A 112,944-nucleotide genomic window follows, 5' to 3' on the forward strand; every position below is an offset into this window, starting at 1 on the left:
CGGCGCCCGCCAAGAACAACGACTCAACGCCTGCTGAGATCCCCCGGCAAATCCACATCCCTAAACGCCCCCTCATCCTCCGTCAAAATCCTCGTCACAGGCTGCGTCTTCAACAGGGCCCTGGCCCCTTCATCCCCATCGAGGCGAAGCAATTCCTCCCGCCAGGCCGCGCCAAATCCGACCGGATGCCCACGCTGCCCGTCGCGCCACGGCGCGGCGATGGTTTCGGGCGTGGTGATGGTCAGGGCCACCGCCCTGACCAGTTCCATCGGCAACCACGGCATGTCGGCAAGCGCCACCACCCAACCATGCGCATCGGGCGTGGCCGCGACTGCCGCACGCAGCGCCGCGCCCATGCCGGCCTCGGCCTCGGCGGCTTCGATCACACGGCAGCCGCCCCGGCGCAATTCTTCTGAGAGCTCAGGATTGCCCGGCCGGATCACGGCGATCGAGTCTGGAAGCGCCGCGGCCAGCGTGCGCGCGCTGCGCCACGCAATGGTGCGGCCGTCAGGCAGCTTTTCGAGCAGCTTGTTGCGCTGGCCATTGGCGTCGAAACGCCGGCCGAACCCGGCCGCCAGCAGGATCCCGGTCGGCAGGTCGGTCTTGATCAGGGGCGCATTGCGGGCGGCATTCATGGCGTCCTCAGGTGCTGCAGCTGCTGCCGGTGCCTGCCGCCATTTCCCGTGCGGCCTTGGCGCCCTCGACCTGGAGGATGTCCGGTAGCGAGACGTGGTTCTTGGCGGCCACGACTTCGGCCAGGATGGAGATGGCAATCTCGGGCGGCGTACGGCTGCCGATGAAGATCCCGACCGGGCCGTGCAGGCGGGCCAGCTGAACATCGTTCAGGTCGAACTCCTTGAGGCGTTCGCGCCGTGCCTGGTTGTTGCGGCGCGAGCCCAGCGCGCCGACGTAGAACGCGCGCGTGCGCAGCGCTTCCATCAGGGCCAGGTCGTCGAGCTTGGGGTCGTGCGTGAGCGCGATCACCGCGCAGCGCTCGTCGAGGTTCATCTCCATCACGGTGTCGTCGGGCATGGTGCGCACCATGCTCACGCCAGGGATGTCCCACGTTTCCGTGTATTCCTCGCGCGGGTCGCACACGGTGACCTGGAAGCCCAGCCCCACGGCAATCTGGCACAGGTACTTTGACAACTGCCCCGCGCCAATCACCAGCATGCGATAGCGCGGGCCGTGGATGGTGCATAGCGTCCGGCCGTCAAAGGCCAGGCCATCGGTGGCTTCTGCCGGTCCCAGCATGGCGTTGCCGGTGGCCATGTCGAGCGTGCGCGCGACCAGCCGGCCGTTCTCGACCGCGTCGAGCAATTCGGCGATGCCGCTCGCCGGCCCGATGGGCTCGGTCACCAGTTCGATGGTGCCGCCGCACGGCAGGCCGAAGCGGTGGGCTTCCTCGGCGCTGATGCCGTACTTGACCGATTCGGGATGGTCCGCGGTGATGCCGAGCCGGCGCACGCGGTCGATCAGATCGTCTTCGATGCAGCCGCCGGAAACCGAGCCGACGACGAGCCCGTCATCGCGCACGGCCAGCATCGCGCCTTCGGGGCGGGGCGACGAGCCCCAGGTCCTGACTACCGTGACCAGAAGCACGCGGTGGCCTTCCTGCTGCCACCGTACGCTGCTTCTCAGGACTTCGAGATCCACGCTGTCCATGATCGCTTCCGCTTGGGTTCCTCTGCTTGTTGCGTCTCGCCGCCATCGGGGGCGGCGTCTTGTTGTGGTTCGGCTTCATCGGGCGCCGGCGCGGCCAGTGCCTCGGTGAAACGCGTGAAGAAGGCGTCCGCCATCTTGCGCGCCGCGGCGTCTACCAGCCGCGAGCCGATCTGCGCGATCTTGCCGCCCACCTGCGCGTTGACCGCATACGTGAGAACCGTTTCGTCGCCGTCAGGTTCCAGCGTGACGCGTGCGGTCCCCTTGCCAAAGCCGGCTGCACCGCCTTGTCCGTCGAACTGGATGGTGTAGCTGTCCGGCGCCTGGATGTCCTGCAGCGCCATGCGGCCCTTGAAGCGCGCCTTGACCGGGCCGACCGCCGCGGTCAGTGCGAGCTGGTAGGCATTTTCGCCGTCAGGTTCGATGCTCTCACATCCGGGGATGCACTGCTTGAGCAGCGCCGTGTCATTGAGCGCTTCCCATGCCACTTGCTGGGGCACCGGCAGGCGCTGGCTTTGATTCATTTCCATGGGGGCGCTCCTTGTCTGCTTGATTTATTTCATAGGTGAAGCGAAAGCCGTGCCGGCGCCTGGTTCGGACAGCAAGGTCTGCAGCGCGAGCAGGCTGTCGAGATTGTGCGCCGGGCGTAGCGCGTCCACATGTGGCAGGATGGCCTGCACGCCGCGCGCCTGCGGTGCGAAGCCGGGATAGCGCAGCAGCGGGTTGAGCCAGATGATGCGGTGCGCAAAGCGCCGCAGCCGCGCCATCTCCTGGCTCAGCAGGTCGATGTGCTCGTGGTCCAGGCCGTCGGTGACGAGCAGCACCGTGGCGCGTCCCGACAGCGTGCGGCGTGCCCACTGGCGGTTGAAGCTTGCGAGCGCCTCGCCAATGCGCGTGCCGCCGGCCCAGTCGCGCACCTGGCCGGTGATGACGGCCACGGCCTCGTCGGGGTCGCGTTCGCGCAGGGCGCGCGTGATGTTGGTGAGCCGCGTGCCGAACAGGAACACCGACAGCCGCTCGCGCGAGAGCGTCAGCGCATGGCAGAAGTACAGCACCGCGCGCGAGTACTGGCTCATCGAGCCCGAGATGTCGAGCAGCAACACCACCGGCGGCTTGCGCTCGGCGTGGCGGCGGTATTTCCAGCGCAGCCACTCGCCGTGCTGGCGTACCGCCAGGCGGGCGCTCGCGCGCAGGTCGGCATGGGTGCCGCTGCCGGCCGGGCGCAGCCGGCGCGTGCGTTCCATGGCCAGGTGGGCGCGGCGCTTGCGTACCAGGTGCTGCAGCGCGCGCCATTCCTGCGCGGTCAGGGTCTCGAAGTCGCGCTGGGCCAGGCGCTCCTGGTCCGAGAACGTCAGGGGCACCGCGAGCCGTTCGGCTTCGGTCTGCTGCGGCCGCGCGGGCAGGTCGGGCTGGCGTGCCGCCAGGGCGTCGGCGAGGCGGTTGCTGCGTCGCGGCGGCGGCGCGCCGGCATCGACGCGCGGCAGCAGCATGGCGCGCAGCTTGCCTTCCCAGTCGGGGTCGCGCCAGAACAGGTCGAAGGCGGCATCGAACAGCGGCCGCTGGTCGGGGCCCGAGAGCACCAGCGCGGCCAGCGCCGCACGGACGTCATCGCGCTGGCCGATATCCACGTATTGCAGCGCCTCGAGCGCGTCGACCGAATGGGCGGGCGACAGCGCGAAGCCGCCGTCATGCAGCAGCCGCATGAAATGCGTGACGTTGCGCGCCAGCACCGGCAGGGCGGCGCCACGCTTGCCGGCGCGGGCGGGATGCAGCGTGGCCATGGTTCAGGTCGCGGCAGACGTGCCCGCGAGCAGCTCGGCCACGGTGGGGCCGTCGGCGCGGGCCAGGTCGTCCTGGTACTTGAGCAGCACGCCGAGCGTGTCGCGCACGGACTGCGGGTCGAGTTCGGTCACGCCGAGCGCGGACAGCGCGCGGCACCAGTCGATGGCTTCGGCGATGCCAGGCGCCTTGAACAGGTCGATGCCGCGCAGGCGGTGGATGAAATCGACGGCCTGCGCCTGCAGCCGCGCGGCGGCTTCCGGCGCGCGCGCGGCGACGATCTGCAGTTCGCGATCGCGCTGCGGATAGCCCATCCACTGGTACAGGCAGCGGCGCTTGAGCGCGTCGTGCACTTCGCGCGTGCGGTTGGAGGTGACGATGATCAGCGGCGGCCGCTCGGCGCGGATCACGCCGATTTCGGGGATCGATACCTGGTATTCGGACAGTATCTCCAGCAGGAACGCTTCAAACGGTTCGTCGGCGCGGTCGATCTCGTCGATCAGCAGCACGCGCGGCGCGCCGGGGGCGGCGGGGTCGGGCAGCAGGGCTTCGAGCAGCGGGCGCTTGAGCAGGTAGTCGTCGTGATAGAGCGACTGCGCTTCGGGGCGCTCGCCGCGCGCTTCGGCCACGCGCAGGGCCATGATCTGGCGCGGGTAGTCCCACTCGTACAGGGCGCTGGCGGCGTCCAGGCCTTCGTAGCACTGCAGGCGCAGCAGGCGCGTGCCCATGACTTCGGCCATGGCCTGCGCCAGGGCGGTCTTGCCGACGCCCGGTTCGCCTTCGAGGAACAGCGGGCGCTGCATGCGCAGGGCGAGGTACAGCACGGTCGCGGTTTCGCGGTCGGCGAAGTACTGGTGGGATTGCAGCAGGGACTGGGTGTGGTCGATGGAGGTGGGTTGCATTGCAGCGTGTCGCGTGTCGTTACTTCATGCGTTGTTGCTTGGCTTGGCGCCGCGGGCATAGCCTCCTTCGGAGGCTACTTCTTCTTTGTCTCGCCAAAGAAGAAGCAAGAAAGGCGACCCCGTGATCGGCGACACCTCCTCGCGCTGGGCCGGCTCCGAGCTTGTCCGGGGCGATGCCCCGGACGACCGCGGAGCCGGCCCAGCGCGAGGCGCCGCTCAAGGGGAGAGAACAACCAAACCATCGCGGTTCGGATGGCATTGGCTGCTGCTTTGCTTGCTGACTCCCCTTGGCGGCGCTCCTGCATCTACCCTGCTGCCTCCACTGCCCTCGCTGCCAGCACCGGGATCAGGTGTGCGCGGTACTCGGCGGATGCGTGCAGGTCGGCGTTCAGGCTTGATGGATCGACCTTGACCGCCTTCGCCGCCGCCGGCGTGAAGCTGGCCGACAGGGCCTGTTCCAGCGGCTGGCAGCGGAACACGCTGTCGGCCGCCCCGGTGACGGCGACGCGCACGTTGCCGCCGGTGCGCGCAACCATTGCGCCGACCAGCGCGAAGCGCGAGGCCGGGTTGCGGAACTTGATGTAGGCGGCTTTCTCGGGGATCGGGAAGCGCACGGCGGTGATCAGCTCGTCAGGCTCCAGCGCGGTTTCGTAGAGGCCCTTGAAGAAGTCATCGGCCGCAATGGTGCGGCGGTCGGTGACCACGGTGGCGCCCAGGCCCAGCACGGCGGCGGGGTAGCACGCGGCGGGATCGTCGTTGGCGAGCGAGCCGCCGATGGTGCCCATGGCGCGTACCTGGCGGTCGCCGATACCGCCGGCCAGCGCGGCCAGCGCGGGAATGCGCTGGCGTACATCGGCGTTGGCCGCGACGTCGGCGTGGCGCGCGGCGGCGCCGATCACCACATCGTTGCCTTCGACGCGGATGTCGGCCATGCCGGGAATGCGGGCCACGTCGATGAGCGTCGACGGCGCGGCGAGGCGCAGCTTCATCGCGGCCAGCAGGCTCTGGCCGCCGGCCAGGAACTTGGCGTCCGGATCGGCCTTGAGCTTCGCGACGGCCGCCTTGGCATCAGCTGCGCGTTCAAACTGGAATGCGTACATGTCGGTTTCCTTTACGGTTCGTCGGCGGGCTCAGGGCTTGGCGGCCTCGGCGGCCTGGATGGCCTGCCACACGCGGTGCGGCGTGGCGGGCATCTGCAGGTCCTTCACGCCGAGCGGGGACAGCGCATCGACCAGCGCGTTGATGAAAGCCGGCGGCGAGCCGATGGCGCCGGCCTCGCCGCAGCCCTTCACGCCCAGCGGGTTGTGCGTGCAGGGCGTGCCCTTGGCCGTTTCCACGGTGAAGTCGGGCAGGTCGGCCGCGCGCGGCATGGCGTAGTCCATGTAGGAGCCGGTCAGCAGCTGGCCGCTGTCGCGGTCGTAAATGCACTGCTCCAGCATGGCCTGGCCCAGGCCCTGGCCGATGCCGCCGTGTACCTGGCCTTCGACGATCATCGGGTTGATGATGTTGCCGAAGTCGTCGACCGCGGTGAACTTCACCACCTGCGATTCGCCGGTGTCCGGATCGACTTCCACCTCGCACACATAGGCACCCGAGGGATACGTGAAGTTGGTGGGATCGTAGAACGCGTTCTCGTTCAGGCCCGGCTCCAGCTTGTCGAGCGGATAGTTGTGTGGCACGTACGCGCTCAGCGCGACTTCGCCGAAGGTCTTGGTGCGGTCGGTGCCGGCCACGCGGAACAGGCCGTCGCTGAACTCGATGTCGGCATCGGACGCCTCCAGCAAGTGCGCGGCGATCTTCTTGGCCTTGGCCTCGATCTTGTCCAGCGCCTTCATGATCGCCGAGCCGCCCACCGCGAGCGAGCGCGAGCCATAGGTGCCCATGCCGAACGGCACGCGGCCGGTATCGCCGTGCACGATCTCGACCGATTCCAGCGCGATGCCGAGCCGGTCCGCCACGATCTGCGCGAAGGTGGTCTCGTGGCCCTGGCCATGGCTGTGCGAGCCGGTGAACACGGTCACCGTGCCGGTCGGGTGCACGCGGATCTCGCCGACCTCGAACAGGCCCGCGCGCGCGCCCAGTGCGCCGGCGATGTTCGACGGCGCCAGGCCGCACGCTTCGATGTAGCAGGAGTAGCCGAGGCCGCGCAGCTTGCCGCGTTGCTTCGCCTCGTCGCGACGGGCAGGAAAGCCCTTCACGTCCGCGAGTTCCTGCGCGCGTGCAAGGCAAGGTTCGTAGTCGCCGGTGTCGTAGGTCAGGCCGACTGGCGTGGCGTACGGGAACTGGCGGATGAAGTTCTTCCGGCGCAGCTCGGCAGGGTCCGTCTTCAACTCGTGCGCGGCGGCTTCCACCAGGCGCTCGACCACGTAGGTGGCCTCGGGCCGGCCGGCGCCGCGGTAGGCGTCCACTGGCGCGGTGTTGGTGAATACCGCTTTCACCTCGGCGTAGATAGCGGGCGTGGCGTATTGTCCGGCCAGCAGCGTCGCGTAGAGGATGGTGGGCACGCTGCTGGCGAAGGTCGACAGGTACGCGCCCATGTTCGCGGTGGTGTGCACGCGCATGGCCAGGAACTTGCCGTCGCTGTCGAGCGCCAGCTCGGCCCTGGTCACGTGGTCGCGCCCGTGCGCGTCGGTCAGGAACGACTCCGAACGTTCTGCGGTCCACTTGATCGGCCGGCCGACCTTTTTCGACGCCCAGGTCAGCGCCACGTCTTCCGGGTACAGGAAGATCTTGGAGCCGAAGCCGCCGCCAACGTCCGGCGCGATGATGCGCAGCCGCGATTCCGGCAGGCCCAGCACGAAGGCGCCCATCAGCAGGCGTTCCACGTGCGGGTTCTGGTTGGCCACGTAGACGGTATAGCTGTCGTCCTGGCGCGCGTAGCTGGCGTTGACCGCGCGCGGCTCGATCGCGTTCGGGATCAGCCGGTTGTTGACGATATCGAGCGTGATCACGTGCGCCGCTTTTGCAAAGGCGGCGTCGGTAGCGGCCTTGTCGCCGTGGCCCCAGGTGTAGCAGGTATTGGCCGGCACGTCGTCATGCACGAGCGTCGAGGCGGTCGCGGCATCGGCGGCGTTGACGACGGCGGGCAGCTCTTCGTAGTCGACCTCGATCTTCTCGGCGGCATCCTTCGCCTGCATCAGCGTTTCGGCCACCACCAGCGCCACCTGGTCGCCGACATGGCGTACCTTGCCCTGCGCGATGACGGGGTGGGGCGGCTCTTTCATCGGCGAGCCGTCGATGCTGTGGATCAGCCAGCCGCAGGGCAGGCCGCCCACCTTGTCGGCGGCCATGTCGTCGCCGGTCAGCACGGCGATCACGCCGGGCGAGGCCAGCGCGGCGCTCTTGTCGATCGACCTGATGCGTGCATGCGCGTGCGGCGAGCGCAGGAAGTAGCCGTAGCTCTGCTGCGGCAGCACGATGTCGTCGGTGTACTGGCCGTTGCCGGTCAGGAAGCGGAAGTCTTCCTTGCGCTTGACCGCCGTGCCGACGAATTTTTGCGATTCGGGTGCGTTCATGGCTGGGCTCCCTTACTCTGCGCTCGCGGCGGTGCCCGCGCGCATGGCGGCCTGGCCCTGCTGCACGGCCTTGACGATGTTGTGGTAGCCCGTGCAGCGGCACAGGTTGCCTTCGAGCTGCTGGCGGATGGCGGTGGCATCGGCGTCCGGCTGGGCCTTGACCAGCGCGGTGGCCGCCATGACCATGCCCGGCGTGCAAAAACCGCATTGCAGGCCGTGGCATTCGCGGAAGGCTTCCTGCATCGGATGCAGGCCATTGCCGATCTTGTCGCCGGCCAGTCCTTCGATCGTCGTGACCTGGGCGCCATCGGCCTGCACGGCGAGGATATTGCAGGACTTGACCGCGCGTCCGTCCAGGTGGATCGTGCAGGCGCCGCACTGCGCGGTATCGCAGCCGACGTGCGTACCGGTCAGGCGCAACTGGTCGCGCAGGAACTGGACGAGGAGGGTATTGGGTTCTACCTGCGCGTCAACGGCCTTGCCATTGACCGTCAGGTGGATCGGAATCGGCATGCTTGTCTCCATGTGGGTGGACGCGCATGACCAACTCCCCGAAATCCCGAAAAAAACAGCGCGGGACTGGCCACGACGCGGTACTGCCGTTTGCTACGGCTATTTCGTGATATTGGTGCTGCCGGTGCTGCCCACGGCGACTGCCGTGCGGGAGGAAAACTCCCGGCGGCCGCGAACGTTTGGCCGCGACGGGCTCTAACAGTTAATCACAAATCGCCGGGCGCTGCCATGCGGGTTGCCCGTGCCCCGAAAGGGGGGCGGCTAGAATGGTTGACGCCACCCAGGCACTACCCGATACCCGGCATCACGACATGGAAGCCTTCTTCGACTGGCTGTTCGACATCGTCGCCCTCCCCAAGGTGGGCCTGCCCGCCATCTTCGTCGTCAGCCTGGTGTCGGCCACGCTGCTGCCGCTCGGCTCGGAACCGGCGGTGTTCGGCTATATCAAGCTCAATCCGCACATGTTCTGGCCGGCGGTGGTGGTGGCCACGCTCGGCAATACGGCCGGCGGCGCCATCGACTGGTGGCTTGGCTATGCGGCCAAGCTCGCGCTGGTGCGCTACCGCAAGCGGCGCCAGGAGCGCGAGCACGAGCAGGAACACCTCCAACATCGCAAGCATGTGCGCAAGCCCACCAAGCCGAAGCTCGATGCGCGCTATTTCCACTGGATGCGGCGGCTGGGCCCGCCCACGCTGCTGGCATCGTGGTTGCCGGCCATTGGTGATCCATTGTGCACTCTGGCGGGTTGGCTGCGACTGTCGTTCTGGCCGAGCCTGGCCTATATGGCGATCGGCAAATTCCTGCGCTATCTGGCCATGACTGCCAGCCTGCTGTGGATTCCTGACAGTTTTTGGCACAACATTGCCGAAATCTTCCGGGCGTGGTTCTGAATCCTTGTGTGGATCATGGCGCATAAAGCGGCGCTAAACCCTTGTTCCGACTCGGGTTGTGCCGTGTTGCGGTGCGGCGAAACCGCGCCATGCAGTACAATCGCCCTTTAATGAACGATCGGCGCACACCTCCAGTGCGCAGCAGGAAGCGGTCCCCCCATGAACGCCCCACTCGTGCTCGACGCCAAGCTGGCCGCGCAGGACGCCCCGCCGCGCCTGCGTGAAATTCCCTATAACTACACGTCCTTCTCGGACCGCGAGATTGTCATCCGCCTGCTGGGCGATGAGGCCTGGCGCATCCTGGACGAACTGCGCAGCGAGCGCCGTACCGGCCGTTCGGCGCGCATGCTGTACGAGGTGCTGGGCGATATCTGGGTGGTACGCCGCAACCCGTACCTGCAGGACGACCTGCTCGAGAACCCCAAGCGCCGCCAGATGCTGGTGAGCGCGCTGCACCACCGCCTGAGCGAGATCGAGAAGCGCCGTGCCGCCGACCGTGCCGAGCACGCCGAGCCGGCCGCCGAAGACCGCTCGCACCGCGTGGAGCAACTGGTCGCCTTTGCCAAGCAGGCAGTTGAGGACTTCAAGAACGAGTTCGCCGCCGCCTACGACCTGCGCAAGCGCGCGCAGCGCGTGCTGGGCCGCGTCACGCAGAAGGACAACATCAAGTTCGACGGCCTGTCGCGTGTTTCGCACGTGACCGACGCTACAGACTGGCGCGTGGAATATCCGTTCGTCGTGCTGACGCCGGACACCGAGGAAGAGATCGCCGGCCTGGTCAAGGGCTGCTTCGAGCTCGGCCTGACCATCATCCCGCGCGGGGGCGGCACCGGCTATACCGGCGGCGCCGTGCCGCTGACGCCGATGAGCGCGGTCATCAATACCGAGAAGCTGGAACAGCTCGGCCCGGTCGAGCAGACCGACATGCCGGGCGTCTCGCACAAGGTTGCCACCATCTTCTCTGGCGCCGGCGTGGTGACGCGCCGCGTGGCCGACGCCGCCGACAAGGCCGGCCTGGTGTTCGCGGTGGACCCGACCTCGATCGACGCATCGTGCATCGGCGGCAACGTCGCCATGAACGCCGGTGGCAAGAAGGCCGTGCTGTGGGGCACCGCGCTGGACAACCTGACCTGGTGGCGCATGGTCGATCCGGAAGGCAACTGGCTGGAAGTCACGCGCCTGGACCACAACCTGGGCAAGATCCACGACGTGCCGGTCGCCACCTTCGAGCTGAAGTGGTCCGACGGCAACCGTGCGCCGGGCGAGAAGGTGCTGCGCACCGAGACGCTCGTGATCGAGGGCCGCAAGTTCCGCAAGGAAGGCCTGGGCAAGGACGTTACCGACAAGTTCCTGGCGGGCCTGCCCGGCGTGCAGAAGGAAGGCTGCGACGGCATCATCACCAGCGCGCGCTGGATCCTGCACCGCATGCCGAAGTTCATCCGTACCGTGTGCCTGGAGTTCTTCGGCCAGGCGCGCGATGCGATTCCGAGCATCGTCGAGATCAAGGACTTCCTCGACGCCGAGTCGAAAAAGCCGGGCGGCGCCATCCTTGCCGGCCTGGAGCACCTGGACGAGCGCTACCTGCGCGCGGTCGGCTACGCCACCAAGAGCAAGCGCAACGCCTTCCCGAAGATGGTGCTGATCGGCGACATCGTCGGCGACGATGAAGACGCCGTGGCGCGCGCCACTTCGGAAGTGATCCGCATGGCCAACGGCAAGAGCGGCGAAGGCTTTATCGCCGTGAGCCCCGAGGCCCGCAAGAAATTCTGGCTCGACCGTTCGCGCACCGCCGCCATCGCGCGGCATACCAACGCCTTCAAGATCAATGAAGACGTGGTGATCCCGCTGCCGCGCATGGGCGAGTACACCGACGGCATCGAGCGCATCAACATCGAACTGTCGATCAAGAACAAGCTAGCGCTGGTCGACGCGCTCGAGGCCTTCTTCGCGCGCGGCAACCTGCCGCTCGGCCGCAGCGACGACGCCAACGAGATCCCGAGCGCCGAACTGCTCGAAGACCGCGTGCAGCACGCGCTCACGCTGCTGCGCGAGATCCGCGCGCGCTGGCGCTACCTGCAGGACCACCTCGACACGCCGCTGGCCACCGCCAAGGCGTCGCTGATCGGGCACGGCCTGGGCCTGCTCGGCCAGGCCTTCGACGCGCGCCTGGCGCAGCAGCCGGATGCCAATGTGTTCCACCTGCTGCAGGACCGCACCATCCGCGTGTCCTGGAAGGGCGAAGTGCGCGCCGAGCTGCGCAAGATCTTCAATGGCGGCGAGTTCAAGCCGATCCTCGACGAGGCGCAGGCGATCCACAAGGAGGTGTTGCGCGGCCGTGTGTTCGTGGCGCTGCACATGCACGCCGGCGACGGCAACGTGCACACCAATATCCCGGTCAACTCCGACAACTACGAGATGCTCCAGGATGCCCACCGCGCGGTGGCCCGCATCATGGACCTGGCGCGCTCGCTCGACGGCGTGATTTCCGGCGAGCACGGCATCGGCATCACCAAGCTCGAGTTCCTGACCGAGGAAGAGATCGGCGACTTCCGCGTCTACAAGCAGAAGGTCGATCCGCAGGGCCGTTTCAACAAGGGCAAGCTGCTGCCGGGCGCGGACCTGCGCAATGCATACACGCCGTCGTTCGGCCTGATGGGACATGAGTCCATCATCATGCAGCAGAGCGACATCGGCGCCATTGCCGACAGCGTCAAGGACTGCCTGCGCTGCGGCAAGTGCAAGCCGGTGTGCGCCACGCACGTGCCGCGCGCCAACCTGCTGTACAGCCCGCGCAACAAGATCCTGGCGACTTCGCTGCTGGTCGAGGCCTTCCTGTACGAGGAGCAGACCCGCCGCGGCGTGTCGATCAAGCACTGGGACGAGTTCTCGGACGTGGCCGATCACTGCACGGTGTGCCACAAGTGCGCGACGCCGTGCCCGGTGAAGATCGACTTCGGCGACGTGTCGATGAACATGCGCAACCTGCTGCGCAAGATGGGGCAGAAGAAGTTCAACCCCGGCACAGCCGCGTCGATGTTCTTCCTGAACGCCACCAGCCCGGAAACGATCAACCTGACCCGCAAGGTCATGATCGACTGGGGCTACAAGGCGCAGCGCCTGGGCAACGAGGTGCTGAAGAAGTTCGCGAAGAAGCAGACCGCGCATCCGCCCGCCACCGTGGGCAAGCCGCCGGTGCGCGAGCAGGTGATCCACTTCATCAACAAGAAGATGCCGGGCAACCTGCCCAAGAAGACCGCGCGCGCGCTGCTCGATATCGAGGACAGCGAGATTGTGCCGATCATCCGCGACCCGAAGGCGACCACGCCCGAGTCGGAGGCGGTGTTCTACTTCCCGGGCTGCGGCTCGGAGCGGCTGTTCTCGCAAGTCGGCCTGGCCACGCAGGCGATGCTGTGGCATGTGGGCGTGCAGACCGTGCTGCCGCCGGGCTACCTGTGCTGCGGCTATCCGCAGCGCGGCAACGGCCAGTACGACAAGGCCGAGAAGATGGTCACCGACAACCGCGTGCTGTTCCACCGCGTGGCCAATACGCTGAACTACCTCGACATCAAGACGGTGGTGGTCAGCTGCGGCACGTGCTACGACCAGCTCGCCGGCTATGAATTCGAGAAGATCTTCCCGGGCTGCCGCATCATCGACATCCACGAATACCTGCTGGAAAAGGGCGTGAAGCTCGAGGGCGTGACCGGTACGCGCTACATGTACCACGACCCCTGCCACACCCCGATCAAGACCATGGACCCGACCAAGCTGGTCAATGACCTGATGGGCGGCAACGCGGGCGCCGGCAAGATCGAGAAGAACGAGCGCTGCTGCGGGGAGTCCGGCACGCTGGCGGTGACCCGCCCGGATGTCTCGACCCAGATCCGCTTCCGCAAGGAAGAGGAGATGACCAAGGGCGCCGACAAGCTGCGCGCCGACGGCTTCAGCGGCGACGTCAAGATCCTGACCAGCTGCCCGTCGTGCCTGCAGGGGCTGTCGCGCTATAACGAGGATGCGTCGGTACAGGCCGACTACATCGTCGTGGAAATGGCGAAGCATCTGCTGGGCGAGAACTGGATGCCCGAGTATGTGGCCAAGGCCAACGCCGGCGGCATCGAGCGGGTGCTAGTGTGACGCGCACACCGGGTTGCACGCTGTGCGAAGCCGACGGCGGCGAACTCGTCTGGATGGGTGACCGCGCCCGCGTGATCCTGGTCGAGCACGACCGCTTCCCCGGCTTCTGCCGCATCGTCTGGAACGACCATGCGGCCGAGCTGACCGACCTGGACGATGGCGACCAGGCCTGGCTGATGCGTCTGGTGGCGCGCGTCGAGCGCGTGGTGCGCGAGGTCATGACGCCGGACAAGGTCAACCTGGCCGCGTTCGGCAATATGGTCCCGCACCTGCACTGGCACATCATTCCGCGCTACCGCTGGGACACGCATTTCCCCGAGGCGATCTGGGCGGCACCCCAGCGTGCTGCCGACGCGGCGCGCGTGGCCGAACTGGCCAGCCGGTTGCCGGCGCTGCGTACGGCACTTTCCGTGCTGGACACCGACGCCTGAACACGGCACCTGACGGCCCGCTGCGTGAGGTAGGATGCCGGCGCGGAACCCACGCCCGCGTGGACGCGTCTGAATCCTGTTGTCGATGCGGCGGCCATCCGCGCCGCCTCTTCCCCCAAAAGAACAAGTCCGCCGCGGCTGCGCAGCGGGCGAACCGCTGCCGCTATGTCCTCGACCCCGACATCCGTCACCGTACCGGGCCCGGCCGTTCCCGCACGGGCCCTCAAGATCCAGAGCCGGCTGCGCATGGCCGCGACCTGGGCGCTGATCAAGCCTTACTGGAAGTCCGAAGACCGCAAGGCGGGGCTCGGCCTGCTGACCCTGGTGGTGGCGCTCAACCTGGGCATCGTCTATATCAACGTGCTGCTCAACGAGTGGAACCGCGTGTTCTACAACGCGCTGGAGCAGCGCGACTACGCCTCGTTCAAGGTGCTGCTGCTGCGCTTCTCGTGGATCGCGGCGTTCTTTATCGTCGCCGCGATCTCGCGCCAGTACTACACGATGATGCTGCAGATGCGCTGGCGTACCTGGATGACGGGCCGGTTCATGGGCCACTGGATGGGGCACCAGGCGTACTACCGGATCGAGCAGACGCACACCACCGACAACCCTGACCAGCGGATTTCCGACGACCTGCGCCAGTTCACCGACGGCGCGCTGTCGCTGTCGCTGGGGCTGCTCAATTCGGTGGTGACGCTGCTGTCCTTTGTCGGCATCCTGTGGACGGTCTCTGGCCCGATCAGTCTTGCGCTGGGCGGCAACGAGATCGTGATCCCGGGCTATATGGTGTGGTTCGCCGCGGGCTACGCGGTGATCGGCTCGCTGATCGCGCATATCGTCGGACGGCCGCTGATCGGCCTGAATTTCCAGCAGGAACAGTACGAGGCGGATTTCCGTTTCACGCTGGTGCGCCTGCGCGAGAACAGCGAACCCGTGGCGCTGTACCGCGGCGAACCGACCGAGCAGGCTGGCCTGCGCGCGCGCTTCGACCGCATCCGCGCAAACTGGAACCAGCTCATGCGCTATACGCGGCGGCTGACCTTCGTGAGTTCGGGTTATGCGCAGTTCGCGATCATCTTCCCGATCCTGGTGGCGGCGCCGCGCTACTTCGCCGGCAAGATGACGCTCGGCGGCCTGATGCAGACCAGCTCGGCCTTCGGCCAGGTGCAGGGCGCGCTGTCGTGGTTCGTGGACAGCTACGCCACGCTGGTGGGCTGGAAGGCCGCGGCCAACCGCCTGATCGATTTCCAGGAGGCGATCCGCGTGGCCGAGCGGCAGGACCAGGCGCATACCGGCGTGCGCGATATCGAGGTCGAACATACCGGCGCGCCGCAGGAGGGCATCCGTGTCGAGGGCCTGGGCCTGGCGCTGCCGGTGCGCGCGCAACGCGGCGCGAGCGTCGGTCAGCGCGCGCTGGTGGCGCCGTTTTCACTGGCCATCGCGCCGGGCGAGCGCTGGCTCGTGAGCGGGCCCTCCGGCTGCGGCAAGAGCGTGCTGTTCCGCGCGCTGGCCGGAATCTGGCCGTATGGCAGCGGCACCATCACGATGCCGGCCGACGCGCGCACGCTGTTCCTGCCACAGCGCAGCTACCTGCCGATCGGCACGCTGGCCGATGCGCTCGCCTACCCGGACGCAGGCACGGCCCATGCCGCCGAGGCGCTGCAGGCCGTGTTGCGGCAGGCCCGCCTGCAGCAACTCGTGGACCAGCTCGACGTATTCGACAACTGGTCGCTGCGGCTGTCGCCCGGCGAGCAGCAGCGCCTGGCCTTTGCCCGCGCGCTGCTGCAGAAGCCCCGCTACCTGTTCCTGGACGAGGCCACCAGCGCGCTTGACGAGGAAACCGAGGGCATCATGTATCGCCTGATGGTCGAGGCGCTGCCCGACGCGGCGATCGTCAGCATCGCGCACCGCAGCACCGTCGCGGCATTCCATGGCCGCCGCCTGCGCTATGTGCCCGATGACGGCGCCGGCACCCAAGATGGGCAAGGCGGGGGCGCTGCGGTAAGCTATCGGGTCGTATGCGAGGCGTGAGCGCGAACCGCGTCACGCCAACCCACCAGGCGCCCGCGCCGGCGCACCCACTATGGCAGGCCTCGAAAAAGATACTCCCCATCCCACCGCGCTGACGGTGCACACGCAGTCGCGCGTGCTTGAAGTCGGCTTCGACAACGGGCGCAGCTTCCGGCTGCCGTTCGAGCTGCTGCGCGTGTATTCGCCGTCGGCCGAGGTGCAGGGACACGGCCCCGGCCAGGAAGTGCTGCAGACCGGCAAGCGCGAGGTCGGCATTGCCGCGGTCGAGCCCGTGGGCAACTACGCCATCCAGATCCGCTTCAGCGACGGCCACGATACCGGCATCTATTCCTGGGAACTGCTGTACCGCCTCGGCGACCAGCAGGATGCGCTGTGGGCCGACTACCTGAAGCGCCTGGAAGCCGCCGGCGTCGATCGCGACACGCCCATGGCGGCGCCCGGCGGCCATGGCTGCGGCCATCATCACTGATCTGTACCTGGAGTCTGAGATATGAGCGAAACCCACTTCGGGTTCGAGAAGGTCGACGAAGCGGAAAAGGCCGGCAAGGTCGCCGGCGTGTTCCATTCGGTCGCCAGCAAATATGACGTGATGAACGACCTGATGTCGGGCGGCATGCACCGGCTGTGGAAGATGTTCACCATCGCCCAGGCCAATGTGCGCCCGGGCCATAAGGTCCTGGACATCGCCGGCGGTACCGGCGACCTGGCCAAGGCATTCGCGAAGCAGGCCGGCCCGACCGGCCAGGTCTGGCTGACCGACGTCAACGAGTCGATGCTGCGCGTGGGGCGCGACCGCCTGCTCGACAAGGGCATCGTCACGCCGGTGGCGCTGTGCGACGCCGAGCACATCCCGTTCCCGGACAACTACTTCGACCTGGTCACGGTGGCCTTCGGCCTGCGCAACATGACCCACAAGGACGCCGCCCTGGCCGAGATGCGCCGTGTGGTGAAGCCCGGCGGCAAGGTCATGGTGCTGGAGTTCTCCAAGGTATGGAAACCGCTGGAGAAGGCCTACGATATCTATTCCTTCAAGGTGCTGCCGTGGCTCGGGCAGAAGGTGGCGGGGGATGCCCCTAGCTATCGCTATCTGGCGGAATCGATCAGAATGCATCCAGACCAGGACTCACTTGTACGCTTGATGGAACAAGTGGGGCTGGAGAATGTCGAATACTTCAATCTGACGGCCGGAGTGGTGGCGCTCCACGTCGGGCGCAAGTATTAAATCGCCATTCCTGGCTTGAATTCGGCGTTAGAGACCGGATTTAAGCGGAAACTGACAGGGGATTACTGAATATGTCATCACTTCGCGGAAAATTCCTGGTGGGGTCGCTGATTGCCGCGATCGCGCTCGGCGTGGCGCTGGACGCCAATGCCAAGCGCATGGGCGGCTCGCGCAGCATCGGCAAGCAATCGTCCAACGTGACGCAGCAACGCCAGCAGGCGCCCGCACAGCAGACACCTTCGCAACAACCGGCCCAGCAACCCGCGCAGCAGGCAGCGCCGGCCACCGCCGGGGCTGCCGGCGCAGCCGCGGCCGCGGCCAAGCCCAAGCGCAACTGGGGCGGCATCCTGGGCGGTATCGCCGCCGGCCTCGGTATTGGCGCGCTGCTGTCGCACTTCGGCCTGGGCGGTGCAATGGCGGGCTTCCTGTCCAACCTGATCCTGATCGCGCTGGTCGCGTTCGTGGCGATCTGGCTGATCCGCAAGTTCCGTGGCGGCAGCCAGCGCGGCCAGCAGCCGGCCTACGCCGGCGCCGGCAGTGCGGGTGGCCTGGGCGGCAACGCCGAGCCGATGCTGCGCCAGCAGGAGCCGTACTCCCCGGCCGCCAATCCTGTGATGCCGGCCGCCGGCGCCGCCGCGGTCGCGGGCGATGCCGTGGCTCAGCAGCCCTGGGGCGTGCCCGCCGACTTCGATACCGATGCCTTCCTGCGCAACGCCAAGGTCCACTTCGTGCGCCTGCAGGCGGCCTGGGATGCCGGCAACCTCGACGATATCCGCGAGTTCACGACGCCGGAAATGTTCGCCGAGATCAAGATGGACCTGGCCGACCGTGGCACCGAGGTCAACAAGACCGATGTGGTCACGCTGGAGGCGCAGATGCTGGGCATCGAATCCTCGCCGAACCAGCACCTGGCCAGCGTGCGATTCTCGGGCATGATCCGCGAGCGCGCCGGTGAAGCGGCGCAGCCGTTTGCCGAGGTCTGGAACCTGGCCAAGCCGGTTTCCGGCTCGGGCGGCTGGCTACTGGCAGGCATCCAGCAGGAATCCTGAGTGCCGGCTATGCCCCACGGCAGTGACGCCGGCGGGGAGTAGCTTAGAATGGAGGCCCGCGCGAAAGCGCGGGCCTTTTCCGTTTGGAAGCGGTGCCTGGCCTGTGCCACCTACCTGAGCCAGGCCTGCCCGTCCAGCCGTGCCCAGCACGCTCATTGCCATGAATCCTCTGCCTTCCGCCCTGGCCGCGCCAGCCGTTGTCGCGCTGAACCACCTGCTCGAGCAGGAACCCTGGGCTCGCGGCCAGCTGGCCGCGTTTGCCGGCCGCGTGGTCCGCCTCGACGCGGCTGCGTTTGCGCTGTCGCTGCGCGTGACCGAGGACGGCGCCACCGAACTCGCGCCCGCCGCCGAAGCACCGGCGGTCACGATTCTCGTACCGCTGCAGCAATGGCCGCTCGTTGCCGCCGACGTGGCGGACGGCGGCCAGGCGGCGGCCATGCGCCATGTCCGCATCGAGGGCGACGCGGAGCTGGCCAACACGGTTTCGATGCTCGCGCGCAACCTGCGCTGGGACGCGGCCGAGGACCTGTCGCGGGCCTTTCGCGGGATCCTGGGCGGGCCGGTCAGCGACAGCCTCGCCCAGCGCATGGTCGACGGCGCGCGCGAGCTCCATGAGCAGGCCACGCGCGTGGGCCGCACGCTCGTGGAAAATGTCACGGAATACCTGCTCGACGAAAAGCCGACGCTCGTGCGCCACGTCGCGCTCGACGACTTCGGCACCGACGTGGGCCGCCTGCGCGACGACCTGGCCCGCCTCGAGAAGCGTCTGGAGCGGCTTGAGCGCGCCCGTCCCGCCGGATCGACGGTGCTGCCGTCGGCCCATCGCTGATCGTGCCGCCGGCATGACGCCATTTATTGCTGCCGCGCGTTTCGCGCAGCGCCACCGTTCCCTGAATTCCGTCGCATGACCCGCCTTCTGCGCCTCGGCAAGATCCTCTTCGTCATCCTGTACTACGGCCTGGACGAGCTCGTGCTGTCCGGTTTCCAGAACCGCAAGATCCGCTTCCTGGTCCGCGTCATGACCATCGGGCGCAAGCTGGACATGCCGCGCGGCGAGCGCCTGCGGCTGGCGCTGACCAAGCTCGGACCGATCTTCGTCAAGTTCGGCCAGGTGCTGTCCACCCGGCGCGACCTGATGCCGCCGGACATTGCCGACGAACTGGCGCTGCTGCAGGACCAGGTGCCGCCGTTCGATTCGGCGGTGGCGGTCAGGATCATCGAGCGCTCGCTGGGCCGAAGGCTCGACGATCTCTTCGATACCTTCGAGCACCAGCCCGTGGCCAGCGCGTCGATCGCCCAGGTGCACTTCGCCACGCTGAAGGGCGGCCCGAACCATGGCCGCGAGGTCGCGGTGAAGGTGCTGCGCCCGGGCATGCTGCCGGTGATCGACAGCGACCTGGCGCTGATGCGCGACCTGGCCACCTGGCTGGAGCGCTTCTGGGCCGACGGCAAGCGCCTGAAGCCGCGCGAGGTGGTGGCCGAGTTCGACAAATACCTGCATGACGAGCTGGACCTGATGATCGAGGCGGCCAACGCCAGCCAGCTGCGCCGCAATTTCGCCGATACCAGCCTGCTGCTGGTGCCCGAAGTGTTCTGGGACTGGTGCAGCAGCACGGTGTTCGTGATGGAGCGCATGCACGGCATCCCGATCTCGCGCAGCGAATCGCTCAAGGCCGCCGGTGTCGACATGCACCAGCTCGCGGAAGAGGGCGTGGAGATCTTCTTCACGCAGGTGTTCCGCGACGGCTTCTTCCACGCCGACATGCACCCCGGCAACATCCTCGTTTCGGTGCAGCCGGAGACCTTCGGCCGCTATATCGCGCTCGACTTCGGCATCGTTGGCGCACTGTCGGAGTTCGACAAGAACTATCTCGCGCAGAACTTCATTGCCTTCTTCCGCCGCGACTACCACCGCGTGGCGCTGCTGCACGTGGAATCCGGCTGGGTGCCGCCCGATACGCGCGTGGAAGAGCTCGAAAGCGCGGTGCGTGCATGCTGCGAGCCGTACTTCGACAAGCCGCTCAAGGAAATCTCCCTTGGCATGGTGCTGATGCGCCTGTTCCAGACCTCGCGCCGCTTTAACGTCGAGATCCAGCCGCAACTGGTGCTGCTGCAGAAGACGCTGCTCAATATCGAAGGCCTGGGCCGCCAGCTCGACCCGGACCTGGACCTGTGGAAAACGGCGAAGCCCTTCCTGGAACGCTGGATGCACGAGCAGGTGGGTTGGAAGGGCGCGTGGGAGCGGGTCAAGGTCGAGGCGCCGCTGTGGGCCAAGATGCTGCCCGATTTCCCGCGCCTGGCGCACCAGTTCCTGGAGCGCCGCGCGCTGAACACCAATGGCGAACAGGAACGGCTGCTGGCCATGCTGGTGACGGAACAGCGCCGCACCAACCGCCTGATCGGCACCGTGCTGCTGCTGGTCGGCGGCTTCGTCGCCGGCATCGTGCTGACGCATGTGCTGGCGTGGACTGGCTACTGGTAGATCGCAGGAGAGACGTCATGAACCCGGCCGACAAGGCACCCAGCCCGCCGTCTTTCACCACCCGCAATGCGGCGGATCCGGCGTTCTGGGACGAACGCTTCGAACAGGGCTTCACGCCCTGGGACCTGCAGGGCGTGCCGGTCGAGTTCCAGCAGTTCGTCGAGAACAAGGCGCCGTGCCCGACGCTGGTACCGGGCTGCGGCAACGGCTGGGAAGCGGGCTGGCTGTTCGAGCGCGGCTGGCCGGTCACGGCCATCGACTTTTCGCCGCAGGCCGTCGCCTCGGCGCGCCGCGCGCTGGGCCCGGCTGGGACCATCGTGCGCGAAGCGGACTTCTTCGCCTTCACGCCGCAGCCGCGCTGCGAGCTGATCTATGAGCGCGCTTTCCTCTGCGCGCTGCCCCCGGCATTGCGCGAGGCCTATGCCGAACGCGTGGCCGCCCTGTTGCCGCCCGGCGGCCTGCTGGCTGGCTATTTCTTCCTGGGCGACAAGCGCGGCGGGCCGCCGTTCGCCATGCCGGCGTCCGAGCTGGATGCCCTGCTCGGGCCCGCCTTCGAGCGTATCGATGACCGTCCGTCCGCAGCGCCCCTGCCGGTCTTCGAAGGGCAGGAGCGCTGGCAGGTCTGGCGCCGCCGGCCAGACTGAGCCGGGCAGCGCCGCCGCCATTCCCAGGCTGCGTCAGCCGCGGCGATGGCCGTTGTGCTTTTCGCGGTAGATGTTGCCGCTCGCGCGGTCCTCGGCACCCATGATGCGGCCTTGCTCGCCCGCACCGACGTGACCGTTGCGGCCGGCGCGCGCCTCGCGCTTGTCCACATGCGCCTGGCCTCGTTCCAGGCCGGCGGCTTCGCGATCGGTCAGCGAGCCGTTCTGGACGCCATTGCGGATGCGTTCCTGCTGGTTGATATTGCGCTGGACGTCGGCTTGCATGCGCTGCGACGATGCGCTGGCCGGGTTCCCGAGCTGGCCGTTGTGCGTGTCACGCGAGATGTCCTGGCTGACGCGGTTCTCGGCACGCTGGATCGACGCCTGCTCGCGTGGCGAGACCGAGCCGTTCTTCATGGCGTTCGATTCCATGTGGTCGACCCGGGCTTCCTGCTTTTCCAGGCTCGAGGCTTCGCGGGTGGTCAGGGCGCCGGATTTCAAGCCGTTCTCGATACGCTGCTGCTGGTTGACGTCGCGCTGGATAGCGTTAGTGACGGCCGGCGCTTGCGCCATGGCGAACGTGGACGCAGCGGCGGCGACAACGCCGGCGCCGATCAGCAAGGTAGTGCGCAGGGTACGGGCACGCGATTGGGGCATCAGATTCTCCTGGGTGGCTTGTTGTTCCGGGTCGGTCGGCACCAAGCGGTGAACCGGCCTGCCTGCACCAATGCCCCGGCCGCCCGCGGCGATGACAGGCGCTTTGTAAACGGTGTAACAGCATCTTTCGGGGCAGTTTCCGGAATCGCCCGATGCCGTTTGGCGCCGGAACAACAGCCTCCCGCCCCGGTTGTGCCGGTCGCGCTGCACGGCGCCGCGGATTTGGCGCCGGCCTGGAATTTTTATCGTCCGACGAGGTCCGCGTCGCTATAATCCGCGTTTTGATTCGGCTACGACCGCAGGCCAAGTGCGCCATCCCGCCCAGGGACGGGCGTCCCAATGCCCCTCAAGCGGCCCCGACCGATGAATTGGACTCCGGGACGGCAGGACAGCAGGACAGAACAGCCGGCCCGGCATTCGGTTTTTCGCCAAAAGGGCATTTTCTGCATAGGGCAGCGGCATGCTGATCTGGTTCGTCATCATCTACTGGGTAGTCTCGGTCGGCATCGGCCTGTGGGCGGCACTGCGCGTACGCAACACCACCGATTTCGCCGTGGCCGGGCGCAGCCTGCCGTTCTACGTCGTCACCGCCACCGTCTTTGCCACCTGGTTCGGTTCCGAAACCGTGCTGGGCATTCCCGCGGTATTCCTGAAAGAGGGTCTGTCCGGCGTCGTCTCGGACCCGTTCGGCTCGTCGCTGTGCCTGATCCTGGTGGGCCTGTTCTTCGCCCGGCCGCTGTACCGGATGAACCTGCTCACCATCGGCGACTACTACCACAACCGCTATGGGCGGCTGGCCGAGGTGCTGACCACGCTGTGCATCGTGGTGTCCTACCTGGGCTGGGTGGCGGCGCAGATCAAGGCGCTCGGGCTGGTGTTCTACACGGTCTCCGACGGCGCGCTGTCGCAGGATGCCGGCATGATGATCGGCGCGGCCAGCGTGCTGGTGTACACGCTGTTCGGCGGCATGTGGTCGGTCGCGGTGACGGACTTCATCCAGATGATCATCATCGTGGTCGGCATGCTCTATATCGGCTACGAGGTCAGCGGCCAGGCCGGCGGCGTGACCGCGGTGGTATCGCACGCGGCCGCGGCCGGCAAGTTCGAGTTCCTGCCGTCGCTGGACCTGGTGCAGGTCATCGGGTTTGCCGCGGCGCTGTTCACCATGATGCTCGGTTCGATCCCGCAGCAGGACGTGTTCCAGCGCGTGACGTCGTCGCGCACCGAGCAGATCGCCGGGCGCGCGTCCGTGCTTGGCGGCGTGCTGTATTTCTTCTTTGCCTTCATCCCGATGTTCCTGGCCTATTCGGCCACGCTGATCGATCCGGGCATGGTGGCGAAATACATCAATGCGGACTCCCAGCTGATCCTGCCGCAGCTGATCCTGCAGCACGCGCCGATGTTCGCGCAGGTCATGTTCTTCGGTGCGCTGCTGTCGGCTATCAAGAGCTGCGCCTCGGCGACGCTGCTGGCGCCGTCGGTGACGTTCGCCGAGAACATCCTGCGGCCGTACTTCCGGCACCTGGACGACCGGAAGTTCCTGCGCGTGATGCAGACGGTCGTGCTGGTGTTCACCGCTACCGTGACCCTGTTCGCGCTCAATTCGCATCTTTCGATCTTTCATATGGTCGAAAATGCCTATAAGGTCACCTTGGTCTCGTCGTTCGTGCCGCTCGCCTTCGGTATGTTCTGGAAGCCGGCCACCCGCCAGGGCGGCCTGGCGGCCATCCTGCTGGGCCTTGGGTCCTGGCTGACTTGCGAGATCTCCTTTGCCGACGCGGTGATGCCGCCGCAGATGGTCGGCCTGCTGTTCTCGGTCAGCGGCATGGTGGTCGGTTCGCTGCTGCCGCAGTGGATTGCGGATCACGCGCCCGTCAAGGAAGTACACATCGCCTGACGGCCCTGTCGGCGTGATTGGACGATCCTGGCCCCTGGCGGCCGGTTGTGCCGCTTTGTGCTCTGTATTTCCGCCCGTCAGGCAAGTCCGTAAGGGTTTATAATTCAAGGCTTTGCATCGTCGTGCGCGGTCGCGCGGGCGGTGCCTGCACTGTTCCGATCCAGATTTCTCGCGAAAAACACACCATGCCGATCTATGCCTACCGTTGCGACGCCTGCGGCCACGGGCGCGATGTGCTGCAGAAGATGAGCGACGCTCCGCTCACCGACTGCCCGTCCTGCGGCGCCGCCGGAGCCTTCAAGAAGCAGTTGACCGCGGCCGGTTTCCAGCTCAAGGGTTCGGGCTGGTACGTGACCGATTTCCGCGGCGGCAGCGGCGGCACCAGCGCCGCCGCGACCTCGGGCACGGCGGCTCCCGCCGCTGGCGCCACGGCTGCGGCATCGACCGAATCGTCGGCCAGCACCACGACTTCCGCGACGCCCGCCGCCGGCGGCTGCGGCAGCGCCTGCGCCTGCCACTGATCCCAGGACGGCCGTGGTCGCAAAGAAAACCTCCGCGCTGAAGACCTGGTTCCTGACCGGGCTACTGGTGCTCGTGCCGCTGGGCATCACGCTGTGGGTGCTCAGCCTGATCATCGGCACCATGGACCAGAGCCTGGCGCTGCTGCCCGAGGCCTGGCGCCCGGACCAGCTGCTGTTCGGCAAGCGGGTGACGGGTCTTGGCGCCATCCTGACGCTGCTGTGCATCCTGCTGGTCGGGCTGCTCGCGCACAACTTCATCGGCCAGCGCCTGGTGCGCTGGTGGGAAGCGCTGCTGGGCCATATCCCGGTGGTGGGCCCGATCTACACCAGCGTCAAGCAGGTCTCCGACACGCTGCTGTCGTCGTCCGGCAATGCGTTCCGCAAGGCGCTGCTGGTGCAGTACCCGCGTGAAGGCTCGTGGACCATTGCCTTCCTGACCGGCCGCCCTGGTGGCGACGTGCAGAACCACCTGCAGGGCGAATACGTCAGCGTCTACGTGCCGACCACGCCCAACCCGACCTCGGGCTTCTTCCTGATGATGCCCAAGGCCGACACCATCGAACTCGACATGACCGTCGACGCCGCGCTCAAGTACATCGTTTCGATGGGCGTGGTGGCTCCGGCGGACCTGCCCCGCAAAAACGGCGGCCCGAGCCGCCCGGCGGATCCCGTCAGCCCTGCCAGGGCGACCGGCGCTGGCGCCGGCCGCGAGGCAGCGGTCGAGACAGCCGATCCTTCGCATACCAATTGATCACGGGCCGCCCGGCGGGCGGTCGCGTATTACCGGGAAACATCTATGTCCTCCATGCGTACTCACTACTGCGGTCTGGTGACCGAACAACTCTCGGGCCAGGAAGTGGCCCTGACCGGCTGGGTTCAGCGCCGCCGCGACCATGGCGGCGTGATCTTCATCGACCTGCGCGACCGTGAAGGCCTGGTCCAGGTGGTGTGCGATCCGGACCGTCCGGAGATGTTCAAGGCTGCCGAAGAGATCCGCAACGAGTACTGCATCCGCATTACCGGCAAGGTGCGTCCGCGCCCGGCCGGCACCGAGAACGCCGGCCTGACCTCGGGCAAGATCGAAGTGCTGTGCCATGAGCTGACCGTGCTGAACCCGTCGGTCACGCCGCCGTTCCAGCTCGACGACGACAACCTGTCGGAAACCACGCGCCTGACGCACCGCGTGCTGGACCTGCGCCGCCCGCAGATGCAGTACAACCTGCGCCTGCGCTACAAGGTCGCGATGGAAGTGCGCAAGTACCTGGACGCGCAGGGCTTCATCGATATCGAAACGCCGATGCTCGGCAAGAGCACGCCGGAAGGCGCCCGCGACTACCTGGTGCCGTCGCGCGTGAACCCGGGCCACTTCTTCGCGCTGCCGCAATCGCCGCAGATCTTCAAGCAGATGCTGATGGTGTCGGGCTTTGACCGCTACTACCAGATCACCAAGTGCTTCCGCGACGAAGACCTGCGCGCCGACCGCCAGCCGGAATTCACGCAGATCGACTGCGAGACCTCGTTCCTGACCGAGCAGGAAATCCGTGACCTGTTCGAAGACATGATGCGCACGGTGTTCAAGAACGCCATCGATGTCGACCTGGATGCCACCTTCCCGGTGATGGAGTTCCGCGAGGCCATGGCCCGCTTCGGCTCGGACAAGCCGGACCTGCGTGTGAAGCTGGAATTCACCGAGCTGACCGAGGTGATGAAGGACGTCGACTTCAAGGTGTTCTCGGGCCCCGCCAACAGCGACAACGGCCGCGTGGTCGGCCTGCGCGTGCCGGGCGGCGGCGCGATCTCGCGCGGCGAGATCGATGCCTACACCCAGTTCGTCGGCATCTATGGCGCCAAGGGCCTGGCCTGGGTCAAGGTCAACGAAGTCGCCAAGGGCCGTGACGGCCTGCAGTCGCCGATCGTCAAGAACCTGCACGACGCGGCCATTGCCGAGATCCTGAAGCGCACCGGCGCCCAGGACGGCGACATCATCTTCTTCGGCGCCGACAAGGCCAAGGTCGTCAACGACGCCATCGGCGCGCTGCGCCTGAAGATCGGCCACTCGGAATTCGGCAAGGCCAACGGCCTGTTCGAAGACGTTTGGAAGCCGCTATGGGTGGTCGATTTCCCGATGTTCGAGTACGACGAGGAAGACGCCCGCTGGGTGGCCATGCATCACCCGTTCACCAGCCCCAAGGACGAGCACATGCAGTACCTGGAAACCGATCCGGGCAAGTGCATCGCCAAGGCCTACGACATGGTGCTGAATGGCTGGGAAATGGGCGGCGGCTCGGTCCGTATCTATCGCTCGGACATCCAGAGCAAAGTGTTCCGCGCGCTGAAGATCAGCGACGAGGAAGCCCGTGCCAAGTTCGGCTACCTGCTCGATGCGCTGCAATACGGCGCGCCTCCGCACGGCGGCCTGGCGTTCGGCCTGGACCGTATCGTCACCATGATGGCCGGTGCCGATTCGATCCGCGACGTGATCGCCTTCCCGAAGACCCAGCGCGCCCAGGACCTGCTGACGCAGGCGCCGAGCTCGGTCGACGAGAAGCAGCTGCGCGAACTGCATATCCGCCTGCGTGCGACCGAGCCGAAGACCACCGTCTGAGCCTGACGGTCCTGACTGGTCTGAGAACCGCGCCTTGTGCGCGGTTTTTTCGTTTCTTGCGAAGTGATTCCGCAGCCGGATTGCGCGCCGAAGTTTCCATTTGTTACTGGCCGGAACATGGCCTGGGTGGCGGTGTCTCCTTTATCTAGGCGCTGACCGAGCTTCCGCATTCAAGGTGGCCGGCGCGCGGGAGGAAAACAACGTGAACCTGGACACAGACCTGATCCGCCAATTCCTGCTGGCCCATGCCGAAACGATCGTGACCTGGCTGGTTGCCGGCCTGGTCATGATGCTGCTGGCGCGCTTCGAACTGCGCCGCGCCGTGCGCAAGTCGGCGCAGGCCATGTCGGAATCGGTGGCGACGACCGTGGCGGCCTGCGTGCCCGACATTGCCCACGCCGCCGCGCAGGCGACCAGCGGTGTGCCGGCCGCGGAGCCGGTCGCGTCACAACGGGCCGAAGCCTTGCGGCGCTCGGCATTGGACACCGTGGCCGCAGTGATGGCGCGCGGCCGCTGGCTCGATGAGCTGGGCAACCTGCGGCTCCCGGACGATGCCCTGCTGGGCGGCCAGCGCGCCGGCGGCGCCGACCCGCTGCTGGTGGTGGCACCGCAACCCGTGGTTCAGGCGTACCTGTTCGCGCAGCGCACCTTCGAGGAAGAGGCCGCGCGCGTTCAGGACAGCCGGCGCGACGCCCAGCGCCAGCAGGACGCCCTCCAGGCACTGGAAACCGAAGCCGCCCAGGTCGAGCAGGAGACGGCCAGCATCGTGATGCGCTTCGAACAGGTGAACGCCCAGTCGGCGCAGCGCGCGGAAGCCGGCGACTACCAGCGCTTCCTGATCCAGAAGTACAACACGCTGGGTCAGCGCGAGAAGGAAATCATGCAGCAGCGTGGCGCGCTGCGCGAGCAGGCGCAGGCCAGTGCCGACGACCTGGCTTTCCAGGCGCGCGAAGCCGCGCAGCGCTACCGGGAATCGCTTGCGCCGCTGATGCGGCAGTTGCGCGAGGCCTGGGGGCATGGCGACGCGCCCGATGTCTTTGACGCCTGGCTGAGCATCGATCCGATGCGCCCGGAAGCACAACGCGACGCTGCCTGAAGGCGGACCGTCATTCGCGTGGCAAGAGCGGGCGCGGCTGCGCTATCCTTGGGGGTGTCTGTCGGACCCATGTCCCATGCCCTACAAGATTCCTGAATCCGTGCTGGTCGTGATCTACACGCCAGATCTCCAAGTGCTGTTGCTGGAACGGGCCGACCGGCCGGGCTTCTGGCAGTCCGTGACCGGCAGCCTGGATACCGTTGACGAACCCCTGGCACTGACCGCCGCGCGCGAAGTGTTCGAGGAGACCGGCATCGTCGCCGGCGAACACCTGCTCACCGACTGGCAGCACACCATCCAGTACGACATCTACCCGCAGTGGCGCCACCGGTATGAGGCCGGCGTCACGCGCAATACCGAACACTGGTTTGGCCTGTGCGTATCCGGACCGTTGCCGGTGACGCTGGCGCCGCGCGAGCACCTGCAGTCGCACTGGCTGCCGTGGGAAGCGGCTGCGCAGCGGTGCTTCTCCAGCAGCAATGCGGAGGCCGTGCGCCAGCTGGCCTGGCGTGCGGCAGGCAGGCCAGCCGTCTGTGGAGCTGGCTGATGAAGCTGCGCGTGGTCACCTACAACATCCACAAGGGCGTGACCGGCATCTCGCGCCGCCCGCGCATCCAGAACGTACGCGCCGGGCTACAGTCCATGGACGCCGATATCGTGTTCCTGCAGGAGGTACAGGACCGCAACGACCGCCTGGTCGCCGCGGCGCTGTTCGATCCGGACCACACGCAGCTGAACTACCTGGCCACGGATGCCTACCCGCACTCCGTATACGGGCGCAACGCCGTCTACGACCACGGCCACCACGGCAACGCGATCCTGTCGCGCCATCCGATCCTGATGTCGGAAAACCTCGACATTTCCGACCACCGCTTCGAGCAGCGCGGCCTGTTGCACGCGGTAGCCGACGTGAACGGCATGGAAGCCCACCTGATCTGCGTGCATTTCGGCCTGTTCGCGCGTAGTCGCGCGCGCCAGGCCGAGGCGCTGGTCGAGCGCGTTTGCAATGTGGTCCCGCCGTCGGCGCCGCTGGTGATCGCCGGCGACTTCAATGACTGGAACCACCGGCTCGACGCGCAGATCTGCAACACGCTGGGCACGGTGGAAGCGTCGCATGCGCGCGGGGCGCGCCTGCACACCTTTCCGAGCCATATGCCGTGGTGGCAGCTCGACCGCATCTACGTGCGCGGCTTCGAGATCGAGCGGGCGCATGCGCTGACCGGGCGAGACTGGGCGCAGCGCTCGGATCATGTGCCGCTGGTGGCGGAACTGGCGCAAACCGCCGACAACGGCCGCGCGGCGGCCGGCAAGGCCGCCTAGCTGTGCCCGGGGTCTTCCAGCCGGCTGCGGATGAAGTGGAAGATGGCGTCGGGGTCGGTCAGGTCAAGCACGGGCAAGGACGTCATCTGCGCGACCGCCTCCGGCGCATCGGTGGCAACGGCGACCACGCCGGGCACCTCGTTCCATAGCGGCGCGCGTCCCAGCGACGGGCGAAAGACTTCCAGCTTCGGGAAATCGCTGCGCTTGTAGCCTTCGACCAGCACCAGGTCGGTATTCGCCGGCAGCACGGCCAGCGCGTCATCGAGTTCGGGCGAGGGCACATCCTCGGGGTAATGGCGCATCAGCGTCATGTGGCGCGCGCCGACCAGCACCACGTTGCTGCAGCCGCCTTCGCGCATGCGCCACGAGTCCTTGCCCGGCGTATCGGGATCGAAGCCATGGTGCGTATGCTTGATGCCATTGACGCGCATGCCGGCGGCGACGAAGCGCGGGATCAGCGCGTCCAGTAGCGTGGTCTTGCCGCTGCCGGACGAGCCGGTGATGCCGAATACCTTCACAGTGCTATCCCTTGGTGCCTGAGTGCATCGACGATAGCAGAGATGCACCGCACCATGTGCAGATGGCGCTGCGTGTCCCATAATCGCGTCATGCCACGGATATCCGACACCGACAAGCCGATCATCGTACGTGCCGCCGCCGTGGCGCATGTTGCGGCGCGGGATGACGGCGCCGGCACGGTCGCACGCGCCGGCCGGCGGCGCCTGCTGCGCTGGGCCGGCCGGCACGGCAGGCCGGTTGGCGGCAACCAGGTGCGCCTGCTGAGCGGTGGGCGCGATTTCTTTCCGGCCCTGATCGAGGCGATCGATGCCGCGGCCTTCCAGGTCATTATCGAGACCTATATCTACGCCGACGACGACGTCGGCCGCGCGGTAAGCGATGCGCTGATCCGTGCGGCGGCGCGCGGCGTATCGGTACGGCTCACGGTGGACGGCTTTGGTGCCGGCGACATGTCCGCCGGACTCGCGCAGCGCCTGCGCGACGGCGGCGTGCAACTGCGCGTCTACCGCGTCCTGCGCGGCTTCCGGCTGGCGCGCCGGCACTTGCGCCGCCTGCATCGCAAGCTCGCGGTGATCGACCGGCGCGTGGCGTTCGTGGGCGGCATCAATATCATCGACGACTACAATCACGGGCCGTTCGAGCAGGAAGGGCTCGGGGCCCGCTATGACTTCGCCGTGGAAGTGCGTGGGCCGCTCGTGGACCGTGTCGCACTGACCGCCGAACGCCTCTGGTGGCGCCTGTCGCTGCGCGGCGAACTGCATGACGTCGGCCTGGCGGGCGCGGCGGCGGGCTACCCGCTGGTCACCGACCTGCCGCCGCGGCGCGAGACCGAAGGCGGCGTGTTCGCGGCGCTGCTGCTGCGCGACAACCTGCGCAATCGCCGCGCCATCGAACGCGAGTACCTGCGCGCGCTGGGCGTGGCGCGGGACGACGTGATCCTGGCCAATGCATATTTCTTGCCGGGCCACAGGGTGCGGCGCGCGCTGCTGGCCTGCCGCGCGCGGGGCGTACGGGTGCGATTGCTATTGCAGGGCCGGGTCGAATACCGCCTGCAGCATTTCGCCACGCACGCGCTGTATGCGAGCCTGCTGGATGCCGGCGTCGAGATCTACGAGTACGCCGAAAGCTTCCTGCACGCCAAGGTGGGCGTGGTGGACGAGGCCTGGGCCACGGTCGGGTCTAGCAATATGGACCCGTTCAGCCTGCTGCTCGCGCGCGAGGCCAACGTCTGCGTTTATGATCCAGCCTTCGCCGCCGGCCTGCGCGCGGAACTCGAGTGCGCCATCGCGCAGCGCAGCGCGCGCGTCATGCCGGAAGCACATGCGCGGCGCTCCGCGCTGCGGCGCGTGGCGAACTGGGCCGCGTACATGGTGTTGCGTCTTGGCGTCGTGATCGCCGGCGTGACCGGGCGCTACTAGGGCCGTCCGGATATTGCTACGCAGCACGGCGCTGGCCGCGTGGCTTGTGGCGGCAGGCCGCGTGTTGATGTTGCAACGCAGCCTGTTTAGAAACGTGGGTCTAATTAAAAGCTTGATGGCGACGGGTCGCGACAGAATAATCTGAACGACCGTTCTTTTTTGGCTTAGACTGCGTGCATTCGCGGCGAAAACCGGCATTTGTGCGGGCGCCGCCAGGCAATAAGCAACGTCAGGGTCATACGTGGCGCCCGGTGAAGGCGCTACAAGAACGGAGAAACAATATGCGACACCAGTCAGCCCGTCTCGAATCCGCCACCGCTTCCCCCGCGCCGATGCGCAAGGGGGAAATGACGCGCGTGGCGATTCTGGATGCCGCACTGGAGCTGTCGTCCCGCGACGGGTTGGAGGGTCTGACCATCGGCCTGTTGGCGGAACGCATGCAGATGAGCAAGAGCGGCGTGTTCGCGCATTTCGGTTCGCGCGAAGACCTGCAGGTGGAAGTTGTGCGGGAGTATCACCGGCGCTTCGAGCAGGAGGTGTTCTACCCCTCGCTGCACGAGCCGCGCGGGCTGCCCCGGCTGTGGTCGATGGTGCGCAGGTGGATGGAGAAGCGCATCCAGGAAGTGACGACTGGATGCATCTACATCAGCGGCGCGGTCGAGTACGACGACCGCGCGGAAAGCCTGGTGCGTGACGAACTCGTCAAGAGCGTCACCATCTGGCGCGCCGCGCTGACGCGCGCCATTGGCCAGGCCAAGGAAGAGGGGCACCTGCGCGCGGACTGCGATCCGCGCCTGATGCTGTTCGAGATGTACAGCCTTGAACTAGGCTTGCATCACGACGCCCGTTTCCTGCGCCTGCCGGACAGCGCCGAACTTGCCATGGTCGCGCTCAACAAACTGATTCAGTCTTACCGTACCTGAGGCTGCTGCGTACGGACCGTGGCGCCCGCCATCGCGGGCGGCGCACGGGCGGCGTGGCGGCATCGTGAACTCCAAAGGAGCTTTTGATGGGCCAGTACACCGCACCGTTGCGCGACATGCAGTTCGTCCTTCACGAACTGCTCGGCGCTGAAGCCGAACTCAAGGCGATGCCGCCGCACGCGGACATCGACGCGGACACCATCAACCAGGTCATCGAGGAAGCCGGCAAGTTCTGCGCCGACGTGGTGTTCCCGCTCAACCAGGTGGGCGACCGCGAAGGCTGCACCTACGTCGGCGACGGCGTGGTGAAGGCGCCCACCGGCTTCAGGGAAGCCTATCAGCAGTACGTGGAAGCCGGCTGGCCGGCGCTGGCGTGCGATCCGGCCTACGGCGGCCAGGGCCTGCCGATCGTGGTCAACAACGTCGTGTACGAGATGCTGAACTCGGCCAACCAGGCGTGGACCATGTACCCGGGCCTCTCGCACGGCGCCTACGAGGCCCTGCACGCGCACGGCACGCCGGAACTGCAGCAGGCCTACCTGCCCAAGCTGGTGTCGGGCGTGTGGACCGGCACCATGTGCCTGACCGAGCCGCACTGCGGCACCGACCTCGGCATCCTGCGCACCAAGGCCGAACCGCAGGCCGACGGCTCCTACCTGCTGACCGGCACCAAGATCTTCATCTCGGCCGGCGAGCATGACCTGGCCGAGAACATCATCCACCTCGTGCTGGCGCGCCTGCCGGACGCGCCGCAGGGCACCAAGGGCATTTCGCTGTTCGTCGTGCCGAAGTTCATCCCCGACGCGAGCGGCAACCCGGGCGAGCGCAACGGCATCCAGTGCGGCTCGATCGAACACAAGATGGGCATCCACGGCAACGCCACCTGCGTGATGAACCTCGATGGCGCGCGCGGCTGGCTGGTGGGCGAGGCCAACAAGGGCCTGAACGCCATGTTCGTGATGATGAATGCCGCGCGCCTCGGCGTGGGCGCCCAGGGCCTGGGCCTGACCGAAATCGCGTACCAGAACTCGGTCGCGTATGCGAAGGACCGCCTGCAGATGCGCTCGCTGACCGGCCCGAAGGCGCCGGAAAAGGCCGCCGACCCGATCATCGTGCATCCGGACGTGCGCCGCATGCTGCTGACGCAGAAGGCCTATGCCGAAGGCGGCCGCGCATTCAGCTACTGGACCGCGCTGCAGATCGACCGCGAGCTGTCGCACCCGGACGAGGCCGTGCGCAAGCAGGCCGGCGACCTGGTGGCGCTGCTGACGCCGGTGATCAAGGCCTTCCTGACCGACAACGCGTTCACCAGCACCAACGAAGGCATGCAGGTGTTCGGCGGCCACGGCTACATCTCCGAATGGGGCATGGAGCAGTATGTGCGCGACGCCCGCATCAACATGATCTACGAAGGCACCAACACCATCCAGGCGCTGGACCTGCTGGGCCGCAAGATCCTGGGCGACATGGGCGCCAAGATGAAGGCCTTCGGCAAGATCGTGCAGGCATTCGTCGAGGAAGAGGGCACCAACGAAGCGATGCAGGAGTTCATCAACCCGCTGGCCGAGCTGGGCGACAAGGTGCAGAAGCTGACCATGGAAATCGGCATGAAGGCCATGGGCAATGCCGATGAAGTCGGTGCCGCCGCGGTGCCGTACCTGCGCGTGGTGGGTCATCTGGTGTTCTCGTACTTCTGGGCCCGCATGGCCAAGATCGCGCTGGAGAAGGAAGGCAGCGGCGACAAGTTCTACACCGCCAAGCTGGCGACGGCGCGCTTCTACTTCGCCAAGCTGTTGCCCGAAACGGCTGGCGAGATCCGTAAGGCGCGCGCCGGCTCGGCCACGCTGATGGCGCTGGACGCAGACCTGTTCTGACGGCCTGATTGCCCACCCTCTCTCCGCATGGCAGGAGAGAGGGGCCCGCCTTTCATCAAAACGCTCAATCCATCAGGAGCGCTCATGTCCAATTTCATCGTCAAGAAAGTCGCCGTGCTCGGCGCCGGCGTCATGGGGGCGCAGATTGCCGCCCATCTCGTCAACGTGCGCGTGCCGGTGGTGCTGTTCGACCTGCCGGCCAAGGAAGGCCCCAAGAGCGGGATCGCGCTGCGCGCGATCGAGAACCTGAAGAAGCTGTCGCCGGCACCGCTTGGCATCAAGGATGAGGCCGGCCTGATCCAGGCCGCCAATTACGAAGACGACATCGCCCTGCTCAAGGAATGCGACGTGGTGATCGAGGCGATCGCCGAGCGCATGGACTGGAAGCACGACCTGTACAAGAAGGTCGCGCCGCACCTGGGGGCGAACACCATCTTCGCGACCAATACCTCGGGGTTGTCGATCACCGCGCTGTCGGATGGTTTCGACGCCGAACTGAAGGCGCGCTTCTGCGGCGTGCACTTCTTCAACCCGCCGCGCTACATGCACCTGGTCGAGCTGATCCCGACCGCGACCACGCAGCCGGAGATCCTCGACAAGCTCGAAGCCTTCCTGACGACCACGCTTGGCAAGGGCGTGGTGCGTGCGAAGGACACGCCCAACTTCATCGCCAACCGCGTGGGCATCTTCTCGATCCTGGCGGTGTTCGCTGAAGCCGAGAAATTCGGCATTCCGTTCGATGTGGTGGACGACCTGACGGGCTCCAAGCTGGGCCGCGCCAAGTCGGCCACGTTCCGCACGGCCGACGTGGTGGGTCTGGACACCATGGCCCACGTGATCAAGACCATGCAGGACAACCTGCATGAGGATCCGTTCGCGCCGGTCTACAAGACTCCGGCCGTGCTGAAGGGCCTGGTCGACGCGGGCGCGCTGGGCCAGAAGACCGGCGCCGGCTTCTACAAGAAGGAAGGCAAGGCGATCAAGGTGCTGGACGCCAGCACGGGCCAGTATGTCGAATCGGGCAAGAAGGCCGACGAGATCGTCGCGCGCATGCTGAAAAAGGCTCCGGCTGAGCGCATCAAGCTGCTGCGCGAGTCGACCAATCCGCAGGCGCAGTTCCTGTGGGCGATCTTCCGCGACGTGTTCCACTACATTGCCGTCTACCTCGAACAGATCGCCGGTTCGGCGGCCGATGTCGACCTGGCGATCCGCTGGGGCTTCGGCTGGAACTCGGGCCCGTTCGAGGACTGGCAGGCCGCCGGCTGGAAGCAGGTGGCCGAGTGGGTGAAGGAAGATATCGACGCCGGCAAGGCGCTGTCCAAGGCACCGATGCCCGCGTGGGTGTTCGCAGGCCCGGTGGCCGAGAACCAGGGCGTGCACGCCGCGCAGGGTTCGTGGGCACCGGCCACGCAGCAATTCGTCGCTCGCAGCACGCTGCCGGTGTACGGGCGCCAGGTTTTCCGCGCCGCGCTGCAGGGCTCGGCTGCGATCGATCCGCGCAAGGCCGGCCGCACGGTCGAAGAGAACGACGCCGTGCGCATCTGGGTGGCCGAGGGCCAGGACGATGTGCTGGTGGTCTCGTTCAAGAGCAAGATGAACACCATCGGGCCGGACGTGATCGACGGCCTGACGCGCGCGATCGACCTCGCTGAAGCCGAGTACAAGGGCCTGGTCGTGTGGCAGCCGACGTCGCTGCAGCTCGGCGCGCCGGGCGGCCCGTTCTCCGCGGGCGCCAACCTGGAAGCCGCGATGCCGGCCTTCATGATGGGCGGTGCCAAGGGCATCGAGCCTTTCGTCAAGAAGTTCCAGGACGGCATGATGCGCGTGAAGTACGCCGCGGTGCCCGTGGTGTCGGCCGCATCCGGCATTGCACTGGGCGGCGGCTGCGAGCTGATGCTGCATTCGGCGGCACGCGTGGCGGCGCTCGAAACCTATATCGGCCTCGTGGAAGTAGGCGTGGGTTTGGTGCCCGCCGGCGGTGGCCTGAAGGAAGCCGCGCTGGCAGCAGCACGCGCCGCGCAGGCAGCCGGCAGCACCAACTATCTGCAGTTCCTGACCAACCGCTTCCAGAATGCGGCCATGGCCAAGGTGTCGGCTTCCGCGCTGGAAGCGCGCCAGATGGGCTATCTGCAGGCCTCGGACAAGATCGTCTTCAACGTGCACGAGCTGCTCCACGTGGCGCAGAACCAAGTGCGCGCGCTGGCCGACGCCGGCTATCGCGCGCCGCTGCCGGCGCTGGTGCCGGTGGCCGGCCGTTCGGGCATCGCGACCATCAAGGCATCGCTGGTCAATATGCGCGACGGCGGCTTCATCTCCGCGCATGACTTCCTGATTGCCTCGCGCATTGCCGAAGTGGTATGTGGCGGCGACGTCGAGGCCGGCTCGCTGGTGAGCGAGGAATGGCTGCTCGCGCTGGAGCGCAAGGCCTTCGTCGACCTGCTGGGCACCAGCAAGACGCAGGAACGCATCATGGGCATGCTGCAGACCGGCAAGCCCGTCCGCAACTAAGGCAGCGAGGAACCGACATCATGAAACAACTGCAAGACGCCTACATCGTTGCCGCGACCCGTACGCCGATCGGCAAGGCGCCGAAGGGCGCGTTCAAGAATACGCGTCCGGACGACCTGCTGGCCACGATCCTTAAGGCCGCCGTGGCCCAGGTGCCGAACCTGGATCCGAAGCTGATCGAAGACGCCATCGTCGGCTGCGCGATTCCCGAAGCGCAGCAGGGCCTGAACGTGGCGCGCATCGGCGCGCTGCTGTCGGGCCTGCCGAACACCGTGGGCGGCATCACCGTCAACCGCTTCTGCGCCTCGGGCGTGAGCGCGGTGGCCATGGCCGCCGACCGCATCCGCGTGGGCGAGTCCGACGTGATGATCGCCGCCGGCGTGGAATCGATGAGCATGGTGCCGATGATGGGCAACTCGCCGTCGATGTCGCCCGATATCTTCACGCGCGACGAGAACGTCGGCATCGCCTACGGCATGGGCCTCACCGCCGAGAAGGTCGCGCAGCAATGGAAGGTCAGCCGCGAAGACCAGGACGCGTTCTCGCTGGCCTCGCACCAGAAGGCCATCGCCGCGCAGCAGGCCGGGGAGTTCAGGGACGAGATCACGCCGATCGATATCGTCGAGAAGTTCCCGAACCTGGCCAGCGGCGAGGTGAGCGTCAAGACGCGCACCATCGCGCTGGACGAAGGCCCGCGCCTCGATACCTCGCTCGAAGGCCTGGGCAAGCTGCGCCCGGTATTCGCCAACAAGGGCAGCGTGACCGCCGGCAACAGTTCGCAGACGTCCGATGGCGCCGGCGCGCTGATCCTGGTGTCCGAGAAAATCCTGAAGCAGTTCAATCTGGTGCCGCTGGCGCGCTTCGTATCGTTCGCGGTGCGCGGCGTGCCGCCGGAGATCATGGGTATCGGCCCGAAGGAAGCGATTCCCGCGGCGCTGAAGGCTGCCGGCCTGACGCAGGACCAGATCGACTGGATCGAGCTGAACGAGGCCTTCGCCGCGCAATCGCTGGCGGTCATGCGCGACCTGGAGCTCGACCCCGCCAAGGTCAACCGCATGGGCGGCGCCATTGCGCTCGGTCACCCGCTCGGCGCGACGGGCGCGATCCGTTCGGCCACCGTGGTGCACGCGCTGCGCCGCCACAACCTGAAGTACGGCATGGTGACCATGTGCGTGGGCACGGGCATGGGCGCAGCCGGCATCTTCGAGCGCGTCTGAAGAAACGCGCCAGCGGGGCGGTGCCAGCGCCGCCCCATCCTTCTGTCAGGTGAAGAAAAGCAGTGCCAACGATGGCGTGCCGCAAGGGCCACCCCAAGACGCGCCCCGAGACAGCTGCCGCACTCCGATGCGGCTCACCAGCAGGGAGGCACAACACATGCAGGAGACAGCCATCCTGGCCGACGCGGCGTGCGACATGCCGCGCGCGGTCATGACGGAACTTGGCGTGCGCACGATTCCGTTTCGCATCCGTGCCGGCGACAGGTTTGTTGCCGACACGCGCGACGAGGACGCGCTGCCAACGCTATACGAACAGTATCTCGTCGGCAAGCAGGACCACTACGCGGAGTCGATCCCGCTCGTCGAGCGCGAGCTTGAAGATCACCTGCTCAGGCACGTGGTCGCGAGCTGCGACCGCGCCATGCTGTTCACCATCGCCAGCACGCGCAGCAAGCTCTATTCGCATGCGACCGGCGCCGTGATCGGCACCGCCGCGCGCAGCGTGCGGCTGCGCAAGGAGGCGGGCCGTTCGGGCCTGTTCGACCTGATCGTCATCGACACCGGCGCGATTGGCCCCGGCCAGGCGCTGATAGTGCGCGAAGCCGCCCGCATGGCCGCCGATGGGGCCGATGCGCGCGCCGTGACGGAGGCCGTGGAAACCCGCCTGCGCGACGCGGCGCACATGTACCTGGTGCCCGACGAACTGCTCTACATGTACACGCGCGCCAGGCTCAAGGGCGAGGACAGCATCACCTGGGGCCGCTACATGATGGGCAGCGCATTCAATATCCGGCCGGTCATCCACATGCACCGCGGGCGTACCGAGGCGGTGGCCAGGGTGCGCGGCTCGGACGAAGGTCGCCGCCGCGTGCTGGCCCATGCCGAGCAGTGCGTGCGCAACGGCAGCCTGCTGACGCCCGCGATTTCGGCGTGCTTCGCCGGACCGCTGGACATCGTGCGCGCCATGCCGGCCTTCCAGTCACTGGAACGAGCGGCGCGCACGCGCGGCATCGAGCTGATGCTCGCGCCGATGAGCCTGACCGTCGCGCTCAACGTCGGCGCACGCGCATTCGGCCTGAGCTATCTTTCCGAGCAAACGCTGCCGCTCGCCTAGCGAGGGCGGCGCAGTCATTGCAGCAACGCATCACCACGAGAGGCATCCATGAGCATCAGCACCAGCATCGACCACGGCATCCTGACGATCGAATTCGACCGTGCCGAAAAGAAGAACGCCATCACGGCGGCGATGTACCAGGCCATGGCCGACGCGCTGCGCACGGCCGAGGCCGACCCCGCGGTCCGCGTCATCCTGATCCGCGGCAAGGACGAGATCTTCACCGCCGGCAACGACCTGGAAGATTTCATGCAGCGCCCGCCCACCGGCGGCGACGGCGTGGAGCAGGCCCCGGTGTTCCAGTTCCTGGACCAGATCAGCCACGCGAGCAAGCCGGTTGTCGCGGCGGTCAGCGGCGCGGCCGTAGGGGTGGGCACCACGCTGCTGCTGCACTGCGACTTCGTCTATGCATCGGAGACGGCGAAGCTGTCGCTGCCGTTCGCGCAGCTCGGCCTCTGCCCGGAGGCGGCATCGAGCCTGTTGCTGCCGCGCCTGGTCGGCTACCAGCGCGCTGCCGAGAAGCTGATGCTGGGCGAGCCCTTTGGCGCACAGGAAGCACACCAGCTCGGCCTGGTCACGCGCGTGCTGCCGGTGGCGGAGCTGCATGCCTTTGCGCTGCAGCAGGCGCGCAAGCTGGCCGCGCTGCCGGCCTCGTCGCTGCGCGAGACCAAGCGGCTGATGAAGGGCAATGACGTGGCGGCCGTGGAAAAGAAGATGGCCGAGGAAGGCGAGGTATTCCGGCGCATGCTGGTGGCGCCGGAGGCGAAGGAGGCGTTCACGGCTTTCTTCGAGAAGCGCAAGCCGGATTTTACGAAGTTCAGCTGACTCGGCGAAGCGGCGAGCCATCCCGATAAGGCTTCTCTACCGGAGGCGTGGCTCCCCTCTCCCGCGAGCGGGAGAGGGGAGAAACCATCAAGTCGGCAATACCCTCGGCTGCCGGCTTTCATCCGTCGCCACATACGTCAGCGTGGCTTCCGTCACCTTGACGATCTCATTGCTGTGCCGCATGCGCTGCGCGTAGACCTCGACCGACACCGTGATCGAGGTGCGGCCGGTTTTCTCGATCTCGGCATAGAAGCTCACCAGGTCGCCGACGAATACCGGGTGCTTGAACAGGAAGGAATTGACCGCCACCGTGGCCACGCGGCCCTGGGCGCGTTCCACCGCGGGGATGGACCCGGCGATATCCACCTGCGCCATGATCCAGCCGCCGAACACGTCGCCATGCACATTGGCGTCGGCGGGCATCGGGACAACGCGAAGGGCGGGACTCTTGCCGGCTGGCAGGGCGGGAACGGTATGGGGCGAATTCATTGCGGGAGACCGGAAAGGGAGGGGAGGAGGGCGGTGCTGCCCCGGCGGCCGCAGCCGGGAGGCGTCCTGCCGGCCGGCGCGATCTCTGCGACAATCGGCCATTGGCCAGAATTCTAACGTATGCGCCGCTATTCCACGACCGCGGAACCGTCCCCCGCACGGCCCGCCACCCTGTTTCCCGGCCAGCGCCCGCCCCGCAGCGACTGGCAGACCGTACGCAACCTGCTGCCCTATGTCTGGCACTACAAGTGGCGCGTGATGCTTGCGCTGGTCTGCCTGGTGGCGGCCAAGGTCGCCAACCTGGGCGTGCCGGTGCTGATGAAGCGGCTGATCGACAGCATGAACATCAGCGCGGGCGACCCGCGCGCGCTGCTGGTGGTGCCGGTCGGGCTGATCGTGGCCTATGGCGTGCTGCGGTTGTCGTCCACGCTGTTCACGGAGTTGCGTGAAATCCTCTTTTCCAAGGTGACGCAAAGCGCGGTACGGGAAATCGCGCTGCAGGTGTTCCGGCATCTGCATGCGCTGTCGCTGCGCTTCCACCTTGACCGGCAGACCGGCGGCATGAGCCGCGATATCGAGCGCGGCACGCGCGGCATCCAGTCCCTGATTTCGTACTCCTTGTACAGCATCCTGCCGACGCTGGTGGAAATGGGGCTGGTGCTGGGCTTCTTCGTGCTGCACTACGACATCTGGTTTGCCGCCATCACCGGCTGTGCGCTGGTGGGCTATATCGTCTTCACCATCGTCGTGACCGAGTGGCGCACGCATTTCCGCCGCAAGATGAACGAGCTGGATTCGCGCGCGAACCAGAAAGCCATCGATTCGCTGCTGAACTTCGAGACGGTCAAGTATTTCGGCAATGAGGAGTACGAGGCGCAGCGCTACGACGAGAACCTGCGCAAGTACCGCACCGCGGCGATCCGTTCGCAGAACTCGCTCTCGTTCCTGAACTTCGGGCAGCAGACCATCATCGCGGCAGGGCTGATCCTGATCCTGTGGCGCGCCACAGTGGGCGTGGTGGCGGGCAAGCTGACGCTGGGCGACCTGGTGCTGGTCAACACGCTGATGATCCAGCTATACATCCCGCTGAACTTCCTTGGCGTGATCTACCGCGAGATCAAGCAGGCCACCACCGACATGGACCGCATGTTCGTGCTGCTGGGCACGCACCAGGAGGTGGCCGATACCGCGGGCGCGCAGCCGCTCAAGGTGCAGGGCGCGGAAGTGCGCTTCCGCCACGTGCGTTTTGGCTATGAGTCGAATCGCGTGATCCTGGACGATGTCGATTTCACGATCGCGGCGGGCACGACCACGGCGGTGGTGGGACATAGCGGCTCGGGCAAGTCGACGCTCGCGCGCCTGCTGTTCCGTTTCTATGACGTCAGCGACGGCGCCATCCTGATCGACGGGCAGGACATGCGGCAGGTCACGCAGGACAGCCTGCGCCGCTCGATCGGCATCGTGCCGCAGGACACGGTGCTGTTCAACGACAGCATCTTCTACAACATCGCCTATGGCCGGCCCGATGCCACGCATGACGAAGTCATCGCGGCCGCGCGTGCGGCGCAGATCGACCAGTTCATCCGCGAGCTGCCGCAAGGCTACGACACGCCCGTCGGCGAACGCGGCCTCAAGCTTTCGGGCGGGGAAAAGCAGCGCGTGGCCATTGCCCGCACCTTGCTGAAGAACCCGCCGATCCTGGTCTTCGACGAAGCGACCTCCGCGCTGGACTCGCGCACCGAGCAGGCCATCCAGGCCGAGCTGATGCGGCTCGCGCAGAACCGCACCACGCTGCTGATCGCGCACCGGCTGTCCACCGTGGTCCATGCCGACCAGATCCTGGTGATGGACCGCGGGCGCATCGTCGAACGCGGCACCCATGCCGAGCTGATGCGCGCCGGCGGCCGCTACGCGGAGATGTGGGAGATCCAGGCGCGCAGCGCGGCGCAAGGCGAGACGGTGGCGGACGAACTGGCGATCGATGTCGGCGACGCCACGCAGGATGCCTGAGCGCGATGCATCGGGCCGCTACGCGTAATCGAGCGGCAGCGCGGTGGTGTACTTGATCTGCTCCATCGCAAAGCTGGAACTCACGTCAGCGAGTTCTGCGCCCTGGATCAGTTTCTTGTACACGCGGTCGTAGGCGGCGATATCGGGCACGACCACGCGCAGCAGGTAGTCGGTATCGCCGGCCATGCGATAGAACTCGGTCACTTCGGGAATCGAGGCGACCAGCGCATGGAACTGCTTGAGCCATTTGACGTTGTGCTGGGCGGTTCGGACCGACACGAACACCGTCACGCCCACGTTCAGCTTGCCGGCATCGAGCAGCGCCACGCGCTTGCGGATCAGCCCGGCTTCCTCGAGCTTCTGGATACGGCGCCAGCACGGCGTGGAGGTCAGGCCGACGCGTTCGCCGATCTCGGCCACTGGCACCGTGGCGTCTTCCTGCAGGATGGCAAGGATCTGTTTGTCGTAGCGGTCCATCGATGTCTGCATGCTTGCGGGAATGGTGGCGGCCCCTCGCGCCGTCCCGGGGCGGCGCGTCAGGCGTCGATGGTGTCAACCAGCAGGTTGACGCCGGTGGCAATGTGGTCCTGGTCGACGCCGTACAAGTGCAGCGACACGGCAACGGTGTCGCTGGCATTGCCCAGCGCATGAATGTGTTGCAGGCCGGCAGGCACGCTGAAGGTGGCGCCGGCCCGGCGTTCGACGCTGCCGGTCTGGGTGGCACACCGGGTGGAAGGATCCCATTGGTAATGGCGCTCGCTCAGCGTGCCATGCAGCACGCGGTAGGCGCACCAGGTGCGATGCCCGTGCACCGGACTGGATTGCCCGGGACGCCAGACCAGCAGCATGGCCGAGAAGCGTGCGAGCGGATCGGCATAGACCAGGTGGCGCGCATAGGTGTCCGGGCTGCCCAGCAGCGCGCCGGGCGGCAGGCAGGCCAGCAGGGTGTCGGCGTCGGGCAGCCAGGCGTCGATATTGCCGGCCACCATGCGCGCACTGTGCGCGAAGGTTGCCTCCATGCTGTGTGCAAACTGGTCCAGGGGGGCGGCGTGGACGGCGGGCGTGCGGCCGGCGGCGGCTGGACAGGTTGGCATGTCGGGCTCCGTGACGTTCTTGGTATAGGGGAATCATAAAAGCGGTTCCGGAGCAAAGGCATGCATTCTGTCGCTGGATGTGGCAACTTCGTGCAGAGTCATTCCAATAATACATCGATTCGTGGAATGCTATTCCAACCTCATTAAACTTCCAGGAACATCTTCCGCACCCGGTGCCACGGGCGCCCGAGCGGGTGGATAATCCGCGTCATGGAAATCAAATGGCTTGAAGACTTCGTCAGCCTGGCCGAGACCCACAGCTTCTCGCGCTCGGCCGAACTGCGGCATGTCACGCAGCCGGCGTTCTCGCGCCGGATCCAGTCGCTCGAGGCGTGGGTCGGCACGGAGCTGATCGACCGCTCCAGCTACCCGACCAGCCTGACCGCCGCCGGCAAGGTGTTCTATGAGCAGGCACTGGCGATGCTGGCGCAGGTCAGCGAGACGCGCGCGCTGATGCGCGGCCAGCGCTCGTCGAACGCGCAGGTGCTGGAGTTTGCCGTGCCGCACACGCTGTCACTGACCTTCTTCCCCGAATGGCTCAAGGCGCTGGAGCGCAAGATCGGCACGCTGCCGTGCCGGCTGCGCGCGCTCAACGTGCATGACGCGGTGCTGATGCTGGTCGAAGGCGGCTGCGACCTGGTCATGGTCTACCACCATGCGCGCCAGGCGATCCAGCTCGATCCGGCGCGCTACGACATGCTGGTGCTCGGCACCGAACGGCTATCGCCCTACAGCGTGCCCGATGGCACTGGCAAGCCGCTGTACCGGCTGCCCGGCACGGACAAGAAGCCGGTGCCGTTCCTGAGCTACACGCCCAATGCCTTTCTCGGCCGCATGGTGGACATGCTGCTGGCCGATACCTCGGAAGACCTCAAGCTCGACAAATGCTACGAGACGGACATGGCCGAGGCGCTCAAGGTGATGGCGCTGTCCGGGCACGGCATGGCGTTCCTGCCCGAGAGCGCGGTGCGCGACGACGTGCTCCAGGGCCGGCTGGTGCGAGCGGAGTCGGCGCGCGGCCTGCCGCTGTCCATCGACATGGAAATCCGCCTCTACCGCGAACGGCCAGGCGAAAACGGGAACGACCGGCGCGCCACGGCGGCACGCCGAAAACGGCAACTGGTGGATCAAGTCTGGTCGACGTTGACGGCCGGCTAGGGCAGCCCTCTGGTTTGCACCCTTCTCCCGCAAGCGGGAGAGGGAGCAAACCGCCCATATACACGGGTCTTGCGGTGTTGACCGTTCACCATCAACGTTATGCACGTTTTGCATGACCGGATGAGCAAACGGCATTGGATTCCGGTCCCGCGCCACGCCTAAGCTTGCGGGCATTCTCCACCCCGGAACCAACCGATGTCTTCCGTAGCGCAGATCAAAACTGCTGGCCAAAAGCACGCACTTCCGTCTTACCTCAACGCCGACAATCTCGGCCCCTGGGGCATCTACCTGCAACAAGTGGACCGTGTCACGCCCTACCTGGGTTCGCTGGCACGCTGGGTTGAAACGCTGAAGCGCCCCAAGCGCGCGCTGATCGTCGACGTGCCCATCGAGCTGGATAACGGCACCATCGCCCACTACGAGGGCTACCGCGTGCAGCACAACCTGTCGCGCGGCCCGGGCAAGGGCGGCGTGCGCTTCCACCAGGACGTGACGCTGTCGGAAGTCATGGCGCTGTCGGCGTGGATGTCGGTGAAGAACGCCGCGGTGAACGTGCCCTACGGCGGTGCCAAGGGCGGTATCCGCGTGGACCCGCGCACGCTGTCGCACGCCGAGCTGGAGCGCCTGACGCGCCGTTACACCAGTGAAATCAACATCATCATCGGGCCGAGCAAGGACATCCCGGCGCCGGACGTCAACACCAATGCCCAGGTGATGGCGTGGATGATGGACACCTATTCGATGAACTCGGGCAGCACGGCCACCGGCGTCGTGACCGGCAAGCCGATCTCGCTGGGCGGTTCGCTGGGCCGCCACGAGGCAACCGGCCGCGGCGTGTTCGTGGTCGGCTCCGAGGCCGCGCGCAATATCGGCCTGGAGGTCAAGGGCGCGCGCGTGGCGGTGCAGGGCTTCGGCAATGTGGGTGCCGTGGCCGCCAAGCTGTTCCAGGAGGCCGGCGCCAAGGTGGTGGCCGTGCAGGATCACCGCACCACGCTGTACAACCCGGCCGGCCTGGACGTGCCGGCGATGATGGAATATGCCTCGCACAGCGGCACCATCGACGGCTTCCAGGCGGAGGTCATCTCGTCGGAACAATTCTGGCAAGTGGACTGCGACATCCTGATCCCGGCGGCGCTGGAAGGACAGATCACGGCGAAGAACGCGCCCCAGATTCAGGCAAAGCTGATCATCGAAGGTGCAAACGGCCCGACCACGCCCGAAGCGGATGACATCTTGCGCGAGCGCAATATCCTGGTCGCCCCCGACGTGATCGCCAACGCTGGCGGCGTGACCGTGTCGTATTTCGAGTGGGTGCAGGACTTTTCCAGCTTCTTCTGGACGGAAGAGGAGATCAACCAGCGCCTGGTACGGATCATGCAAGAGGCATTCCGCGCGATCTGGCAAGTGGCGCAGGACAACAAGGTGACGCTGCGCACGGCCGCGTTCATCGTGGCCTGTACCCGGATCCTGCAGGCGCGCGAGATGCGCGGCCTGTACCCCTGATCTGACGCGAACGACGTTGCGCCGCGAGCTAGCCTGTTGCGGCGCAGCAACTTCGAAATGATCGTCCGACGCGGCCCGAGGAATTGTCCCCGGGCCGCGTTGTCACATCCGCCGCCAGTGCGCACCTATGCCTTGAATTCGACTTCTAGGAGTAAAACCCAGTTGTCTTGAGTCGGATGCTGCGCAATACTGTTTCATCTGTGGGACATTCGTCATTAGAATCCCGCCTTTCTCTTCCTGGTCAAGGAGATGTTATGAAATTTGCCAAGTTGGCTTCCCTGATGATGGCCGCTGGCCTGGTGTGCGGTTCCGCGCAGGCAGCCGAGCCACTGACGGGCACGCTGAAGAAGATCAAAGACACCGGTGTGATTACGCTTGGCGTGCGCGATTCCTCGATCCCGTTCAACTACAACCTGGGCGGTGTGCGTCAGGTCGGTTATTCCTACGACATCAACATGAAGATCGTGGAAGCCGTCAAGGACCAGCTCAAGATGCCCAACCTGCAGGTGAAGGAAATCCCGATCACTTCGCAGAACCGCATCACGCTGCTGCAGAACGGTACGATCGACATCGAATGCGGCTCGACCACGAACAACCTGGAGCGCCAGAAGCAGGCTTCGTTCACCACCAGCATCTTCATCATCGGCACGCGCATCATGGTGAAGAAGGATGGCGGCATCAAGGACTGGGCTGACCTGAAGGGCAAGAACGTTGTGACCACCGCCGGCACCACGTCCGAGCGCCTGCTGCGCAAGATGAACGATGACCAGAAGCTGGGCATGAACATCATCAGCACCAAGGACCACGGCCAGTCGTTCCTGACGCTGGAATCCGGCCGGGCCGTGGCGTTCATGATGGACGACGCGCTGCTCTACGGCGAGCGCGCCAAGGCCAAGAATCCCGCGGACTGGATCGTGGTCGGCAAGCCGCAATCGCGTGAGTCGTACGGCTGCATGATCCGCAAGGACGATGCGCCGTTCAAGAAGCTGTCCGACACGGTCATCACCGGCCTGATGAAGGACGGCACGATCAACACGATGTATACCAAGTGGTTCATGCAGCCGGTTCCCCCGAAGGGCCTGAACCTGGACTTCCCGCTGTCGGACGACATGAAGGCGCTGTTCAAGAACCCGAACGACAAGGCGCTCGACTGACCTGACAAATACAGGCGTGCGAAACGGAAGGCATGTCCTTCCGTTTCTTTTTGAGGACGCATCATGAACTACAGCTGGCACTGGGGAGTTTTCCTCGAACAGGCCGCCCAGAACGAGACCTACCTGGACTGGATGATTTCCGGCCTGAAGGTAACGGTCGCGCTCGGGCTCTCGTCCTGGGTCATTGCCCTGATCATCGGCTCCGTGCTCGGCGTGCTGCGCACCGTGCCAAACAAATGGCTGTCGGGCTTTGCCGCGGCCTATGTCGAGATCTTCCGCAACATTCCGCTGCTGGTGCAGCTGTTCATCTGGTATTTCGTCGGTCCCGAGCTGCTGCCCGGCGGCGACGCGATCAAGCAGATGAACCCGTTCACCCAGCAGTTCCTGGCAGCCATGCTCTGCCTGGGCACCTTCACCGCGGCCCGGGTCTGCGAGCAGGTGCGTTCGGGCATCAATTCGCTGCCGCGCGGCCAGAAGAGCGCCGGCCTGGCGATGGGTTTCACGCTGCCGCAGACCTATCGCTTCGTGCTGCTGCCGATGGCGTTCCGCGTCATCGTGCCGCCGCTGACTTCCGAATTCCTGAACATCTTCAAGAACTCGGCGGTGGCGTCGACGATCGGCCTGCTCGAGCTGGCGGCGCAGGGCCGGCAACTGGTGGACTACACCGCGCGCCCGTATGAGTCGTTCATCGCGGTGACCGTGATGTACGCGCTCATCAATATCGTCGTCATGCTGGTCATGCGCTGGGTCGAGGGCCGCACCCGCGTTCCCGGTTTCATCGGCAGCAAGTAAGGGGGCGCCATGGCATACGAATTCGATTTCAGCTCCATCACCCCCGCCACGCTCGATGTGCTGGGCGAGGGCATGCTGGTCTCGCTCAAGATCACCGTTACGGCCATTGTGGTGGGCATCGTCTGGGGCACCATCCTGGCGATGATGCGCCTGTCGTCCGTCAAGCCGCTCAACTGGTTCGCGCAGGGGTACGTGACCATCTTCCGCTCCATCCCGCTGGTGATGGTGCTGCTGTGGTTCTTCCTGATCATCCCGCAGGTGCTGCAGAACATCTTCAACCTGTCGCCGGCATCGGACCTGCGCATGACCTCGGCGCTGGTGGCGTTCTCGCTGTTCGAGGCGGCCTACTATTCCGAGATCATCCGGGCGGGGATCCAGAGCGTGTCGCGCGGGCAGATGTTCGCCGCGCAGGCGCTGGGCATGACCTACGGGCAGACCATGAAGCTGGTGATCCTGCCGCAGGCGTTCCGCAACATGGTGCCGCTGCTGCTGACGCAGGGCATCATCCTGTTCCAGGATACGTCGCTGGTCTATGTGAGCGCGCTGGCCGACTTCTTTGGCCAGGCCTACGGCGTGGGCGAACGTGATGGCCGCATCGTGGAAATGCTGCTGTTCGCCGGCTTCGTGTATTTTGTTATCTGCTACTCCGTTTCGCTGATGGTCAAGCGTTACCAGAAAAAGGTGGCCCTATGATTGAAATAAACAATGTTTCCAAGTGGTATGGCGCCTTCCAGGTGCTGACCGATTGCACCACCAGGGTTGCCAAGGGCGAGGTCGTGGTGGTCTGCGGGCCGTCGGGCTCGGGCAAGTCGACGCTGATCAAGACCGTCAATGCGCTGGAGCCGTTCCAGAAGGGCGATATCCTCGTGGACGGCACCTCGGTGGGCAACCCGAAGACCAACCTGCCCAAGCTGCGCTCGCGCGTGGGCATGGTGTTCCAGAACTTCGAGCTGTTCCCGCACCTGTCGATTACCGAGAACCTGACCATTGCGCAGATGAAGGTGCTCGGCCGCTCGAAGGACGAGGCCACGGCCAAGGGCCTGAAGTACCTGGAGCGCGTGGGCCTGAAGAGCCAGGCGGCCAAGTACCCGGGCCAGCTCTCGGGCGGCCAGCAGCAGCGCGTGGCGATCGCGCGCGCGCTGTCGATGGACCCGATCTGCATGCTGTTCGACGAGCCGACTTCGGCGCTGGACCCGGAGATGGTCAACGAGGTGCTGGACGTGATGGTGCAGCTCGCGCAGGAAGGCATGACCATGATGTGCGTGACCCACGAAATGGGTTTTGCACGCAAGGTGGCCAACCGCGTGATCTTCATGGACGCGGGCAAGATCGTCGAAGATTGCGCCAAGGAAGAGTTCTTCGGCAATATCGAGCAGCGCTCGGATCGCGCCAAGCAGTTCCTGTCGAAGATCCTGCAGCACTGAAGCGAGCAGCGCGCCGCTACATGGAAAAAAGGGACGCCACGGCGTCCTTTTTTTTCGGCTGACGCGTCCGGGGTCAGGTGCAGGCCGTATTGGCCGCGTTCTTGGCCTGCACTTCCGGCGGGATCGGCACCGACAGCGTCATCTCCGGGCGTCCGTCGATGAACATGATCAGCTCGCCCGGTTCAAAGGGTGTCCAGGTCTCGTTGTCGGTCAGGGGCTGGGTGGCGATCACCGCGACCCGGTCGTCCGGCGTGGTGACCTGGGCAAAGTCGATCGACAGGTCGGCGTCGATCAGGTGCGCGGTCGAGAACGGCCACTGCCGCACGATGTAGTACAGCCGCGTCGAGCAGTGCGCGAACAGCGCCTGTCCGTTGCACAGCAGGTAATTGAATACGCCGTGCGTGGTGATGTCGCGCGTGATGTCCGCCAGCGCATGGCACAGCTCGTTCAGCGGCGGCTGCGAGCCCGGGAAGCGCTTGCGCAGCCCCTGCATCAGCGTGCAGAAGGCGAGTTCGCTGTCGGTGTCGCCCACGGGCTGGTAGACGCCGGACAGGAACGGCGCGAAGTCCAGCAGGTCGCCGTTGTGCGCGAAGATCCAGTGCCGCCCCCACAGCTCGCGCATGAACGGGTGGCAGTTCTCCAGCAGCACCGTTCCCTGCGTGGCCTTGCGGATGTGCGAAATGACGTTCTTGGACTTGATCGGGTAGCGCTTGATCAGGTCCGCGACGGGCGATGTGCCGGCCGACTGGTTATCGATGAAGAGCCGGCAGGCCTTGTCTTCGAAGAAGGCCACGCCGAAGCCGTCAGCGTGGTGGTCGGTCAGGCCGCCGCGGGCGGCGAAACCGGTGAAGGAGAACGTCACGTCGGTCGGCGTGGCGCAGTTCATGCCTAGCAGCTGGCACATGGCGGGGCACCGGGTCGGCAGGGGGCTGCCGCTTTGCAATAGAATGCATACATTATCACGCGCGCCCGGGCCGCTGCCAAGCGCATGCGCCGTGGCGCCTCCGGCGATCCCGCATCACCGTTCCCGACTGCTATGAGCCAATACAAGATTGCCGTGATTCCTGGAGACGGAATCGGCACGGAAGTCATGCCTGAGGGCATCCGCGTCATGGACGCCGCCGCGCGCAAGTTCGGCATCGATTTCCAGTGGGACCACTTCGATTTTTCCAGCTGCGACTACTACGCCCGCCACGGCAAGATGCTGCCGGACGACTGGTTCGACACGCTGGTGAAGTACGACGCGATCTACTTTGGTGCGGTGGGATGGCCCGATGCCGTGCCCGACCACGTGTCGCTGTGGGGGTCGCTGCTGCAGTTCCGCCGTTCCTTTGACCAGTATGTGAACCTGCGGCCGGTACGGTTGATGCCCGGCATCAAGAGCCCGCTGGCCGACCGCAAGCCCGGCGATATCGATTTCTACGTCGTGCGCGAGAACACCGAGGGCGAGTACTCGAGCATCGGCGGCCGCATGTTCCCGAATACCGAGCGCGAGATCGTGATGCAGGAAACGGTGATGAGCCGGGTCGGCGTCGACCGCATCCTGAAGTTCGCATTCGAGCTGGCGAAGAAGCGCCCGAAACAGCACCTGACCTCGGCCACGAAGTCCAATGGCATCTCGATCACGATGCCTTACTGGGACGAGCGCGTGGAGGCGATGGCGGCGAACTACCCCGGCCTGAAGGTCGACAAGTACCACATCGACATCCTGACCGCGCATTTCGTCCAGCATCCCGACTGGTTCGACGTGGTGGTGGCGAGCAACCTGTTCGGCGACATCCTGTCCGACCTCGGCCCGGCGTGTACCGGCACCATCGGCATCGCGCCGTCCGGCAATATCAATCCGGACCGCACGTATCCGAGCCTGTTCGAGCCGGTGCATGGTTCCGCGCCGGACATTGCCGGACGCGGCGTGGCCAACCCGATCGGCCAGATCTGGTGTGGCGCCATGATGCTGGAGCACCTCGGCCACGACGAGGCCGGCGCGGCAGTGCTGGGTGCGATCGAGAAGGTGCTGTCCGCAGGCCCCGAGCACGCGCCGCTGACGCGCGACATCGGCGGCAAGGGGGGTACCGGGGACCTGGGCCGCGCGATCGCGGAGGCACTGTGAGCGCGGCGGGCGGTTTCGCGGGCGATCCGCGCGCGCTGTTGTTGGAGACCTTCCAGGCTGCAGTGGCGGCGGCGGATCCGCTGAAGATCGTCGCGGGGCACTTGCCGCCGCCGCAGACGGGCGGGCGCACGCTGGTCGTGGGCGCGGGCAAGGCGGCGGCATCGATGGCGCTGGCGGTAGAGCAGGCCTACGCCGGCAAGGCACGGATCGAAGGACTGGTGGTCACTCGCTATGCGCATGGCCTGCCGACCGGGCACGTGCGCGTGATCGAGGCCGGGCATCCGGTGCCGGACGAAGCCGGCGAGCAGGCCGCGGCCGAGATCCTGGCCCGCGTGTCCGCGCTGACACCGCAGGACCGCCTGCTGGTGCTGGTGTCCGGCGGGGGCTCCAGCCTGCTGTCGTTGCCGGCCGAAGGCATCCCGATGGCCGACCTCAAGGCCACGACGAAGGAACTGCTGCGCTGTGGTGCGCCGATCACCGAGATGAATATCGTGCGCAAGCACATCTCGCGCATCCAGGGCGGGCGGCTCGCGCAGGCCAGCCAGGCGCCGGTAACGACGCTGATCGTATCCGACGTGGCTGGCGATGATCCCAGCGCGATTGCGTCAGGACCGACCGTGGCGGACCCGAGCACGTTTGCCGATGCGCTCGATATCCTGCGGCGCTATGGCGCCACCGTCCCGGCAAGCGTGCAGTCGCACCTGGAACGCGGCGCTCGCGGCGAGGTGCCGGAAACGCCCAAGCCCGGCGATCCGCTGTTCGCGCGCGTCGACAACTGTATGATTGCAACCGCACACGGCAGCCTGCTGGCCGCCGCGGCGCTGTTCCGCGAGCGCGGCATCACCCCGGTGATCCTCGGCGACACGGTGACGGGCGAGGCCCAGGAGGCCGCGCGCGTCTATGCCGCGCTGGTGCGCGAGATTCGCGCGTACAATGCGCCGTTCGCCGCGCCGGTGGCGCTGGTCTCGGGCGGTGAATGCACGGTCACATTGCCGGCCGGCGGCGGCAGCGGCAAGGCGAGGGGCGGGCGTTGTTCGGAATTCCTGCTGTCGCTGGCCATCGAACTGGCAGGCATGGAAGGCGTGCATGCCATCGCGGCCGATACCGACGGCATCGACGGTTCGGAGGACAATGCGGGTGCGCTCGCGGACCCGACCACGCTGGCGCGTGCCGAGGCGGCCGGCGTGCCGGCGCGGCGCCAGCTCGACGCGCATGACGCCTGGGGCCTGTTCGATGCCATCGGCGACCTGGTCGTGACCGGCCCGACGCGCACCAATGTGAACGATTACCGCGCCATCCTGATTCTCTAACTTCCAGACCGCCTGCCGCGCTTGCGGCGGCAGGCCCAGCAAGCCATGACCCAGAAGCTCACCATTACCCGCCCGGACGACTGGCACCTGCACCTGCGCGACGGCGCGGCGCTGGCAGCCGTGCTGCCCGACACGGCGCGCCAGTTCGGCCGCGCCATCATCATGCCGAATCTGAAGCCGCCCGTGACCACGGTGGAACAGGCACAGGCCTACCGCGCCCGCATCCTGGCCGCGCTGCCGGCCGGCATGAGCTTCGAGCCGCTGATGACGCTGTACCTGACCGACAACACCGCTGCCGAGGAAATCGTCGCGGCCAAGGCGAGCGGCTTCGTGCATGGCGTCAAGCTGTATCCGGCCGGCGCCACCACCAACAGCGATGCCGGCGTGACCGACATCCGCCGCTGCTCGGCCGCGCTCGAGGCGATGCAGCGCGTGGGCCTGCCGCTGCAGGTGCACGGCGAAGTGACCGATGGCGACATCGACATCTTCGACCGCGAAGCCGTCTTCATCGACCGCGTCATGACGCCGCTGCGCCGCGACTTCCCGGAACTGAAGGTGGTGTTCGAGCACATCACGACCAAGGATGCGGCCCAGTACGTGCGCGATGCCAGCGGCCCGGTGGGCGCCACCATCACGGCGCACCACCTGCTGTACAACCGCAACGCGATCTTCACCGGCGGCATCCGCCCGCACTACTATTGCCTGCCGGTGCTCAAGCGCGAGATCCACCGCGAGGCGCTGGTCGCCGCGGCAACGTCCGGCAGCGACCGCTTCTTCCTGGGCACCGACAGCGCCCCGCACGCACGCGGCCTGAAGGAACATGCCTGCGGCTGCGCCGGCTGCTACACCGCGCTGCACGCGATGGAACTCTATGCCGAGGCATTCGACGCCGCCGGCGCGCTCGACAAGCTCGAGGCGTTCGCAAGTTTCAACGGTCCCGCTTTCTACGGCCTGCCGCGCAATGCCGGCACCCTGACGCTGGAGCGCGAAGACTGGCAATTGCCGGCCGAGCTGCCCTACGGCGATGCCACGCTGGTGCCGCTGCGCGCCGGTGAAACGCTGCGCTGGAAGGCGCGCTGAAGCGCAGGGCATTGACGGCAGTCCCATCGGCGGCGAACCAGGCGTTCGCCGCTTCTCTTTCGGCGATCGACTGGACACGCCCGTGGTTCCGGCCCTTTGCAGCCGTCGGCGCGGGCCTTGTCACGGCGGTGGCGGATGGCACCGCCTTGCACGCGTGCCTGAACGCGCAGGCTGCCCGGGCAGGGTTGTGTAATATCCGGGGCCTGCCGCTGAATTTCGTCACGCAAGCGGAGTTGCCCGCCGGTGTCGCCTACGAGGCCCATATCCACGCCACCGGTGCGGTGCCGACCCGCGACAATCTCCACGATTTCTTCAATGCGCTGATCTGGCTGCATTTCCCGCGGGTCAAGGCCCGGCTTAACGCGATCCAGGCCGAGGTGATCGGGCGCACAGGCGTTCAGGCTGGCCGAGGCGGCGTGCGTGATGCCGCAACGCTGTTCGACGAGAACGCCGTGCTGTTTCTGAGCGCCGACGCCAGCCTGGAGGCAGCGCTGCGCGGGTTTGGATGGCAGGAGCTGTTTATCCGGCGTCGCCAGGACTGGGACAGCCTGTGCCTGGTGGTGCCATTCGGCCACGCGCTGCTGGAAAAGCTGGTGAATCCATACAAGTCCGTCACGGCCCATGCGTGGCCGCTGGCGCTGCCGCCCTTGTCAGCCGGATTGCCGATGCTTGACGTGGCAGCGACCGCCTCATTGCGGGCTGCCGCCGATGCCGGCACGCTGCGCGGCGGGCGCAGCTTCGCGCCGTTGCCCGTCATGGGCATTCCCGGCTGGTGCGAGGCCAATGCCGATGCAGCGTACTACGCGGACGCGACGGTTTTCCGGCCCGGCCGGCGCCAGCAGCCCGAAGCCTGACCGACGGCCAGCAATGATGTTAGACTTCGGGCCGCAAAGCAGGCCAGACAATCGCTGCTTGCATCGCAAGGTGCAAGGGGAGGAAAGTCCGGACTCCACAGGGCAGGGTGTTGGCTAACAGCCATCCACGGTGACGTGCGGAATAGGGCCACAGAGACGAGTCTTGCCGCCGGGTTCTCCCGGCGGGAAGGGTGAAACGCGGTAACCTCCACCTGGAGCAATCCCAAATAGGCAGGCATCGAGGCGGCCCGCTGAGCCTGCGGGTAGGGAGCTGGAGCCGGCTGGCAACAGACGGCCTAGAGGAATGGTTGTCACATGCCACGCGCCGCAAGGTGCGGTGGTGTGCACAGAATCCGGCTTATCGGCCTGCTTTGCGCTTGTCTTCCTTGTTACCCGGCCAGCATCCGGCTGCCCGGGCATTTGCACCCGTCAGCCTTCGACGATCTCCATCGTGTGCGTGATCTCCGCGGTCTTGGCGATCATGATCGATGCCGAGCAGTATTTCTCATGCGACAGCTTGATTGCACGCTCGACCGAGGCCGAGTTGAGGTTCTTGCCGGTCACCACGAAGTGGAAATTGATGCGAGTGAAGACTTTGGGATCTTCGCTGGCACGTTCGGCTTCGAGCTTCACGCTGCACCCGCTCACTTCCTGGCGGCCGCGCTTTAGGATCAGGACCACGTCATAGGCGGTGCAGCCGCCGGTACCGAGCAACACCATTTCCATCGGGCGCGGCGCCAGGTTGTGGCCGCCGCCTTCCGGTGCACCATCCATGGCGACAATGTGCCCGCTGCCCGTCTGGGCGACGAAGCTCATGCCCTCGGCGCCCATCCATGTCACTTTGCATTCCATTTTGTTCGTTCCTGTCGTGTGAGTCGTATGTTTCCGGTCACAAGCGCGTGATCTCGAATCTTGCTTTTTCCAGCATACGACATCGTAAAGTCTGTTGCTCGGATGCCGATAACCCCAAAGAACCGAGGGTTTCTTCTAATATGTCAGTTCAATGACAATCGCACTGGTGTATCAACTGATTGATTTTAAAGCGAAAAAGCATCCTTGCTCTAGGAGGTATCGCATCCCGCAATGTGAAATTGCGTTTCGCACTGCAAATTTCGCTTGCATCAGGGATTACCCCATGTATAATTCCAACCATTGAACGACGGCGCAGACAGCGCGCCAGAGTGCGAAAGCGAAGCCACCGGCCAAGCCCTCCGCACCGCCCGCATGAAACACCGTCGATCTCCAAGTGTCTCCTCCACCCTCCTCCTTTGGTGGATTCAAACCCAAGCCCAACCGGCTTGGGTTTTTTTTCGTCAGTACCCTGCAAGTGCGCCAAAAGCCTCGGTGCCGTCCGCGGTCGTGGTGATCTTGACGAAATCCCTTGACTTTGCTTGTGCCAGGCTCGCGTCCGACAGTATAATCTACGGCTTTTCCGCCATGCCCGCGGGAAGAGAAGTAGGGAGAGCCTGCGAAGACAAGCAGGAAGGTCAGGTCCACAGGGCCGGCCGACGAGACTTGCAGGGGCGAGTACAAGCCTTCGCGAGTCAGTATCGGGCAGTTCTCTAATAGTCAGGAAAAATCATGAAGACCTTTTCCGCCAAGCCTCATGAGGTAAAGCGCGACTGGTACGTGATTGACGCGACGGACAAAGTCCTCGGCCGTGTCGCCAGCGAAGTGGCACGCCGTCTGCGCGGCAAGCACAAGCCGGAATTCACTCCGCACGTCGACACCGGTGATTACATCATCATCGTCAACGCAGCCAAGCTGCGTGTCACGGGTACCAAGGAAACGGACAAGAAGTACTATCGCCATTCGGGTTACCCGGGCGGTATCTACGAAACGACGTTTGGCAAGATGCAGCAGCGCTTCCCGGGCCGTGCCCTGGAGAAGGCTGTCAAGGGCATGCTGCCGAAGGGTCCGCTGGGCTACGCGATGATCAAGAAGCTGAAGGTTTACGCCGAAGCCGAGCATCCGCACGAAGCGCAGCAGCCCAAGGCGCTGGAAATCTAAGGAGGCCAATCCATGATCGGTAATTGGAATTACGGTACTGGCCGCCGCAAGAGCGCCGTGGCACGTGTCTTCATCAAGTCGGGCAAGGGCGACATCGTCGTCAACGGCAAGCCCATCAAGGAATACTTCGCTCGCGAAACTTCCCTGATGATCGTGCGCCAGCCGCTGGAACTGACCGAGCACGCCGAAACGTTCGACATCAAGGTCAACGTTACCGGCGGCGGTGAAACCGGCCAGGCCGGTGCCGTCCGTCACGGCATCACCCGCGCCCTGATCGACTACGATGCAACGCTGAAGTCGGCCCTGTCGAAGGCTGGCTACGTCACGCGTGATGCACGTGAAGTCGAGCGTAAGAAGGTCGGTCTGCACAAGGCACGTCGCCGCAAGCAGTTCTCGAAGCGCTGATGTGCATTCGCCGGTCCGGCCTTGCCGGATCGCGCGGAGCAAGAAAAAACCGCACGCTGGTCGTGCGGTTTTTTTTCGTCCGCTTCCTGTCCATAGGCGGACGCGCGGCCTTTACAGCCGAGGCATCTCCTGTATGCGAAAAAAGTCACAATTTCATCTCCCTACCTTGGTGGGGTAATGGCTCGCCGCGGATACAATCTCGCCCGTATTGCGGAGCAACGCTTCGGCATGCTGGCCGGCTGAATCCAATCAAGGAGTGAGGGATGTTGTTTTCCAGGAAGAAGGGACTCTCGATCGATACGCTGATCAGTGAAGGCACAGCCATCGATGGCGATCTGGTGTTCTCGGGCGGCTTGCGCCTCGATGGCCGGGTGCGCGGCAATATCCGCGCCGCGGCGGGTCTGCCAAGCATGCTGGTGATCAGCGAAAAAGGCGGGGTAGAAGGCGAGATCACTGTCGGGCATCTGGTCCTTAACGGAACAGTAAAGGGTCCCGTCCACGCAAGCGAACTGCTCGAGCTCCAGCCGCACGCCCGCGTGCTCGGTGAGGTGCGCTACGCGGCGCTCGAGATGCACCAGGGCGCTCTGGTGGAAGGGCGTCTCGTACCGCTCGGCCAGGAAGAGGTCAAGGCGCTTCCCAATCTGGTGGCCTCTGAACAGGCGGACGGCGACGCTGAAGACGCGGATACCGCGGCCGAACTGGCTGAGGTCGGTAAAGTGGCTTGAATGCCATGTGCAATTCCCTGCCAGAAGCCCTTGAAAACCAAGGGTTTCGGCACGATTTCCCAGTAGCGCTTAGAATACAGGCGTATCTAATCAGGAGAACCCCATGAACGCAGTCGCAGAGGCACCCGCAACCGAGGACGTGCCGGCACCGTTCGTCTTTACCGACAGCGCCGCCGACAAGGTCAAGCAGTTGATCGAGGAAGAGGGCAATGCCGAGCTGAAGCTGCGCGTGTTCGTGCAGGGCGGCGGCTGCTCAGGCTTCCAGTATGGCTTCACGTTCGACGAGGAAGTCAACGAAGACGACACCACCATGGTCAAGAACGGCGTCACCCTGTTGATCGACTCGATGAGCTACCAGTATCTGGTCGGCGCCGAGATCGACTACAAGGAAGACATCAATGGCGCGCAGTTCGTGATCAAGAACCCGAATGCCACGACCACCTGCGGTTGCGGCTCGTCGTTCTCGGTCTGAGGCAAGATGCTTCGGCAGAAAGGCGCACCTTCGGGTGCGTTTTTTTTGGGGTTCTTCGGCGGAATGCGGGGAATGGGGGGATGGGGGGATGGGGGGATGGGGGGATGGGGGGATGGGGGGATGGGTTGTCGTGCTTGGCATGCGCCGCTGTTTCGCCGGCAACGCCGGCGAAACAGCGGCGCATGCCAAGCACAAAAACCCCCAACCCTTCCAGCGCCTGATCCCGTCCATCACACGGTCGATCAGCGCGGATAGATCGCGCCGAGCACGCGCGGACCAGAAGCGCCGGTGACCGTGGCGACATTGCCCGGCAGGCGCAGCAGGCACTGGCGCGCCAGCCAGGCGAAGGCGATGGCTTCCACCTGGGACACCGGCACCCCGAAGTCTTCAGTCGTCTGCACGGCCAGGCCGGGCAGGGCCTGCGCCAGACGCCGCATGATGTAGCCGTTGCGCGCACCACCACCGCAAACGATCAGCCGTCGCGCCTGCGGCGAGTGGGCACGGACATCGCGCGCAATCGCTTCGGCGGTCAGCGCGGCGAGTGTCGCTTGTACGTCCGCTGGCGTTGGCGCGGGTGCCCCCCGCGACGCTAGGCGCGCTTCCAGCCAGGCGGGATGGAACAGGTCGCGTCCCGTGCTCTTGGGCGGTGCGGCGCTGAAGTATGGATCGGCCAGGCATTCGGCCAGCAGCGCATCGTCGACGCGTCCGCTCGCGGCCCAGGCGCCGTCGTCGTCGAACGGCATGCCGAGTTGTTCGCCGATCCAGTAGTCGAGCAGCGCATTGCCCGGCCCGCAGTCGAAGCCGATCACGGCGCCGCCGTTGCCGGGCAGCACGCTGATGTTGGAGATGCCGCCGATATTGCAGATCACGCGGGCTTCGGCCCCGTCGCCGAACAGCGCCTGGTGCAGCGCCGGCACCAGCGGCGCGCCCTGGCCGCCCGCCGCGACATCGCGGCTGCGGAAATCCGCCACCACGTCGATGCCCGCCAGCTCGGCCAGCAGCGCGGGATGCTGGCTCTGCCGCGTGTAGCCGATCTGGTCGTAAAGGCCCGGGCGATGGCGGATGGTCTGCCCATGCGCGCCGATCGCAGCGATATCGTCCGGCCGCAGCCCCGCCTGTCCGAGCAGCGCGGCCACGCAGCCGGCATAGACGCGTGCGAGCGCGTTGGCGGCCAGCGCCTCGCGGTGGATCTCGTTGTCGCCGGGCTGCTGCAACTGCCCGAAGTCCGTGCGCAGCGCGTCGGGGAAGGGCTCGTGCGCGGCGGCCAGCACGGCCGGGCGCTCGCCGCTGAAGTCCACCAGCACGGCGTCCGCGCCGTCCATGCTGGTGCCAGACATGATGCCGATATAGCGGTTGCCGTGCGCGCGCATGGAGTCTCCGGGCGGAGCGGCTGTCAGTTGGCCGCGGTAAGGACGTTATAGGTGCGCAGCGCGTTGATGCGGCTGAGCATCGTGCTGGTATAGCCGAGGAATTCCTGGCGCGCCTTGCCCGTCAGCACCGGGGCTTCCATCAGCGCAATGCTCAGCGGGTTCTGCGGCACGTCGTTGAAGCGGAACTCGTAGTGCAGGTGCGGCCCGGTGGCCCAGCCGGTCTGGCCGACATAGCCGATGACCTGGCCTTGCGATACCCGCTGGCCCTGCTGCACGCCGGCAAAGCCGGACAGGTGGGCATAGTAGGTCGAATAGCCGTTCGCGTGCTTCAGGATGATGATGTTGCCGTAGCCATTCTGGCGGCCGACAAAGTCGATCACGCCTTCGCCGGTCGCCATCACCTTGGTGCCCGTGGGCGCGGCGAAGTCCACGCCCTTGTGCTGGGCCCATTCATGGTGCAGCGGATGCTCGCGGCCGCCGAAGCCCGACGATACGCGCGAAAACTCCACCGGCGAACGCAGGAACGGACGCTTCATGCTGCGGCCATCGAAGGTGTAGTAGGCGCCGTTGCTCTCGCCTTGGGGCGCAAACCACAGGGCCTGGTGGAGCTGGTTCCGGTTGATCAGTTCGATCGCCACCACGCGGCCGTTGCGGATGAACGCACCGTCCTGGAAGCCGGCTTCGTAGATGATGCGGAAGCGGTCGCCGCTGGCAATGTCATGCTGGAAGTCGATCACGCCGGAGAAGATCGACAGCATCTGCTGCACGATTTCATCGGGCACGTTGGCCGCGTCCATGGCCTTGAAGAAGCCGCCCGCGGCGATCGAGCCGGACGCCATCTCATAGCGCAGGTCGTTGTCGACGTTCTGCACACGCGCCTTGTAGCTGGTCGTGCCGCCGGCCTTGGCCGGCTCGACACGCTCGATCATGAGTTCGCGCGAGTGCGCGGCATCGCCGCCGAGATTGGCCTGCAGCGACACGAGCATATTGCTGTCGTCGATCTGTGCCTGCACGGTCTGGCCCGGATTGAGGTTGAACAGGCTGCGCGCGGTCGGGTTCTTGAGGATGAAGGCCTGCGCGTCGGGATCGTCCACGCCGAGGCGGCGCAGCAGCGAGGCAATGGTGTCGCCACGCTGCATGCGTTCCTGGCGCACGTAGACGGCCTCGGAATCGATATCGGTAAGCTGTGCGAGCTGTTCGCGCACATCGGGCATGCGCAGCGGCTCGTTCACGCGCGGCGCGAGCGGATCATTGAAGGCGCTGCGCGGTGCGACACCCATGGCGGCAGCCATGCCGAGCGTGAATATCGCGCCCACGGAAGCCGTGAGTTGCTTGCGCCTTCGCGCGTGCTGGGGGTTGGTCGGGTCGACGAGAACCACCAGCTCGCGCGCGAAAACTTCGCGGAGTCTGGACCACATCACGTAAAATTCAACCTTGGTCTGGGCACCGCTGCCGCAACGATGTGTGTCGTCTGCCTTCCTCCCCCGAGGTGCGGCGCGGGCTGTTCATCTTTATTTGCCGCCTAGAATGGCGGGTGGCGCACGGGCTCGGTGCCGCGTGTCGCCGGAAAGCGCGGATTATACCAAGAATCGGCTCGGGGCCGAGTGGCGAATCCGGCAAATTTTCATGTATTTCAAAGACTTACGTCATGACTGAAGCATCCTCCGGCCCCGCGGCCAAATATCCCCTCACGCCGTCGGTGATGCACGCGCTGGAGGTGTCCAAGCGCGGCTGCGACGAACTGCTGATCGAAGCCGAATGGGCACAGAAGCTCGCTCGCAGCGAAGCGACCGGTGTTCCCCTGCGCATCAAGCTCGGCCTCGACCCCACTGCGCCCGACATCCACATCGGGCATACGGTGGTACTGAACAAGCTGCGTCAGCTGCAAGACCTGGGCCACCAGGTGATCTTCCTGATCGGCGACTTCACCTCGACCATCGGCGACCCTTCCGGGCGCAACAGCACCCGGCCGCCGCTGACGCGCGAGCAGATCGAGGCCAATGCCCAGACTTACTACCGTCAGGCCAGCCTGGTGCTCGATCCGGCGCGCACCGAAATCCGCTACAACAGCGAGTGGTGTGATCCGCTCGGCGCACGCGGCATGATCCAGCTCGCCGCCAAATACACCGTGGCCCGGATGATGGAGCGTGACGACTTCACCAAACGGTTCCGGTCTGGGATTCCCATTTCGGTGCATGAGTTCCTTTATCCGCTCATGCAGGGCTACGATTCGGTCGCGCTGAAGTCCGATCTGGAGCTCGGCGGCACCGACCAGAAGTTCAACCTGCTGGTCGGGCGCGAGCTGCAGAAGGAATACGGCCAGGAGCCGCAGTGCATCCTGACCATGCCGCTGCTGGTGGGCCTGGACGGTGTCGAGAAGATGTCCAAGTCCAAGGGCAACTACGTCGGCGTGACCGAGGCGCCCAACGAGATGTTCGGCAAGCTGATGAGCATCTCGGACGACCTGATGTGGCAGTACTACACGCTGCTGTCGTTCCGCCCGCTCAACGAGATCGACCTGATGAAGCAGGAAATCGCGCTGGGCCGCAACCCGCGCGACTGCAAGGTCATGCTGGCGCAGGAGATCGTGGCGCGCTTCCACAGCCAGGCCGATGCCGAGAAGGCGCTCGAGGACTTCAACCACCGCGCGCGCGGCGGCGTGCCGGACGATATCCCGGCGGTCAGCCTGTCGGGCGCGCCGCTGGGCATCGCGCAGTTGCTCAAGCAGGCCAACCTGGTGCCATCCACGTCCGAGGCCAACCGCAATATCGAGCAGGGCGGCGTGAAGATCGACGGCTCCACCGTGAGCGACAAGGCCACCAAGGTGGCTGCCGGCACCTACGTGGTCCAGGTGGGCAAGCGCCGCTTTGCCCGCGTGACGCTGGCCTGAGGACCGGCGATGATCGCACTGATCCAGCGGGTAGCGCAGGCGCGCGTGACCGTCGGCGGCCGTACCACTGGCGAGATCGGCGCTGGCCTGCTGGCGCTGGTCTGTGCCGAGCGCGGCGATACCGAGGCGCAGGCCGACCGGCTGCTCGCCAAGATGTTGTCCTACCGCGTGTTTTCCGACGCGGACGGCAAGATGAACCTGCCGGTCCAGAACATGGATGGCAACGGCGGCGCGGGTGGCCTGCTGGTGGTGTCGCAGTTCACGCTGGCCGCCGATACCAATAGCGGAACCCGGCCCAGCTTCACGCCGGCGGCCTCGCCCGAGGACGGGCGGCGCCTTTATGAGTATTTCGTGGAGCGGGCGCGCGCGTCGCACCCTGAGGTGCAGACCGGCGAGTTCGGGGCGATGATGCAGGTGAGCCTGACCAACGACGGACCGGTGACGTTCTGGCTGCGCGTGCCTCCGCCCGGCAACGCCTGAGGCCGCTCAAGGCCGCACAGGCAGCAGGAAACCACGATGGCGCGCCCGCGCGGCCATCCACAAGACAGGAGCGACAAATGAAACTCTGGAGCAAGTCCTTCGCCGACAACACGCCGATTCCTGGCGAGTTCGCCTTCTGCGTGCCCGATGCCGCCGCCCACGTGGCGCTGTCGAGCAACCGCAACCCCGATTTGCACTGGGAAGACGCGCCGGTCCAGACGCGCTCCTTTGTCCTGATCTGCCATGACCGCGATGTCCCGAGCCAGGGTGACGACGTCAACCAGGAAGGCCGCGAAGTGCCGGCATCGCTGCCGCGCGTGGACTTTTACCACTGGGTGCTGGTCGACATCCCGCCCGGCCTGACCACGATCGCCGCGGGCTCGCACAGCGACGGCGTGATCGCGCGCGGCAAGCCCGGCCCCCAAGCGGCCGGCGGCACGGCCACCGCGGGCGGCCTGCGCCACGGCATCAACGACTACACGGGCTGGTTTGCCAATGACGCCGACATGAAGGGCGACTACTACGGCTACGACGGCCCGTGCCCGCCGTGGAACGACACCCTGCTGCACCACTACGTATTCACGGTCTACGCGCTGGATATCGACCGGGTGCCGCTCGACGGCAAGTTCACGGGGGCGCAGGTGCTGGAAGCCATCCGCGGCCATGTGTTGGCGCAGGCCAGCCTGACCGGCACCTACACGCTCAATCCCAAGGTAGCCGGCTAAGGCCGCGTGCCCGGCTCCTGCGCCGGGCAAGGGCATGGAAATAGCAAGGAAAGGGCATGTTGCAAAGCTCCGGGCCGCATTCGCTGGCCTACACGCACCTGATTGTGATCCGTCATGGCGAGACGGCCTGGAACCGCGAGCGTCGGCTCCAGGGCCAGCTCGACATCCCGCTCAACGAGACTGGCCAGGCCCAGGCCCGCGCGCTGGCTGCGGCGCTGGCCGGCGAGCCGATCGACGCGGTCTATTCCAGCGACCTGGGCCGCGCCATGCAGACCGCGGCGCCTCTGGCCGAGGCGCTCGGACTGAAGGTCCGGTCCGAACCGCGCTTGCGCGAGCGCAGCTATGGCAACTTGCAGGGCATGACCTATGCCGAAGTCGCCGAGCAGTTGCCGGAGCACTTTGCCCGCTGGCAGGCGCGCGTGCCCGACTATGCGCCGCCGCAGGGCGAGTCGCTCGCACAGTTCCATGACCGCGCGGTCGAGATCGCGCTGTCGCTGTCGCGCCGGCATCCGGGCGAGCGCATCGCGCTGGTGGCCCACGGCGGCGTGCTCGACTGCCTCTACCGCGAGGCCACCGGCATGACGCTCGAGGCGCCGCGCCAGCACGAGTTGCTCAACGCCAGCATAAACCGGCTGCGCAGCGACAGCCATCACCTGACGCTGGCGCAGTGGGGCGACGTGACCCACCTTGAAACGCTGGCACTGGACGAAGTGGATCGGCGCGTTCCCTGAGGGCGCGCGGGCCTCGGCTCTAGACGCGCAGGCGGAACGGCGTGAAGTTTGTGTTACGGTCGTACCAGTCCTCGTTCTCGGCGCGCTTGAGAAAGTGCACGACCTTATAGGTGACCGGCGTCATCACGACTTCCCAGCCGGTCTTCAACACGTACTGCGCCACCGCGACCTGGAGCACTTTCTCCAGCGGCCAGATTCCGTAGAACGCAATCACGTAGAACAGCGACGAATCCACCAGCTCGCCGGCCAGGGTCGAACCGATGGTGCGGGTCCACAGCCAGCGCCCGCCCGTCCACAGCTTCATCCTGGCCAGCACGTAGCTGTTGGCGAAACTGCCGCAGCAGAAGGCAATCAGCGACCCGAGCGCGATGCGCCAGGTATTGCCGAATACGTCTTCCAGGCTTTTCTGGTAATCGGCCATGAACGGCGCTACCGGCATGTTCAGTACCACCAGGCTCATGAACGTGGCGAACGCCAGTGCCGCGAAGCCCGCCCACACCACGCGGCGGTCGCGGCCATAACCGTAGACTTCGGTCAGCACGTCGCCAAAGAGGTACGAGATCGGGAAGAACAGCACGCCAGCGCCGAAGGTTACCGGCCCCAGCAGCGGCAGCGTCACCTGCGCGGCCTTGGCGGCGCCAATCAGGTTGGAGCACAGCAGCACGCTGACAAACGCCACCATGACGAGATCGTAGTAGCGGTAGACGCGCCCGGTATGGGCGGGGGCGGCGGGCAGGGCGGACATGGAGGTTCCCGGTGTGGCGGTGCGTTGCCGCGCCCGCTGTTTTTTGCGCGATTATGCCAGCCGGGGGGCTGCCTTGCCGTGCCGCAAAAAAGAATCCCGGCCGGGGCCGGGATCTTTGGGGTAAGACGGGCGGTACCGCCCGCCTTTTCCTACGGATTCAGATGTCGAGCTTCGAAATCTTGGCACCGTTGATCGATACGTCGAACATCAGGCCAGCGTTGGTCTGAACGAAGCCAATCACCGGTTGCTGGCTGGTCAGGGTGTCAAGCCGTCCATCGGCGCCAATCTTTGCCAGTGCCACGTTTGCATCGGCGCCGGCCGTCCAGCCCTTGCTCGACACGAACTTGTTGTAGGCCTCGGGCGTCATGAACATAATGATGATGGCCTTGGACTGCCCGCCGGCGGTAAGGCCGACCGAGGCCTGCGTCGTGCTGTAGTAGCCGACGTTCGAGCCGTGGGCGCGCAGCGCTCCCTCGCCATACTCGCCGCCAACAATGAAGCCGGCCGCGATTACCTTGGGGAATACCAGGACGCCTTGCGCGCGCTGTGCCAGCTCACGCGAACCGTTGGTCGACGAATACAAACGGTTCAGCGCACCGTCGACGCCCGCGTCGATTTCCTGTCTCTTTGCTGCCTTATCCGTCGTGCTGCCGGTGCCCGTTGTCGTGCAGCCGGCGGCGAACGCGGTGGCGACAAGCAGTCCAGATCCGGTAACCCGGGTAACAAAATCGCGTCGATTCATAGGTGACCTCCTGGTCGGAAAAGTACCGCGTCCGGAATAGGGTCAGTTGGCTGCGGATGCAGCCGGGGCCCTGACCGTGATGGCTACGACTTCACGATAGACGATCTTTGCCATCTGACCACGCTGGATCTTGCTGAGATCGATGGCAGGATCTTCCACCTTGACCGTGCGCAACGTTTCGCGCGGGCCCCGGAACGTGACCAGGTGCTTGGCCGGGTCAACCTTCGTGATCTCCGCCGTCACCGTCGTGGTGATCTCGCGCATGATGCCGGGCTTGCTGCCTTCGGCCGCGCGCGAGGTCCGGTCCACCGTTTCCGCCAGCGCGGTCGCTTTGCTGTCCATCGGTTCCAGCGATGCGACGATCGCCGCGCCGCGCGCAATGGTAAGGATGTCCCCCTTGCGGATCTGGCCGAAGTTCTTCACTTCGTCGCCGCCCACCAGCTCGACGACATTGCCGCGGGGGCCCTGTACCAGCACGGCCTTGGTGTTCGGGTCGATATCGATGATCTTGCCGCTGACCACGGCCTCCTCGGCAACGCCGACCGGGGCCTGCGGACGCTGTGCGTGGGCGCCGGCGCTGGTGGCGAGGAGCATCGCCGCAGCGAACATCGCGGCAGGCAGGGAGGACGGACGACGGGTCATGGCTTTCCTTGGCGATAGTGAGGGCCATGCCATCGGCACGGCTGCCGGGGCACCCTTGCTAGGGTACCGTTGAAGCCATTGTGGACAATAGGGCAGGGGCCAGCAATCCACTTCGAAAAAATTTGGGATGCGGGACAAAAACGTTTAATTGACGTCCCCGACGCGCGCCGGCCGGGGTTTGCGGCAATGCAGCAACCACCGCCGGGCGCCGCTTATCTTCAGACCGGCAGCTCGCCGGTGCCGCCGCTCTCGGGCGTTGCCAGGCCGAAGTGGCGGTAGGCTGCCGCGGTGGCAACCCGGCCGCGCGGCGTGCGTTGCAGGTAGCCCTGCTGGATCAGGTACGGCTCCAGGACATCCTCGATGGTGTCGCGCTCCTCGCCGATCGCCGCGGCCAGGTTGTCGACGCCGACCGGTCCGCCGCCGAACTTGTGCAGCACGGCCTCGAGCAGCTTGCGGTCCATCAGGTCGAAGCCGACGCGGTCCACATCCAGCATGGCAAGGGCGGCATCGGCGATCTCGCGGGTAATGGTGCCGTCGCCCTTGACTTCGGCATAGTCGCGCACGCGACGCAGCAGCCGGTTGGCGATACGGGGCGTGCCGCGCGCGCGGCGGGCGATTTCCAGCGCGCCCTTCGGGTCGATCCGGGCGCCCAGCAGCTGGGCGGAGCGCGTGACGATGCGCGCGAGCTCGTCGGCCGTATAGAACTCCAGCCGCGCCACGATGCCGAAGCGGTCGCGCAGCGGGTTGGTCAGCATGCCGGCGCGCGTGGTGGCCCCGACCAGCGTGAATGGCTGCAGGTCCAGCTTGACCGAGCGCGCTGCCGGGCCCTCGCCGATCATGATGTCGATCTGGTAGTCCTCGAGCGCCGGGTACAGGATTTCCTCGACGACCGGCGAGAGCCGGTGGATTTCGTCGATGAACAGCACATCGTTGGTTTCGAGGTTGGTCAGCAGCGCGGCCAGGTCGCCCGGGCGCTCGAGCACCGGCCCCGAGGTCTGGCGCAGGTTCACGCCCATTTCGCGCGCGATGATATGCGCGAGCGTGGTCTTGCCCAGGCCCGGCGGGCCGAACAGCAGCACGTGGTCCAGCGCCTCGCGGCGGTTGCGCGCCGCGTGCATGAAGATATCGAGCTGTCCGCGCACCTTCTCCTGGCCCACGTACTCGTCGAGCAGCTTGGGCCGCAGCGCGCGCTCGAACGCCTCTTCGTGCGAGGAAGCGGGCGTGGCGGCGATCACGCGGTCGGGGGCGGAGAACTTGTCGGTTTCAATCATGGCGGCGGCGTCAGGTGTCGCGCTATTTTACGCCTCAGGCCTTGGACAAGGCCTTCAGCGCCAGCTTGATGCCATCCGACACGCCCGTGCCGGCCGGCACCTGCTTGATGGCCGCGGCGGCTTCCTTTTCCGAGTAGCCGAGCGCCAGCAGCGCATTCAGGATATCGACCGCGCTGTCATGCACGGCGGTCGCGCCAGGCGCATGGCCCAGCTCCGCGCCCAGCTTGCCCTTGAGTTCCAGCAGCAGGCGCTCGGCCGTCTTCTTGCCGATGCCCGGCACGCGCGTCAGGCGCCCGGCTTCCTGCAGCGTGATGGCCTGGGCCAGCTCCGGCACGGACATGCCCGAGAGCACTGCCAGCGCCATGCGCGCGCCGATGCCGGTGATCTTGATCAGCTCGCGGAAGGTGTTGCGCTCGGCAGGCGTGCCGAAGCCGTAGAGCAGGTGCGCGTCCTCGCGCACAATCAGCTGCGTCAGCAGCGTCACCGGCTGGCCGGTCGCGGGCAGGTTGTAGAACGTGCTCATCGGCACATCGATTTCGTAGCCGACGCCGTGGCAGTCCACCAGCAGGTGCGGGGGGTTCTTTTCGATTAGGGTGCCGGCGATGCGTCCGATCATGTTGTTTGCGTTTGCGGTAAAGGTCGGTTCAGCGGTTTGCGGAAGGCCGCAAGTGTAGCCCAGCGGCGGTCCTGCTTCACGGGGGGCTGGCGTCGATGGCGCGCCTGCCGAGTGCCGGGTCGTCGGTAAAGATACCGTCCACGCCCGCGGCGACAAAGGCCTCCACCTCGCGCACCATGCCTGCGGGGCTGCGCGTGGCGCCATCTCCGCCGGTCTGGAGCGCCTTGGGCAGGAAGGCATTCTCGGGCCGGAACGTATAGGGATGCACCAGCAGGCCGGCCGCATGCGCGTTGCGCACGACGGCGGAAGGCGCGCCGAGTCCGCCTTGCGCGTCGCGTGGCACCACGCTGTTCTTCTCGGGCCCGATACCATTGGCGTAGGACGCGACCTCGCGCAGGCCGGCCGGGCTCAGCATGTCGCCATAGGTGCGCGTCTCGCCGGCCAGTCGCCAATCGGCGGGGATCTGCCTGGGATTCCCGATCAGTTGCATCAGTCTGACATTGGGCATGCCATGTCCCAGTGAGCGGCGCACCTGCCGCAGGCTGCCGGGCTCGAAGGACTGGACGAATACCGGCGCCTCGCGCAGGTATGGCTGTTGGTGCAGCGCGGCGACCAGCTTGTCCTCGAGCGGCAGGCCGATACCTCGGAAGTAGCTCGGGTGCTTCAGTTCGGGATACAGGCCGATCTCCCGGCCGGTACGCAGCGACGCCTGTTGGGCGAGCCGCACGATCTCGTCGAAGGTCGGGATCTCGAACTGGTCGTTGAGGCGCGCATTGGCCGGGCGCAGCTTCGGGATGCGTTCGCGGGCCCGCAGTGTCTTGAGTTCGGCCAGCGTGAAGTCCTCGGTGAACCAGCCGGTCAGGCGCTCGCCGTCGATCACCTTGGTGCGTTTCCGGTCGGCGAACTGCGGCATCTCGGCGACGTTGGAGGTGCCGCCAATCTCGTTTTCATGGCGCGCCACGAGCACGCCGTCGCGCGTGATGACCAGGTCCGGCTCGATGACATCCGCGCCGTCCTCGATGGCCTTGGCGTACGCGGCCAGGGTATGTTCGGGGCGCAGCGCGCTGGCGCCGCGGTGGGCGATGACCAGTGGCTTCGTGGCTGCTGCCGGTGCAGGCGCTTCCGCAGCTGCGGCTGCGGCCGCCGTCCTGGGTGCGGAAGGCGCGGGTAGCTTCGTGGCGCAACCTGCCAGCAGGACTGTGGCCAGGGAGACGTGAAGACTGGATCGGAGGCGGAGCATGGCAAAGGGTCCGTGGCCGCCGGGCGCGGCAAATGCCCCTGATTGTAAGAGACCCGCGTGCGCCGCCTGTCGAAGCCCTTGTCAGCCGATCAGGCGTCCGCGCCGCACGCGCATACCCTTGCGGACCAGCTCGGGTGCCAGCCCGGACAGCGTGCCGAGCGTGTCGCCGCCATTGGCGTGGCAGATGGCGATGCCCAATGCATCGGCAGCATCGGTGCTCGGCCGTCCCGGCAGGTTCAGCAGCCGCATGACCATCTCCTGCACCTGCTCCTTGTTAGCACGGCCGTAGCCGACCACGGCCACCTTCAGCTGCAGGGCGGTGTACTCGAACACCGGCAGGCCCTGTCCCACCAGTCCGCAGATCGCCGCGCCGCGTGCCTGGCCCAGCAGCAGGGTGGATTGCGGGTTGACGTTGACGAACACCTTCTCGATGGCCGCGCAGTCCGGGGCATAGGTGCGGGCTACCTCGCTGATGCCGTCGAACAGCGTCTTCAGGCGCGCGGGCAGGTCGGTATCGCCATTGCTCTTGATGGTGCCCGAGGCGATGTAGGAAAGCTTGTTGCCATGCTTTTCCAGCACGCCGAAGCCGGTGGTGCGGAGGCCGGGGTCGATGCCTAGGATGCGCATTTGGGGCTAAGGGGGGATTGGGGGATAGCTTAGGGGCTCTTGTGGGGGAGGCGTTTCTTGGCAGGCGCCGCTGTTTCGCCGGCGTAGCCGGCGAAACAGCGGCGCCTGCCAAGGACGATGAGCCAGTCCCAAAGTCCCCCCGCCGGACTCAATACCAATCAGTGCCGGAAATGCCGAGTCCCAGTCAACACCATAGCAATCCCCCTCTCGTCCGCGGCAGCAATCACCTCATCATCCCGCATCGACCCACCCGGCTGAATCACGCAGGTCGCGCCAGCGTCCACCACCACATCCAGCCCGTCACGGAACGGGAAGAACGCATCCGACGCCACCGCCGAACCGGCCAGCGTCAAACCGGCATTCTGCGCCTTGATGCTGGCGATGCGTGCCGAATCCACGCGGCTCATCTGCCCCGCGCCGACCCCGAGCGTCATGCCGCCGCCGCAGAACACGATCGCGTTGGACTTGACGTACTTGGCCACGCGCCAGGCAAACATCAGGTCGTCCATTTCCTTGGGCGTCGGGTGGCGGCGCGTGACCACGCGCAGTTCCGACGGCTTCACGTTCTTGGCATCCGGGCTCTGCACCAGCAGGCCACCGCCCACGCGCTTGAGGTCATACTGGTTGACACCCTTGCCCAGCGGGATCTCGAGCAGGCGCACGTTCTGCTTGGACGCGAACACGGCACGCGCGGCGGCGCTGAACGACGGGGCGATCAGTACTTCGACGAACTGCTTCGCCACGGCCTGCGCCGCCGCCTCATCGAGTTCCACGTTGAAGGCGATGATGCCGCCGAAGGCCGAGGTCGAGTCGGTCTTGAAGGCCTTGTCATAGGCTTCGAGTGCGCTGGCGCCGACGGCCACGCCGCACGGGTTCGCGTGCTTGATGATCACGCAGGCCGGCGTGGAGACGTCGAAGGACTTCACGCATTCCCACGCCGCGTCAGCGTCGGCGATGTTGTTGTACGACAGTTCCTTGCCCTGCAGCTGCACGTAGTTGGCCAGCGCGCCGTCCACTGCCTTCAGGTCGCGGTAGAACGCGGCCGACTGGTGCGGGTTCTCGCCGTAGCGCATTTCCTGCACCTTGTCGAAGGCCAGGTTCAGCGTCTGCGGGTAGGCGCTGCGGCCCTGGTGCGACTTGTCGGCACCGAGGCTGGTCAGGTAGTTGGTGATCGCACCGTCGTACTGCGCGGTGTGCGCGAACACCTTGGTGGCCAGGCGGAAGTTGGTGTCGTAGCCGACCTTGTTGCCGTTGCCGCGCATTTCGTCGAGCACCACGGCGTAGTCGGCCGGATCGACGATCACGGTCACGTCGCGGTGGTTCTTGGCCGCCGAGCGCAGCATGGTCGGGCCGCCGATGTCGATGTTCTCGATCGCGTCCGGCAGCGTGCAGTCATCCTTGGCCACGGTCTGCTGGAACGGGTACAGGTTCACCACCAGCAGGTCGATCGTCGGGATGTTGTGCTCGGCCAGCGCGGCCATGTGCTCGGGCAGGTCGCGGCGCGCCAGGATGCCGCCGTGGACCTTCGGGTGCAGCGTCTTCACGCGGCCGTCGAGCATTTCGGGGAAGCCGGTGTAGTCGGCCACTTCCGTGACGGGCAGGCCGCTGTCGGCCAGCAGCTTGGCGGTACCGCCAGTGGAAAGCAGCGTGACGCCGAGCGCGTTCAGTTCGCGCGCGAATTCGACGATGCCGGTCTTGTCGGAGACGGAAAGGAGAGCTTGCTTGATCATGGCTGTGCGAAACGCTTCAATTTCAAATTAAACCGTGCAGCTGCAGCTTCTTGCGCAGCGTATTGCGATTGATGCCCAGGTAGGCGGCGGCCAGCGACTGGTTGCGCTCGGCGCGCACCATCACGGCTTCGAGCAGCGGGCGCTCGACGGCCTCCAGCACCATGTTGTACATATTGGACGGCTCTTCGCCGTCCAGATCCCGAAAGTAGCTGTCCAGGCTGTCCCGGATGCACTGGTCGATAGCATTGCGGCTCATGCGGCAAGCAACTCCCCTTTTTTGTTGTTGTTGTCCGTTTCATCTTCCCCCTCGCCCGCGCCGGCTTCATCGACATAGACCAGCCGGTCGGACCACTGCGCCTGCTCGTCGAAGAAGGCGTTGACCGCGGCGAGCTGTTCGCCGGTGGTCTCCAGCGTGTTCATGCGGTGCCGGAACAGGTTCGCGCCGCGCAGCCCGCGCGTGTACCACGCAATATGCTTGCGCGCGGTGCGCACGCCGGTGAACTCGCCGTAGAACGCATAGTGGTCTTCCAGGTGCGCGTTCATGATGGCGCGGATCTCGGCCACTTCCGGCGGCGGCAGCAATTCGCCGGTGGCCAGGAAGTGTTCGATCTCGCGGAACAGCCACGGCCGGCCCTGCGCCGCGCGGCCGATCATGATGGCGTCGGCGCCCGTCAGCGCCAGTACCTGCTTTGCCTTCTGCGGTGTCGTGATGTCGCCGTTGGCCACCACCGGAATGCCGATGGCGGCCTTGACCGCGGCGATGGTCTCGTACTCGGCATCGCCGTGGTACAGGTCGGCGCGCGTGCGGCCGTGGATGGTCAGCATGCTGATGCCCGCGTCTTCCACCATGCGCGCGATGCGCAAGGCATTGCGGTTCTCGCGGTTCCAGCCGGTGCGAATCTTGAGCGTGACCGGGACGCGGTCGCCCACGGCACCCACCACGGCTTCGACAATGCGGACCACCAGCGGCTCGTTCTGCAGCAGCGCGGAGCCCGCCGCCACGTTGCAGACCTTCTTGGCCGGGCAGCCCATGTTGATATCGATGATCTGCGCGCCGCGGTCCACGTTATGGCGGGCGGCCTCGGCCATCATGCCCGGCTCGGCGCCGGCGATCTGTACCGAGATGGGTTCGACCTCGCCGGCGTGGTTGGCGCGGCGCATGGTCTTTTCGCTTTTCCACAGCTGCGCATTCGACGCCACCATTTCCGACACCGCATAGCCCGCGCCCAGCTGCTTGCACAACTGGCGGAAAGGGCGGTCCGTCACGCCCGCCATGGGGGCGACGAACAGATTGTTGCGAAGTTGGTGTGGTCCGATCTGCACGTTGGGGTGGCGATTCCGGTGGCCATGGCTTCCGGCAGCACGCGCGTTGCGCAATGCGAAACAGGACGGCCCGGCTGCGTGGTTCTGGAGTGAAACGGAAAAACACGCCCGTGCCGAAACGGCTGTCGGCAATATTCACGGGCATGAGCGAGGGCTGGATTCTACCGCCAAAAGACTGCTGCTGCCCAAGAATTGAGCATCAAGGCAAGGGGAGGAGTCTGAAAATGCCTCGAATCGATTAGCCGAAAAGTGGCGGGGGCCGCATGTGTGGCCCCGCCAGTGCATTTCAGCGGCGCATACCGAACATCATGTGCCGTGCCAGCGCGTGCTTGAGCGGTGCCAGGCAGGCCAGCGCCGCCAGCGATGCCCCGCGCGCATGCGCGGCCAGCGGGTAGTTGACGCCGAACGCACGCGGCAACAGGTCCGTCACGCCGATGGTCACCGCCCGGTCCACGCGGTGCCGTGACGCAAACGCCTGCAGCGCGCGCGGCGTGCAGCTGGTGCGCAGCGAGTCCGCGAGCGCGAAGGCATCGCGCAGTCCCAGGTTGAGACCCTGGCCCGCCACAGGATGCAGGGTCTGGGCGGCATTGCCCACGGCCGCGATGCGGCCATCGACCGTCACCGGCGCCGCGTTGAGCCCGAGCGGGAATGCGTGGCGTTTGCCGGCAAGCATGAAGCGGCCCAGCCGGTCGCCGAACGCCTCGCCGAGCTCGGCCGCGAAGTCGGCGTCGGACAGCGCCAGCCGCCGCGCGGCCTGTTCGGGCGGGCAGCACCAGACCAGCGCGTAGCCGTCGACGCCATGCTCGTCGTAGGGCAGCAGCGCCAGCGGCCCTTCGGCCGTGAACCGCTCCCAGGCCCAGCCCGGCTGCGGCCGCGAGCAGGCCACGTGACCGATCACGGCGGTCTGGCCGTAGTCGCGGTGCCGCGCGCCCTGGCCCGCATGTGCGGCCTGCTGGTGGAACAGGCCGCCTTCGGCCTGCACGGCGATGTGCGCGGCAAAGCGCGCCGCCTGCCCATCGGCCGTCGTGCCGGCAAGGTGCACCGCGCCGGCCATGGCGTCCAGGCCGTCGAAGTCCCCGCCGATCGGCGGATCCTGCCGCAATTCGTCGATGCGCGTCTCGAATACGCGCAGCAGGCGCGATGCGCCGGCCTGCTGGACTGCACGGCCCAGCGCACGCTCCAGCACATTGCACAGCTCGCCATAGCGCACCACATAGCCGAGCGCGGGCACGCCGTAGTCGTCATGGTGGAGCTTCACGTGGCCGAGATGGCCGCGTTGCGAGACATGGATATGCTCGATCGCCGTGCCGGCAACCGGCCAGGCACCGATCTGCTCCAGCAGCTGCCGGCTGCCATGGGATAGCGCGATGGCGCGCGGGTCGCGCGCGGCCCGCGCCGGCGTGGCGGCATCGATGAGCGTGATGCGCCAGTCGGTCGCCAGCAGCAGCTGGCAGGCCAGCGCCAGGCCCACCGGCCCGCCGCCGACGATGGCGATGTCCCGGACTTCAGGCTCGGCCTGCGTCATTGCTGGCGCTCCCGTCCGTATCAAGATCCTGCGCCTGCTCAGCCGCGCCGCGCTTCCAGCAGATCGCATCGGAGCGCGACTTGCCGGCTTCAGCATCGCGCAGCGCGTTGTCGAGCTTCTGCTGGTTGAAGCCGGGCAGGGCCTGCAGGCGCTCCAGCAGTGCGCTGGCGTTGGCCGCGTCCATCGGCGCGACGCAGCCCTGGCCGCTGTCGGGGGCGCCCACCATGATCAGCCAGGCTTTGCCGGCCCAGGGTGCAACCTTGGAAACACGCACCACCACGCGTTCGAGCGAATCCCACATGACCTCCTCGCGCTGGCCGTCGGGGCGGTGCACCACCACGCGGTCGTCATAGAGGTTGAGCACGAACGGCTCGTTCGGATCGACGTGGCGTTTCGTGGGCGCATTGTGCGGCGTTCCGGCGCCGCCGGGGAACAGTCGTCGCAACCAGCCGATCATGCCTTGCCTCCGCCTGTGCTGTTGCGGTCCCGCATCAGGGCTTCGATCTCGTCGGCCTTGACCGGCACGCCGCGCGTGATGATCTCGCAGTCGCCGCTGGTGACCACGGCATCGTCCTCGATGCGGATGCCGATATGCCAGTAGCGCTCGGGCACGTCCTCGGCCGGACGCACGTAGATGCCCGGTTCCACGGTCACGACCATGCCCGGTTCCAGCGGCCGCCACGGACGTTCGCCATTCCCGTCGGCCGCGGCGGCCCGGTATTCGCCCACGTCATGCACGTCCATGCCGAGCCAGTGGCCGGTGCGGTGCATATAGAAACGCCGGTAGCTGCCGCTCGCCAGCACGTCGTCGAGCGTCCCTTCCTTGTTGCGGTCTAGCAGGCCGGTGTCGAGCATGCCCTGCGCGAGCACGCGCACCGCGGCATCGTGCGGCACGTTGTAGGGCACGCCGGCGCGCGTCTCGGCAATGGCGGCATCCTGCGCGGCCAGCACGAGGTCATACAGCTCGCGCTGGGCCGGCGAAAAGCGGCCGGACACCGGGAAGGTGCGGGTGATGTCGGAGGCATAGCCATCCAGCTCGCAGCCGGCATCGATCAGGCACAGGTCGCCGTCGCGCAGTTCGGCGGGACCCGCGCGGTAGTGCAGCACACAGGCATTGGGGCCGGCCGCGACGATCGAGTTGTAGGCCACGCTCTGCGCGCCGTGGCGGCGGAATTCGTACAGCAGCTCGGCTTCGAGATGGAACTCGCGCAGGCCATGACGGCTTGCCTGCATGGCCCTTACATGGGCGCCCGCGGAGATTTCCCCGGCGCGGCGCATGGTGGCCAGTTCGCCCGCATCCTTGATCAGGCGCATCTCGTCGAGCAGCGTGCGGATATCGACCGCGACCGCGGGCGCCGCTACGCCGGCGCGGCCCTGCATGCGCACCGCATCCAGCCAGCGGCGCATCTGCATGTCCGTGCGCGTCGAAGCGGCCAGCGGATAGGCGAGCTGCGCACGGTTGGCAAGCAGGCCCGGCAGGATGGCGTCGATCTCTTCGACCGAATGGGCTTCATCGAAGCCGAAGGCCGCGCGTGCACCGTCGGGGCCGTAGCGGAAGCCGTCCCAGATCTCGCGCTCTTCATGCTTCGGGCGGCAGAACAGGATGCTGCGGTCGGCTTCAGTGCCCTGGCCGGCGACCAGCACCAGCACGGATTCGGGCTCGGTGAAGCCGGTCAGGTAATAGAAATAGCTGTCGTGCCGGTACGGATAGTCGCTGTCGCGGTTGCGCATGGCTTCCGGCGCCGTGGGCAGGATGGCCACGCCACCGCCGGCGGCGCGCAGGTGCTGCAGCACGCGGGCGCGACGGTCGCGGCAAGACGCCAGGAGGGCGGTATCGGGAGAGGACATAGGATTGCCAACTGGATGGGGGAATGCATCAGATTCTAACGCCGCCGGGGCACCAGGCCCGGCAGCGCCGGCAGGCGACTCAGGCGCCGCCTGCGGTGGCGGTGCCGCGCGCGGCGACGGCGTCGTTCAGCGCGGCCAGCTGGGCCGGCGTGCCGACGTTTTCCCAGCAGCCCTCGAAGCGCTCGCCGCTGGCGGTGCCCGCCGCGATGGCGGCGCGGTAACAAGGCGTCATGGCCACCTTGGTGCCGGGGACGATATCGCTGAACAGGCGCGTGTCATACAGGCCGATATTGCCGAAGGTCAGGCGCTCTGCGCCCGGCGCCGGGTCGAGCGCCAGCCGGCCATCGGGCCGCAGGGCGAAGTCGCCGGCCGGATGGAAGGGCGGGTTGGGCACCATCACCAGGTGCATGCGCGGGGCTGGTGCGCCGGCCATCTCGCGGGCACGTGGCAGCAGTGTGCGGAAATCGTACTCGCAGAAGATATCGCCGGAAACGGCCAGGAAAATCTCGCCGCGTTCAGGAGCCTGTGACAGCAGAGGCAGCGCCTTGGCGATGCCGCCGGCCGTCTCCAGCGCGCTGCCCTCGGCGGAGTAGGCGATGCGCACGCCAAAGCGGCTGCCATCGCCAAGCGCGGCCTCGATCTGCTCGCCGAGCCAGGCATGGTTGATGACGATGTCGCGCAGCCCGGCACGCACGAGTGCCTCGATCTTCCAGACGATCAGCGGCTTGCCGCCTACGGACAGAAGCGGCTTGGGGCAGGTATCGGTCAGCGGACGCATGCGGTCGCCGCGGCCGGCGGCGAAGATCATGGCTTTCAAATCAGGGTCTCCATGGCGAGCAGGGCGGCCATGCCGCCGACGATGGTCCAGCCGATGCTGCGCGTGCGCGCAGCGATCACGATAGCAACCAGGCCGGCAACCAGCCTTGCGTTGAGCGGGCTTACGTAAAGTTCGCCGCCGCGCATCAGCAGGTCGGGGGCGATCAGCGCGGACAACATGGCGGCCGGCACGAACTGCAGCGCGGTGCGGAACCACGCCGGCAGCCGCACGCGGCCTTCGACCGCGATGAACGACAGGCGGATCAGGAAGGTGGCGAGCCCGGCGCCAATGAAAACCCACAGCAAGGTCAGCGAGTTCATGCGGGCTCCTTGCCGACGGTGGCGTCCTTGCTGGCCGGACGCTTGCTGGACAGGTTGCCGCGGCCGAGCAGCAGCATGCCGGCGGCAATGCCGCCGAGTGCGGCGACCATCAGCCCGAGCTTGTGCGGCATGCCGAAGCAGGCCACCGCAAGGGCTGACGCCACCAGTGCCGCGGCGACCTGCGCGCGGTGCCTGAGCCCCGGCACGATGATGCCGATGAAGGTCAGCGGCAGGAAGAAGTCCAGCGGCCAGTCGCGCGGCACCTGGGCGCCGACCAGCACGCCGGCCAGCGTCGACAGCTGCCAGCTGGCCCACAGCGCGAAACCGCCGCCGAAGTAGAACCAGTGGCGGTAGCGCTGGCGCGGTCCGGTGTCGGCCAGCCGGTGCGTCATGGCGGCAAAGGCCTCGTCGGTCAGCAGGTAGGCGACCAGTGCCTTCCAGCGGCGCGGCAGATGTGCCAGCGTAGGGGCGATGGTGGCGGAGTAGAGCGCATGGCGCAGGTTCACCATGGCCACCGTGACGGCGATGACCAGGGCCGGAGTGCCGGCCGACCAAAGTTGCGTCAGGATCATCTGCGATGCGCCGCCGAAGACGATGGCGCTCATCGCGCAGGCCAGCCAGGCGGGCATGCCGGCGCCGACCGCCAGCACGCCATAGATCAGGCCGAACGGCACCACGCCCAGCAGCATCGGGGCGAGCGCGCGCACGCCGGCCCACCATTCGCCCGAGCGTGTGATGGCGGGCAGGTTGTCGGGAGGCTCCGGTGGGGGCACTGCGCGGGCCCCGCTCAGAACGTATAGCCGGCCGGGCTGGCGACGCCCTCGAGCGCGTCGAGCAGGCGGATCAGCTTGCGCAGTTCGGTGTAGCGGCCCGCGACCTGGCGCGTGTACTTGAGCACAAGAGGCAGGTTGGCGAGGTAGCCGTCCTTGCCGTCGCGGTGGTACAGGCGCGCGAAGATGCCAAGCACCTTCAGGTGGCGCTGCAGGCCCATCCACTCGAAATCGCGGTAGAACTCGCCGAAATCGGCATTCACCGGCAGGCCGGCCTTGCGCGCGCGCTCCCAGTAGCGGATCAGCCAGTCGAGCTGTTGCTCCTCGTCCCACTCGATATAGGCGTCGCGCCACAGCGAGACCGCGTCGTAGGTAATCGGGCCGATCACGGCGTCCTGGAAATCGAGCACGCCGGGGTTGGCGCTGCCGGGCATCACCATCAGGTTGCGCGAGTGATAGTCGCGGTGCACGTAGACCTGCGGCTGCGCCAGGATGTTGGCAAGCAGCACATCCATCACTTCGCGTAGATCGGCCTGCTGGGCTTCGGTGAGCGTGGCGCCCAGGTGCTTCGCGATGTACCACTGCGGGAACAGGTCCAGCTCGCGCTGCAGCAGGGCACGGTCGTAGGCCGGCAGTTCGCCGGCCCGAGTGGCGGCCTGGATGCGTACCAGCGCGGCGGCCGCGTCGGCATACATGCCGCTTGCGGAGGAGTCGTCGAGCCGGGACAGGTAGGTCTGGCTGCCGAGATCGGCCAGCAGCAGGAAGCCCTGCCCCAGATCCTGTGCCAGGACCGTGGGCACCGTGACGCCGGCGTCGCCGAAGAGTGCCGCGACATGGATGAACGGCCGGCAGTCCTCATGCGTGGGCGGCGCATCCATCACGACAGCCGTCGGGTGCGCGGCGTTGGCCGTGCTGACGCGGAAGTAGCGCCGGAAACTGGCGTCGGACGAAGCGGGAGTGCAGGAATCGGGGTCGACGGACCAGTCCGGACCGAGTCCGGACACCCAGGATTTGAGCTGGTCCAGGCGTGGGTCGTGGGGAAGTGCTGCCATGCCGGAAAGGGAGTATTGGTTGCCCCGTATAATACCCGACCAGACCCGGGTGCCGGGCGGCCCCCGGGAGGGGCCCCGGTTGCCCCGCAGCCTGTTCCGACGGGGGCTGGCGGCTAGCAGGCAAGCCGCCACCGACGACGTGACTGAAAACCCGCTCGCATGACCGAACAACGACGATCACCGAACCAACGAGCCCACAAGCCGCCTGCGCTTCCCGGCCTTTCCCGCCGCACCGGCCGGCTGCCTGCCAGCGCCCTGCGGCCACTGGTGCTGGCCATGGCCGGCCTGTCGGTGGGTGCGCATGCGCAGATGTCCGGTTCGGCCGTGCCCGACATCGAACAGACCGAGTCTGTCGTCGAGGCCGCCCCTGAGGTGCCGCTGGCGCCCCCTGTGTCCGGCGAGCTCGTGCCGCGCCTGGCGGAGCCGGCCAAGTCCGGCGAACCCGGCGAGAACCCGCCGGCGTTCGTGTCCGGTGACCGGCTGACCGGCTACAACGAGCGTGGCGTGGCGATCGAAGGCAACGCCGAGCTGCGCCGCGGCGGCGCAGTGGTCAAGGGCGACAAGCTGACCTACGACCAGGATACCGACGAGGCCTTCGCCCACGGCAACGCCCGCGTGTCGCGCGGCGGCGCGCTGGCAGTGGGCCCCGAGGCGCGCATGAAGGTCGAGGCGAACGAGGGCTACATGCTCTCGCCCGACTACTATTTCCAGCAGACCGGCGGCACGGGCAAGGCCGAACGCATCGATTTCGTGGACAAGGACCGCAGCGTGATCAAGCGGGCCACCTACACGACCTGTTCGCCGGACAATGCCGACTGGTACTTCAGTGCGCGCCAGCTCGACCTGGACAGCGACCGCCAGGTTGGCGTGGCCTACGGCGGCGTGCTGCATTTCTTCGACGTGCCGATCGCGGCCGCGCCGGTGTTCAGTTTCCCGCTCACCGACGAGCGCCGCAGCGGCTTCCTGTCGCCCCTGTTCGGCTACGGCTCGAAATCGGGCCTCGACGTCACGCTGCCGTACTATTTCAACATCGCGCCGAACCGCGACCTGACGCTCTATCCGCGCATCATGACGTCGCGCGGCTTTATGCTGGGTGGCGACTACCGGTACCTGGGCGACGGCTATGCAGGCCGGCTGCGCGCGGAGATCCTGCCGGACGACCGGCAGACCGGGACCAACCGCTGGTCCTATTCGTTCCAGCATAACCAGCGCCTCGCGCAGGGGCTGAACGCCTACCTGAACCTGAACCGCGTATCGGACGACAAGTATCCGGACGACCTGACGCGCACCGTGGCGCAATCGACCCAGCGGCAATACGTCCAGGAAGGCGGCGTCACATACAACTGGCAGGACTTCACGGTACTGGCGCGCGTGCAGAAGTTCCAGACGCTGCTGCCGAGCGGGCCGTCGTACGAGCGCGAGCCACAGCTCAATGGCAAGTACCTTCGGTACGACCTTGGCGGCTTCGATGTGCAGGTGGAGGCCGATTACACGCGCTTTCGCATTCCGCTGACGTCGACCGGCTTCCAGCAGCCGCAGGGCGAGCGCATGTTCGTGCAGCCGGCGATCAGCTATCCGATCGTGCGCCCGGGCTGGTATGTGACGCCGAAGGTCATCTTCAACGCGACGCAGTACCAGATGGAGGCGCAAAGCAACACCCCGACGGCGCAGAACAATCTGTCGCGTACGGTACCGACCTTCAGCTTTGACTCGGGCATGACCTTTGAGCGCAGCGCGCCGGGCATGAGCCGGCTGTTTGGCGTCAACTACTTGCAGACTCTGGAACCGCGGCTGTTCTACGTCTACACGCCGTTCCGCGACCAGAGCCAGTTCCCGCTGTTCGATACCGTGCAGTCGGACTTCGGCTATGGCCAGATCTTCTCCGAGAACCCGTTTACCGGCTACGACCGGGTTGCCGACAACAACAAGCTGACCGCGGGCCTGACCACGCGCCTGATCGAAGCCGATTCCGGCATCGAGCGTTTCCGCGGCACGATCGCACAGCGCTATGACTTCAGCGGGCAGCGCGTGCAGATCAATGGCACGCTGCAGGATCCGAAGGCCGGCAGCTCGGACCTGCTGGCGGCCACCACCATCCAGCTGTTCCGCGGCTACTACCTCGACGCGGGGATCCAATACAATCCGGATTCGGAGCACGTCAATTACTCGAACCTGGCCTTCGCCTGGCGTCCCGAGCCGCGCAAGCTGCTCAACATGGGCTACCGCTACCGGCGCGCCACGTCGGTGACGGACAATACCGCGATCGACCAGTTCGAGATTTCCGGTCAGTGGCCGATTACCCAGCGCGCGTATGGCATTGGGCGCTTCGCTTTCGACCGGAACGCCAACCAGATGGTCGATGCGCTGGCCGGCGTGGAATACGCTGCGGACTGCTGGGTCGGCCGCGTGGTCTACCAGCGCTTCCGCAACACCTCGCAGGGCTATACCGGCCGCATCTTCCTGCAGGTGGAGTTCCGCGGGCTGTCTAAGATTGGCTCGAATCCGCTGGATATCCTGCGCCTGAATGTTCCTGGGTACGAACCCGTCACCGCCAAGCCGGTGCCGACGACCCAGTTTGATCACTATGAATGACGGATTACGATGAAACGTCAAGAATTTGCCGTGTTTTCCCTGGTGTTGTCGCCGTGGCGCCGCGTGCTGCTGTCGGCCGTGCTGGCTGCCGTGGCAGGACCTGCCCTGGCGCAGCTCAAGGCGCCTTCGCAAGCGCCGCGCACCACTGGCATCTTCGTGCCGCAGGCCTCGGACGTGGCCGTCCCGTCCAGCCAGCCGCAGCTTGGCGTGCCGCAACCGAGCAGCAGCAAGCGTTCACAGCTCGTCGATGAAGTCGTCGCGGTGGTCAACAACAGCGTGATCACGCGCCGCGAACTGCTCGACCGCGCCGACGAGATCGAGAGCCAGCTTCGTGCCGCCAACCGCCCGGCGCCGCCGCGCGCGGACCTGCTCGGCGAGGTGCTCGAGCGCCTGGTGATGGAGCGCGTGCAGACCCAGGCCGCGCAGGACGCCGGCATCAAGGTGACCGACCAGGAACTGGACCGCGCGATCGAATCGGTCGCGCAGCAGAACCGCCTGAGTGCCACCGAGCTGCGCCGCCGCGTCGAATCCAGCGGCATGACCTGGGCCAAGTATCGGGACGAGCTGCGCAAGCAGGTGCAGGTGATCCGCCTGCGCGAGCGTGAAGTGGACTCGAAGGTACAGGTGTATGACGGCGAGATCGACAACTACCTTGCGGCGCGCGGCGGCCAGGGCGCAGCGACCGGGCCGACCGAGTTCAACGTCGCGCAGATCCTCGTGCGCGTGCCGGAAGATGCCTCCGACGCGCAGAAGCAGGCGCTGAAGACCAAGGCAGAAGGACTGCTCAAGCAGGCGCAGGGCGGTGCCGATTTCGCCCAGCTGGCGCAGTCGAATTCGGAGGGGCCTGAGGCGGCCCAGGGCGGCGCCATGGGCTTTCGCGAGATCGGCCGTCTGCCCGCCGTCTTCGCCAATGCCGTGGTCGATCTGCAGCCAGGCGCCGTGGCGCCGGAAGTGGTGGAAAGCGCCAACGGCTTCCACATCCTGAAGCTGGCCGCCAAACGTGTGGCGCCTGCGGCCGCAACCCCCAACCCGGCCGCGGCCTCGCGCATTACGCAGACCCAGGTCCGCCACATCCTGATCCGCACCGGCCCGAACATGCCGGAAGCCGAGGCCCGCCGCCAGCTCGGCACGCTGCGCGACCGCATTACGCACGGCGGTGACTTTGCCGACGCCGCCAAGCGCTTCTCTCAGGACGGCTCGGCCCAGGCCGGCGGCGACCTTGGCTGGGTATCGCCGGGCGAACTGGTGCCGGAATTCGAGCAGGCCATGAACCGGCTGCGCCCCGGCGAAATTTCGGAGCCGGTGGTGACGCAGTTCGGCGTGCACCTGATCCAGGTGCAGAACCGCCGCGAAACCGAGATGGCGCCCGAGAAGCAGCGCGACTTCGCGCGTGCCGAAATCCGCGAACAGAAGCTGCGCGCGGCCTATGATGACTGGGTGCGCCAGTTGCGTTCGCAGGCGTACGTCGAATACCGCGTCAACCGACAGCGCTGAGGCCCCGCCGCACGATCCCGACATGCCCGACCCGCTTGCGCTAGCCATCTCGACCGGCGAACCCGCCGGTATCGGCCCCGACATCACCATCGGGGCGCTGTTGCAGCTCGCGGGCGAGAATGGGCACTGCCGCTACCATGTGCTCGGCGATGCGCACCTGCTGGCATCGCGCGCCGCCGCACTTGGCGTCGCGCATGCCTGGGAGCGCCGCGTTGCCGAGGGCGATGTCGTCATTCACCACGTACCGCTGGCGGTTGCGTGCGAGCCGGGCCGGCTGGATGCGCGCAACGGCCCCTATGTGCTGTCGATGCTCGATGCCGCGATTGCCGGCTGCCGGTCCCATCCTGGAACGCCCGCGCGTTTCGCGGCCATGGTCACGGCTCCTGTGCAGAAGAGCACGATCAACGATGCCGGCGTGCCGTTCACCGGCCATACCGAATACCTTGCCGAGGCGGCCGGCGTGCCGCGCGTGGTGATGATGCTGGCCGGCCCCCAGCCGGCGCATGCCAACGCCATGCTGCGCGTGGCGCTGGCCACGACGCACCTGCCGCTGCGTGCGGTGCCCGATGCCCTGACAGTGCCGCTGCTGCTGCAGACGCTGTCGATCATCGACGCTGACCTGCGCCGCTGGTTCGGCATTGCGCGGCCGCGTATCCTGGTGACCGGCCTCAATCCTCATGCCGGGGAGAGCGGCCACATGGGCCGCGAGGAAATCGACATCATCGAACCCGCGCTGGCGCTGGCGCAAGATGCCGGCATCGACGCGCGCGGCCCATACCCTGCCGACACGCTGTTCCAGCCGCGCCACCTGCGCGACGCCGACTGCGTACTGGCGATGTACCATGACCAGGGACTGGCGCCCCTGAAGTACGGCACGTTCGGGCACGGCGTGAACATCACGCTGGGCCTGCCCTTTATCCGCACCTCGGTCGACCACGGCACCGCGCTCGACCTGGCCGCCAGCGGCCAGGCCGAACACGGCAGCATGATCGAGGCCATCCGCAGTGCGGTCACCATGGCCGGGCATGCCAACGGCGTGCATGCAACGGCCAGGCCGACGCACTAGTGGTGTATTCCTCCATGCGTTCAAACATGCACCAGGGCCACGTGGCCCGCAAGCGATTCGGCCAGAACTTCCTGGTCGACGAATCCGTCATCCACGGCATCGTCAATGCCATCAATCCGCTGCCTGACGATGTGCTCGTGGAGATCGGCCCCGGCCTGGGCGCGCTGACCGATCCGCTGCTCGAGCGCCTGCCGCAGATGCAGGTGGTCGAACTGGACCGCGACCTGGTCGAGCGGCTGCGGCGCCGCTACGGCGACCGTCTGGAGATCCATGCCGGCGACGCGCTGGCCTTCGATTTTGGCCGGTTGCAGGTGCCAGGGCGCCCGCTGCGCATCGTCGGCAACCTGCCGTACAACATTTCGAGCCCGCTGCTGTTCCACCTGATGGAGTATGCCGACCACGTGCGCGACCAGCATTTCATGCTGCAGAAGGAAGTGGTCGACCGCATGGTGGCCGAACCCGGCAGCAAGGCCTTCGGACGCCTGTCGATCATGCTCCAGGTGCGCTACCACATGGAGCACGTGCTCGACGTGCCGCCGGGCTCTTTCAATCCGCCGCCCAAGGTCGATTCCGCCGTGGTTCGCATGATCCCGTGGCCGCGCTCGCAAGACGGCCGGCTGCGCTCGCCGCATGCCGATTGCGACATCACCGTGCTCGGCGACCTGGTCACCGCCGCGTTCTCGCAGCGGCGCAAGGTGCTGCGCAATACGCTATCGTTCCTGCGCGACCAGGTCGACTTCGAGGCGATCGGCTTTGACCTGGGCCGCCGCGCCGAAGAGGTGCCCGTCGGCGAATACGTCGAACTGGCGCGCCGCCTTGGCGGTGCCGCCTCCGACAGGCCGGCCGCCTGAAGGCACAGACCGCTTACATCCCGAAATTTCCGCGAATTTCCGCAATGACAGCCAACACGCAAACCAACAAGCGACCGGTCATCCTGACCGGCGATCGTCCCACCGGCCCGCTGCACCTCGGCCACTACGTTGGCTCGCTCAAGACGCGCGTGCAGTTGCAGGACACGCATGAGCAGTACCTGCTGCTGGCCGACACGCAGGCCATGACCGACAACGCGCACGATCCCGACAAGGTGCGCCGCAACGTGCTCGAGGTCGCGCTGGACTACCTGGCCGTCGGCATCGACCCGACCAAGACGACCATCACCGTGCAGTCGTACCTGCCGGCGCTGGCCGAGCTGACGCTGATGTACCTGAACTTCGTCACGGTATCGCGCCTGGAGCGCAACCCGACCATCAAGGAAGAGATCCAGGCGCGCGGCTTCGGCCGCGACATCCCGGCCGGCTTCATGTGTTATCCGGCGGCCCAGGCGGCGGATATCACCGCCTTCAAGGCCGACATCGTGCCGGTTGGTGAAGACCAGGCCCCGCTGATCGAGCAGACCAACGAGATCGTGCGCCGCATCAACCACCAGGTTGGACGCGACGTGCTGAAGGAATGCCAGGCGCTGATCCCGAAGTTCGGACGCCTGCCCGGTGTCGACGGCAAGGCCAAGATGAGCAAGTCGCAGGGCAATGCCATCGCGCTGGGCGCCAGCCCCGAGCAGGTCAAGGCGGCCGTGCACAGCATGTACACCGACCCGAACCACCTGAAGGTTTCCGATCCGGGCCAGGTCGAGGGCAATATGGTGTTCACCTACCTCGATGCCTTCGACCCGAATGTGGTGGAAGTCGAAGAGCTCAAGGCGCACTACCGCCGTGGCGGGCTGGGCGACATGGTGCTCAAGCGCCGCGTCGAAAGCGTGCTGAACGACCTGCTGGGCCCGATCCGTGAGCGCCGCGAGCAGCTCGCCAAGGACCCGGACTATGTGTTTGATCTGCTGCGTGAGGGCACCAATCGGGCCAAGGCCATCACCCAGCAGACGCTGGAGGAAGTGCGCGAGGCGCTGGGCATGTTCTCGTTCGGCAGCCGTTGAAGATTGCCGGGGCCGGCAGCGGCTCGACAAAAAAACGCGCGGATTCACCGCGCGTTTTTTTATGGTTCGGCGTCAGCCCCGCCGATTAACCAGCACGATGCCAACCAGCACCAGCAGCGCGGCCACGGCAAAGCGCGGCCCCACCGCATCCTGCATCAGCACCACGCCGAAGGCGACGCCGAACAGCGGCGTCAGGAACGAAAATACGGAAAGCCGGGAGGCAAGATACCGGCGCAGCAGCCAGAACCACGCCAGGTAGCTGGCAAACGCGATCAGCACCGACTGGTAGAACAGGCTGGCCAGCACCGCGCCGTTGAGCTGCACACCGTCCGCCTGGCCGCCCATCAGCGCCATGGCCAGCAGCAGCACGCCGGACACCGCGAGCTGGTAGAGCAGGGTCTTGCTGGCCGGGGCGCTGGCCAGCGGCGTCGCACGCACGACCACGGTGGTCGCGGCCCACAGCAGGCCGGCCACCACGCCCAGCGCGTCGCCGGCCAGCGTGCTGCCATGCGCGGACGTTGCCGTCATGCCGTCCGCAAAGGCCAGCACCATGCCGCAGAAGGCCAGCACGACGCCCAACCATTGGGCCCGCTGCAGTCGCTCGCCGGCAACGGCAAAATGCAGGCCGATCGCCGTGAAGATCGGCGCGGTGTACAGGAACACCGCCATGCGCGATGCCGTGGTGTGGCCGAGCCCGACGAAGATGCAGAAAAATTCGGCGCCGAACAGCAGCCCCGCCAGCAGGCCCGCGCCAAGCGTGCCGTCGCGCTGCCAGATCGGCGTGCCGCGCCAGGCGGCAAAGCCGAACACCAGCAGCGCCGCAATGGCCGAGCGCACGCCCGCCTGCAGCACCGCGCCCATCAGCGGCGCGGTCAGCTTGATCACGACCTGCTGCAGCCCCCAGGCAGCGCACAGCACCACCATCAGGCCGACGGCGGCGCCATCGAGCGGGCGCCGGCTCAGGGTTTGCGCGTCCATGCCGGGCGCGCTCAGGGACGGCCGGCGTCGCGCGTGGAATGGCGCTCGATCAGTTCGATCTTGTAGCCGTCCGGGTCCTCGACAAATGCAATCACGGTAGTGCCGCCCTTGACCGGGCCGGCTTCGCGGGTGACCTTGCCACCTGCCTCGCGGATGCGGTCGCAGGCCGCAGCGGCGTTGTCGGTCTCCAGCGCGATATGGCCGTAGGCGCTGCCCAGGTCGTACTTGTCGACGCCGTAGTTGTAGGTCAGTTCCAGCACCGCGGTCTCGCTCTCCGGGCCATAGCCGACGAAGGCCAGGCGGTACTTGTACTCCGGGTTGTCGCTTTCGCGCAGCAGCTGCATGCCGAGCACGCGGGTGTAGAAATCAATCGAGCGCTGCAGGTCGCCGACGCGCAGCATGGTATGGAGGAGTCGCATTTGAGATGCCCTGTGGGTCGTTCTTGGAGGGAATGCGACATTTTAGTGCGTTTGCGTGAAACGCACCGGCGAGGCGGGCGGTGTCATCCGCCTCGGGGCAACGGCTCAGAACGTCGGCAGCAACTCGGGCGGATGCGCGCGCAACTGCGCGCGTGCGTCGCGGAACTCCGGGAAGATCGATTCCACGGTTTCCCAGAAGCGCGGACCGTGGTTCATCTCCTTCAGATGCGCCAGTTCATGCGCCGCGACATAGTCGATCATCGACATCGGGAAGTGCATCAGCCGCCAGTTCAGGCGGATCTTGCCGTCCGCGGTGCAGCTACCCCAGCGCGTGGCGGCCGAGGTCAGCGCAAATCCGGAATGGCGCACGCCGAGGCGCTCGGCGTAGTGGTCGAGCCGTTGCGGCAGCAGGCGGTGCGCTTGCTGCTGCAGCCAGCTCTGCACGCGGTCCTTGATCTGCTGCTCGTCGGCATGTGCGGGCATGGCCAGGTGGAGCACCCGTGTCTCGCCATTGAACAGCACCGCGCCGATGGGGGACTCCAGGACGAGCGTGATGGTCTGCCCGAGGAAGGGCAGGGTGGCGCCATCGCGCCACTGAATGGTCGGCAGCACGCGCCGCGTTTCACGCTGGCGCCATTCGCCGAGCTTGCTCAGGATCCAGCGCTGCTTTTCGACGATGGCGCTCTCGACATCGGCCAGCGTGACCCAGCGCGGCGCGGTGATCGACAGGCCGCGGTCGTCGACCGTGAAGCCGATGGTCCGGCGCGACGAACGCTTGAGCGTGTAGTGCAGCGTGTGCTCGCCAATCTGGAGCCTGCGGGCGTCCGGTTGCGGCGCGGGCCACCCGCCCGCGGGCGGCTGCGACGGTTGTCCCTGCGGCGTCGCGAGCCCCGCTACGATGCCCTCCCCGTTGTCGGCCAGCGGCAGCTCCAGCTGGGCGCCGGGGGCGTCGGGTGCGGGGCGCAGCAAGCTCATGCGGCCTGTCCGTTGGCGTAGCTCTGCGCGTCGATGCGGCGCATGTCGCGCTCGATCCAGTCGCGCACTTCCTGGTTAAGCTGGTCGGCCGTCTTGTTGGCCGAAGGAATCGACGGCCCGATCGAGATCGTGATCGTGCCTGGGTACTTGAGGAAGGAATTGCGCGGCCACACGCGGCCCGAATTGACGGCCATGGGAATCACCCACGCCCCGGTTTCCACGGCGAGCCGGGCGCCCCCGCTCTTGTAGCGCGGGTTTGCCAGTCCCGACGGCGTGCGCGTGCCCTCGGGGAACATGATGATCCACGCGCCCTCGGCCAGGCGTTCGCGGCCCTGGCGCGCGGCGGAGGAGAATGCCTTGGTGCCTTCCTTGCGGTTGATATGCACCATCTTCAGCATGCCCAGCGCCCAGCCGAAGAACGGCACCAGCAGCAGCTCGCGCTTGAAGACATAGCACAGCGGCTTGGGCATCAGCGCCACATAGGCGATGGTCTCCCACGCAGACTGGTGCTTGGAGAGCAGCACCACGGGCTTGTCCAGCATGTTGTCCATGTGCTCCCGGCCTTCGATCCGGTAACGGATGCCGCAGAACAGGCGTGCCGCGCCAATCGCCAGGCGGGTCCACCCGCGCACGAAATCGAAGCGCCGCGCGGCATTCATGAACGGGAACACGATAAAGCAGGCGCATGCGTAGGGCGGCGTCAGCACCAGCAGGTACAGCGCAAACAGAAAGGAACGCAAATAGGTCATCGAGGGGCGCTTGATGGGGTCGGCAGTGGGTCAGCTGAGGGTCAGGAAGCAGTCGTGCGCGGCGCGCCGTCGCCGTCGGCCAGCCAGCGCGCGAATGCGCGCAGGTCGTCGTGAACGCGCGTGCCCGGAGGCAGGCCGCCCTTGTCCAGGGTCTTCCGGCCCTTTCCGGTCAGGACCAGGTGCGGCGTGCAGCCGACTGCCACGCCGGCCTCGAGGTCGCGCAGCGAGTCGCCGACAATGGGCACGCCCTTGAGTTCGATACCGAAGCGTTCGCCGATCTGGTCGAGCAGTCCGGGCTTGGGCTTGCGGCAGTCGCAGGCGTCGGCCGCGGTATGCGGGCAGAAGAACACGGCGTCGACGCGCCCGCCGAGATTGGCCAGTGCCTTGTACATCTTCTCGTGCATGGCATTGAGCGCGCTCATCTCGAACAAGCCGCGGCCGATGCCGGACTGGTTGCTGGCGACCACCACGCGGTAGCCCGCCTGGTTCATCGCGGCGATGGCTTCGAGGCTGCCCTCGATCGGCACCCATTCGTCGGCCGATTTCACGAACTGGTCGCTGTCGAGGTTGATCACCCCGTCACGATCGAGGATGACGAACTTGGGCGGCATCTGCGGCATATCTGGTTCCCGGTGTGGCTGTCGGTCACGCCGCCAGCTTGGAGATATCGGCCACGCGGTTGGCCAGCGCGTGCAGCGAGGCCAGCAGCGCCAGGCGATTGGCGCGCAGCTGTGCATCCTCGGCCATCACCATCACGTTGTCGAAGAAGCCGTCCACGGCCTCGCGCAGCTGGGCCAGGTCGCGCAGCGCGCTGGTGAAGTCGCCGCACGCGAAGGCGGCTTCCACGGCCGGGCGCACGCGCTCGATGGCGCCATGCAGCGCGCGTTCGGCATCTTCCTGGAACAGGGCCGGGTTGACCGCGGCAATGTCCTGGGCGGCTTCGGCGTTCTTCTTCAGGATGTTGGTGATGCGCTTGTTGGCGGCGGCCAGTGCCTCGGCCTCGGGCAGCGCGGCGAAGGTGCGCACGGCTTCCATGCGGCCGATCACGTCGTGCAGCTGCTGCGGACGCAGGCTGACCACGGCTTCGACTTCGTTCGTGGTGTAGCCCTTGTCCTTCAGGTAGCCGCGCACACGGTCATAGAGGAAGTCGGCGATGGCCTCGGGGGCCGGCTTGACGGCGGGTACGCCGGCAAAGGCCTGCTGGGTCAGCGCGAGCAGCGCGTCGACTGACAGGGCCAGCGGCTTCTCGATCAGCATGCGCAGGATGCCCAGCGCGTGGCGGCGCAGTGCGAACGGGTCCTTTTCGCCGGTCGGCTGCAGGCCAATGCCCCAGATGCCGACCAGCGTTTCCAGCTTGTCGGCCAGCGCCACGGCGGTGCTGACGGCGCCTTCGGGCAGCGCATCGCCGGCAAAGCGCGGACGGTAGTGTTCGGAGCAGGCCAGCGCGACGTCCTCGGCCTCGTCGTCGTGGCGGGCGTAGTACGTGCCCATGGTGCCCTGCAGCTCGGGGAACTCGCCGACCATGTCGGTCAGCAGGTCGGCCTTGGCCAGTTCGGCGCCGCGCATGGCGGCGGCCTTGTCGACCGCGACGCCGGCGGCATTCAGCGCGTCGGCGATATGCCCGGCGATCTGCTGCAGGCGCTGCACGCGGTCAAGCTGGGTGCCGATCTTGTTGTGGTAGACCACGCTCGCGAGCTGCGGCACGCGCGAGGCCAGTGTCTTCTTGCGGTCCTGGTCGAAGAAGAACTTGGCGTCGGCCAGGCGCGGGCGCACGACGCGCTCGTTGCCCGTGATGATCGACTGCGGCGTGTCGGTGGCGAGGTTGGAAACGATCAGGAAGCGGTTGCGCAGGTGGCCTTCGGCGTCGGTCAGCGCGAAGTACTTCTGGTTGGTCTGCATCGTCAGGATCAGGCATTCCTGCGGCACGGCCAGGAAGGCTTCCTCGAAATGGCAGGCGTAGACCACCGGCCATTCCACCAGCGAAGTCACTTCGTCCAGCAGCGCGTCCGGCATCACGACCTGGTCGGCGCCGGCGGCCTTGAGCAACTGCTCGCGGATCGACTCGCGGCGCTGCGCATAGTTGGCGATCACCTTGCCCTGCTGCAGGAGCGCGTCCGCATACTGCGTCGCGTGCGGGACCTCGATCACGCCCTGAGACAGGAAGCGATGGCCTTGCGTCAGGTTGCTGGCCTGCAGGCCCAGCAAGGAGACCGGCACGATTTCGCTGCCGAACAGCGCCACCAGGCGGTGCGCGGGGCGCACGAAATGCACCGTGTTGCCGTCCGGGCGCTGATAGCTCATCACCTTCGGGATCGGCAGCTTGCCGATGGTGTCGTCCAGCGCGGCCTGCAGGCCGCCGGCCAGCTCCGCGCCCTTGGCGGTGTAGCGATAGAAGAAGGCCTCGGCCTTGCCGTCGGAGGCGCGCTCCAGCGTCTGCCAGTCGATCTCGGGCACGCCGACGGACTTGGCCAGCGCGGCGAGCTTCTTGGCCAGCGGCGCGGTGGGTTCGCCATTGGCGCCCAGCGCCACGGACAGCGGCAGGACCTTCTCGCGCTGCTCGCGGTCCGGTGCGCTGCGGCGCACGCCGGAAACCAGCGCGGCCAGGCGGCGCGGCGAAGCGTAGGGCGTGACGGCGGCATCGGCTTCAAGCAGATCGCGCTCGCGCAGGCCGGCGAACAGGCCCTGCGCGAAGGCGTCGCCCAGGCGCGACAAGGCCTTGGGTGGCAGCTCTTCGGTGAACAGTTCGATCAGCAGCGAGTCGGTCATGGGTTGCGACATGAATCGTTTCCAACAGGTTGTGGCACGCCCTGCAATCAGCAGCGCGGCGCAAGATTAGGTTCTACACCGGAGAGCAGCCAGAGGCCGTTCTGTTGCCGGAATTGCAGCGTGGTGGACGCGCATTGCGCCACGGCGACGGCACTCGCCGCACCGTTGCCGGCAGGGCGGCTGCCCGCGGCCGGAAAGCGTGCTTCGATACGGCGCAGGCGCTTGTCGTAGCGGATCTCGTCGATGTTCCCGCCCACCCAGAAATCGATCTTCGACGGCAACTGTGCGGCCGAATAGTAGGTACGCACGACGCGGCGCGCCTTGCCGTTGCGGGTTTCCGTCTCGACCCAGGTCAGCGGGTAGCGGATCGCGCTTTCGTAGGCCCGCAGCGGCACGCGGTGCCAGCCGAGATCGCGCGAGCCGGACAGGTCGCACGCAAACGACCGCACCAGCTGCGTCCACTGGTCGAGCGCATTCAGCGACGGGCGCCAGTGACGCGCCATGGCCAGCTGCAGCCCCAGCGGATCGCCTTCGCACACATTGGACAGCTCGGCAGGCAGCAGCAGCGCCTGCGGGCCCGGCGCAGGCTGGGCCGTGGCGCGCGCGGCGGCGGCGCCCGTCGCTGCCAGCACGGCCATTGCCAGGGCGCAGCACAGCGCGCTGCGCGCGAGCATCGTCATGCCTTGGCCCCGCCGCACATCGGGAAGCCCAGTGCTTCGCGCGAATCGTAGTAGGCCTGTGCCACCTGGCGCGAGAGGTTGCGGATGCGGCCGATATACGCGGCACGCTCGGTCACGGAAATCGCGCCGCGTGCGTCCAGCAGGTTGAACGTGTGGGCGGCCTTGAGCACCTGTTCATAGGCGGGCAGGGCCAGGCGCGGGCCGGTTCCGGCTTGCGCTGCGGCGCCGCTGTCGTCCGGCTTGCCCGTATCGCCCATCAGGCGCTTCGCTTCGCCTTCATGCTCGGCGAAATGGCGGAACAGGATTTCGGTGTTGCTGTGCTCAAAGTTGTACGTGGACTGCTCGACCTCGTTCTGGTGGTAGACATCGCCATAGGTCAGGCGGCGCATTTCGCCGTTCTCTTCCCACTCGGTCCACACCAGGTCGTAGACGTTCTCGACCTTCTGCAGGTACATGGCCAGGCGTTCGATGCCATAGGTGATTTCGCCCGTGATGGGCTTGCAGTCGATGCCGCCGACTTGCTGGAAGTAGGTGAACTGCGTCACCTCCATGCCGTTGAGCCAGACTTCCCAGCCCAGGCCCCATGCGCCCAGGGTGGGGTTCTCCCAGTCGTCTTCGACGAAGCGGATGTCGTTCTGCTTCAGGTCCAGGCCCAGCGCTTCGAGCGAGCCGAGGTACAGCTCGAGGATGTTTTCCGGCGCGGGCTTGAGCACCACCTGGTACTGGTAGTAGTGCTGCAGGCGGTTCGGGTTCTCGCCGTAGCGGCCGTCCTTGGGCCGGCGCGACGGCTGTACGTAGGCCGCGCGCCAGGGCTCCGGTCCGATCGCGCGCAGGAAGGTGTGCACGTGCGAAGTCCCCGCGCCGACCTCCAGATCGATGGGTTGCAGGAGTGCGCAGCCCTGCCGGTCCCAGTAGGCCTGCAGGGTCAGAATCATTTGTTGGAAGGTCAGCATAGGGAGACTAGATCGGGAGTCCCGCCGCGATGCCGCGCCATCTCTGGCGCGGGCTGCAGGCAAAGTGCAGCGGGCGACGCATACGGTTGGTGCCAAACCCTGAATTCTATCGGTTTTTTGAACGCCGGCCTGCGTTTGCGGGCTGCGGCGGCATGTCGGTCTTTCGCAACGCATGGGGAAAACACCGACGGGGGTTTCAGGCAGCCTTGCCCTTGCCGATAACGTTTTTGTATACAGTATGAGTAAGCAACCGGCAGTCAGAGTCAGAGTTGCGAAGGACACCGGACACCGATGCCCGCCAGCGCGTGTGATGTGCCGGATGGGAGTTCCGCTCCCTGCTACCAAATGGGGACATGGGTCATGACACTACTTTCTCGCAAACCTTATCTGCTCGCCATCGCGGTCATGATCGCCGCGGCAGCCCTTTCGGCTGTGACGAGCCTGCTCGGCTGATTCACCAGGCAGCGGCAAGACGAAACGGCATTGCCAGGCAACACCGCGACAATGCCGGGGCCCGACGCGCACCGCACTACCCGTGACGGACGCGCCGCGGCAGACCTGCAGCCTGTGATCTGACTGGCGCTTCAGCGTGCGCGCCGCGCGCGCCGGGCAGCCACCGCCAGCACGGCTGCAATCCACGCCAGCACCGGCACATTTCCCCAGCGAATATAGGGCGTCAGGCCCTCCATGCCTTGCACCGAGGCCGTCAGTGCATCGACGGTGAAGGTCGGCAAGCGCGCCTGCACCTTGCCGTCCGGCGTCACCACGGCCGTCATGCCGGTATTGGTCGCGCGCAGCATCGGGCGGCGCATTTCCAGCGCGCGCATGCGTGAGATCTGCAGATGCTGGTCCAGCGCGATCGTGTCGCCGAACCAGGCCAGGTTGGTCAGGTTCACCATCATGTTCGCGGGCGCGGACTGGTGTCGCAGCGACTGGGCGATTTCCTCGCCGAACAGATCCTCGTAGCAGATATTGGGCGCCACGTGCACGCCGCGCACGGGCATCGGCGGCTGGTCCAGCCCGCCGCGGCGGAAGTCGCCGAGCGGCATCTTCATCATGTCGACGAACCAGTGGAATCCAAGCGGAATGAATTCGCCGAACGGCACCAGATGGTGCTTGTTGTAGCGGTAGAGCCCGCGTGACTGCGGGCCAATGCCGAACACGCTGTTGGTGAAGTCGACCGGCGAATCGGCGCCGGCGGCGCCGAACAGCACGGTGGTGCCGGACTTCTCCATGAAGTCGCGCATGGCCATGGCGACCTCGACCGGCAAGTCCTGCAGGATGACCGGAAACGCGGTTTCCGGCGTCACGATCAGGTCGGCTGGCGTGGCTGTGATCATGTCCCGATAGAGTTCGATCGAGCGCTGCACGCCGGCCTGCTCGAACTTGATGTCCTGCGGCACGTTGCCTTGCAGCAGCCTGACCGTGATCGGGCTGCCTGCCGGGGTGGTCCATGCCAGCGGCGCCAGGGCCGCGCCCGCGACCGGCAGGGCCGCGCCGAGCACGGTGGCAGCCAGTCCGCGGCTGGCGGCGCGCTGCGCGGATGCGCGCACGGCCAGCACCAGCAGTGCGGCCACGGTGGCCGCCAGCGCGCCAATGCCGTACACGCCGAGCAACGGCGCAAAGCCGGCCAGCGGGCCATCGGTATGCGCATAGCCGCCCGACAGCCAAGGGAATCCGGTAAAGACCACGCCGCGCAGCCACTCCGACAGTCCCCACGCCGCGCCGAAGGCCAGCGGACTCCAGATCGACAGCCGCGGCAGGCGCGTGGCCAGGCGGTGCCATGCCGCGGCGGCCAGCGCCGGATAGAGCGACAGGAAGGCGCTGAACAGCACCACGGCCAGCGCGGCCATCCAGGCCGGCATCTCGCCGTAGACATGCATGCTGATGTAGAGCCACCAGATGCCGGACAGGAACCAGCCCAGGCCGAAGGCATAGCCGGTAGCGGCTGCCACGCGAGCGCGCGGCGCATCGGCGATCATCGCGGCCAGGCCGGCCAGCGACAGGATCTGCAGCCACCACCAGTCATGCGGGGCGAAGGCCTGGGTGTGGGCGATGCCGAGCATGCCCGCCAATAGCAGGCGCGCAAGGATTGCCGTGGAGACGCGCTCGCGCGCCGTGCCGGGCGTGCCGGCCAGCACAGGGGCCTGGCGCTTCATGCGTCGGCCAGGTGGTTCGCGGGCGACTCGCGGTGCACGAGCAGCAGGTGGACCTGGCGCGCGTCGGCGCGCAGCACTTCGAAGCGGATCGGCGGCAGTGTGATGATCTCGCCGCGGTGCGGCACATGGCCGAGATGGTTCGACAGCAGCCCGCCCACGGTATCGACGTCATGGTCGGAGAATGCCGTGCCGAATACCTCGTTGAACTGCGAGATCTCGGTCAGGCCATGCACGCGCCAGCCACCGTCGGGCAGCGGCAGGATGTTGTCCTGGTCTTCGTCGAGATCGAACTCGTCCTCGATATCGCCGACGATCTGTTCCAGCACGTCCTCGATCGTGACCAGGCCCGCCACGCCGCCGTATTCATCGACGACGATGGCAATGTGGTTGCGGTTGTTGCGGAACTCGCGCAGCAGGATGTTCAGGCGCTTGGATTCCGGAATGAACACCGCCGGGCGCAGCGTTTCGCGCAGGTCGAACTGCTCGTCGGTGTAGTAGCGCAGCAGATCCTTGGCCAGCAGGATGCCGATGATGTTGTCGCGGCTGCCTTCGTACACCGGAAAGCGCGAGTGCGCCGTATGCTGCATGAAGGGGATGAAGGTCTGCGGCACGTCCGCGATATTGACCATATCCATCTGCGAACGCTGCACCATGATGTCGCGCGCGGTCAGCTCGGAGACCTGGAACACGCCCTCGATCATGGAGAGCGAATCGGCGTCGATCAGGTTGCGCTCGTGCGCATCCTGGAGCACGGCAAGCAACTCCGCGCGGGATTCGGGCTCAGGGGAAATCAGGTCTGTCAGGCGTTCGAGAAGCGATCGGGGACGATCGGACTGCTTGAATTGGGCAGGCTTCGAACTGGGATAGGGGTCGTTCATTTCGCGGCAAGCGCGTGGTGGAGATCGTCTGAAGGATACACTAAAAGCCCGGCAACTCTCGTGACACAGCCAGCCAATGCGGCTGGCTGTGTGCGGGTAGGCTCACTTCAGGGGCGAAGCGGCCGGCTTTCAGTGCGCGACCGGCTTGCGGTCGTTGCGGTAAGGATCGTCATAGCCCAGGGCCTGGAGCGTTTCGGTCTCGATCGCTTCCATTTCCTCGGCTTCGGCATCGTCATCGTGCTCGTAGCCTTGCGCGTGCAGTACGCCATGCACGATCAGGTGCGCGTAGTGCGCTTCGAGCGGCTTGCGCTGCTCGCGCGCTTCGGCTTCCACCACGGGGCAGCACAGCACGATGTCGCCGGTCACCGGGTCGTCCTCATTCTCGGCGTACGCAAAGGTCAGCACATTGGTGGCGTAGTCCTTGCCGCGGTAGGTGCGGTTGAGCGTGCGGCCCTCGTCTTCGCCGACGAAGCGAACGGTGAGCGCGGCGTCGGCGTACAGCGCCGATGTCACCCAGGTCTCGATCTGCCTGCGTGCAGGCAGGCCGGCGCGCTTGCCGACGCCGTCGCCTTGCTGCACCTCCAGGTCCAGCGCGGGCGGCGTGGCGGGCGTGCCCGTCGTGGTGACGACCGGCGTGGCGGTCACGGCGACCGACAGCGCATCGCTATTGTCCGGGCGTACCAGCAGGCCGGCCTGCTGGCGGGTGTCGGTATGCTCGGCCAGCAGGGCCACCACGCCGTCGGCGGCCTGCGACAGGTCGAGGGTCAGGCTGCGGCCGTCGGGCAGTTGCACGCGCACGGCATGGGCTGCGCTCTTGCGCGCACGGCCCTCGTCATCGAACAGGGTCAGGCTGACGCCGGAAGAATTGGCATTGGCTTTCTTGGATTTCACTTACGCGTCCTTGTGCTGGGCGTGATATTCGTCATAGGCGTCGACGATGCGGGCCACCAGCGGGTGGCGCACGACGTCGATGCTGGAAAAGCGCGTGAACGCAACGCCGCGCACCTCGCGCAGCACGTGCTGGGCCTCGACCAGGCCGCTCTTCTGCCCGCGCGGCAGGTCGATCTGCGTGGTGTCGCCGGTGATCACCGCCTTGGAACCGAAGCCGATGCGCGTGAGGAACATCTTCATCTGCTCGGGCGTGGTGTTCTGCGCCTCGTCCAGGATGATGAAGGCATGGTTGAGCGTGCGTCCGCGCATGTAAGCGAGCGGCGCGATCTCGATCATCTGGCGCTCGAACATCTTCTGCGTGCGGTCGAAGCCGAGCAGGTCGTACAGCGCGTCATACAGCGGACGCAGGTACGGGTCGACCTTCTGCGCGAGGTCGCCGGGCAGGAAGCCCAGGCGCTCGCCGGCTTCCACGGCCGGACGCGTCAGCACGATGCGCTTGACCGTGTCGCGCTCGAGCGCATCGACCGCGCACGCCACCGCGAGATAGGTCTTGCCCGTGCCCGCCGGGCCCACGCCCAGGGTCAGGTCGTGCGACAGGATGTGGCGCAGGTACTCGCGCTGCGTGACGGTACGGCCCTGCAGGCCCGGGCGCCGCGTGTGCAGCACCGGGGAATCGTCCTCGAACCCGGGGGGAGCATTCTCGTCGTCGGCTTGCGGCAGGTAGCCGCCGTGCGCGGAGATCTGGCGCGTTTCCACCAGGCCGAGCTGCACGTCGTCGATCGACAGCGCGGTGCGCGCCTCGTTGTAGAAGCGCTCCAGCGCGGCTGCGGCATCCTGCGCGTTGGTCCCGCGCACCGTCATGCGGTGGCCGCGGCGCTGGATGTTCACATCGAGTGCCTGTTCGATCTGGCGCAGGTTCTCGTCGAGCGGGCCGCACAGGTTCTGCAGCCGGGTGTTGTCGTCGCGCGGGGCGACGAATTCTGCGGTAGGAATCTTCATTCTGGCGCGAGAGGTGCCTTCGCTCATTGCCGCACCACGATCTCACCGCGCAGCGAGTGCGGGAACGCCTGCGTGATCGACACCTCGACCATCTGGCCGATCATGCGGTCGCGCTGCGCCTGGGGCACGCCCGGCAGCGCGAAGTTGACTACGCGGTTGTTCTCGGTGCGGCCGTGCAGTTCGGTCGGGTCCTTGCGTGCCGGGCCTTCGACCAGGATGCGCTGCACCGTGCCGACCATGTTGCGGCTGATGCGCTGCACGTTCTCCTCGATCGTGGCCTGCAGGTGTTGCAGGCGGCGCAGCTTCACCTCATGCGGCGTGTCGTCATGCAAATTGGCCGCGGGCGTGCCGGGGCGCGGGCTGAAGATGAACGAGAACGAGGTGTCGTAGCCGATCTCTTCGATCATGGCCATCAGCTTGTCGAAGTCGGCGTCGGTTTCGCCGGGGAAGCCGACGATGAAGTCCGACGACATCGACATGTCGGGGCGTAGCGCGCGCAGCCGGCGCACGATGCTCTTGTACTCGAGCACGCTGTAGCCGCGCTTCATCGCCATCAGCACGCGGTCGGACGCATGCTGCACCGGCAGGTGCAGGTGGTTGACGAGCTTGTCGCAGCGGCCGTACAGATCGACCAGGCGGCTCGTGAATTCCTTCGGGTGGCTGGTGGTGTAGCGGATGCGCTCGATGCCGGGGATCTCGGCCACGTACTCGATCAGCAGCGCGAAGTCGGCGATCTCGCTGGTGCCGCCCATGGCGCCGCGATAGGCGTTGACGTTCTGGCCCAGCAGCGTGACTTCGCGCACGCCCTGTTCGGCCAGCCCGGCCACTTCGGCCAGCACGTCCTCGAACGGGCGCGAGACTTCCTCGCCGCGCGTGTAGGGGACCACGCAGTAGCTGCAGTACTTCGAGCAGCCTTCCATGATCGAGACGAAGGCGCTCGGGCCTTCGACGCGGGCCGGCGGCAGGTGGTCGAACTTCTCGATCTCGGGGAACGAGATATCGACCTGCGACTGGCCGGTGCGCTGGCGGCGCGCGATCAGGTCGGGCAGGCGGTGCAGCGTCTGCGGGCCGAATACCACGTCGACATACGGTGCGCGCGAGACGATGCTGGCGCCCTCCTGGCTGGCCACGCAGCCGCCGACGCCGATCACGAGGTCGGGCTTCACGGCCTTGAGCGCCTTCATGCGGCCCAGCTCGGAGAACACCTTCTCCTGCGCCTTTTCGCGCACCGAGCAGGTATTGAACAGGATCACGTCGGCGTCTTCGACGTTGTCGGTGGGTTCCAGCCCCTGGCTGGCGTTCAGGACGTCGACCATCTTGTCCGAGTCATACTCGTTCATCTGACAGCCGTACGTTTTCACAAATACTTTCTTCATGGTGCCGGTCTCAGTGGTTCACCTGGGGGCATCAGGGTGTTGCAACGACACGGGACGCGCGTGCGCCGCCGTACTTCGATGGGTCAGGATTCTTTTGCCTTCAGTTCCTTCAGTTCCTTCTGTTCCTGTTCGCTCAGTACCCAGGCGGTCAGGAGCTGGCCGTACAGGTCCAGCTGGTAGCGCACCGGCAGCTTCTGGCCGGCGATGGCAGTCAGGTTCTGCAACTGGTTGTCGGTGCCGAAGACGCGCAGGCCCGGCGCCACGCCGATGGTCTTGCCATCGAGCGTGACCGTCTGCGGCGCGCCGGCGGACGGCGCGGCGATAACCAGCCTTGCCTGCGGCGCATCGACCGGGATCACGCGGATCGGCTGCGCCATGGCGCCGGCGGCGCCGAGCCACAGCGCCGTGCCGAGCGACAGGGCCAGCAGCGGCTTGAGGAAACGCGATGAAGCACTCGGACGCGGGGAACGGCCAGCGGGCATATGGGCTCCGGAAGCGGTGCAGCTTAGGTTGAATGGGGAACTGGAAGGTAACCTGTTATTTTACGGTTCTTCGGAGGATTGCGGGGAATGGGTGGTGGTGGGGTTGTCGTGCTTGGCCTGCCAAGCACAACAAACCCTAACCTCTCCCCCATTCCCACGCAACGCGCGCGCTCGCCTAAAACAGGCAGGATGCCTCCTGCAGCACACGCTGCTTGGACACCGTCCCCATCAGCTCCCGGCTGCCGGCATCGCGCACCAGCGGAATCCGGTTGATGCCATGGGCCGCAAAGACCTCCAGCGCGTCGCGCAGCCGCGATTCCGGCGTCAGCGCGGGGAAATCGCGCTCGGCCAGCGCCAGCACGCCGGTAGTGGAACCTTCGCGCTGCGCGCGCTGCAGCGCATGGATTGACAGGGCGCCCAGTAGCCGACCATCGGCCCCGACCAGGTACAGGTAGCGCGTGCCGGTCTCGGCAAACTTGTCGGCCGCGGCGGCAAGCGAGACATCGGGCGCCAGCGTGGTATCAGTCGGATCGCACAGCCCGGCCAGCGTCATGGCGCGCGCGTGCTCTGCCGCGGCCGAGGCCTGCGCGCGCTCGGCAATCACGCTGTAGAGCGACAGCGTCTGGCAGCGCGACGCCGTGTAGTACGCGGCCACGGCGCCGATCATCGAGGGCAGCAGCAGTGCCGGCGCCAGCGTCATCTCGAACACCATCAGCACCGACATCAGCGGCGCCTGGCTGGTCGCCGCGAGAAAGGCGCTCATGCCGACCAGGGGCAGCACCGGCGATGCCGGCGCGCCGGGCATCACGGCCTGCATCGCCAGCGCCAGCAGCTGCCCCAGCGCGGCGCCGACGAACAGCGACGGCGTGAACACGCCGCCGACAGCGCCGGAGCCCATGCTGATGACCGTGGCCGCCAGCTTGGCCAGCAGCACCAGCCCGACCGAGACCGTCAGCGGCTGCTCCTGCAGGATGGTCTGGATGGTGGAGTAGCCATTGCCAACCACTTCCGGGACGCCCATGGCCAGCACGCCGACGAGCGCGCCGCCCAGGGCCAGCCGCGCTACCGGCCCGCCGGGCACGTGCGCGAAGCGCCCGCGCGCCTTGCTTGCGGCGCGCAGGAACAGCGCGCCGACGACACCGGCCGCCACGCCCAGTCCAGCTGCAGCCACGATCAGTTGCGGGCGCAGGTCGGGCGCAATGTGCAGGCCGGGATACAGCGGCTGCAGGCCACTATGCCACTGGCTGACCATCGCGCCGGCCACGGAAGCCAGGAACAGCGGCATCAGCCGTTGCACCGCCAGTGCGCCGAACACCACTTCGGCCACGAACACGGCCGCCGAGAGCGGCGTGTGGTAGACCGTGGCCAGGCCGGCGGCGGCACCGCAGGCCGTCAACATGCGGCCCATGTTCGAGGCGCCATCGGGCCGGCCGATGCGCGTCGACGGAAACAGCGAGCCGCACAGGGCGGCGAGCTGGATCATGGCGCCTTCCTTGCCGACCGAGCTGCCGCTGACGATCGAGCAGAACGACGACAGCGAGCGCAGCAGCGTGACGCGCACGGGCAGGCGGCCGCTGCCGTTGGCCACGGCTTCCATGTAGTCGGTCGCGCCGCCACTGCCGGCGAACCGGTTGGCGGCCGCGAGCAGCAGGCCGGCGAGCGCCCCGCCTGCCGCCGGCACGACGATGCGCCACGCCAGCGCCAGTCCGGCAAATACCGCGACGATATCGGCATTGCTCGAGAAGAGCACGACACCGGCCCGTTCCAGCGCTTCCTTGAACAGGGTCGTCGCAATGGCTGCAAGTATGCCGACCGGGATCGCCGCGAACAGCGTGACTTCCTGGTCTTCGAGGAAACGGAACCGCATGGGTGCTTGCGTCGGTGGCGCCGTGGCGCGGCCTTCCGGAACAGATGGTGGCCGCATGATAGCGCAGCGCCACTCGCACAGCGCCACCAAGCATGTGCCCCAGCCGGCACCGCATATCCATGTGCTCAATAGGTTCGTCCTTGGCTGTTACACTACCGACCTTTGTTTCGTCAGCGGTCGCTTCGCCCCGCTTTGCCGGTCCCCCGACCGGTCCTGTTTCAGATCACCCAGGTCGCCTGTTGGCTGGCGCGCCTCGCGCGCAACGGACGGCCGAAGCATCCATTCATGTCTTTCTCCGAACTCGGCTTGTCCGACAAGCTTGTGCGGGCCGTGGCCGAACAGGGCTACAACACCCCGACTCCCATCCAGGCCCAGGCAATCCCCGCCATCCTCAAGGGCGGCGACCTGCTTGCCGGGGCCCAGACCGGTACCGGCAAGACCGCCGGCTTCACGCTGCCGATGCTGCAGCTGCTCTCCGACTCGGGCACGCAGCGCCAGGGCCGGCCGGCGGTGCGCGCGCTGGTGCTGACCCCGACGCGGGAACTTGCCGCGCAGGTCGAGGAAAGCGTGCGCAACTACGGCAAGTACCTGAGGCTGCGCTCCATGGTCATGTTCGGCGGGGTTGGCATCAACCCGCAGATCGAGCAGTTGCGCCGTGGCGTGGACATCGTCGTGGCAACGCCGGGCCGCCTGCTGGACCACGTGGCCCAGCGCACGATCGACCTCGCGAGCGTAGAGCTGCTGGTGCTCGACGAAGCCGACCGCATGCTCGACATGGGCTTCATCCATGACATCCGCAAGATCCTCAACGTGCTGCCGCCGAAGCGCCAGAACCTGCTGTTCTCGGCGACGTTCTCGGACGAGATCCGCGCGCTGGCGGACCGTCTGCTGAACAACCCGGCTTCGATCGAGGTCGCGCGCCGCAACACCACGGCCGAGACCGTGGCCCAGCGTGTGTATCCGGTGGACCGCGAGCGCAAGCGCGAACTGCTGGCGCACCTGGTGCGTCAGAACGACTGGCACCAGGTGCTGGTATTCACGCGAACCAAGCACGGCGCCAACCGGCTCGCCGAGCAGCTGACCAAGGATGGCCTGTCGGCACTGGCGATCCACGGCAACAAGAGCCAGTCGGCACGCACGCGCGCGCTGTCCGAGTTCAAGGCCGGCACGCTGCGCCTGCTGGTCGCGACCGATATCGCCGCGCGCGGCATCGACATCGACCAGCTGCCGCACGTGGTCAACTTCGACCTGCCCAACGTGCCCGAAGACTATGTGCACCGCATCGGCCGCACCGGCCGCGCCGGTGCCGAGGGCGAGGCGATCTCGCTGGTCTGCGTGGACGAGCACGGCCTGCTGCGCGATATCGAACGCCTGATCAAGCGCAAGCTCGAGCAGACGGTGCTGACCGGGTTCGAGGTGGACCCCAGCATTGCGGCGGAGCCGATCCAGAAGGGCCGCCAGCAGCGTGGCGCCCAGGGCGGCGGCGGACAAGGCGGTGGACGTGGCCGTGCCCAGCCAAAGCCGGCGGCGGCCAAGCCGGCGCAGGGCCAGTCGCGTCCGCGTCCGGCCCAGAACGCGCCGCGTGGCGGCGCCAGCCAGGCCGGCGGCGAATCCGGCCGCGGGCAGGGCGGCGCAGGCCGCAATGCCGGGCAGGCCCAGCCGCGCAACCCGCAACGCAGCGGCGGCCAGCCGCGGCCGGCGCAGGAAGCAGCCGGCGCCCCGGCGCGCAACCGCCGTCCGGCGCCACAGGCCGCACTGCTTGGCGGCACCCCGGCCAAGCCCGCACGCTGAGCCCTCCCAGCCCCGCAGCCATGAGCGCCCCGCACGCATCCGGCGACAACGGCATCCCGTTCGCGGGGCTGACGCCCGAACTGATCCTCGATGCGATCGAGTCGGCGGGCATGCGCCCCGATGGCCGGCTGCTGGCGCTCAACAGCTACGAGAACCGGGTCTGGCAGGTCGGCATCGAGGATGCCGCGCCCGTGGTGGCCAAGTTCTACCGGCCTGGCCGCTGGACCGACGCCGCCATCCTCGAGGAGCACGCCTTCGTGCAGCAGCTTGCCGACGCCGAGATCCCTGCGGTGCCGGCACTGGCCGGGCCTGGCGGCAGCACGCTGCAATACCACGCGGACTTCCGCTTCGCCGTGTTCGCCCGTTGCGGCGGGCGCGAACCGGCGCTTGACCGCGCCGACACGCTGACCTGGCTCGGCCGCTTCATCGGCCGCATCCACGCCATGGGCGCGACGAACGCCTACCAGGCGCGCCCGGTGCTGAACGCGCAGACGTTCGGCGTGGCCCCGCGCGACTGGCTGCTCGCGCACGACTGCATTCCCGCCGATCTGCGCGAACCCTGGCGGGCGATCGTGGACCTGGCGCTGGACGGCGTGCGCCGCTGCTATGACCGCGCCGGCGATGTGCGCCTGCTGCGCGTGCATGGCGACTGCCATCGCGGCAACGTGCTGTGGATCGACGGCGACGGCGGCGCCCGGGCCACGGGCCTGGCCGCCGCGGGTCCGCATTTCGTGGATTTCGACGACAGCCGCATGGCCCCGGCCGTGCAGGACCTGTGGATGCTGCTTGAAGGCGACCGTGCCGCCATGCAGGACCAGCTCGCCGATATCGTCGCGGGCTACGAAGATTTTGCCGAGTTCGCGCCGCGCGAACTCTGGCTCGTGGAAGCGCTGCGCACGCTGCGGCTGCTCCACTACAGCGCCTGGCTGGCCAGCCGCTGGCAAGATCCCGCTTTTCCGGCCGCGTTCCCGTGGTTCGGCACGGGGCGCTACTGGCAGGACCGCATCCTGGAATTGCGCGAGCAGGTCGCGCTGATGGAAGAAGCGCCCCTGTGGGGCGCCTGAGGAACTGACCGTAACGGTGGGCGGGGCGTTCAGCCCGCGCCCGCTCAGGCCTTTTCGGGTGCCTTGACCAGCAGGACCGGGCACGGCGCCTGCGCCAGCACGCGGCCCGCCACGGAGCCGATCACCGCATCAAAGAACGAGCCGCGGCCATGCGTGCCCATGACGATGGCCTGCGCATCGGCCGAGCGCGCGTAGGCGACGATGCGCTCCGGCGCAAAGCCGTGCAGCGCATGGCGCTCGAACGGAATGCCGGCGGCGGTCAGGATCTCGCACACGCCGGCCATGGCCTTGTCGCTCGCGTCCTGGTGCCAGGCATCGATGGTTTCCTTGCTGACAAAGGCGCGGACCTGTCCGCTGACTTCGGGCGCGACGTGCACCACATGCACGGTGAAGCCGCTTTGCAGCAGCTTGCCGTCGGCGATAAAGCGGGCGGCAGCGTCGCTGAAGGCCGAACCGTCGGTCGCGAGCACGATATTGGTCATGGCGGGAATCTCCTGGATGGGGGCGCTGTACGGATACGCCAGGTTATAGGATAGGCACAATCGGCGCCGCCAGGCGGGTGCGCGGCGAGCCGTCCGTCACCATCTTCGCAGCAAGTCCTTCGTCACAATCAGATATAGATCAAGTGACTCGGAAATTTCCTCTGCCCGGGGCCGTCGCGGTGAGACTGGCGGATATGTCAAGGCGACTGACACATTTGGCCATTGCCGCCCGCGGGCAGGCCCGCTTAGCATGTGCCCAGCCCGGATGGCGTCGCCGCGACTAGGCGCCCGGCCTTTCCATCCCCAAGAACATCAGGCGATCCTGCCCGGCGCGGCCGGCAGGGCGCTTCGACGGAGACAGCAAACATGAGCGAAAGCGGCAACCTCCTGCCCCTGCGTGGCGTCAAGATAGTGGAATTCGAAGGTATCGGCCCGGGGCCGCTGTGCGGCGCCATGCTCGCCGGCCTGGGTGCGGAAGTCACGCTGGTGACCCGTCCGGTCGCTCCGGATGCGCGGCGGATCCTGCGCGGCCAGGAGGTGCCGGCCGAGATGGAACTCGAGCACGGCAAGACCGTGGTGCAGCTCAACCTGAAGTCTGCCGAGGGCGTGGCCGCCGCGCTGGAGCTGGTGGCTGGTGCCGACGCGCTGATCGAGGGCTTGCGCCCCGGTGCCATGGAGCGCCTGGGCCTGGGCCCGGCGCAGTGCCATGCGCGCAACCCGCGCCTGGTCTACGGCCGCATGACTGGCTGGGGCCAGACCGGCCCGCTTGCGCAGAGCGCCGGACATGACCTGAACTACATCGCGCTGACCGGACTGTTGTCGATGGCCGCGCGCGACGGTGCACTGCCGATGGTGCCTCCCACCGTGGTTGGCGATGCCACCGGCGCGCTCGGCCTGGCATTCGGCATTACCAGCGCCATCCTGCACGCGCGTGCGAGCGGGCAGGGCTGCGTGGTCGATGCCGCGATCACCGATATCGTTGCCATGCTCGGCTCGCTGGTGCAGGTGTCGCGCGCGGCCGGCACGCTGGGCGGGCCGCAGCCCAGCGCCTTCCATGACTCCCCGTTCTACGACGTCTACGCGTGTGCCGATGGCCGCGCCATCACGCTCGGCGCGCTCGAGCCGCAGTTCTACCGCGAGCTGCTCGAGCGGCTCGAACTCACGGACATCGATCCGGCCGCGCAGTACGACCGTGCCCAGTGGCCGGCGGTGAAGGCGCGCATTGCGGCGCTGATCGCTTCGCGGCCCAGCACGCACTGGGAATCGCTGCTCGGCGGTACCGACGTCTGCTTTGCCCGCGTGCTGACGCTGGACGAGGCGGCGCGCCACCCGCACAACCAGGCACGCGGCACGTACCGCCTGTACCGCCAGGGCGATCGCGAAGTCGCCCGCTCCGCACCGGCGCCGCGCTTTTCGCCTGCAAAGCCGGCCTGAGGCCCGGCCGGACGGGCGCATCGCCCACCGCCGGGGCGAGCAAATTCTGCGGCCCCGTTTCGACAACTACGCACGCGGTTGCAGCCGATTCGTCGATCCGGCGTGGGGCTCACGACCTAACCTTCGCGGTATCCCTTGAGCAAGGAGCCGCGAGTTGGATTTCACCCCGTTCGATGAAGCTCTGGTCGTCGATGCACGGCCGGCACCGCCCCGCGAGGCGTCGTGGCAGATCCCCCATGCGCTTGGCGCGCGCCGAACGCTGCTGGCCGACAACGTGCGGCTGGCCCGGCAGATGGTGCGGGAGCGCCAGCCGGAACTGGTGGTGATCGAGCTGGACACGCTTGGCTCGGCGGGCATCACGCTGATCAGGCGGCTGGCCGCCGGCCATCCGGCAGTGCGGCTGCTGGTGATCTCCGACAGCGATGCGACGATGGCGCCGGTGCAGGCGTTGCGTGCGGGCGCCCACGGCTTCGTGCCCCGGCAGCGGAGCCTGGCGGAAATGGTCCACGCGGCGCGCGGCGTGATGTCGGGCTACCTGGTCTTTCCTACGCAGACGATGGAAGCCGCACGCCAGCTGCGCCTGCCATCGGCCGGCCGGCTTGCGCGGCTGACGGCGCGCGAGCTCACAGTGCTCCAGTACCTCGCGCGCGGACTTTCCAACAAGACGATCGCCGCGCGGCTGCTCATCAGCAGCAAGACCGTGAGCACCCACAAAACCAACATCATGTGCAAGCTCAACGTGGATTCCGTGGTGGAGATGGTGGACTATGCGCGACGGCATCGTTTGCTGTGACGGCGAAAGTCCTGCCTGGGCCACGAATCCGCCGATCGGCCAAGGGATCCGTGGCCGATCGGCTCAGAAGGTGTGGCGAACCCCCATCGCAACGCCGGTCATGCTTTTCTGGCCGGGAACCTGGTTGTAGGTGTAGAGGAATCCCGTGAAGGGACCATCGAAGCTCAGGCTCCCGTTGCGCGCGTAGCCCACGCTGGCATACACGTCCGTGCGTTTGCTCAGGTTGTAGTCGACCATGAGGCTGTACTGCTGCGGATTGGCTGGATTGGTTCCGGGCGATGCCGAACCCGTTGCCGCGAAGGGGCGGCCCTCCCGGATATCCGCATAGTAGTAGCCGGCAAAGATCCCGAGCGCCGCCGTCGCCTGATAGGCGACCCCCGCATACCAGAGGTTGTCTCGCTGCAGGCTGGCCCCGTTGGCGAAGTCGGACTTGCGCCAGCGATAGCCTCCGAAGACCTTCACGGGCCCCTTGGCATAGCTGACTGCGGCGGCCACCTTGCGCTCCATCCCAGTACGTCCCGGTGCGTCGGGCGTGGGGCTCGGATTGGGGGCGGTCGGATTCCAGTGGTCATAGGCCACCATGGCGCCGAAGCCGGCACGTTCCCAGGACAGCGCGGCACCATAGGCGGTGTTGTACTTGGCGTGACCGGGCGCTTCACCGGCGCCGCCGTTGTAAAGCGGAATGGACCCGACCACTTGCACGGGGGTCCCGGTCCCGAATGAATAGTGCGCAACGGCCTGCACCGGGCCAAATGTCCCCGTGTACTTCAGCATATTGTTTTCGCGGTAGTTGATGCCCAGGGCCCAGAGGCCGGGCTCGAAGGCCGGTGCCAGCCGCAGCGGCATGAAGTTCGGCAGGGCGTCGGACAAGCTCGTGGTCTGGCGGCCGAACGTGACCTGTCCGAGCTGGCTGTTGGAAAGGCCAACCATCGCGATCTGGTTGAAGGGGTTGCTCGAGGAGATCGCGAACTTGCCGGTGGCGCTCTCGAATGCGCTCTGAAGAACGAAGATGGCCTTGCTGCCGCCGCCAAGATCTTCGCTGCCGCGAATGCCCCATCGCGATGCCGAGAGGCCGCCGTCGGGCGTGAGGCCGATCCGGCTTCCGCTGGGCTCGCCCACCGCGCCTGTCGGTCCGAGCGTGCCGACCTTGCTCACATACTGGATCCCGGCATCGATGGTGCCGTAAAGCGTCAGGCTGCTTTGGGCGTGGACGCCTGCCGCGCACGCGCTCAGCGCAGCCAGTGCCGTACATTTGATTCTGGTTTTCATTGCTCCACCACGTCTTTGTCGTCCGAGTGGGGGCGGCTTGCCTCGATGTTGTCCCGCACCGTTCCGGGAGGACGGGCGAGTGGACCCGCCTCTGTGCCACGACTTCACCATCGCGACCGGGTTCAGTCACTTGCCCTTCTTGCGCTGGAGCAAGGTTGGTGTATGGGATTGGACTGGAGTGAACGACGTTTGCGACACCGCAATCTCTCGGCGCAAGCGGTGTGCCCGTGTCTCGGTGCACGGGCGTTGTTCACGTGATTGTTGTGCCGGCGGCCCGCCAGGCCTGATGAGGGTTCGCTTCGCGGAACCCGGAAAAGACAAAGGGGGTCAGCTTGCGCTGACCCCCTTTGGGAATGATGGTGGCGAATCAGGGACTCGAACCCCGGACCTGCGGATTATGATTCCGTCGCTCTAACCGACTGAGCTAATTCGCCAACAGAGACCGCTATTCTACCGAGATTTTTGAGGCTGTCAACACCTTTTCGGGAATCGCGGGTGAGAGACCCGGAAACGAAAACCGGCAGGCCTTGCGGCCTGCCGGCTGGAGCGACCGATTACCGGATCGGTCTTGCCTGAAACTGCCTGGCTCAGTCGTTCGCGTAGATGTCCACGTCCTTGGTTTCGCGCACGAACAGGGCGCCGATCACGAAAGTGACCGCGGCGATGATGATCGGATACCAGAGGCCGTAGTAGATGTTGCCGTTCTGGGCCACGAGCGCGAACGAGATCGTGGGCAGCAGGCCACCAAACCAGCCGTTGCCGATGTGGTAGGGCAGCGACATCGAGGTGTAGCGGATGCGCGTCGGGAACAGTTCCACCAGCATGGCTGCGATCGGACCATAGACCATGGTCACGTAGATGACCAGGATGGTCAGCAGGACCAGCACCATGACGGTATTCATCTGCGCCGGGTCGGCCTTGGTGGGATATCCGGCGGCAGTCATGGAGTCGCTCACTTCCTTCTTGAATGCAGCGATCTGCTTCTTGCTGGCATCGTCGAAGCTGTGGCCGGCGGGAACCAGCTTGGCATCGAAGGCGGCAATTTCCTTGTCACCGATCTTCACCGAGGCGGTGGTGCCTGCCGGGGCATTGACAACCTCATAGCTCGCGCTGGATTGGGCCAGCGTACGCTTGACGATGTCGCAGGAGCTGCGGAAGTCGATCTCGCGCGCGATCGGGCTGCCTTGGAACGAGCACTGCTTCGGATCGGCGGTCACGACGATCTGGGCGGAATGCTGGGCACGCTCGAGCGCCGGATTGGCATAGTGGGTGATGCCCTTGAAGATCGGGAAGTAGGTGAACACCGCCAGCGCGCAGCCGGCCATGATGATCCACTTGCGGCCGATCTTGTCGGACAGCGAGCCGAAGAAGATGAAGAACGGCGTGCCGAGCACCAGCGCGCCGGCGATCAGCAGGTTGGCCGTGGTGGCGTCGACCTTGACCACCTGGGTCAGGAAGAACAGCGAGTAGAACTGGCCGGTGTACCACACCACAGCCTGGCCGGCGGTCAGGCCCAACAGCGCCAGGATCACGATCTTCAGGTTGCGCCACTGGGCGAAGGATTCGGTCAGCGGTGCCTTGGAGGTCTTGCCCTCGGCCTTCATGCGCTGGAACGCCGGCGATTCGCTCATCGACAGCCGGATGTAGACCGACATGGCCAGCAGCAGGATCGACACCAGGAACGGGATGCGCCAGCCCCAGGTATCAAAGTTCGCGCCGGTCAGGTTGCGGCACAGCAGGATCACGATCAGCGACAGGAACAGGCCCAGCGTCGCCGTGGTCTGGATCCACGACGTATAGGCGCCGCGCTTGCCGTGCGGCGCGTGCTCGGCCACATAGGTGGCGGCACCACCGTACTCGCCGCCGAGCGCCAGGCCCTGCAGCATGCGCAGCGCGATCAGGATCACCGGGGCGGCCCAGCCGATGGTGGCATAGCCGGGCAGCAGGCCGACGATGAAGGTCGACAGGCCCATGATCAGGATCGTGATCAGGAAGGTGTACTTGCGGCCGATCATGTCGCCCAGGCGGCCGAATACCAGTGCGCCGAACGGCCGCACGATGAAGCCGGCGGCGAAAGCAAGCAGGGCGAAGATGAAGGCCGAGGTCGGGTCGAGGCCGGCGAAGAACTGCTTGGCGATGATGGCCGCGAGCGAGCCATACAGGTAAAAGTCATACCACTCGAACACCGTGCCGAGCGAAGAAGCCAGGATTACCTTCCTCTCCTCGGTGGTCATCGGTGCATGCTGTGCGCTGCCTCCAGGCATCGCTACGTTCTGCGGGTTTGCCATGTTGTCTCCCTCCGTCTGAAATCGATCACCGGCGAGGCCGCGGACGCACCGCAAGACATGGCGCGCTGCGGAGCCATAGGCACCGGAGCTGCAAGGATTTTGGGAGGCGAAACTTACTGAGTTCTGACAGATTTCCGCCGTTTGGCGCGCAAAACGTCGGGGTATACGCTAGCCTGCGCCGGGCATGATCCGGCACTTTTGTTGCTGCATTGCGAGGGGGGATGTGCGGCAAACGCCGTGCTATGGCGCTATACCGGTTTGGTGCGGCGCGGCATTCTTGCCGTGATCGGGTGGCATGCCCTGCGCAGGTGGGGGGACGTCAATGGCGGCCTCGTCAGCTTCGTCATCGGCCCGGTTCATGCGCCAGGCATAGAGCGCGGTCATCAGGACGTAGATCACCAGCGCGCCCTGGGCGCCCATCCAGAAGGAAAACGGCCAGCCAAAGAAGTCAAAGCGCAGATCGCGCGCGAACCAGCTCACAACGAAGGTGACGACGAACCAGACTGCGAGCAGCGCGCCGATCCAGCGCAGGTTGCGCCGCCAGGCACGCTTGATTGCCGGATCGGCAGGCGGATGCGCGCTCATGCCGCCAGCTCCGGTGCGGGACGCCGCAGCGTGATGCGGAATCGTGCGCCGGCCAGGCGGGGCTCCTGCTGGTAGACATGGTCGTCGATCCGGACTTCGCCGCCATGCTGCTGCACGATCTCGCGCACAATGGCCAGGCCCAGGCCGCTGCCTTCGGTGTTGGTGCCCAGCACGCGATAGAAGCGCTC

The 112,944-nt window shown here is 66.6% G+C and carries 107 protein-coding genes, 1 tRNA gene and 1 other RNA gene (1 of these 109 cut by a window edge); 54 read left to right on the top strand and 55 right to left on the bottom strand.

Annotated features, from left to right (window positions below; translation table 11 throughout):
- Positions 1-23: 23 nt before the first annotated feature.
- The 8 genes from AC3FNH_RS01405 to AC3FNH_RS01440 form a co-directional block, all read right to left on the bottom strand.
- Positions 24-635 (bottom strand): nucleotidyltransferase family protein, encoded by a 612-nt coding sequence (locus tag AC3FNH_RS01405; protein ID WP_276099417.1) that lies wholly within the window; start codon positions 633-635, stop codon positions 24-26.
- A 7-nt stretch (positions 636-642) separates the two neighbouring features.
- Positions 643-1,665, bottom strand: a complete 1,023-nt coding sequence (locus AC3FNH_RS01410; protein ID WP_488718824.1) for an XdhC family protein — start codon at positions 1,663-1,665, stop codon at positions 643-645.
- Positions 1,638-2,192 carry an SRPBCC family protein gene (locus tag AC3FNH_RS01415; protein ID WP_488718825.1) on the bottom strand — a complete coding sequence of 185 codons (555 nt, stop codon included), beginning with the start codon at positions 2,190-2,192 and terminating at the stop codon, positions 1,638-1,640. The genes AC3FNH_RS01410 and AC3FNH_RS01415 overlap by 28 nt, the downstream gene beginning before the upstream one ends.
- 24 nt (positions 2,193-2,216) lie before the next feature.
- Positions 2,217-3,443, bottom strand: coding sequence for a vWA domain-containing protein (locus AC3FNH_RS01420; RefSeq protein ID WP_488718826.1), 1,227 nt, complete (start codon positions 3,441-3,443; stop codon positions 2,217-2,219).
- A gap of 3 nt (positions 3,444-3,446) precedes the next feature.
- Positions 3,447-4,343 (bottom strand): AAA family ATPase, encoded by an 897-nt coding sequence (locus AC3FNH_RS01425; protein ID WP_488718827.1) that lies wholly within the window; start codon positions 4,341-4,343, stop codon positions 3,447-3,449.
- A 305-nt stretch (positions 4,344-4,648) separates the two neighbouring features.
- Positions 4,649-5,443, bottom strand: coding sequence for an FAD binding domain-containing protein (locus AC3FNH_RS01430; protein ID WP_488718828.1), 795 nt, complete (start codon positions 5,441-5,443; stop codon positions 4,649-4,651).
- Positions 5,444-5,473: 30 nt separating this feature from the next.
- Positions 5,474-7,858, bottom strand: a complete 2,385-nt coding sequence (locus tag AC3FNH_RS01435) for a xanthine dehydrogenase family protein molybdopterin-binding subunit (protein WP_488718829.1) — start codon at positions 7,856-7,858, stop codon at positions 5,474-5,476.
- A 12-nt stretch (positions 7,859-7,870) separates the two neighbouring features.
- Positions 7,871-8,371: a (2Fe-2S)-binding protein gene (locus tag AC3FNH_RS01440; protein WP_488718830.1), complete on the bottom strand. Its 501-nt coding sequence runs from the start codon at positions 8,369-8,371 to the stop codon at positions 7,871-7,873.
- Here AC3FNH_RS01440 and AC3FNH_RS01445 point away from each other — a divergent pair.
- The 11 genes from AC3FNH_RS01445 (at position 8,370) to AC3FNH_RS01495 (ending at position 21,254) form a co-directional block, all read left to right on the top strand.
- On the top strand, positions 8,370-8,570 hold the full coding sequence (locus AC3FNH_RS01445; protein WP_276099425.1) for a hypothetical protein: 201 nt from the start codon (positions 8,370-8,372) through the stop codon (positions 8,568-8,570). The genes AC3FNH_RS01440 and AC3FNH_RS01445 overlap by 2 nt on opposite strands.
- 112 nt (positions 8,571-8,682) lie before the next feature.
- On the top strand, positions 8,683-9,261 hold the full coding sequence (locus AC3FNH_RS01450; RefSeq protein ID WP_276100640.1) for a YqaA family protein: 579 nt from the start codon (positions 8,683-8,685) through the stop codon (positions 9,259-9,261).
- Between the two features lie 159 nt (positions 9,262-9,420).
- Entirely contained in the window at positions 9,421-13,395 is a 3,975-nt protein-coding gene (locus tag AC3FNH_RS01455; protein ID WP_488718831.1) for a DUF3683 domain-containing protein, read from the top strand.
- Positions 13,392-13,826 carry an HIT family protein gene (locus AC3FNH_RS01460; protein ID WP_488718832.1) on the top strand — a complete coding sequence of 145 codons (435 nt, stop codon included), beginning with the start codon at positions 13,392-13,394 and terminating at the stop codon, positions 13,824-13,826. Before AC3FNH_RS01455 ends, AC3FNH_RS01460 begins: the two co-directional genes overlap by 4 nt.
- A gap of 165 nt (positions 13,827-13,991) precedes the next feature.
- A complete protein-coding gene (locus tag AC3FNH_RS01465) occupies positions 13,992-15,857 on the top strand; it encodes an ABC transporter ATP-binding protein/permease (protein WP_276099428.1) in 1,866 nt (621 codons plus the stop codon).
- A gap of 52 nt (positions 15,858-15,909) precedes the next feature.
- Complete coding sequence (locus tag AC3FNH_RS01470; RefSeq protein WP_276099429.1) at positions 15,910-16,326, top strand: gamma-butyrobetaine hydroxylase family protein; 417 nt, start codon at positions 15,910-15,912, stop codon at positions 16,324-16,326.
- Positions 16,327-16,347: 21 nt separating this feature from the next.
- A complete protein-coding gene (gene ubiE, locus AC3FNH_RS01475) occupies positions 16,348-17,079 on the top strand; it encodes a bifunctional demethylmenaquinone methyltransferase/2-methoxy-6-polyprenyl-1,4-benzoquinol methylase UbiE (RefSeq protein WP_488718833.1) in 732 nt (243 codons plus the stop codon).
- Between the two features lie 71 nt (positions 17,080-17,150).
- Positions 17,151-18,128 carry a Tim44 domain-containing protein gene (locus AC3FNH_RS01480; RefSeq protein ID WP_488718834.1) on the top strand — a complete coding sequence of 326 codons (978 nt, stop codon included), beginning with the start codon at positions 17,151-17,153 and terminating at the stop codon, positions 18,126-18,128.
- A 160-nt stretch (positions 18,129-18,288) separates the two neighbouring features.
- The gene (locus AC3FNH_RS01485; protein WP_276099432.1) at positions 18,289-18,957 is read left to right on the top strand and encodes a ubiquinone biosynthesis accessory factor UbiJ; all 669 of its coding nucleotides are present in this window, start codon (positions 18,289-18,291) and stop codon (positions 18,955-18,957) included.
- A 75-nt stretch (positions 18,958-19,032) separates the two neighbouring features.
- On the top strand, positions 19,033-20,610 hold the full coding sequence (gene ubiB / locus AC3FNH_RS01490) for a ubiquinone biosynthesis regulatory protein kinase UbiB (protein ID WP_488718835.1): 1,578 nt from the start codon (positions 19,033-19,035) through the stop codon (positions 20,608-20,610).
- 17 nt (positions 20,611-20,627) lie between these two features.
- Positions 20,628-21,254 (top strand): methyltransferase domain-containing protein, encoded by a 627-nt coding sequence (locus AC3FNH_RS01495; RefSeq protein ID WP_488718836.1) that lies wholly within the window; start codon positions 20,628-20,630, stop codon positions 21,252-21,254.
- 33 nt (positions 21,255-21,287) lie between these two features.
- Here AC3FNH_RS01495 and AC3FNH_RS01500 read toward each other — a convergent pair whose 3' ends face one another.
- Entirely contained in the window at positions 21,288-21,908 is a 621-nt protein-coding gene (locus AC3FNH_RS01500) for a hypothetical protein (RefSeq protein ID WP_488718837.1), read from the bottom strand.
- 460 nt (positions 21,909-22,368) lie between these two features.
- On the opposite strand from AC3FNH_RS01500, the gene AC3FNH_RS01505 reads away from it, so the two are divergent.
- The 7 genes from AC3FNH_RS01505 (at position 22,369) to AC3FNH_RS01535 (ending at position 29,347) form a co-directional block, all read left to right on the top strand.
- Positions 22,369-23,805, top strand: a complete 1,437-nt coding sequence (locus tag AC3FNH_RS01505; protein WP_276099436.1) for a high affinity choline transporter 1 — start codon at positions 22,369-22,371, stop codon at positions 23,803-23,805.
- 185 nt (positions 23,806-23,990) lie between these two features.
- On the top strand, positions 23,991-24,326 hold the full coding sequence (locus tag AC3FNH_RS01510; protein WP_488718838.1) for an FmdB family zinc ribbon protein: 336 nt from the start codon (positions 23,991-23,993) through the stop codon (positions 24,324-24,326).
- 13 nt (positions 24,327-24,339) lie between these two features.
- Positions 24,340-25,077: a DUF502 domain-containing protein gene (locus AC3FNH_RS01515; RefSeq protein WP_488718839.1), complete on the top strand. Its 738-nt coding sequence runs from the start codon at positions 24,340-24,342 to the stop codon at positions 25,075-25,077.
- A gap of 45 nt (positions 25,078-25,122) precedes the next feature.
- Positions 25,123-26,931 (top strand): aspartate--tRNA ligase, encoded by a 1,809-nt coding sequence (gene aspS, locus AC3FNH_RS01520; RefSeq protein WP_276099439.1) that lies wholly within the window; start codon positions 25,123-25,125, stop codon positions 26,929-26,931.
- Positions 26,932-27,133: 202 nt separating this feature from the next.
- On the top strand, positions 27,134-28,027 hold the full coding sequence (locus AC3FNH_RS01525) for a hypothetical protein (RefSeq protein WP_276099441.1): 894 nt from the start codon (positions 27,134-27,136) through the stop codon (positions 28,025-28,027).
- 76 nt (positions 28,028-28,103) lie between these two features.
- Complete coding sequence (gene nudB, locus AC3FNH_RS01530) at positions 28,104-28,574, top strand: dihydroneopterin triphosphate diphosphatase (protein ID WP_488718840.1); 471 nt, start codon at positions 28,104-28,106, stop codon at positions 28,572-28,574.
- Complete coding sequence (locus tag AC3FNH_RS01535; RefSeq protein ID WP_488718841.1) at positions 28,574-29,347, top strand: endonuclease/exonuclease/phosphatase family protein; 774 nt, start codon at positions 28,574-28,576, stop codon at positions 29,345-29,347. Before nudB ends, AC3FNH_RS01535 begins: the two co-directional genes overlap by 1 nt.
- On the opposite strand, the gene mobB is transcribed toward AC3FNH_RS01535, so the two are convergent.
- On the bottom strand, positions 29,344-29,865 hold the full coding sequence (gene mobB, locus AC3FNH_RS01540; RefSeq protein WP_276099444.1) for a molybdopterin-guanine dinucleotide biosynthesis protein B: 522 nt from the start codon (positions 29,863-29,865) through the stop codon (positions 29,344-29,346). The two genes, AC3FNH_RS01535 and mobB, sit on opposite strands and share 4 nt — an antisense overlap.
- 90 nt (positions 29,866-29,955) lie before the next feature.
- On the opposite strand from mobB, the gene clsB reads away from it, so the two are divergent.
- The 7 genes from clsB (at position 29,956) to AC3FNH_RS01575 (ending at position 39,745) form a co-directional block, all read left to right on the top strand.
- Entirely contained in the window at positions 29,956-31,284 is a 1,329-nt protein-coding gene (clsB, locus tag AC3FNH_RS01545) for a cardiolipin synthase ClsB (protein ID WP_488718842.1), read from the top strand.
- Between the two features lie 332 nt (positions 31,285-31,616).
- Complete coding sequence (locus AC3FNH_RS01550) at positions 31,617-32,207, top strand: TetR/AcrR family transcriptional regulator (RefSeq protein ID WP_041679468.1); 591 nt, start codon at positions 31,617-31,619, stop codon at positions 32,205-32,207.
- A gap of 86 nt (positions 32,208-32,293) precedes the next feature.
- Entirely contained in the window at positions 32,294-34,081 is a 1,788-nt protein-coding gene (locus AC3FNH_RS01555; RefSeq protein WP_488718843.1) for an acyl-CoA dehydrogenase C-terminal domain-containing protein, read from the top strand.
- An 84-nt stretch (positions 34,082-34,165) separates the two neighbouring features.
- The gene (locus AC3FNH_RS01560) at positions 34,166-36,589 is read left to right on the top strand and encodes a 3-hydroxyacyl-CoA dehydrogenase/enoyl-CoA hydratase family protein (RefSeq protein WP_488718844.1); all 2,424 of its coding nucleotides are present in this window, start codon (positions 34,166-34,168) and stop codon (positions 36,587-36,589) included.
- Positions 36,590-36,606: 17 nt separating this feature from the next.
- A complete protein-coding gene (locus AC3FNH_RS01565; RefSeq protein WP_488718915.1) occupies positions 36,607-37,806 on the top strand; it encodes an acetyl-CoA C-acyltransferase in 1,200 nt (399 codons plus the stop codon).
- Positions 37,807-37,963: 157 nt separating this feature from the next.
- Complete coding sequence (locus AC3FNH_RS01570; RefSeq protein WP_488718845.1) at positions 37,964-38,920, top strand: DegV family protein; 957 nt, start codon at positions 37,964-37,966, stop codon at positions 38,918-38,920.
- Between the two features lie 48 nt (positions 38,921-38,968).
- Entirely contained in the window at positions 38,969-39,745 is a 777-nt protein-coding gene (locus tag AC3FNH_RS01575; protein WP_488718846.1) for an enoyl-CoA hydratase, read from the top strand.
- An 87-nt stretch (positions 39,746-39,832) separates the two neighbouring features.
- On the opposite strand, the gene AC3FNH_RS01580 is transcribed toward AC3FNH_RS01575, so the two are convergent.
- Positions 39,833-40,234: an acyl-CoA thioesterase gene (locus tag AC3FNH_RS01580; RefSeq protein ID WP_224082448.1), complete on the bottom strand. Its 402-nt coding sequence runs from the start codon at positions 40,232-40,234 to the stop codon at positions 39,833-39,835.
- A gap of 120 nt (positions 40,235-40,354) precedes the next feature.
- Here AC3FNH_RS01580 and AC3FNH_RS01585 point away from each other — a divergent pair, with 120 nt between their 5' ends.
- A complete protein-coding gene (locus tag AC3FNH_RS01585) occupies positions 40,355-42,244 on the top strand; it encodes an ABCB family ABC transporter ATP-binding protein/permease (protein WP_488718847.1) in 1,890 nt (629 codons plus the stop codon).
- 18 nt (positions 42,245-42,262) lie between these two features.
- On the opposite strand, the gene AC3FNH_RS01590 is transcribed toward AC3FNH_RS01585, so the two are convergent.
- Positions 42,263-42,721, bottom strand: coding sequence for an Lrp/AsnC family transcriptional regulator (locus AC3FNH_RS01590; RefSeq protein WP_276099451.1), 459 nt, complete (start codon positions 42,719-42,721; stop codon positions 42,263-42,265).
- 59 nt (positions 42,722-42,780) lie between these two features.
- Positions 42,781-43,338 carry a cysteine dioxygenase family protein gene (locus AC3FNH_RS01595; protein ID WP_488718848.1) on the bottom strand — a complete coding sequence of 186 codons (558 nt, stop codon included), beginning with the start codon at positions 43,336-43,338 and terminating at the stop codon, positions 42,781-42,783.
- Between the two features lie 210 nt (positions 43,339-43,548).
- On the opposite strand from AC3FNH_RS01595, the gene AC3FNH_RS01600 reads away from it, so the two are divergent.
- The 6 genes from AC3FNH_RS01600 (at position 43,549) to AC3FNH_RS01625 (ending at position 49,369) form a co-directional block, all read left to right on the top strand.
- The gene (locus tag AC3FNH_RS01600) at positions 43,549-44,496 is read left to right on the top strand and encodes a LysR family transcriptional regulator (RefSeq protein WP_276099453.1); all 948 of its coding nucleotides are present in this window, start codon (positions 43,549-43,551) and stop codon (positions 44,494-44,496) included.
- A 195-nt stretch (positions 44,497-44,691) separates the two neighbouring features.
- Positions 44,692-45,999: a Glu/Leu/Phe/Val family dehydrogenase gene (locus tag AC3FNH_RS01605; RefSeq protein WP_276099454.1), complete on the top strand. Its 1,308-nt coding sequence runs from the start codon at positions 44,692-44,694 to the stop codon at positions 45,997-45,999.
- Positions 46,000-46,253: 254 nt separating this feature from the next.
- On the top strand, positions 46,254-47,153 hold the full coding sequence (locus AC3FNH_RS01610; protein WP_276099455.1) for a glutamate/aspartate ABC transporter substrate-binding protein: 900 nt from the start codon (positions 46,254-46,256) through the stop codon (positions 47,151-47,153).
- Positions 47,154-47,216: 63 nt separating this feature from the next.
- Positions 47,217-47,945, top strand: coding sequence for an amino acid ABC transporter permease (locus AC3FNH_RS01615; protein ID WP_488718849.1), 729 nt, complete (start codon positions 47,217-47,219; stop codon positions 47,943-47,945).
- Positions 47,946-47,954: 9 nt separating this feature from the next.
- On the top strand, positions 47,955-48,638 hold the full coding sequence (gltK, locus tag AC3FNH_RS01620) for a glutamate/aspartate ABC transporter permease GltK (RefSeq protein WP_276099457.1): 684 nt from the start codon (positions 47,955-47,957) through the stop codon (positions 48,636-48,638).
- The gene (locus AC3FNH_RS01625) at positions 48,635-49,369 is read left to right on the top strand and encodes an amino acid ABC transporter ATP-binding protein (protein ID WP_276099458.1); all 735 of its coding nucleotides are present in this window, start codon (positions 48,635-48,637) and stop codon (positions 49,367-49,369) included. Before gltK ends, AC3FNH_RS01625 begins: the two co-directional genes overlap by 4 nt.
- A gap of 73 nt (positions 49,370-49,442) precedes the next feature.
- Here AC3FNH_RS01625 and AC3FNH_RS01630 read toward each other — a convergent pair whose 3' ends face one another.
- The gene (locus AC3FNH_RS01630) at positions 49,443-50,273 is read right to left on the bottom strand and encodes a class II glutamine amidotransferase (protein ID WP_276099459.1); all 831 of its coding nucleotides are present in this window, start codon (positions 50,271-50,273) and stop codon (positions 49,443-49,445) included.
- A gap of 132 nt (positions 50,274-50,405) precedes the next feature.
- Here AC3FNH_RS01630 and AC3FNH_RS01635 point away from each other — a divergent pair, with 132 nt between their 5' ends.
- From AC3FNH_RS01635 to rnpB, 5 genes are all read left to right on the top strand, one after another.
- The gene (locus AC3FNH_RS01635; RefSeq protein ID WP_488718850.1) at positions 50,406-51,479 is read left to right on the top strand and encodes a tartrate dehydrogenase; all 1,074 of its coding nucleotides are present in this window, start codon (positions 50,406-50,408) and stop codon (positions 51,477-51,479) included.
- Complete coding sequence (locus tag AC3FNH_RS01640; RefSeq protein WP_488718851.1) at positions 51,476-52,789, top strand: glycerate kinase type-2 family protein; 1,314 nt, start codon at positions 51,476-51,478, stop codon at positions 52,787-52,789. Before AC3FNH_RS01635 ends, AC3FNH_RS01640 begins: the two co-directional genes overlap by 4 nt.
- A 45-nt stretch (positions 52,790-52,834) precedes the next feature.
- Entirely contained in the window at positions 52,835-53,869 is a 1,035-nt protein-coding gene (gene pyrC, locus AC3FNH_RS01645) for a dihydroorotase (protein ID WP_276099462.1), read from the top strand.
- Positions 53,870-53,880: 11 nt separating this feature from the next.
- Entirely contained in the window at positions 53,881-54,723 is an 843-nt protein-coding gene (locus AC3FNH_RS01650; RefSeq protein WP_488718852.1) for a DUF3025 domain-containing protein, read from the top strand.
- A gap of 35 nt (positions 54,724-54,758) precedes the next feature.
- Positions 54,759-55,100: RNase P RNA component class A (gene rnpB / locus AC3FNH_RS01655), an RNA gene on the top strand.
- Positions 55,101-55,152: 52 nt separating this feature from the next.
- On the opposite strand, the gene AC3FNH_RS01660 is transcribed toward rnpB, so the two are convergent.
- Positions 55,153-55,575 (bottom strand): OsmC family protein, encoded by a 423-nt coding sequence (locus AC3FNH_RS01660; RefSeq protein WP_488718853.1) that lies wholly within the window; start codon positions 55,573-55,575, stop codon positions 55,153-55,155.
- A gap of 729 nt (positions 55,576-56,304) precedes the next feature.
- On the opposite strand from AC3FNH_RS01660, the gene rplM reads away from it, so the two are divergent.
- From rplM to erpA, 4 genes are all read left to right on the top strand, one after another.
- Positions 56,305-56,733, top strand: coding sequence for a 50S ribosomal protein L13 (gene rplM / locus AC3FNH_RS01665; RefSeq protein WP_010813907.1), 429 nt, complete (start codon positions 56,305-56,307; stop codon positions 56,731-56,733).
- Between the two features lie 12 nt (positions 56,734-56,745).
- Entirely contained in the window at positions 56,746-57,138 is a 393-nt protein-coding gene (rpsI, locus tag AC3FNH_RS01670) for a 30S ribosomal protein S9 (protein WP_211948825.1), read from the top strand.
- Between the two features lie 263 nt (positions 57,139-57,401).
- On the top strand, positions 57,402-57,863 hold the full coding sequence (locus tag AC3FNH_RS01675) for a bactofilin family protein (protein WP_488718854.1): 462 nt from the start codon (positions 57,402-57,404) through the stop codon (positions 57,861-57,863).
- A gap of 103 nt (positions 57,864-57,966) precedes the next feature.
- Positions 57,967-58,335 (top strand): iron-sulfur cluster insertion protein ErpA, encoded by a 369-nt coding sequence (gene erpA, locus AC3FNH_RS01680; RefSeq protein WP_276099467.1) that lies wholly within the window; start codon positions 57,967-57,969, stop codon positions 58,333-58,335.
- A 242-nt stretch (positions 58,336-58,577) separates the two neighbouring features.
- Here the strand turns inward: erpA and AC3FNH_RS01685 are convergent, their stop codons facing one another.
- Both AC3FNH_RS01685 and AC3FNH_RS01690 read right to left on the bottom strand, forming a co-directional pair.
- Positions 58,578-59,705: an anhydro-N-acetylmuramic acid kinase gene (locus AC3FNH_RS01685; RefSeq protein WP_488718855.1), complete on the bottom strand. Its 1,128-nt coding sequence runs from the start codon at positions 59,703-59,705 to the stop codon at positions 58,578-58,580.
- A gap of 23 nt (positions 59,706-59,728) precedes the next feature.
- Positions 59,729-61,123, bottom strand: coding sequence for a M23 family metallopeptidase (locus AC3FNH_RS01690; protein ID WP_276099469.1), 1,395 nt, complete (start codon positions 61,121-61,123; stop codon positions 59,729-59,731).
- A 230-nt stretch (positions 61,124-61,353) separates the two neighbouring features.
- Between AC3FNH_RS01690 and tyrS the strand changes: the two genes are divergently transcribed.
- From tyrS to AC3FNH_RS01710, 4 genes are all read left to right on the top strand, one after another.
- Positions 61,354-62,595: a tyrosine--tRNA ligase gene (gene tyrS / locus AC3FNH_RS01695; RefSeq protein WP_276099470.1), complete on the top strand. Its 1,242-nt coding sequence runs from the start codon at positions 61,354-61,356 to the stop codon at positions 62,593-62,595.
- A gap of 9 nt (positions 62,596-62,604) precedes the next feature.
- Complete coding sequence (gene dtd, locus AC3FNH_RS01700; protein WP_276099471.1) at positions 62,605-63,075, top strand: D-aminoacyl-tRNA deacylase; 471 nt, start codon at positions 62,605-62,607, stop codon at positions 63,073-63,075.
- A 77-nt stretch (positions 63,076-63,152) separates the two neighbouring features.
- Positions 63,153-63,800, top strand: coding sequence for a YbhB/YbcL family Raf kinase inhibitor-like protein (locus AC3FNH_RS01705; RefSeq protein WP_276099472.1), 648 nt, complete (start codon positions 63,153-63,155; stop codon positions 63,798-63,800).
- Between the two features lie 56 nt (positions 63,801-63,856).
- Positions 63,857-64,531: a histidine phosphatase family protein gene (locus AC3FNH_RS01710; protein WP_276099473.1), complete on the top strand. Its 675-nt coding sequence runs from the start codon at positions 63,857-63,859 to the stop codon at positions 64,529-64,531.
- Between the two features lie 19 nt (positions 64,532-64,550).
- On the opposite strand, the gene AC3FNH_RS01715 is transcribed toward AC3FNH_RS01710, so the two are convergent.
- The 17 genes from AC3FNH_RS01715 to AC3FNH_RS01795 all read right to left on the bottom strand — a co-directional run bounded on the left by AC3FNH_RS01715 (position 64,551) and on the right by AC3FNH_RS01795 (position 79,799).
- On the bottom strand, positions 64,551-65,276 hold the full coding sequence (locus tag AC3FNH_RS01715) for a queuosine precursor transporter (RefSeq protein WP_488718856.1): 726 nt from the start codon (positions 65,274-65,276) through the stop codon (positions 64,551-64,553).
- A gap of 157 nt (positions 65,277-65,433) precedes the next feature.
- On the bottom strand, positions 65,434-66,018 hold the full coding sequence (locus AC3FNH_RS01720; protein WP_488718857.1) for a BPSL1445 family SYLF domain-containing lipoprotein: 585 nt from the start codon (positions 66,016-66,018) through the stop codon (positions 65,434-65,436).
- Between the two features lie 42 nt (positions 66,019-66,060).
- Positions 66,061-66,660, bottom strand: a complete 600-nt coding sequence (locus AC3FNH_RS01725) for a hypothetical protein (protein WP_276099476.1) — start codon at positions 66,658-66,660, stop codon at positions 66,061-66,063.
- A gap of 218 nt (positions 66,661-66,878) precedes the next feature.
- Complete coding sequence (ruvB, locus tag AC3FNH_RS01730) at positions 66,879-67,931, bottom strand: Holliday junction branch migration DNA helicase RuvB (RefSeq protein ID WP_276099477.1); 1,053 nt, start codon at positions 67,929-67,931, stop codon at positions 66,879-66,881.
- 34 nt (positions 67,932-67,965) lie between these two features.
- Complete coding sequence (ruvA, locus tag AC3FNH_RS01735) at positions 67,966-68,547, bottom strand: Holliday junction branch migration protein RuvA (protein ID WP_276099478.1); 582 nt, start codon at positions 68,545-68,547, stop codon at positions 67,966-67,968.
- Positions 68,548-68,623: 76 nt separating this feature from the next.
- Positions 68,624-69,787 (bottom strand): glycerophosphodiester phosphodiesterase, encoded by a 1,164-nt coding sequence (locus AC3FNH_RS01740; protein ID WP_488718858.1) that lies wholly within the window; start codon positions 69,785-69,787, stop codon positions 68,624-68,626.
- 81 nt (positions 69,788-69,868) lie between these two features.
- Entirely contained in the window at positions 69,869-70,414 is a 546-nt protein-coding gene (ruvC, locus tag AC3FNH_RS01745) for a crossover junction endodeoxyribonuclease RuvC (RefSeq protein ID WP_276099480.1), read from the bottom strand.
- A gap of 158 nt (positions 70,415-70,572) precedes the next feature.
- Entirely contained in the window at positions 70,573-72,144 is a 1,572-nt protein-coding gene (gene purH, locus AC3FNH_RS01750; RefSeq protein WP_276099481.1) for a bifunctional phosphoribosylaminoimidazolecarboxamide formyltransferase/IMP cyclohydrolase, read from the bottom strand.
- Between the two features lie 22 nt (positions 72,145-72,166).
- Complete coding sequence (locus tag AC3FNH_RS01755) at positions 72,167-72,400, bottom strand: Fis family transcriptional regulator (protein WP_211948844.1); 234 nt, start codon at positions 72,398-72,400, stop codon at positions 72,167-72,169.
- Complete coding sequence (dusB, locus tag AC3FNH_RS01760) at positions 72,397-73,467, bottom strand: tRNA dihydrouridine synthase DusB (RefSeq protein ID WP_488718859.1); 1,071 nt, start codon at positions 73,465-73,467, stop codon at positions 72,397-72,399. The genes AC3FNH_RS01755 and dusB overlap by 4 nt, the downstream gene beginning before the upstream one ends.
- Before the next feature lie 286 nt (positions 73,468-73,753).
- Complete coding sequence (locus tag AC3FNH_RS01765; RefSeq protein ID WP_488718860.1) at positions 73,754-74,992, bottom strand: UbiH/UbiF/VisC/COQ6 family ubiquinone biosynthesis hydroxylase; 1,239 nt, start codon at positions 74,990-74,992, stop codon at positions 73,754-73,756.
- Positions 74,973-75,449, bottom strand: coding sequence for a hypothetical protein (locus AC3FNH_RS01770; RefSeq protein WP_488718861.1), 477 nt, complete (start codon positions 75,447-75,449; stop codon positions 74,973-74,975). Before AC3FNH_RS01770 ends, AC3FNH_RS01765 begins: the two co-directional genes overlap by 20 nt.
- Complete coding sequence (locus AC3FNH_RS01775) at positions 75,446-76,840, bottom strand: aminopeptidase P N-terminal domain-containing protein (RefSeq protein ID WP_276099485.1); 1,395 nt, start codon at positions 76,838-76,840, stop codon at positions 75,446-75,448. The genes AC3FNH_RS01770 and AC3FNH_RS01775 overlap by 4 nt, the downstream gene beginning before the upstream one ends.
- Before the next feature lie 79 nt (positions 76,841-76,919).
- The gene (gene murU / locus AC3FNH_RS01780) at positions 76,920-77,657 is read right to left on the bottom strand and encodes an N-acetylmuramate alpha-1-phosphate uridylyltransferase MurU (protein ID WP_276099486.1); all 738 of its coding nucleotides are present in this window, start codon (positions 77,655-77,657) and stop codon (positions 76,920-76,922) included.
- Positions 77,654-77,977, bottom strand: a complete 324-nt coding sequence (locus AC3FNH_RS01785; protein WP_211948850.1) for an AzlD domain-containing protein — start codon at positions 77,975-77,977, stop codon at positions 77,654-77,656. Before AC3FNH_RS01785 ends, murU begins: the two co-directional genes overlap by 4 nt.
- Positions 77,974-78,666, bottom strand: coding sequence for an AzlC family ABC transporter permease (locus AC3FNH_RS01790; protein WP_488718916.1), 693 nt, complete (start codon positions 78,664-78,666; stop codon positions 77,974-77,976). The genes AC3FNH_RS01785 and AC3FNH_RS01790 overlap by 4 nt, the downstream gene beginning before the upstream one ends.
- Before the next feature lie 98 nt (positions 78,667-78,764).
- Positions 78,765-79,799, bottom strand: a complete 1,035-nt coding sequence (locus AC3FNH_RS01795; protein ID WP_488718862.1) for an aminoglycoside phosphotransferase family protein — start codon at positions 79,797-79,799, stop codon at positions 78,765-78,767.
- A gap of 159 nt (positions 79,800-79,958) precedes the next feature.
- Between AC3FNH_RS01795 and AC3FNH_RS01800 the strand changes: the two genes are divergently transcribed.
- Genes AC3FNH_RS01800 through trpS form a run of 5 tightly spaced genes read left to right on the top strand, consistent with a single transcriptional unit; the run spans position 79,959 to position 86,878 of the window.
- Complete coding sequence (locus AC3FNH_RS01800; RefSeq protein WP_488718863.1) at positions 79,959-82,391, top strand: LPS-assembly protein LptD; 2,433 nt, start codon at positions 79,959-79,961, stop codon at positions 82,389-82,391.
- A gap of 9 nt (positions 82,392-82,400) precedes the next feature.
- Positions 82,401-83,885: a peptidylprolyl isomerase gene (locus AC3FNH_RS01805; protein WP_488718864.1), complete on the top strand. Its 1,485-nt coding sequence runs from the start codon at positions 82,401-82,403 to the stop codon at positions 83,883-83,885.
- A 22-nt stretch (positions 83,886-83,907) separates the two neighbouring features.
- Positions 83,908-84,951 (top strand): 4-hydroxythreonine-4-phosphate dehydrogenase PdxA, encoded by a 1,044-nt coding sequence (gene pdxA / locus AC3FNH_RS01810; protein WP_276099490.1) that lies wholly within the window; start codon positions 83,908-83,910, stop codon positions 84,949-84,951.
- Positions 84,952-84,965: 14 nt separating this feature from the next.
- Positions 84,966-85,802, top strand: coding sequence for a 16S rRNA (adenine(1518)-N(6)/adenine(1519)-N(6))-dimethyltransferase RsmA (rsmA, locus tag AC3FNH_RS01815; protein ID WP_276099491.1), 837 nt, complete (start codon positions 84,966-84,968; stop codon positions 85,800-85,802).
- Positions 85,803-85,846: 44 nt separating this feature from the next.
- Positions 85,847-86,878: a tryptophan--tRNA ligase gene (gene trpS / locus AC3FNH_RS01820; protein WP_276099492.1), complete on the top strand. Its 1,032-nt coding sequence runs from the start codon at positions 85,847-85,849 to the stop codon at positions 86,876-86,878.
- 72 nt (positions 86,879-86,950) lie between these two features.
- Here trpS and AC3FNH_RS01825 read toward each other — a convergent pair whose 3' ends face one another.
- The 15 genes from AC3FNH_RS01825 to AC3FNH_RS01895 all read right to left on the bottom strand — a co-directional run bounded on the left by AC3FNH_RS01825 (position 86,951) and on the right by AC3FNH_RS01895 (position 103,050).
- Positions 86,951-87,856 (bottom strand): DMT family transporter, encoded by a 906-nt coding sequence (locus tag AC3FNH_RS01825; RefSeq protein ID WP_276099493.1) that lies wholly within the window; start codon positions 87,854-87,856, stop codon positions 86,951-86,953.
- A gap of 11 nt (positions 87,857-87,867) precedes the next feature.
- Complete coding sequence (gloA, locus tag AC3FNH_RS01830) at positions 87,868-88,275, bottom strand: lactoylglutathione lyase (RefSeq protein WP_276099494.1); 408 nt, start codon at positions 88,273-88,275, stop codon at positions 87,868-87,870.
- A gap of 105 nt (positions 88,276-88,380) precedes the next feature.
- Positions 88,381-89,250 (bottom strand): M48 family metallopeptidase, encoded by an 870-nt coding sequence (locus AC3FNH_RS01835; RefSeq protein ID WP_488718865.1) that lies wholly within the window; start codon positions 89,248-89,250, stop codon positions 88,381-88,383.
- Complete coding sequence (locus AC3FNH_RS01840) at positions 89,247-89,999, bottom strand: lysophospholipid acyltransferase family protein (RefSeq protein WP_488718866.1); 753 nt, start codon at positions 89,997-89,999, stop codon at positions 89,247-89,249. Before AC3FNH_RS01840 ends, AC3FNH_RS01835 begins: the two co-directional genes overlap by 4 nt.
- A 41-nt stretch (positions 90,000-90,040) precedes the next feature.
- Complete coding sequence (gene gmhB, locus AC3FNH_RS01845) at positions 90,041-90,619, bottom strand: D-glycero-beta-D-manno-heptose 1,7-bisphosphate 7-phosphatase (RefSeq protein WP_276099497.1); 579 nt, start codon at positions 90,617-90,619, stop codon at positions 90,041-90,043.
- 25 nt (positions 90,620-90,644) lie between these two features.
- Entirely contained in the window at positions 90,645-92,777 is a 2,133-nt protein-coding gene (gene glyS / locus AC3FNH_RS01850; protein WP_488718867.1) for a glycine--tRNA ligase subunit beta, read from the bottom strand.
- Positions 92,778-92,812: 35 nt separating this feature from the next.
- Entirely contained in the window at positions 92,813-93,445 is a 633-nt protein-coding gene (locus tag AC3FNH_RS01855; protein ID WP_488718868.1) for a hypothetical protein, read from the bottom strand.
- On the bottom strand, positions 93,442-94,398 hold the full coding sequence (gene glyQ / locus AC3FNH_RS01860) for a glycine--tRNA ligase subunit alpha (protein WP_276099500.1): 957 nt from the start codon (positions 94,396-94,398) through the stop codon (positions 93,442-93,444). The genes AC3FNH_RS01855 and glyQ overlap by 4 nt, the downstream gene beginning before the upstream one ends.
- A gap of 584 nt (positions 94,399-94,982) precedes the next feature.
- The gene (gene lnt / locus AC3FNH_RS01865; protein WP_488718869.1) at positions 94,983-96,557 is read right to left on the bottom strand and encodes an apolipoprotein N-acyltransferase; all 1,575 of its coding nucleotides are present in this window, start codon (positions 96,555-96,557) and stop codon (positions 94,983-94,985) included.
- Entirely contained in the window at positions 96,554-97,435 is an 882-nt protein-coding gene (locus tag AC3FNH_RS01870) for a CorC family transporter (protein ID WP_488718870.1), read from the bottom strand. Before AC3FNH_RS01870 ends, lnt begins: the two co-directional genes overlap by 4 nt.
- A 129-nt stretch (positions 97,436-97,564) precedes the next feature.
- On the bottom strand, positions 97,565-98,326 hold the full coding sequence (ybeY, locus tag AC3FNH_RS01875; RefSeq protein WP_276099503.1) for an rRNA maturation RNase YbeY: 762 nt from the start codon (positions 98,324-98,326) through the stop codon (positions 97,565-97,567).
- Positions 98,327-99,325 carry a PhoH family protein gene (locus AC3FNH_RS01880; protein ID WP_276099504.1) on the bottom strand — a complete coding sequence of 333 codons (999 nt, stop codon included), beginning with the start codon at positions 99,323-99,325 and terminating at the stop codon, positions 98,327-98,329.
- 23 nt (positions 99,326-99,348) lie between these two features.
- Complete coding sequence (miaB, locus tag AC3FNH_RS01885; protein WP_276099505.1) at positions 99,349-100,701, bottom strand: tRNA (N6-isopentenyl adenosine(37)-C2)-methylthiotransferase MiaB; 1,353 nt, start codon at positions 100,699-100,701, stop codon at positions 99,349-99,351.
- Between the two features lie 83 nt (positions 100,702-100,784).
- Complete coding sequence (locus AC3FNH_RS01890; protein WP_488718871.1) at positions 100,785-101,183, bottom strand: hypothetical protein; 399 nt, start codon at positions 101,181-101,183, stop codon at positions 100,785-100,787.
- A gap of 175 nt (positions 101,184-101,358) precedes the next feature.
- On the bottom strand, positions 101,359-103,050 hold the full coding sequence (locus tag AC3FNH_RS01895) for a ClcB-like voltage-gated chloride channel protein (RefSeq protein WP_276099507.1): 1,692 nt from the start codon (positions 103,048-103,050) through the stop codon (positions 101,359-101,361).
- Between the two features lie 285 nt (positions 103,051-103,335).
- On the opposite strand from AC3FNH_RS01895, the gene AC3FNH_RS01900 reads away from it, so the two are divergent.
- Together AC3FNH_RS01900 and AC3FNH_RS01905 are read left to right on the top strand one after the other, a co-directional pair.
- Positions 103,336-104,841 (top strand): DEAD/DEAH box helicase, encoded by a 1,506-nt coding sequence (locus AC3FNH_RS01900; RefSeq protein ID WP_276099508.1) that lies wholly within the window; start codon positions 103,336-103,338, stop codon positions 104,839-104,841.
- Positions 104,842-104,861: 20 nt separating this feature from the next.
- Positions 104,862-105,905: a serine/threonine protein kinase gene (locus tag AC3FNH_RS01905; RefSeq protein WP_488718872.1), complete on the top strand. Its 1,044-nt coding sequence runs from the start codon at positions 104,862-104,864 to the stop codon at positions 105,903-105,905.
- A 44-nt stretch (positions 105,906-105,949) separates the two neighbouring features.
- On the opposite strand, the gene AC3FNH_RS01910 is transcribed toward AC3FNH_RS01905, so the two are convergent.
- A complete protein-coding gene (locus tag AC3FNH_RS01910) occupies positions 105,950-106,387 on the bottom strand; it encodes a universal stress protein (protein ID WP_276099510.1) in 438 nt (145 codons plus the stop codon).
- Between the two features lie 366 nt (positions 106,388-106,753).
- Between AC3FNH_RS01910 and AC3FNH_RS01915 the strand changes: the two genes are divergently transcribed.
- Both AC3FNH_RS01915 and AC3FNH_RS01920 read left to right on the top strand, forming a co-directional pair.
- The gene (locus AC3FNH_RS01915) at positions 106,754-107,821 is read left to right on the top strand and encodes a CaiB/BaiF CoA transferase family protein (RefSeq protein WP_488718873.1); all 1,068 of its coding nucleotides are present in this window, start codon (positions 106,754-106,756) and stop codon (positions 107,819-107,821) included.
- A 154-nt stretch (positions 107,822-107,975) separates the two neighbouring features.
- On the top strand, positions 107,976-108,614 hold the full coding sequence (locus tag AC3FNH_RS01920) for a response regulator transcription factor (protein ID WP_276099512.1): 639 nt from the start codon (positions 107,976-107,978) through the stop codon (positions 108,612-108,614).
- Between the two features lie 63 nt (positions 108,615-108,677).
- Here the strand turns inward: AC3FNH_RS01920 and AC3FNH_RS01925 are convergent, their stop codons facing one another.
- From AC3FNH_RS01925 to AC3FNH_RS01945, 5 genes are all read right to left on the bottom strand, one after another.
- Positions 108,678-109,883 carry a porin gene (locus AC3FNH_RS01925; protein ID WP_488718874.1) on the bottom strand — a complete coding sequence of 402 codons (1,206 nt, stop codon included), beginning with the start codon at positions 109,881-109,883 and terminating at the stop codon, positions 108,678-108,680.
- A gap of 357 nt (positions 109,884-110,240) precedes the next feature.
- Positions 110,241-110,317, bottom strand: a tRNA-Met gene (locus AC3FNH_RS01930).
- 153 nt (positions 110,318-110,470) lie between these two features.
- On the bottom strand, positions 110,471-112,171 hold the full coding sequence (locus AC3FNH_RS01935) for an MFS transporter (protein ID WP_276099514.1): 1,701 nt from the start codon (positions 112,169-112,171) through the stop codon (positions 110,471-110,473).
- A gap of 240 nt (positions 112,172-112,411) precedes the next feature.
- A complete protein-coding gene (locus AC3FNH_RS01940) occupies positions 112,412-112,756 on the bottom strand; it encodes a DUF4212 domain-containing protein (RefSeq protein WP_488718875.1) in 345 nt (114 codons plus the stop codon).
- Positions 112,753-112,944, bottom strand: partial view of a sensor histidine kinase gene (locus tag AC3FNH_RS01945; RefSeq protein ID WP_488718876.1) — the final stretch only. 1,371 nt of this gene lie beyond the right edge of the window; 192 of the gene's 1,563 nt are visible here — the last part of the coding sequence; its start codon lies beyond the right edge, outside the window — the gene reads right to left on this strand; the stop codon is at positions 112,753-112,755. Before AC3FNH_RS01945 ends, AC3FNH_RS01940 begins: the two co-directional genes overlap by 4 nt.

The organism is Cupriavidus sp. 22TCCZM01-5, assembly GCF_057798915.1.

Coding starts and splice junctions, on each gene's coding strand:
- lnt (WP_488718869.1), bottom strand. CDS start 96,557: ATGAAGCGCCAGGCCCCTGTGCTGGCCGGCACGCCCGGCACGGCGCGC.
- AC3FNH_RS01500 (WP_488718837.1), bottom strand. CDS start 21,908: ATGCCCCAATCGCGTGCCCGTACCCTGCGCACTACCTTGCTGATCGGC.
- AC3FNH_RS01630 (WP_276099459.1), bottom strand. CDS start 50,273: ATGTGCCAGCTGCTAGGCATGAACTGCGCCACGCCGACCGACGTGACG.
- rpsI (WP_211948825.1), top strand. CDS start 56,746: ATGATCGGTAATTGGAATTACGGTACTGGCCGCCGCAAGAGCGCCGTG.
- AC3FNH_RS01410 (WP_488718824.1), bottom strand. CDS start 1,665: ATGGACAGCGTGGATCTCGAAGTCCTGAGAAGCAGCGTACGGTGGCAG.
- AC3FNH_RS01580 (WP_224082448.1), bottom strand. CDS start 40,234: ATGAATTCGCCCCATACCGTTCCCGCCCTGCCAGCCGGCAAGAGTCCC.
- AC3FNH_RS01690 (WP_276099469.1), bottom strand. CDS start 61,123: ATGTGGTCCAGACTCCGCGAAGTTTTCGCGCGCGAGCTGGTGGTTCTC.
- AC3FNH_RS01710 (WP_276099473.1), top strand. CDS start 63,857: ATGTTGCAAAGCTCCGGGCCGCATTCGCTGGCCTACACGCACCTGATT.
- AC3FNH_RS01805 (WP_488718864.1), top strand. CDS start 82,401: ATGAAACGTCAAGAATTTGCCGTGTTTTCCCTGGTGTTGTCGCCGTGG.
- AC3FNH_RS01505 (WP_276099436.1), top strand. CDS start 22,369: ATGCTGATCTGGTTCGTCATCATCTACTGGGTAGTCTCGGTCGGCATC.
- glyQ (WP_276099500.1), bottom strand. CDS start 94,398: ATGCTGACCTTCCAACAAATGATTCTGACCCTGCAGGCCTACTGGGAC.
- AC3FNH_RS01535 (WP_488718841.1), top strand. CDS start 28,574: ATGAAGCTGCGCGTGGTCACCTACAACATCCACAAGGGCGTGACCGGC.
- AC3FNH_RS01705 (WP_276099472.1), top strand. CDS start 63,153: ATGAAACTCTGGAGCAAGTCCTTCGCCGACAACACGCCGATTCCTGGC.
- AC3FNH_RS01605 (WP_276099454.1), top strand. CDS start 44,692: ATGTCTTCCGTAGCGCAGATCAAAACTGCTGGCCAAAAGCACGCACTT.
- AC3FNH_RS01465 (WP_276099428.1), top strand. CDS start 13,992: ATGTCCTCGACCCCGACATCCGTCACCGTACCGGGCCCGGCCGTTCCC.
- AC3FNH_RS01510 (WP_488718838.1), top strand. CDS start 23,991: ATGCCGATCTATGCCTACCGTTGCGACGCCTGCGGCCACGGGCGCGAT.
- AC3FNH_RS01910 (WP_276099510.1), bottom strand. CDS start 106,387: ATGACCAATATCGTGCTCGCGACCGACGGTTCGGCCTTCAGCGACGCT.
- AC3FNH_RS01675 (WP_488718854.1), top strand. CDS start 57,402: ATGTTGTTTTCCAGGAAGAAGGGACTCTCGATCGATACGCTGATCAGT.
- gloA (WP_276099494.1), bottom strand. CDS start 88,275: ATGCGACTCCTCCATACCATGCTGCGCGTCGGCGACCTGCAGCGCTCG.
- erpA (WP_276099467.1), top strand. CDS start 57,967: ATGAACGCAGTCGCAGAGGCACCCGCAACCGAGGACGTGCCGGCACCG.
- AC3FNH_RS01495 (WP_488718836.1), top strand. CDS start 20,628: ATGAACCCGGCCGACAAGGCACCCAGCCCGCCGTCTTTCACCACCCGC.
- AC3FNH_RS01635 (WP_488718850.1), top strand. CDS start 50,406: ATGAGCCAATACAAGATTGCCGTGATTCCTGGAGACGGAATCGGCACG.
- AC3FNH_RS01570 (WP_488718845.1), top strand. CDS start 37,964: ATGCAGGAGACAGCCATCCTGGCCGACGCGGCGTGCGACATGCCGCGC.
- AC3FNH_RS01940 (WP_488718875.1), bottom strand. CDS start 112,756: ATGAGCGCGCATCCGCCTGCCGATCCGGCAATCAAGCGTGCCTGGCGG.
- AC3FNH_RS01720 (WP_488718857.1), bottom strand. CDS start 66,018: ATGAATCGACGCGATTTTGTTACCCGGGTTACCGGATCTGGACTGCTT.
- pyrC (WP_276099462.1), top strand. CDS start 52,835: ATGACCCAGAAGCTCACCATTACCCGCCCGGACGACTGGCACCTGCAC.
- AC3FNH_RS01870 (WP_488718870.1), bottom strand. CDS start 97,435: ATGAACGACCCCTATCCCAGTTCGAAGCCTGCCCAATTCAAGCAGTCC.
- AC3FNH_RS01450 (WP_276100640.1), top strand. CDS start 8,683: ATGGAAGCCTTCTTCGACTGGCTGTTCGACATCGTCGCCCTCCCCAAG.
- AC3FNH_RS01415 (WP_488718825.1), bottom strand. CDS start 2,192: ATGGAAATGAATCAAAGCCAGCGCCTGCCGGTGCCCCAGCAAGTGGCA.
- AC3FNH_RS01685 (WP_488718855.1), bottom strand. CDS start 59,705: ATGCGCGCGCACGGCAACCGCTATATCGGCATCATGTCTGGCACCAGC.
- AC3FNH_RS01835 (WP_488718865.1), bottom strand. CDS start 89,250: ATGAGCTTGCTGCGCCCCGCACCCGACGCCCCCGGCGCCCAGCTGGAG.
- AC3FNH_RS01800 (WP_488718863.1), top strand. CDS start 79,959: ATGACCGAACAACGACGATCACCGAACCAACGAGCCCACAAGCCGCCT.
- AC3FNH_RS01590 (WP_276099451.1), bottom strand. CDS start 42,721: ATGGACCGCTACGACAAACAGATCCTTGCCATCCTGCAGGAAGACGCC.
- AC3FNH_RS01560 (WP_488718844.1), top strand. CDS start 34,166: ATGTCCAATTTCATCGTCAAGAAAGTCGCCGTGCTCGGCGCCGGCGTC.
- AC3FNH_RS01485 (WP_276099432.1), top strand. CDS start 18,289: ATGAATCCTCTGCCTTCCGCCCTGGCCGCGCCAGCCGTTGTCGCGCTG.
- trpS (WP_276099492.1), top strand. CDS start 85,847: ATGACAGCCAACACGCAAACCAACAAGCGACCGGTCATCCTGACCGGC.
- AC3FNH_RS01925 (WP_488718874.1), bottom strand. CDS start 109,883: ATGAAAACCAGAATCAAATGTACGGCACTGGCTGCGCTGAGCGCGTGC.
- AC3FNH_RS01405 (WP_276099417.1), bottom strand. CDS start 635: ATGAATGCCGCCCGCAATGCGCCCCTGATCAAGACCGACCTGCCGACC.
- ruvC (WP_276099480.1), bottom strand. CDS start 70,414: ATGCGCATCCTAGGCATCGACCCCGGCCTCCGCACCACCGGCTTCGGC.
- AC3FNH_RS01480 (WP_488718834.1), top strand. CDS start 17,151: ATGTCATCACTTCGCGGAAAATTCCTGGTGGGGTCGCTGATTGCCGCG.
- AC3FNH_RS01755 (WP_211948844.1), bottom strand. CDS start 72,400: ATGAGCCGCAATGCTATCGACCAGTGCATCCGGGACAGCCTGGACAGC.
- ubiB (WP_488718835.1), top strand. CDS start 19,033: ATGACCCGCCTTCTGCGCCTCGGCAAGATCCTCTTCGTCATCCTGTAC.
- AC3FNH_RS01905 (WP_488718872.1), top strand. CDS start 104,862: ATGAGCGCCCCGCACGCATCCGGCGACAACGGCATCCCGTTCGCGGGG.
- AC3FNH_RS01555 (WP_488718843.1), top strand. CDS start 32,294: ATGGGCCAGTACACCGCACCGTTGCGCGACATGCAGTTCGTCCTTCAC.
- AC3FNH_RS01900 (WP_276099508.1), top strand. CDS start 103,336: ATGTCTTTCTCCGAACTCGGCTTGTCCGACAAGCTTGTGCGGGCCGTG.
- AC3FNH_RS01625 (WP_276099458.1), top strand. CDS start 48,635: ATGATTGAAATAAACAATGTTTCCAAGTGGTATGGCGCCTTCCAGGTG.
- purH (WP_276099481.1), bottom strand. CDS start 72,144: ATGATCAAGCAAGCTCTCCTTTCCGTCTCCGACAAGACCGGCATCGTC.
- AC3FNH_RS01435 (WP_488718829.1), bottom strand. CDS start 7,858: ATGAACGCACCCGAATCGCAAAAATTCGTCGGCACGGCGGTCAAGCGC.
- nudB (WP_488718840.1), top strand. CDS start 28,104: ATGCCCTACAAGATTCCTGAATCCGTGCTGGTCGTGATCTACACGCCA.
- AC3FNH_RS01425 (WP_488718827.1), bottom strand. CDS start 4,343: ATGCAACCCACCTCCATCGACCACACCCAGTCCCTGCTGCAATCCCAC.
- AC3FNH_RS01440 (WP_488718830.1), bottom strand. CDS start 8,371: ATGCCGATTCCGATCCACCTGACGGTCAATGGCAAGGCCGTTGACGCG.
- AC3FNH_RS01445 (WP_276099425.1), top strand. CDS start 8,370: ATGCTTGTCTCCATGTGGGTGGACGCGCATGACCAACTCCCCGAAATC.
- AC3FNH_RS01915 (WP_488718873.1), top strand. CDS start 106,754: ATGAGCGAAAGCGGCAACCTCCTGCCCCTGCGTGGCGTCAAGATAGTG.
- AC3FNH_RS01595 (WP_488718848.1), bottom strand. CDS start 43,338: ATGCCAACCTGTCCAGCCGCCGCCGGCCGCACGCCCGCCGTCCACGCC.
- AC3FNH_RS01765 (WP_488718860.1), bottom strand. CDS start 74,992: ATGACGCAGGCCGAGCCTGAAGTCCGGGACATCGCCATCGTCGGCGGC.
- AC3FNH_RS01775 (WP_276099485.1), bottom strand. CDS start 76,840: ATGTCCTCTCCCGATACCGCCCTCCTGGCGTCTTGCCGCGACCGTCGC.
- AC3FNH_RS01430 (WP_488718828.1), bottom strand. CDS start 5,443: ATGTACGCATTCCAGTTTGAACGCGCAGCTGATGCCAAGGCGGCCGTC.
- dtd (WP_276099471.1), top strand. CDS start 62,605: ATGATCGCACTGATCCAGCGGGTAGCGCAGGCGCGCGTGACCGTCGGC.
- rsmA (WP_276099491.1), top strand. CDS start 84,966: ATGCGTTCAAACATGCACCAGGGCCACGTGGCCCGCAAGCGATTCGGC.
- AC3FNH_RS01890 (WP_488718871.1), bottom strand. CDS start 101,183: ATGCCCGCTGGCCGTTCCCCGCGTCCGAGTGCTTCATCGCGTTTCCTC.
- AC3FNH_RS01935 (WP_276099514.1), bottom strand. CDS start 112,171: ATGGCAAACCCGCAGAACGTAGCGATGCCTGGAGGCAGCGCACAGCAT.
- AC3FNH_RS01825 (WP_276099493.1), bottom strand. CDS start 87,856: ATGGACGCGCAAACCCTGAGCCGGCGCCCGCTCGATGGCGCCGCCGTC.
- glyS (WP_488718867.1), bottom strand. CDS start 92,777: ATGTCGCAACCCATGACCGACTCGCTGCTGATCGAACTGTTCACCGAA.
- miaB (WP_276099505.1), bottom strand. CDS start 100,701: ATGAAGAAAGTATTTGTGAAAACGTACGGCTGTCAGATGAACGAGTAT.
- AC3FNH_RS01840 (WP_488718866.1), bottom strand. CDS start 89,999: ATGACCTATTTGCGTTCCTTTCTGTTTGCGCTGTACCTGCTGGTGCTG.
- AC3FNH_RS01660 (WP_488718853.1), bottom strand. CDS start 55,575: ATGGAATGCAAAGTGACATGGATGGGCGCCGAGGGCATGAGCTTCGTC.
- ruvB (WP_276099477.1), bottom strand. CDS start 67,931: ATGATTGAAACCGACAAGTTCTCCGCCCCCGACCGCGTGATCGCCGCC.
- pdxA (WP_276099490.1), top strand. CDS start 83,908: ATGCCCGACCCGCTTGCGCTAGCCATCTCGACCGGCGAACCCGCCGGT.
- AC3FNH_RS01470 (WP_276099429.1), top strand. CDS start 15,910: ATGGCAGGCCTCGAAAAAGATACTCCCCATCCCACCGCGCTGACGGTG.
- AC3FNH_RS01855 (WP_488718868.1), bottom strand. CDS start 93,445: ATGACGATGCTCGCGCGCAGCGCGCTGTGCTGCGCCCTGGCAATGGCC.
- AC3FNH_RS01600 (WP_276099453.1), top strand. CDS start 43,549: ATGGAAATCAAATGGCTTGAAGACTTCGTCAGCCTGGCCGAGACCCAC.
- AC3FNH_RS01790 (WP_488718916.1), bottom strand. CDS start 78,666: ATGCTGCTGGGCGTGGTGCCGTTCGGCCTGATCTATGGCGTGCTGGCG.
- AC3FNH_RS01585 (WP_488718847.1), top strand. CDS start 40,355: ATGCGCCGCTATTCCACGACCGCGGAACCGTCCCCCGCACGGCCCGCC.
- AC3FNH_RS01455 (WP_488718831.1), top strand. CDS start 9,421: ATGAACGCCCCACTCGTGCTCGACGCCAAGCTGGCCGCGCAGGACGCC.
- AC3FNH_RS01550 (WP_041679468.1), top strand. CDS start 31,617: ATGCGCAAGGGGGAAATGACGCGCGTGGCGATTCTGGATGCCGCACTG.
- AC3FNH_RS01615 (WP_488718849.1), top strand. CDS start 47,217: ATGAACTACAGCTGGCACTGGGGAGTTTTCCTCGAACAGGCCGCCCAG.
- AC3FNH_RS01770 (WP_488718861.1), bottom strand. CDS start 75,449: ATGATCGGCTGGTTGCGACGACTGTTCCCCGGCGGCGCCGGAACGCCG.
- AC3FNH_RS01715 (WP_488718856.1), bottom strand. CDS start 65,276: ATGTCCGCCCTGCCCGCCGCCCCCGCCCATACCGGGCGCGTCTACCGC.
- AC3FNH_RS01880 (WP_276099504.1), bottom strand. CDS start 99,325: ATGAAGATTCCTACCGCAGAATTCGTCGCCCCGCGCGACGACAACACC.
- AC3FNH_RS01740 (WP_488718858.1), bottom strand. CDS start 69,787: ATGCTCCGCCTCCGATCCAGTCTTCACGTCTCCCTGGCCACAGTCCTG.
- gmhB (WP_276099497.1), bottom strand. CDS start 90,619: ATGCCGCAGATGCCGCCCAAGTTCGTCATCCTCGATCGTGACGGGGTG.
- AC3FNH_RS01795 (WP_488718862.1), bottom strand. CDS start 79,799: ATGGCAGCACTTCCCCACGACCCACGCCTGGACCAGCTCAAATCCTGG.
- ubiE (WP_488718833.1), top strand. CDS start 16,348: ATGAGCGAAACCCACTTCGGGTTCGAGAAGGTCGACGAAGCGGAAAAG.
- AC3FNH_RS01895 (WP_276099507.1), bottom strand. CDS start 103,050: ATGCGGTTCCGTTTCCTCGAAGACCAGGAAGTCACGCTGTTCGCGGCG.
- AC3FNH_RS01610 (WP_276099455.1), top strand. CDS start 46,254: ATGAAATTTGCCAAGTTGGCTTCCCTGATGATGGCCGCTGGCCTGGTG.
- AC3FNH_RS01785 (WP_211948850.1), bottom strand. CDS start 77,977: ATGAACTCGCTGACCTTGCTGTGGGTTTTCATTGGCGCCGGGCTCGCC.
- aspS (WP_276099439.1), top strand. CDS start 25,123: ATGTCCTCCATGCGTACTCACTACTGCGGTCTGGTGACCGAACAACTC.
- rplM (WP_010813907.1), top strand. CDS start 56,305: ATGAAGACCTTTTCCGCCAAGCCTCATGAGGTAAAGCGCGACTGGTAC.
- AC3FNH_RS01725 (WP_276099476.1), bottom strand. CDS start 66,660: ATGACCCGTCGTCCGTCCTCCCTGCCTGCCGCGATGTTCGCTGCGGCG.
- AC3FNH_RS01420 (WP_488718826.1), bottom strand. CDS start 3,443: ATGGCCACGCTGCATCCCGCCCGCGCCGGCAAGCGTGGCGCCGCCCTG.
- ruvA (WP_276099478.1), bottom strand. CDS start 68,547: ATGATCGGACGCATCGCCGGCACCCTAATCGAAAAGAACCCCCCGCAC.
- clsB (WP_488718842.1), top strand. CDS start 29,956: ATGCCACGGATATCCGACACCGACAAGCCGATCATCGTACGTGCCGCC.
- tyrS (WP_276099470.1), top strand. CDS start 61,354: ATGACTGAAGCATCCTCCGGCCCCGCGGCCAAATATCCCCTCACGCCG.
- gltK (WP_276099457.1), top strand. CDS start 47,955: ATGGCATACGAATTCGATTTCAGCTCCATCACCCCCGCCACGCTCGAT.
- AC3FNH_RS01575 (WP_488718846.1), top strand. CDS start 38,969: ATGAGCATCAGCACCAGCATCGACCACGGCATCCTGACGATCGAATTC.